110 protein-coding genes and 2 pseudogenes (1 of these 112 cut by a window edge) are annotated in these 113260 nt (G+C 73.5%); 53 read left to right on the top strand and 59 right to left on the bottom strand.

Translation table 11 applies throughout. The features are described 5' to 3' along the window. The 7 genes from DQ240_RS14860 to DQ240_RS14825 all read right to left on the bottom strand — a co-directional run. Window positions 1–605: the beginning of an ABC transporter substrate-binding protein gene (locus DQ240_RS14860; RefSeq protein WP_158548721.1), read on the bottom strand. 967 nt of this gene lie to the left of the window's left edge; 605 of the gene's 1572 nt are visible here — the first part of the coding sequence; its start codon is at window positions 603–605; the stop codon falls past the left edge of the window. A gap of 150 nt (window positions 606–755) precedes the next feature. Continuing rightward, complete coding sequence (locus DQ240_RS14850) at window positions 756–1655, bottom strand: ABC transporter permease (RefSeq protein WP_113840391.1); 900 nt, start codon at window positions 1653–1655, stop codon at window positions 756–758. Then, window positions 1652–2608, bottom strand: coding sequence for an ABC transporter permease (locus DQ240_RS14845; protein ID WP_199589330.1), 957 nt, complete (start codon window positions 2606–2608; stop codon window positions 1652–1654). Before DQ240_RS14845 ends, DQ240_RS14850 begins: the two co-directional genes overlap by 4 nt. Continuing rightward, entirely contained in the window at window positions 2605–3648 is a 1044-nt protein-coding gene (locus DQ240_RS14840; RefSeq protein ID WP_113840390.1) for an ABC transporter ATP-binding protein, read from the bottom strand. The genes DQ240_RS14845 and DQ240_RS14840 overlap by 4 nt, the downstream gene beginning before the upstream one ends. Then, window positions 3638–4648 carry an ABC transporter ATP-binding protein gene (locus DQ240_RS14835; RefSeq protein ID WP_113840389.1) on the bottom strand — a complete coding sequence of 337 codons (1011 nt, stop codon included), beginning with the start codon at window positions 4646–4648 and terminating at the stop codon, window positions 3638–3640. The genes DQ240_RS14840 and DQ240_RS14835 overlap by 11 nt, the downstream gene beginning before the upstream one ends. Before the next feature lie 219 nt (window positions 4649–4867). Next, entirely contained in the window at window positions 4868–5518 is a 651-nt protein-coding gene (locus DQ240_RS14830; RefSeq protein ID WP_113840388.1) for a TetR/AcrR family transcriptional regulator, read from the bottom strand. 36 nt (window positions 5519–5554) lie between these two features. Next, entirely contained in the window at window positions 5555–7042 is a 1488-nt protein-coding gene (locus DQ240_RS14825) for a fatty acid--CoA ligase family protein (RefSeq protein WP_199589329.1), read from the bottom strand. A gap of 101 nt (window positions 7043–7143) precedes the next feature. Between DQ240_RS14825 and DQ240_RS14820 the strand changes: the two genes are divergently transcribed. Further along, window positions 7144–7815: a PadR family transcriptional regulator gene (locus DQ240_RS14820; protein WP_113840387.1), complete on the top strand. Its 672-nt coding sequence runs from the start codon at window positions 7144–7146 to the stop codon at window positions 7813–7815. On the opposite strand, the gene DQ240_RS14815 is transcribed toward DQ240_RS14820, so the two are convergent. The 11 genes from DQ240_RS14815 to DQ240_RS14765 form a co-directional block, all read right to left on the bottom strand. Beyond that, window positions 7812–8141 carry a hypothetical protein gene (locus tag DQ240_RS14815; protein ID WP_113840386.1) on the bottom strand — a complete coding sequence of 110 codons (330 nt, stop codon included), beginning with the start codon at window positions 8139–8141 and terminating at the stop codon, window positions 7812–7814. The two genes, DQ240_RS14820 and DQ240_RS14815, sit on opposite strands and share 4 nt — an antisense overlap. A gap of 11 nt (window positions 8142–8152) precedes the next feature. After that, on the bottom strand, window positions 8153–10456 hold the full coding sequence (locus DQ240_RS14810) for a CoA transferase (RefSeq protein ID WP_113840385.1): 2304 nt from the start codon (window positions 10454–10456) through the stop codon (window positions 8153–8155). After that, entirely contained in the window at window positions 10453–11778 is a 1326-nt protein-coding gene (locus tag DQ240_RS14805; RefSeq protein ID WP_113840384.1) for an amidohydrolase family protein, read from the bottom strand. Before DQ240_RS14805 ends, DQ240_RS14810 begins: the two co-directional genes overlap by 4 nt. Further along, window positions 11775–12221: a Zn-ribbon domain-containing OB-fold protein gene (locus DQ240_RS14800; protein ID WP_113840383.1), complete on the bottom strand. Its 447-nt coding sequence runs from the start codon at window positions 12219–12221 to the stop codon at window positions 11775–11777. Before DQ240_RS14800 ends, DQ240_RS14805 begins: the two co-directional genes overlap by 4 nt. Then, window positions 12218–13381 (bottom strand): thiolase family protein, encoded by a 1164-nt coding sequence (locus DQ240_RS14795; protein WP_113840382.1) that lies wholly within the window; start codon window positions 13379–13381, stop codon window positions 12218–12220. The genes DQ240_RS14800 and DQ240_RS14795 overlap by 4 nt, the downstream gene beginning before the upstream one ends. 138 nt (window positions 13382–13519) lie before the next feature. Next, complete coding sequence (locus DQ240_RS14790; RefSeq protein WP_113840381.1) at window positions 13520–15037, bottom strand: GMC family oxidoreductase; 1518 nt, start codon at window positions 15035–15037, stop codon at window positions 13520–13522. 77 nt (window positions 15038–15114) lie between these two features. Continuing rightward, window positions 15115–16425, bottom strand: coding sequence for a TIGR03619 family F420-dependent LLM class oxidoreductase (locus DQ240_RS14785; RefSeq protein WP_113840380.1), 1311 nt, complete (start codon window positions 16423–16425; stop codon window positions 15115–15117). Between the two features lie 33 nt (window positions 16426–16458). Continuing rightward, entirely contained in the window at window positions 16459–17259 is an 801-nt protein-coding gene (locus tag DQ240_RS14780) for an enoyl-CoA hydratase/isomerase family protein (protein WP_113840379.1), read from the bottom strand. 28 nt (window positions 17260–17287) lie between these two features. Next, complete coding sequence (locus DQ240_RS14775) at window positions 17288–18403, bottom strand: acyl-CoA dehydrogenase family protein (protein WP_113840378.1); 1116 nt, start codon at window positions 18401–18403, stop codon at window positions 17288–17290. A 19-nt stretch (window positions 18404–18422) separates the two neighbouring features. Beyond that, a complete protein-coding gene (locus DQ240_RS14770) occupies window positions 18423–19604 on the bottom strand; it encodes a CaiB/BaiF CoA-transferase family protein (RefSeq protein WP_233498730.1) in 1182 nt (393 codons plus the stop codon). Further along, the gene (locus DQ240_RS14765) at window positions 19601–20890 is read right to left on the bottom strand and encodes a hypothetical protein (protein WP_113840377.1); all 1290 of its coding nucleotides are present in this window, start codon (window positions 20888–20890) and stop codon (window positions 19601–19603) included. The genes DQ240_RS14770 and DQ240_RS14765 overlap by 4 nt, the downstream gene beginning before the upstream one ends. Before the next feature lie 72 nt (window positions 20891–20962). On the opposite strand from DQ240_RS14765, the gene DQ240_RS14760 reads away from it, so the two are divergent. From DQ240_RS14760 to DQ240_RS14675, 18 genes are all read left to right on the top strand, one after another. Then, on the top strand, window positions 20963–21700 hold the full coding sequence (locus DQ240_RS14760; RefSeq protein WP_113840376.1) for an enoyl-CoA hydratase/isomerase family protein: 738 nt from the start codon (window positions 20963–20965) through the stop codon (window positions 21698–21700). Continuing rightward, window positions 21697–22992 carry an acyl-CoA dehydrogenase family protein gene (locus DQ240_RS14755; protein ID WP_113840375.1) on the top strand — a complete coding sequence of 432 codons (1296 nt, stop codon included), beginning with the start codon at window positions 21697–21699 and terminating at the stop codon, window positions 22990–22992. Before DQ240_RS14760 ends, DQ240_RS14755 begins: the two co-directional genes overlap by 4 nt. Before the next feature lie 101 nt (window positions 22993–23093). Further along, window positions 23094–23921, top strand: coding sequence for a FadR/GntR family transcriptional regulator (locus DQ240_RS14750; protein WP_199589328.1), 828 nt, complete (start codon window positions 23094–23096; stop codon window positions 23919–23921). Window positions 23922–24017: 96 nt separating this feature from the next. After that, window positions 24018–24521, top strand: a complete 504-nt coding sequence (locus DQ240_RS14745; RefSeq protein WP_113840374.1) for a hypothetical protein — start codon at window positions 24018–24020, stop codon at window positions 24519–24521. After that, window positions 24518–24688, top strand: coding sequence for a hypothetical protein (locus tag DQ240_RS23315; RefSeq protein ID WP_158548719.1), 171 nt, complete (start codon window positions 24518–24520; stop codon window positions 24686–24688). Before DQ240_RS14745 ends, DQ240_RS23315 begins: the two co-directional genes overlap by 4 nt. 334 nt (window positions 24689–25022) lie before the next feature. Beyond that, window positions 25023–26495: an aldehyde dehydrogenase family protein gene (locus DQ240_RS14740; protein ID WP_113840373.1), complete on the top strand. Its 1473-nt coding sequence runs from the start codon at window positions 25023–25025 to the stop codon at window positions 26493–26495. Window positions 26496–26525: 30 nt separating this feature from the next. Further along, window positions 26526–27728, top strand: a complete 1203-nt coding sequence (locus tag DQ240_RS14735; RefSeq protein ID WP_113840372.1) for an amidohydrolase family protein — start codon at window positions 26526–26528, stop codon at window positions 27726–27728. Further along, window positions 27721–27924, top strand: coding sequence for a ferredoxin (locus DQ240_RS14730; protein ID WP_113840371.1), 204 nt, complete (start codon window positions 27721–27723; stop codon window positions 27922–27924). Before DQ240_RS14735 ends, DQ240_RS14730 begins: the two co-directional genes overlap by 8 nt. A 75-nt stretch (window positions 27925–27999) precedes the next feature. Then, window positions 28000–29703: a nitroreductase/quinone reductase family protein gene (locus DQ240_RS14725; RefSeq protein WP_199589327.1), complete on the top strand. Its 1704-nt coding sequence runs from the start codon at window positions 28000–28002 to the stop codon at window positions 29701–29703. Continuing rightward, a complete protein-coding gene (locus tag DQ240_RS14715) occupies window positions 29696–30913 on the top strand; it encodes a CaiB/BaiF CoA-transferase family protein (RefSeq protein WP_113840369.1) in 1218 nt (405 codons plus the stop codon). The genes DQ240_RS14725 and DQ240_RS14715 overlap by 8 nt, the downstream gene beginning before the upstream one ends. Further along, complete coding sequence (locus DQ240_RS14710) at window positions 30910–31338, top strand: Zn-ribbon domain-containing OB-fold protein (RefSeq protein WP_199589326.1); 429 nt, start codon at window positions 30910–30912, stop codon at window positions 31336–31338. Before DQ240_RS14715 ends, DQ240_RS14710 begins: the two co-directional genes overlap by 4 nt. After that, on the top strand, window positions 31335–32564 hold the full coding sequence (locus DQ240_RS14705; protein WP_113840368.1) for a thiolase family protein: 1230 nt from the start codon (window positions 31335–31337) through the stop codon (window positions 32562–32564). The genes DQ240_RS14710 and DQ240_RS14705 overlap by 4 nt, the downstream gene beginning before the upstream one ends. Window positions 32565–32605: 41 nt before the next feature. Next, on the top strand, window positions 32606–33682 hold the full coding sequence (locus tag DQ240_RS14700; RefSeq protein WP_113840367.1) for a phosphotransferase: 1077 nt from the start codon (window positions 32606–32608) through the stop codon (window positions 33680–33682). A gap of 134 nt (window positions 33683–33816) precedes the next feature. Continuing rightward, the gene (locus tag DQ240_RS14695; RefSeq protein WP_158548716.1) at window positions 33817–34527 is read left to right on the top strand and encodes a GntR family transcriptional regulator; all 711 of its coding nucleotides are present in this window, start codon (window positions 33817–33819) and stop codon (window positions 34525–34527) included. Window positions 34528–34555: 28 nt separating this feature from the next. Next, window positions 34556–35482, top strand: a complete 927-nt coding sequence (locus DQ240_RS14690) for an LLM class flavin-dependent oxidoreductase (protein ID WP_199589325.1) — start codon at window positions 34556–34558, stop codon at window positions 35480–35482. Window positions 35483–35614: 132 nt separating this feature from the next. Continuing rightward, on the top strand, window positions 35615–36022 hold the full coding sequence (locus DQ240_RS14685) for a hypothetical protein (RefSeq protein ID WP_113840365.1): 408 nt from the start codon (window positions 35615–35617) through the stop codon (window positions 36020–36022). A 50-nt stretch (window positions 36023–36072) separates the two neighbouring features. Then, on the top strand, window positions 36073–37194 hold the full coding sequence (locus tag DQ240_RS14680; RefSeq protein WP_113840364.1) for an NDMA-dependent alcohol dehydrogenase: 1122 nt from the start codon (window positions 36073–36075) through the stop codon (window positions 37192–37194). 128 nt (window positions 37195–37322) lie between these two features. Continuing rightward, entirely contained in the window at window positions 37323–38903 is a 1581-nt protein-coding gene (locus tag DQ240_RS14675) for an ABC transporter substrate-binding protein (protein WP_113840363.1), read from the top strand. A 177-nt stretch (window positions 38904–39080) separates the two neighbouring features. Here the strand turns inward: DQ240_RS14675 and DQ240_RS14670 are convergent, their stop codons facing one another. The 6 genes and pseudogenes from DQ240_RS14670 to DQ240_RS14645 form a co-directional block, all read right to left on the bottom strand. Further along, complete coding sequence (locus tag DQ240_RS14670; protein ID WP_113840362.1) at window positions 39081–40664, bottom strand: HNH endonuclease signature motif containing protein; 1584 nt, start codon at window positions 40662–40664, stop codon at window positions 39081–39083. Window positions 40665–40709: 45 nt separating this feature from the next. Then, window positions 40710–40868 carry a short-chain dehydrogenase/reductase SDR gene (locus DQ240_RS14665; RefSeq protein ID WP_113840361.1) on the bottom strand — a complete coding sequence of 53 codons (159 nt, stop codon included), beginning with the start codon at window positions 40866–40868 and terminating at the stop codon, window positions 40710–40712. After that, complete coding sequence (locus DQ240_RS14660) at window positions 40865–41638, bottom strand: acyl-CoA thioesterase domain-containing protein (RefSeq protein WP_113840360.1); 774 nt, start codon at window positions 41636–41638, stop codon at window positions 40865–40867. Before DQ240_RS14660 ends, DQ240_RS14665 begins: the two co-directional genes overlap by 4 nt. Then, the gene (locus tag DQ240_RS14655; RefSeq protein WP_113840359.1) at window positions 41631–43253 is read right to left on the bottom strand and encodes a FadD3 family acyl-CoA ligase; all 1623 of its coding nucleotides are present in this window, start codon (window positions 43251–43253) and stop codon (window positions 41631–41633) included. The genes DQ240_RS14660 and DQ240_RS14655 overlap by 8 nt, the downstream gene beginning before the upstream one ends. Before the next feature lie 23 nt (window positions 43254–43276). Then, window positions 43277–44077, bottom strand: coding sequence for an enoyl-CoA hydratase/isomerase family protein (locus DQ240_RS14650; protein WP_113840358.1), 801 nt, complete (start codon window positions 44075–44077; stop codon window positions 43277–43279). 40 nt (window positions 44078–44117) lie between these two features. Continuing rightward, window positions 44118–44729: pseudogene (locus DQ240_RS14645) on the bottom strand (SDR family NAD(P)-dependent oxidoreductase); the annotation flags it as partial. Window positions 44730–44922: 193 nt separating this feature from the next. Here DQ240_RS14645 and DQ240_RS14640 point away from each other — a divergent pair. From DQ240_RS14640 to DQ240_RS14630, 3 genes are read left to right on the top strand one after another with little or no spacing between them, the layout of a single operon-like run. Next, entirely contained in the window at window positions 44923–45378 is a 456-nt protein-coding gene (locus DQ240_RS14640) for a nuclear transport factor 2 family protein (RefSeq protein WP_113840356.1), read from the top strand. After that, a complete protein-coding gene (locus tag DQ240_RS14635; protein ID WP_113840355.1) occupies window positions 45375–46202 on the top strand; it encodes an SDR family NAD(P)-dependent oxidoreductase in 828 nt (275 codons plus the stop codon). Before DQ240_RS14640 ends, DQ240_RS14635 begins: the two co-directional genes overlap by 4 nt. Then, window positions 46199–47128 (top strand): TIGR03619 family F420-dependent LLM class oxidoreductase, encoded by a 930-nt coding sequence (locus DQ240_RS14630; protein WP_113840354.1) that lies wholly within the window; start codon window positions 46199–46201, stop codon window positions 47126–47128. Before DQ240_RS14635 ends, DQ240_RS14630 begins: the two co-directional genes overlap by 4 nt. A gap of 1 nt (window position 47129) precedes the next feature. On the opposite strand, the gene DQ240_RS14625 is transcribed toward DQ240_RS14630, so the two are convergent. Next, window positions 47130–47717 (bottom strand): TetR family transcriptional regulator, encoded by a 588-nt coding sequence (locus DQ240_RS14625; RefSeq protein WP_199589324.1) that lies wholly within the window; start codon window positions 47715–47717, stop codon window positions 47130–47132. A gap of 113 nt (window positions 47718–47830) precedes the next feature. On the opposite strand from DQ240_RS14625, the gene DQ240_RS14620 reads away from it, so the two are divergent. Continuing rightward, entirely contained in the window at window positions 47831–49099 is a 1269-nt protein-coding gene (locus DQ240_RS14620; protein WP_158548714.1) for a cytochrome P450, read from the top strand. After that, window positions 49096–49293: a ferredoxin gene (locus DQ240_RS23310; protein ID WP_158548712.1), complete on the top strand. Its 198-nt coding sequence runs from the start codon at window positions 49096–49098 to the stop codon at window positions 49291–49293. Before DQ240_RS14620 ends, DQ240_RS23310 begins: the two co-directional genes overlap by 4 nt. Before the next feature lie 13 nt (window positions 49294–49306). On the opposite strand, the gene DQ240_RS14615 is transcribed toward DQ240_RS23310, so the two are convergent. Then, complete coding sequence (locus DQ240_RS14615) at window positions 49307–50338, bottom strand: LLM class F420-dependent oxidoreductase (RefSeq protein ID WP_233498729.1); 1032 nt, start codon at window positions 50336–50338, stop codon at window positions 49307–49309. A 68-nt stretch (window positions 50339–50406) separates the two neighbouring features. On the opposite strand from DQ240_RS14615, the gene DQ240_RS14610 reads away from it, so the two are divergent. Together DQ240_RS14610 and DQ240_RS14605 are read left to right on the top strand one after the other, a co-directional pair. Beyond that, entirely contained in the window at window positions 50407–52185 is a 1779-nt protein-coding gene (locus tag DQ240_RS14610; RefSeq protein WP_158548710.1) for an AMP-binding protein, read from the top strand. After that, window positions 52175–53071 carry a TIGR03619 family F420-dependent LLM class oxidoreductase gene (locus DQ240_RS14605; protein WP_113840351.1) on the top strand — a complete coding sequence of 299 codons (897 nt, stop codon included), beginning with the start codon at window positions 52175–52177 and terminating at the stop codon, window positions 53069–53071. The genes DQ240_RS14610 and DQ240_RS14605 overlap by 11 nt, the downstream gene beginning before the upstream one ends. Window positions 53072–53079: 8 nt before the next feature. Here the strand turns inward: DQ240_RS14605 and DQ240_RS14600 are convergent, their stop codons facing one another. Continuing rightward, on the bottom strand, window positions 53080–54108 hold the full coding sequence (locus DQ240_RS14600) for a dihydrodipicolinate reductase (RefSeq protein ID WP_199589323.1): 1029 nt from the start codon (window positions 54106–54108) through the stop codon (window positions 53080–53082). Window positions 54109–54218: 110 nt separating this feature from the next. Here DQ240_RS14600 and DQ240_RS14595 point away from each other — a divergent pair, with 110 nt between their 5' ends. Beyond that, on the top strand, window positions 54219–55247 hold the full coding sequence (locus tag DQ240_RS14595; protein ID WP_113840349.1) for an acyl-CoA dehydrogenase: 1029 nt from the start codon (window positions 54219–54221) through the stop codon (window positions 55245–55247). Between the two features lie 2 nt (window positions 55248–55249). Further along, on the top strand, window positions 55250–56380 hold the full coding sequence (locus DQ240_RS14590) for an acyl-CoA dehydrogenase family protein (protein ID WP_113840348.1): 1131 nt from the start codon (window positions 55250–55252) through the stop codon (window positions 56378–56380). A gap of 66 nt (window positions 56381–56446) precedes the next feature. Here DQ240_RS14590 and DQ240_RS14585 read toward each other — a convergent pair whose 3' ends face one another. The 6 genes from DQ240_RS14585 to DQ240_RS23645 form a co-directional block, all read right to left on the bottom strand. After that, window positions 56447–57178, bottom strand: a complete 732-nt coding sequence (locus DQ240_RS14585) for a glucose 1-dehydrogenase (RefSeq protein ID WP_113840347.1) — start codon at window positions 57176–57178, stop codon at window positions 56447–56449. A 111-nt stretch (window positions 57179–57289) separates the two neighbouring features. Next, window positions 57290–59665 carry a xanthine dehydrogenase family protein molybdopterin-binding subunit gene (locus DQ240_RS14580; protein WP_158548708.1) on the bottom strand — a complete coding sequence of 792 codons (2376 nt, stop codon included), beginning with the start codon at window positions 59663–59665 and terminating at the stop codon, window positions 57290–57292. Next, window positions 59662–60252 (bottom strand): (2Fe-2S)-binding protein, encoded by a 591-nt coding sequence (locus DQ240_RS14575; protein ID WP_199589322.1) that lies wholly within the window; start codon window positions 60250–60252, stop codon window positions 59662–59664. Before DQ240_RS14575 ends, DQ240_RS14580 begins: the two co-directional genes overlap by 4 nt. Continuing rightward, the gene (locus DQ240_RS14570) at window positions 60249–61115 is read right to left on the bottom strand and encodes a xanthine dehydrogenase family protein subunit M (RefSeq protein ID WP_113840345.1); all 867 of its coding nucleotides are present in this window, start codon (window positions 61113–61115) and stop codon (window positions 60249–60251) included. Before DQ240_RS14570 ends, DQ240_RS14575 begins: the two co-directional genes overlap by 4 nt. Before the next feature lie 127 nt (window positions 61116–61242). Further along, complete coding sequence (locus tag DQ240_RS14565; RefSeq protein WP_113840344.1) at window positions 61243–61683, bottom strand: VOC family protein; 441 nt, start codon at window positions 61681–61683, stop codon at window positions 61243–61245. 117 nt (window positions 61684–61800) lie between these two features. Then, a complete protein-coding gene (locus tag DQ240_RS23645) occupies window positions 61801–62442 on the bottom strand; it encodes a TetR/AcrR family transcriptional regulator (protein ID WP_199589321.1) in 642 nt (213 codons plus the stop codon). A gap of 106 nt (window positions 62443–62548) precedes the next feature. On the opposite strand from DQ240_RS23645, the gene DQ240_RS14555 reads away from it, so the two are divergent. The 4 genes and pseudogenes from DQ240_RS14555 (at window position 62549) to DQ240_RS14540 (ending at window position 67429) form a co-directional block, all read left to right on the top strand. After that, window positions 62549–64057, top strand: coding sequence for a Rieske 2Fe-2S domain-containing protein (locus DQ240_RS14555; protein WP_158548706.1), 1509 nt, complete (start codon window positions 62549–62551; stop codon window positions 64055–64057). Window positions 64058–64149: 92 nt separating this feature from the next. Continuing rightward, a complete protein-coding gene (locus DQ240_RS14550) occupies window positions 64150–65070 on the top strand; it encodes an alpha/beta hydrolase (RefSeq protein WP_113840342.1) in 921 nt (306 codons plus the stop codon). After that, a pseudogene (locus DQ240_RS24045) lies at window positions 65067–65750 on the top strand (flavin-containing monooxygenase); the annotation flags it as partial. The gene DQ240_RS14550 and the pseudogene DQ240_RS24045, both read left to right, overlap by 4 nt. A gap of 995 nt (window positions 65751–66745) precedes the next feature. Next, the gene (locus tag DQ240_RS14540) at window positions 66746–67429 is read left to right on the top strand and encodes an SDR family NAD(P)-dependent oxidoreductase (protein ID WP_113840341.1); all 684 of its coding nucleotides are present in this window, start codon (window positions 66746–66748) and stop codon (window positions 67427–67429) included. Between the two features lie 46 nt (window positions 67430–67475). Here the strand turns inward: DQ240_RS14540 and DQ240_RS14535 are convergent, their stop codons facing one another. The 6 genes from DQ240_RS14535 to DQ240_RS23305 all read right to left on the bottom strand — a co-directional run bounded on the left by DQ240_RS14535 (window position 67476) and on the right by DQ240_RS23305 (window position 72900). Further along, window positions 67476–68171, bottom strand: coding sequence for a hypothetical protein (locus DQ240_RS14535; protein ID WP_113840340.1), 696 nt, complete (start codon window positions 68169–68171; stop codon window positions 67476–67478). Next, window positions 68168–68902, bottom strand: coding sequence for a class II aldolase/adducin family protein (locus DQ240_RS14530; protein ID WP_113840339.1), 735 nt, complete (start codon window positions 68900–68902; stop codon window positions 68168–68170). The genes DQ240_RS14535 and DQ240_RS14530 overlap by 4 nt, the downstream gene beginning before the upstream one ends. 32 nt (window positions 68903–68934) lie before the next feature. Next, a complete protein-coding gene (locus tag DQ240_RS14525) occupies window positions 68935–70131 on the bottom strand; it encodes an amidohydrolase family protein (RefSeq protein ID WP_113840338.1) in 1197 nt (398 codons plus the stop codon). 106 nt (window positions 70132–70237) lie between these two features. Next, the gene (locus tag DQ240_RS14520) at window positions 70238–71701 is read right to left on the bottom strand and encodes a class I adenylate-forming enzyme family protein (RefSeq protein WP_113840337.1); all 1464 of its coding nucleotides are present in this window, start codon (window positions 71699–71701) and stop codon (window positions 70238–70240) included. 231 nt (window positions 71702–71932) lie between these two features. Continuing rightward, a complete protein-coding gene (locus DQ240_RS14515) occupies window positions 71933–72478 on the bottom strand; it encodes a nuclear transport factor 2 family protein (protein ID WP_158548704.1) in 546 nt (181 codons plus the stop codon). A gap of 101 nt (window positions 72479–72579) precedes the next feature. Next, window positions 72580–72900 carry a helix-turn-helix transcriptional regulator gene (locus DQ240_RS23305; RefSeq protein WP_158548702.1) on the bottom strand — a complete coding sequence of 107 codons (321 nt, stop codon included), beginning with the start codon at window positions 72898–72900 and terminating at the stop codon, window positions 72580–72582. 174 nt (window positions 72901–73074) lie between these two features. Between DQ240_RS23305 and DQ240_RS14505 the strand changes: the two genes are divergently transcribed. Beyond that, entirely contained in the window at window positions 73075–73863 is a 789-nt protein-coding gene (locus tag DQ240_RS14505) for an NAD(P)-dependent oxidoreductase (protein WP_113840335.1), read from the top strand. Window positions 73864–73901: 38 nt separating this feature from the next. Here DQ240_RS14505 and DQ240_RS14500 read toward each other — a convergent pair whose 3' ends face one another. Then, window positions 73902–74615, bottom strand: a complete 714-nt coding sequence (locus DQ240_RS14500) for an enoyl-CoA hydratase/isomerase family protein (protein ID WP_158548700.1) — start codon at window positions 74613–74615, stop codon at window positions 73902–73904. 104 nt (window positions 74616–74719) lie between these two features. Between DQ240_RS14500 and DQ240_RS14495 the strand changes: the two genes are divergently transcribed. From DQ240_RS14495 to DQ240_RS14480, 4 genes are read left to right on the top strand one after another with little or no spacing between them, the layout of a single operon-like run. Then, window positions 74720–75562 carry an SDR family NAD(P)-dependent oxidoreductase gene (locus DQ240_RS14495; protein ID WP_158548698.1) on the top strand — a complete coding sequence of 281 codons (843 nt, stop codon included), beginning with the start codon at window positions 74720–74722 and terminating at the stop codon, window positions 75560–75562. A 7-nt stretch (window positions 75563–75569) separates the two neighbouring features. Further along, window positions 75570–76445 carry a xanthine dehydrogenase family protein subunit M gene (locus tag DQ240_RS14490; protein ID WP_113840332.1) on the top strand — a complete coding sequence of 292 codons (876 nt, stop codon included), beginning with the start codon at window positions 75570–75572 and terminating at the stop codon, window positions 76443–76445. Next, the gene (locus tag DQ240_RS14485; RefSeq protein WP_113840331.1) at window positions 76442–76927 is read left to right on the top strand and encodes a (2Fe-2S)-binding protein; all 486 of its coding nucleotides are present in this window, start codon (window positions 76442–76444) and stop codon (window positions 76925–76927) included. Before DQ240_RS14490 ends, DQ240_RS14485 begins: the two co-directional genes overlap by 4 nt. After that, complete coding sequence (locus DQ240_RS14480; protein ID WP_113840330.1) at window positions 76924–79254, top strand: xanthine dehydrogenase family protein molybdopterin-binding subunit; 2331 nt, start codon at window positions 76924–76926, stop codon at window positions 79252–79254. Before DQ240_RS14485 ends, DQ240_RS14480 begins: the two co-directional genes overlap by 4 nt. A 21-nt stretch (window positions 79255–79275) precedes the next feature. On the opposite strand, the gene DQ240_RS14475 is transcribed toward DQ240_RS14480, so the two are convergent. The 5 genes from DQ240_RS14475 to DQ240_RS14455 all read right to left on the bottom strand — a co-directional run bounded on the left by DQ240_RS14475 (window position 79276) and on the right by DQ240_RS14455 (window position 84356). Further along, on the bottom strand, window positions 79276–80037 hold the full coding sequence (locus DQ240_RS14475) for an SDR family NAD(P)-dependent oxidoreductase (protein WP_113840329.1): 762 nt from the start codon (window positions 80035–80037) through the stop codon (window positions 79276–79278). Beyond that, entirely contained in the window at window positions 80034–80915 is an 882-nt protein-coding gene (locus DQ240_RS14470; protein WP_113840328.1) for a nuclear transport factor 2 family protein, read from the bottom strand. Before DQ240_RS14470 ends, DQ240_RS14475 begins: the two co-directional genes overlap by 4 nt. 71 nt (window positions 80916–80986) lie before the next feature. Next, entirely contained in the window at window positions 80987–82117 is a 1131-nt protein-coding gene (locus DQ240_RS14465) for an epoxide hydrolase family protein (protein WP_199589320.1), read from the bottom strand. Next, window positions 82114–83028 (bottom strand): alpha/beta hydrolase, encoded by a 915-nt coding sequence (locus tag DQ240_RS14460; protein ID WP_147262000.1) that lies wholly within the window; start codon window positions 83026–83028, stop codon window positions 82114–82116. The genes DQ240_RS14465 and DQ240_RS14460 overlap by 4 nt, the downstream gene beginning before the upstream one ends. Next, window positions 83025–84356 (bottom strand): alpha-amylase family protein, encoded by a 1332-nt coding sequence (locus DQ240_RS14455; protein ID WP_113840326.1) that lies wholly within the window; start codon window positions 84354–84356, stop codon window positions 83025–83027. Before DQ240_RS14455 ends, DQ240_RS14460 begins: the two co-directional genes overlap by 4 nt. 62 nt (window positions 84357–84418) lie before the next feature. Here DQ240_RS14455 and DQ240_RS24040 point away from each other — a divergent pair, with 62 nt between their 5' ends. Beyond that, a complete protein-coding gene (locus tag DQ240_RS24040) occupies window positions 84419–86521 on the top strand; it encodes an RtcB family protein (protein WP_233498728.1) in 2103 nt (700 codons plus the stop codon). A 76-nt stretch (window positions 86522–86597) separates the two neighbouring features. On the opposite strand, the gene DQ240_RS14440 is transcribed toward DQ240_RS24040, so the two are convergent. After that, window positions 86598–87347, bottom strand: coding sequence for an SDR family oxidoreductase (locus tag DQ240_RS14440; protein WP_113840325.1), 750 nt, complete (start codon window positions 87345–87347; stop codon window positions 86598–86600). 100 nt (window positions 87348–87447) lie between these two features. Here DQ240_RS14440 and DQ240_RS14435 point away from each other — a divergent pair, with 100 nt between their 5' ends. Then, window positions 87448–88287 carry a helix-turn-helix transcriptional regulator gene (locus tag DQ240_RS14435; protein ID WP_113840324.1) on the top strand — a complete coding sequence of 280 codons (840 nt, stop codon included), beginning with the start codon at window positions 87448–87450 and terminating at the stop codon, window positions 88285–88287. 45 nt (window positions 88288–88332) lie between these two features. Beyond that, entirely contained in the window at window positions 88333–89232 is a 900-nt protein-coding gene (locus DQ240_RS14430) for an SMP-30/gluconolactonase/LRE family protein (RefSeq protein ID WP_113840323.1), read from the top strand. A 67-nt stretch (window positions 89233–89299) separates the two neighbouring features. On the opposite strand, the gene DQ240_RS14425 is transcribed toward DQ240_RS14430, so the two are convergent. Together DQ240_RS14425 and DQ240_RS23640 are read right to left on the bottom strand one after the other, a co-directional pair. Then, window positions 89300–89773 (bottom strand): PASTA domain-containing protein, encoded by a 474-nt coding sequence (locus DQ240_RS14425; RefSeq protein ID WP_113840322.1) that lies wholly within the window; start codon window positions 89771–89773, stop codon window positions 89300–89302. 220 nt (window positions 89774–89993) lie between these two features. Beyond that, window positions 89994–90164, bottom strand: a complete 171-nt coding sequence (locus DQ240_RS23640) for a hypothetical protein (protein WP_199589319.1) — start codon at window positions 90162–90164, stop codon at window positions 89994–89996. A 385-nt stretch (window positions 90165–90549) separates the two neighbouring features. Between DQ240_RS23640 and DQ240_RS24035 the strand changes: the two genes are divergently transcribed. Further along, complete coding sequence (locus DQ240_RS24035) at window positions 90550–91059, top strand: C40 family peptidase (RefSeq protein ID WP_113840321.1); 510 nt, start codon at window positions 90550–90552, stop codon at window positions 91057–91059. Between the two features lie 52 nt (window positions 91060–91111). Here the strand turns inward: DQ240_RS24035 and DQ240_RS14415 are convergent, their stop codons facing one another. Beyond that, window positions 91112–91480, bottom strand: a complete 369-nt coding sequence (locus DQ240_RS14415; RefSeq protein ID WP_147261999.1) for a hypothetical protein — start codon at window positions 91478–91480, stop codon at window positions 91112–91114. Window positions 91481–91800: 320 nt separating this feature from the next. Between DQ240_RS14415 and DQ240_RS14410 the strand changes: the two genes are divergently transcribed. Genes DQ240_RS14410 through DQ240_RS14390 form a run of 5 tightly spaced genes read left to right on the top strand, consistent with a single transcriptional unit; the run spans window position 91801 to window position 95514 of the window. Next, the gene (locus tag DQ240_RS14410) at window positions 91801–93432 is read left to right on the top strand and encodes an AAA family ATPase (RefSeq protein WP_113840319.1); all 1632 of its coding nucleotides are present in this window, start codon (window positions 91801–91803) and stop codon (window positions 93430–93432) included. Between the two features lie 10 nt (window positions 93433–93442). After that, window positions 93443–93892, top strand: a complete 450-nt coding sequence (locus tag DQ240_RS14405) for a hypothetical protein (protein ID WP_113840318.1) — start codon at window positions 93443–93445, stop codon at window positions 93890–93892. 1 nt (window position 93893) lies between these two features. Next, window positions 93894–94109 carry a DUF2997 domain-containing protein gene (locus DQ240_RS14400; RefSeq protein WP_113840317.1) on the top strand — a complete coding sequence of 72 codons (216 nt, stop codon included), beginning with the start codon at window positions 93894–93896 and terminating at the stop codon, window positions 94107–94109. After that, a complete protein-coding gene (locus DQ240_RS14395; RefSeq protein WP_113840316.1) occupies window positions 94090–94848 on the top strand; it encodes a helix-hairpin-helix domain-containing protein in 759 nt (252 codons plus the stop codon). Before DQ240_RS14400 ends, DQ240_RS14395 begins: the two co-directional genes overlap by 20 nt. 3 nt (window positions 94849–94851) lie before the next feature. Beyond that, complete coding sequence (locus tag DQ240_RS14390; protein WP_113840315.1) at window positions 94852–95514, top strand: 4Fe-4S single cluster domain-containing protein; 663 nt, start codon at window positions 94852–94854, stop codon at window positions 95512–95514. 44 nt (window positions 95515–95558) lie between these two features. On the opposite strand, the gene DQ240_RS14385 is transcribed toward DQ240_RS14390, so the two are convergent. Continuing rightward, window positions 95559–97187, bottom strand: coding sequence for an MFS transporter (locus DQ240_RS14385; protein ID WP_199589315.1), 1629 nt, complete (start codon window positions 97185–97187; stop codon window positions 95559–95561). 127 nt (window positions 97188–97314) lie between these two features. On the opposite strand from DQ240_RS14385, the gene DQ240_RS14380 reads away from it, so the two are divergent. Together DQ240_RS14380 and DQ240_RS14375 are read left to right on the top strand one after the other, a co-directional pair. Further along, entirely contained in the window at window positions 97315–97947 is a 633-nt protein-coding gene (locus DQ240_RS14380) for a TetR family transcriptional regulator (protein WP_113840313.1), read from the top strand. Between the two features lie 144 nt (window positions 97948–98091). Next, window positions 98092–99633 carry an MFS transporter gene (locus DQ240_RS14375; protein WP_113840424.1) on the top strand — a complete coding sequence of 514 codons (1542 nt, stop codon included), beginning with the start codon at window positions 98092–98094 and terminating at the stop codon, window positions 99631–99633. A 262-nt stretch (window positions 99634–99895) separates the two neighbouring features. Here the strand turns inward: DQ240_RS14375 and DQ240_RS14370 are convergent, their stop codons facing one another. Genes DQ240_RS14370 through DQ240_RS14355 form a run of 4 tightly spaced genes read right to left on the bottom strand, consistent with a single transcriptional unit; the run spans window position 99896 to window position 102734 of the window. Further along, window positions 99896–100120: a hypothetical protein gene (locus DQ240_RS14370; protein ID WP_233498727.1), complete on the bottom strand. Its 225-nt coding sequence runs from the start codon at window positions 100118–100120 to the stop codon at window positions 99896–99898. A 57-nt stretch (window positions 100121–100177) separates the two neighbouring features. Further along, on the bottom strand, window positions 100178–100525 hold the full coding sequence (locus tag DQ240_RS14365; protein WP_158548696.1) for a DUF4333 domain-containing protein: 348 nt from the start codon (window positions 100523–100525) through the stop codon (window positions 100178–100180). 23 nt (window positions 100526–100548) lie between these two features. Next, window positions 100549–101874 carry a DUF4407 domain-containing protein gene (locus DQ240_RS14360; RefSeq protein WP_113840311.1) on the bottom strand — a complete coding sequence of 442 codons (1326 nt, stop codon included), beginning with the start codon at window positions 101872–101874 and terminating at the stop codon, window positions 100549–100551. Then, complete coding sequence (locus DQ240_RS14355) at window positions 101871–102734, bottom strand: hypothetical protein (RefSeq protein WP_113840310.1); 864 nt, start codon at window positions 102732–102734, stop codon at window positions 101871–101873. The genes DQ240_RS14360 and DQ240_RS14355 overlap by 4 nt, the downstream gene beginning before the upstream one ends. 235 nt (window positions 102735–102969) lie before the next feature. Between DQ240_RS14355 and DQ240_RS14350 the strand changes: the two genes are divergently transcribed. Further along, entirely contained in the window at window positions 102970–103182 is a 213-nt protein-coding gene (locus DQ240_RS14350; RefSeq protein WP_113840309.1) for a hypothetical protein, read from the top strand. Window positions 103183–103227: 45 nt separating this feature from the next. Then, entirely contained in the window at window positions 103228–104124 is an 897-nt protein-coding gene (locus DQ240_RS14345) for a carbohydrate kinase family protein (protein WP_158548694.1), read from the top strand. 32 nt (window positions 104125–104156) lie between these two features. Here DQ240_RS14345 and DQ240_RS14340 read toward each other — a convergent pair whose 3' ends face one another. After that, window positions 104157–104972: an Ltp family lipoprotein gene (locus tag DQ240_RS14340; RefSeq protein ID WP_199589314.1), complete on the bottom strand. Its 816-nt coding sequence runs from the start codon at window positions 104970–104972 to the stop codon at window positions 104157–104159. Window positions 104973–105283: 311 nt separating this feature from the next. Between DQ240_RS14340 and DQ240_RS14335 the strand changes: the two genes are divergently transcribed. After that, the gene (locus DQ240_RS14335; protein WP_113840307.1) at window positions 105284–105694 is read left to right on the top strand and encodes a DUF898 family protein; all 411 of its coding nucleotides are present in this window, start codon (window positions 105284–105286) and stop codon (window positions 105692–105694) included. A gap of 123 nt (window positions 105695–105817) precedes the next feature. On the opposite strand, the gene DQ240_RS23300 is transcribed toward DQ240_RS14335, so the two are convergent. Then, window positions 105818–105973, bottom strand: a complete 156-nt coding sequence (locus DQ240_RS23300) for a hypothetical protein (RefSeq protein ID WP_158548692.1) — start codon at window positions 105971–105973, stop codon at window positions 105818–105820. Window positions 105974–106107: 134 nt separating this feature from the next. On the opposite strand from DQ240_RS23300, the gene DQ240_RS14330 reads away from it, so the two are divergent. Continuing rightward, window positions 106108–107502 carry an ADP-ribosylglycohydrolase family protein gene (locus tag DQ240_RS14330; protein ID WP_113840306.1) on the top strand — a complete coding sequence of 465 codons (1395 nt, stop codon included), beginning with the start codon at window positions 106108–106110 and terminating at the stop codon, window positions 107500–107502. A gap of 4 nt (window positions 107503–107506) precedes the next feature. Here the strand turns inward: DQ240_RS14330 and DQ240_RS14325 are convergent, their stop codons facing one another. Next, window positions 107507–107692: a hypothetical protein gene (locus DQ240_RS14325; protein WP_113840305.1), complete on the bottom strand. Its 186-nt coding sequence runs from the start codon at window positions 107690–107692 to the stop codon at window positions 107507–107509. Between the two features lie 147 nt (window positions 107693–107839). Further along, complete coding sequence (locus tag DQ240_RS14320) at window positions 107840–109009, bottom strand: thermonuclease family protein (RefSeq protein ID WP_113840304.1); 1170 nt, start codon at window positions 109007–109009, stop codon at window positions 107840–107842. A gap of 221 nt (window positions 109010–109230) precedes the next feature. Between DQ240_RS14320 and DQ240_RS14315 the strand changes: the two genes are divergently transcribed. Beyond that, window positions 109231–112335 (top strand): DUF3427 domain-containing protein, encoded by a 3105-nt coding sequence (locus DQ240_RS14315; protein WP_113840303.1) that lies wholly within the window; start codon window positions 109231–109233, stop codon window positions 112333–112335. 98 nt (window positions 112336–112433) lie between these two features. Here the strand turns inward: DQ240_RS14315 and DQ240_RS23295 are convergent. After that, the coding region (locus tag DQ240_RS23295) for a hypothetical protein (protein ID WP_199589313.1) at window positions 112434–113260 on the bottom strand (827 nt) is incomplete at its 5' end.

Genomic DNA, 113260 nt, shown 5'->3' with positions numbered 1-113260 from the left:
GCGTCGAGGGCGGCCTGGCCACCCGCGAGCGCCGCCGGGGAGGCGATCCAGTTCAGCGCGCTGGTGGCGATCGTCTGGTCGAAGGCGAGCGTCGGCGTCCGGAGGGTGAACTCCAGCGTCCGCGGGTCGACCGGCGTGGTGGCCGTGATGTTGATGGCCACCGCGATCACCGGCGCGCGGAGCTCGACGCTGCGGGCACGGTCCCAGTTGGCCTGCACCGCCGCGGCGTCCAGCGGCGTGCCGTCGGAGAAGGTCAGGCCCTCCCGCAGGACCAGCCGGTAGGTGGTGCCACCGTCGGTGGTCTCGACGCTCTCGGCCATCGACGGGCTGACCTCGCCGGTCACCGGGTCGTTGGTCACCAGCGAGCCGTACAGCGCGTTGCCGACGAGGGCGTTGGTGGTCAGGTTGTTGCTCAGGTAGGCCGGGTCCAGGGTGCGCGGCTCGCTGACCATGCCGATGGCGGCGGTGCCGCCGGGCACCGGCTCGCCGGAGCCCGAGCCGCCGGAGCCGCCGGAGCCGCCGTCGTCGTCACTGCCGCCGCAGGCGCTGAGCGCGAGGGCCGCGGTGACCGCCAGGGCGAGTAGGGAGTGCCGTCTGCGATGCATCGCGGATCCTCTTCGTCGGGAGCGGTGCTCGTTTTGAGCGGACGTTCACGCGAGTGTGGCGCGAGCAGTGTGGGTCACGCCACAGCCATCTTGGTAATGATGGTAATTATCGGGTAACAGGCCCGATGGGCCCGCCGGAGCGGGCGGCGCTCAGTCGCCGGCCGTGCGGTCGAACCGGGCGCGCAGCGAGTCGCCGATCTGGTTGAGGGCGAACACCGTCAGGAAGACGACCACCGACGGCACCAGCACGAGGTACGCCGCGTCGTTGAGCGAGTCCTTGCCGTCGGAGATCATCCCGCCCCAGCTGGGCGTGGGGGCGGGGATGCCCAGGCCCAGGAAGCTCAGCGAGCCCTCCGCGACGATCAGCGAGGCGATCACCAGCGGCAGGTACGAGGCGACCGTCGGCAGGACGTTGGGGAGGATCTCCCGCCGGATGATCCGCGGGCTGGTGGCGCCCATGTTGCGCGCGGCCCGGACGAACTCCCGCGACCGCCAGGCGATGGTGTTGGCGCGGGACAGCCGGACGAATGACGGGATGACCAGGATGGTCAGCCCCACCGTCAGCGTGAACAGGCTGGGCTTGGTGACCGCCGAGATCGACAGCAGCAGGATCAGCGGCGGGAATGCGAGCAGCGCGTCGGTCACGTACGTGATGACGGCGTCCACCCACCGGCCGAAGTAGCCGGCGAGCAGTCCGAGGAACGTGCCGATCACGAAGGCCGCCATCCCGGCGATGAGCCCGACCACCAGGGAGACCCGGCCGCCGTAGAGGACCCGCGACAGGATCGAGCGGCCGAAGTTGTCGGTGCCCAGCAGAAGGTCCAGCTCGCCGAACGCCGGCGACGTCCGCGGCGGCCCCGCGGCGATGTCGAAGTCGCTCACCGGCAGCAGCGGCACCAGGGCGGCCAGCACCACGACCAGGGCCAGCCAGGTGTACGACAGCCCCACCGACAGCGACCGGCGGCGGCGCACGACGGGCACGACCGGCTCGCTGGGGACGGACTCGGCGAGCGCCCCGCCGGTCTGGTCGAGGTAGTCGATCTGGGTCACGCCCTGGCCTCCTTGCGGACCCGCGGGTCGAGCAGGCCGTAGCCCACGTCGACCGCGGTGTTGAGCGCCACGTACACGACGGCGATGAAGGCCACCACGCCCTGGACCACGATCACGTCGCGCGAGGTGATCGAGTTGACGACCAGCGAGCCGAGGCCGGGCAGGGAGAACAGCGTCTCGACGATGACCGTGCCACCGAGCAGCCGGCCGGTGCTGATGGCCAGCAGGGTGATGAGCGAGAAGGACGACGGCCGCAGGGCGTGCCGCAGCATCACGAACGTCGGCGACATGCCCTTCGCCCGGGCCGCGGCGATGTAGTCCTCCCGCAGCGTGCCGACCAGGTCCGTCCGCAGCAGCCGCTGGAACGCCGCGATCTCGGCCAAGGCGATGGCGAACGCCGGGAGCAGCGCGCTCTCCAGGTTGGGACCGATCCCCTCGGAGAGGTCGTTCCACCCCGAGACCGGGAAGAGGTCCAGCTGCAGTGCCAGGAAGTAGACGAGGATCGGCGCGGCCACGAAGGCGGGGATCGACAGCGAGGCCGAGGCGAGCGCGCTGGTGATGCGGTCGACGACGCTGCCCGGTCGGGCCGCCGCGGCGATCGCGAGGGGGACGGCGATCCCCAGTGCGATGACCTGCGCAAGCAGCGCCAGCTCGAGGGTCACCGGGAGCCGTTCGGCGATGATGTCGGTCACCGGCAGGTCGGTGAGCAGCGAGGTCCCGAGGTCGCCCTGGACCGCGTTGCCCAGCCAGTCGAGGTACTGGGTCCAGACCGGCCGGTCGAGGCCGAGCTCGCTGATCAGCGCCGCCTCGGACTCGGGAGTCGCGGCCGGGCCCAGGATGATCGTGGCGACCGAGCCCGGGGCCAGGCTGAGCAGTGCCACGACCATGAAGGTCACCAGCAGCACCACGAGCAGGCTGCGCGCGACCTTGCGGAGCGTGCCGAGGAGGGTCACGCGGTGCTCCCAGCGGGGACGGGGTCCGCGGCGTCGCCGGAGGCGGCCGGGACCTCGGGGACGGGCAGGGGGTGGTGGCAGGCGGCGAACTGCCCCGGCCGGACCTCGGCGACCCTCGGCTCCTCGCTCGCGCAGAGCTCGTCCGCCCGCGGGCACCGGGTGCGGAACCGGCACCCGGTCGGCGGCGAGAGCGGGGAGGGCAGGTCGCCCTCGAGGGCCGGACCGGAGAAGCCGTCCACGGCGTCGGGCTGCGGGACGGAGTCCAGCAGCGCCCGCGTGTAGGGGTGGGCCGGGGAGGCGTAGACCGCCTCGGGCTCGCCGAACTCGCACAGCTTCCCCAGGTACATGACCAGCACCCGGTCGCTGACCGTCCGCACCACGCTCAGGTCGTGGGCGATGAAGACCACCGTCAGGCCGAGGTCGCGCTTGAGGTCCTCGACCAGGTTGAGGATCTGGGCCTGGACGGACACGTCGAGCGCCGACACCGGCTCGTCGCAGATCAGCAGCTGCGGTTCCACGGCCAGCGCGCGGGCGATCGCCACGCGCTGGGCCTGCCCGCCGGAGAGCCGGCGGGGCAGCAGGTCGCGGAACCGCTCGTCGGCCAGCCCGACCGCCGCCAGGACGCGGTCGGCCGCCGCCTCCTGCTCCCGCTTCGGGGCGCCGGCGATGTCGAGGCCCTCGACCACCAGCTCGCGCACCGGCCGGCGCGGGTTCAGCGACCCGACCGGGTCCTGGAAGATCATCTGCATCTCGCGGCGCAGCGCCCGCATCTCGCGCTCGCCGAGCTCCTCGATGGCGCGCCCCCGGAAGCGGATGCTCCCCGAGGTGACCGTGTCCAGGCGGAGCACCGCGCGGCCGGTCGTGGACTTGCCGCAGCCGGACTCGCCGACGATGCCGAGCGTCTCCCCCGGGAGGACGTCGAAGCTGACCTCCGACACCGCCTGGACGACGCCGGCCGAGGTCCGGTACTCGACGACCAGGTCCTCGACGCTCAGCAGCGCCTGGTCCCCGCGCAGGTGCGCGACGCCGCTACCGGCCATCGTGCGCACCGCCCGCGGTCACGAGCGCGGGGGCGCCGACCGGGTTCAGGCAGGCGATCCGGTGGTCGGCGCCGACCGACTCCATCGGGACGGCGCCGGTGGCACAGCCCTCCACGGCGGCGGTGCACCGCTGGTGGAACCGGCAGCCCGGCGGCGGGGCCGTCGGGTCGGGGAGGCTGCCCTCGATCACCCGGAGCCGGGCGTGCCGCTCCTGGTGCAGGGTCGGCGTGGCGTCGAGGAGCGCGTGCGTGTAGCGGTGCCGCGGCGCGGCGAAGACCGCGCGCGTGGCTCCGGTCTCGGCGAGCCTGCCGGCGTACATGACGGCGACGCGGTCCGTGCGGCCGGCGACGACCGACAGGTCGTGGCTGATGAGCATCATCGCCATGCCCCGGCTGCGCTGCACCCGGCGGAGCAGGTCGAGGATCTGCCGCTGGATGGTCACGTCGAGCGCGGTGGTCGGCTCGTCGGCGATGAGCAGGTCCGGCTCGCAGGCCAGGGCGATGGCCAGCATGACGCGCTGGCGCATGCCCCCCGACATCTGGTGCGGGTAGTTGCCCAGCCGGCGCTCGGGGTCCGGCACGCCGACCTCGTCGAGCAGCGTCACGGCCCGGGTCCGCGCCTCGGAGCGGCTGACGCCGAGGTGCCGCCGCATGCCCTCGGTCAGCTGCCGCTCGACGCGGACGACCGGGTTGAGGGAGCGGCCCGGGTCCTGGAACACCATGCCGATCTGCTTGCCCCACAGATCGCGCTGCTGCCTGACCGGCAGCGTCATGAGGTCGCGGCCCTGGAAGACGATCGAACCGGACCGGACGGCCCGCGGCGGGAGAAGGCCCATGACGGCCCGGGCGAGCATCGACTTGCCCGACCCGGACTCCCCGACCACCCCGAGCGCCTGGCCGGCCTCGATGGTGAGCGAGACGTCGTCCACCGCACGGACCGTGCCCCGGGGGGTGCCGATGTGCATGTGCAGGTGGGAGACCACGAGCAGCGGCTCGGTCATCGGACGGGTTCCTCCGTGTCGCCGTTCGGGAGCACTGCGGTGCGCGGGAGCCCCGGGACGGTGCGCCAGCCCGTCGACACGACTGCCCGGGCGGCCGGAGGGCTGCGACCTGGGTCACAGCATTGAACAGGCCTTCAGCCGTGTCAACGGCTAAAGGCGTAATGATTGAAGAGCGATTCGACGAGGGTCCACGCACCCTTCCTCGGGGGTGTCCGGGGGCTAGCGCGGAGCGGCGAACGCGTCGCGCACGAAGGCGCGGAACTCCTCGTCGTCGGCGACCACCGAGGTGCCGAGCAGCGCCGGGTCCATGCCGTGGTGGGCGGTGACCAGCCCCGACAGCAGGCGGACCAGCACCAGGGGCTCCCCGGCCCGGATCGTGCCCTGCCGCTGACCGCGGACGATCAGCTCGACGACGGGGGCGAGCGCCTCGTCGCGCCGCTCCGCGAAGATCCCGAGGGAGCGGGGGAACTCCTCCGAGCCACCGGGGGCCACCATGCGGGCCGACAGCCGGCCGAAGCCGGGGTGCTGCCGGTGGAAGCCGATGACGACGTCCACCCACTCGACCAGGACGTCGATCGCCGGGGCGTCGCGCCCGACGCAGGCGCGGGTGAGCTCCGTCAGACGCCCACCGCGACGGCGGAGCACCTCGGCGAAGAGGTCCTCCTTGTTCGCGAAGAACAGGTAGACCGCCCCGACGGAGAACCCGCAGCGCTGGGCGACCTGCTGGAGGCTCGCGCCGCGGTACCCCCGGGCGCCGAACAGCTCCTCGGCGGTGTCGAGCACCTGGTCCCGGCTGGCCTCGATCCGCGGCCTCCGCTGGACCGGTCGCGGGCCGTCGTCGGCGACGCCGTCCGGGAGGGGCCTGCCCATGCGGCCAGGATCGCACGCGGTCCCCGCCGCGTCCGGTCAGCCCGCGGCGAGCGCCCGGACCCCCTCCACGCTGACCTTGAGCGAACCGGTGCGCGGGAGGCGGTCGACGACCCGGACCCGCGCCGGGACGGCGTAGGCGGGCAGCCGGTCGCGGACGAACTGCTTGAGCTCGTCCTCGGTCGGCGGCTCGGCGCCGGCCACGAGCTCGACGGCGGCGAAGGGCACCTCCCCCAGCCGCTCGTCCGGCGCGCCGACGACCCCGGCGTCCTGCACGGCGGGGTGCTCGACGAGCGCGGAGACCACCGACTCGGGGAGCACCTTGAAGCCGCCGCGGTTGATGGCGCCGTCGGCCCGTCCGTGCAGGTAGAAGAAGTCGTCGTCGTCCCGCGAGGCGACGTCGTTGGTCCGGATCCACTCCGGCCCGAGCATCTCCACCTGCGCCTCGAGGATCCCCCGCTCCCCCGTCGGCACCTCCTCGCCGGTGGCCGGGTCGACGATGCGCACCCGCACGCCGGGGTACGGCCTGCCCGAGCTGGCCCGCTTGGTCGCGCCGTACTGCTGGTAGAGGTCCCAGGTCCAGGTCAGCACGCCACCGGCGAACTCGGTGGCGCCGTAGGACCACAGCACGGGGATGCCGTACTCCTCCTCGAAGCGCTGCTTCAGCTCCGGCTCCAGCGGCCCGGCCCCGCCCATGTAGAGCTGGACCGAGGCCAGGTCCTCCCGTGGCACGCGCGCCCCGAGGAGCATGCGGACGACCGCCGGCGGCCCACCCAGCGACTTCAGCTGCCAGCGCTTGACGTTGGCCACCAGCTCCTCGACGGAGAACTTCTCCAGCAGCACCGCCCGCCCTCCGGCGTACGGCACCGCGATCAGGCTGCACACACCGCTGATCCCGCCGAACGGAGCGAACACCACCGTCGGCGTCGGCTCCCCGGCCGGCTTGGCCATCAGCGCGCTCTGCGCCGCCCTCTCCAGCACCGCCATCCGGATGGAGATCCGCTTGGGCGGCCCGGTGGTCCCGCTGGTGAGCACCTGCACCGACGGCTCCGGGGGCGGCTCGGCGAACGGTCCCGGGCCGAGCACGTCCAGACCCTCGACCACGGTGACCCGGTCGCCGTCCAGGGAGAGGGAGAGGCCCACCGTGCCGCAGCGCCGGGCGGCCTCGACCACGGGCGCCGTCCAGTCCTCGCGGTCGGCGACGAGCACCGCGGGCCGCAGCCGGTCGACGTCGCGGGCCATCGCCTCCGGGGACTGGAAGGCGTAGACGAGCGCGAAGGAACGGGCCGCCCCGACCAGCCCGATCATGGCGGCCGCGTGCGGGACCCGGTTGCGGACGACGACGGCGACGGGTGCGTCGGCGGCCACCCCCGCGGCGCCCGCGAGCTCCTCGATCCGCGCGGCGATCGCGACGAGGTCCTCGCCGGTGTACCAGCGACCCTCGAACTCGATCACCGGGTCGGCGCCGTAGGCGGCCAGCCGTTCCCGGATGAGGGTGCTGAAGTCGGTGGCCGTGCTGCTGCCCACGCGGAGACCTCCTCGTCGCCTTGTGAGGGCAATCTAGCCAATGATGGTGAAGATGGGCAGTGCCCGACGACGCCGTTCGCCCGCAGTCCTACGCTGGCGGGATGGTCGAGCCGTCGTCCACCGCGGACGCCCCCGGCGAGGGGCTGCCCACCACCGCGTACACGGTGCTGGGCATCCTCGCGACGCTGGACGAGGAGCTGACGGCGGCGGAGATCAAGAAGCGCTGCGACTACACGCTGCGCTGGTTCTACTGGTCCCCGGCGGTCAGCCACATCCGCCGCGAGCTCTTCCGGCTGCGGGATCTCGGGCTGGTGACCGAGCGCGAGGTGCCGCTGGGCCGGTCGCGCCGCAGCGTCGTCTACCGGGCGACCGCACGGGGCGAGGAGCTGGTCCGCCGCTGGGCCGCCGCGCCGGCGGTGGACGAGCCGGTCGTGCTCAAGGACCCGGCGCTGCTGCGGGTGTACTTCGGCCACTTCACCGAGCCGCACGAGCTGGTCGCCGTGCTCGACGGCCGGCTGGCCCAGCTTGAGGAGCAGATCGCCGACCTGGTGTGGAGCCGGCGGCGGATGCAGGAGCTCGGACTCGACGCCGAACCCGAGCTGCGGCACCGGCTGGCGCTGGGCGAGTACCTGCTCCGGGCGGCGCACGCCGAGCAGGGCAACGTCCGCCAGCTGCGCGACCGGATCGCCGACGCCGACCCCGAGCGCCCTGGGCTGCAGGTCAGCCGCCCCCGCGGCGAGCTCCGTCGCCGGCCGGCGGGGCCCCCGTCCTAGTTCTCGTCCGAGACGACGCCCAGGTAGGTGCCGTAGGCGGCCATCGACCGGCCGCCGTGCACGTACCTGGCGAGCAGCCGGCTGCGGCCGCCCACCGCGGCGTCGGCCTCCTGGAGGTCGAACCGGACGTGCACCGACCGGGAGTCGGCCGGGTCGGTGAACTCGATGGTCACCGCGACCGTGCCGCGCTCCTCGTCGGGAAGCACCTCCGTGATCCGGTGCCGGGAGGTGATCTCCAGGAAGGTCTGCGAGCCGGCCAGCTCGACGGTGACCGGGGCGCACAGCTCGCCCGGCCGCGGCGGCACGCACAGCGTGATCGGGACCATCGGGGTGCTCCTCACAGTCCGGCCGGCCGGGCGCCGAGGACGCCGGCGTCGGTCAGCCGGGCCAGCTCCGCGGCGTCCAGTCCCAGTTCCCCGCCGAGCACCTCGTCGTTGTGCTGTCCGAGCGTCGGTGCGGCCGCGGGGATCCACGGCTCGGGCAGGCCGGCGAACCGGAAGGGCATCCCGGTGGTGCGGAAGGTGCCCAGCACCGGGTGCTCGACCTCCTCCCAGAACCCGCGCGCAGCCAGCTGCCGATCGGCGACCAGGTCGACCGGCGCGGCCACCCGGGCGGAGGCCACCCCGGCCGCCCGCAGCGCCGACTCCGCCGCGTGGACGTCGCACCGGGCGGCCCAGCCGGACAGGGCACCGTCCAGCTCGTCGGCGGCCGCCCGCCGCCCGGCCTCGGTGGCGAGGTCGGGACGGCCGGCGAGGTCCGGGCGGTCCAGGACGCCCGCCAGCCGCGTCCACGCGTCGTCGTCCAGGACGGCGACGGCGACCCACTCGTCGTCCCCGGCGCACCGGTACACCCCCTGGGGTGCCGCTCCCGGGCCGCGGTTGCCGTCGCGCCGCGGTTCGGCCCCGAGCTGGGCCGCCAGGAACGCCTCGGCGGCGACGGTCAGCGCGGTCTCCACCATCGTCGACTCCACCTGCATCCCATCGCCCGTCGCGTCGCGGACCTCGAGCGCGACGATCGCGGCGAAGGCGGCGTGCAGCCCGGCGAGCGGGTCGCAGACCCCGCGCGGGATGAGCGGGAGGCCGTCGGCGCGGCCGGTCATCCACGCCATCCCGCTGGCCTGCTCCATGGTCTGGGCGAAGCCGACCCGGTCCCGCCAGGGGCCGTCCAGGCCGAACGCGGGCATCCGCACGACGACGACACGGGGGTTGGCCGCCCGCAGGTCGTCGTACTCCAGGCCCAGGTTCCCCATCACCCGCGGGGAGAAGTTCTCCATGACCAGGTCGGCGCCGGCGACCAGCCGCAGCGCCAGCTCGCGGGCCTCGGGCCGGCCGAGCTCCAGGGTCACGCCGCGCTTGCCGCTGTTGGAGGCCTGGAACAGGTGGCCGGTCTCCCACCACAGGTCCTCGGTGGCCGGGCGGGCGCCGGAGAAGCGCATGCCGTCGGGCCGCTGCAGCCCCTCGACCTTGACCACGTCGGCGCCGAGCGCGGCCAGGGTGTGCGTGCCGGCCGGACCGGCCCAGAACGCGGTGAGGTCGACGACCCGCAGCCCGGCGAGCGGCCGCTGGACCGGGGCGTCGCCGGCTGCGGGCCGGGAGCGTGCCGGCCAGTCCACGACCGAGGCACCCGCCGCGGGCACCTCGCCCGGCGGCACGGTCGCGAACGCCGCGCTGCGGTAGGGCACCCGCGGCTGGAGCAGCCCCTCGCGGTTGCGCACGAACACGCCGCGCTCCCGGAAGTGGTCGATGTCGGCGACCGTCGCCGGGGTGCCGATCGGCGCCACCGGGATCCGCAGCACCGAGGCGAAGTCGACGATCTCCGCCGTCGTCCGCTCGGCCGCCCACGCCTCGACCATCGCGAGGAACTCGTGCCGGCGCGCGACGCGGGAGGCGAAGGAGGCCAGCTCCGGGTCGCCGATCAGCTCCGGGTGCCCGATCAGCACGAGGAAGTCGGCGAACTGCTGGGCGGTGACGGTGCAGAAGCCGACCAGCCCGTCGGCGGTCGGCACGATGCTGGGCAGCTCGAGCATCCGCGGCGCCGGGGCCAGGTCGGGATCCAGCAGCTGTGCCTGGACGGCGCCGAGCCCGCCCATCGTCACGACCATCGCCTCGAACTGGGCGACGTCGACGACGTCCCCGGCGCCGGTCCGCCGGGACCGCCGCAGCGCCGCGGCCCCGGCGACCGCGCCGTAGACGCCGGCCACCCAGTCCCCGATCCGCCCGCCGGCCTGCAGCGGCTCCTCCCCCGGCCAGCCGCGGGTGCCGATGGAGCCGCACATCGCCTGCAGCACGAACTCGTTCACCGGCAGGTCGGCGTACGGGCCGGTCGTCCCGAACGGCGTCACCGAGACGACGGTCGCCGCCGGGTGCCGGCGGAGGTCGGCCCCTCCGTGTGACCCGTCGGTGACCACCAGGTCGACGTCGGCGAGCAGCTGCGCCGTCCCCGGACCGTCGGTGACCGAGCGCTTGCCGGTGGCCACGAAGCCGAACAGCGGGCCGCGCCCGCGCAGCGGGGAGCCGCCGTCGGGCTCGACGAGCACGACGTCGGCGCCCGCGTCCGCGAACAGCTTCCCGCAGTAGGCCGCGGGTACCCCGGCGGAGAACTCGACGACGCGGACGCCGGTCAGCGGGACGGGCGCGCTCACCTGCCGGCGGCGGCCTTCGCGGCCGCCTCCGCGGCGGCCTTGGCGGCCTGGCCGACCTGGGTCATCCGGCCCCACGCCTCGAGGTCGCGCTCGCTGGCCTCGCGGCCGACCCGGGTGACGACGTCGACGTCGGTGGCCTGGCTGCGCAGGTACCCGGCGGTCGCCTGCTCCTTCGGCACGTACCGGAACGGGTCGAAGGAGTAGGCCGCCATGGCGTTCCGGTGCGTGATCTTGTCGATCTGCTCGTCGGTCAGGAAGCCCATGGTCTCCATGACGTCCTCGGGCGCGAACGGCCAGTTGGTGTCCGAGTGCGGGTAGTCCGACTCCCAGCACAGGGCGTCCTCGTTGAACCAGTCGAGCAGCCGGACGCCGACCTTGTCGCTGATGAAGCACGTGTAGAAGTGCTTGCGGAAGACGTCGGCCGGGCCGTCGTAGCCGGGCGGGAACTCGTGCTTGGTCCAGCCGGAGTGCCGGTTGTGCACGTGCTCGGCGCGCCAGAGGAAGTACGGGATCCAGCCGACGTCGCCCTCGGTGAGCGAGAACTTGAGGTCCGGGAAGTCCTTGTAGAACCCGGCCCACAGCATCTCGACCAGCGTGAACATGCTCATCATCGACGACGCGGCCATGCCGACGCTCGGGGGCGCGTCGTGGGAGACCGCGGGCGTCCGCGAGGACGACCCGACGTGGGTGCACAGCACCGTGTTCGTCTCCTGGGCCGCGGCGAACAGCGGGTACCAGTAGTCGGTGTGGATGCTGGCCATGTTCAGCGCCTGCGGGTTCTCCGAGAACGTCACCGCGTGGCAGCCCTTGTCGGCCAGCCGCCGGACCTCCTCCGCCGCGAGGTCCACGTCGAACAGCGGGAGGATGCCGCAGGGGATGAACCGGCCCGGGTAGGCGCCGCACCACTCGTCGACGTGCCAGTCGTTGTAGGCCTTGATCATCACGAGGTTGAGGTCGCGGTCGGGGCCCTGGTTGAGCACCTGGCCGGAGAAGCCCGTCCAGTTGGGGAAGTTCAGCCCGGCGAGCTGCCCGCCGGCGTTCATGTCGCGCACCCGCTCGTCGACGTTGAAGCAGCCCGGCCGCATCTCGTCGTAGCGCAGGACGTCGACGTTGAACATCTCCCGCGGCTTGCCGGCGACGGCGTTGAGGCCGAGGTTGCGACCCTTCAGCTCGCCGTAGAACCACTGCTGGGTGCCGTCCTCCTGCTGGACGACCCGCGGCGCGCGGTCCTTGTACTTCGCCGGGACGTGCGCGTCGAACATGTCCGCGGGCTCGGAGATGTGGTCGTCGACGCTGATGAGGATCAGGTCGTCCTTGTTCACGGCAGGGTCTCCTCGGGGGATGCGGGTGCGGGTGCGAAGTACGGGAGCGTGGGGCCGTCGGCGGTCGCCACGAAGCGGACGGCCACCGGCATCCCGGCGGTGATGTCCTCGGGGGCGACGTCGACGAGGTTCGTCAGCAGCTGGAAGCCCTCGGCCACGTCGACGATCGCCGGCGCGTAGGGGACGGCGGCGAAGGCGGCCGTCGCCGGCCGGTGGACGACGGTCCAGCTGTAGACCGTGCCGGTGCCCGCGCTGACCTCCCACGCGAGGTCGGCGGAGAGGCACTCGCGGCAGGTCTCCACCGGCGGGGAGGTGACCGCCGCGCAGGCGCGGCAGCGCTGGTACCGGAGCTCTCCGGAGGCGCAGCCGGCCCAGAAGGGCGCGCTCGCCCCGGTGGGCTCGGCGTGCGGGAGGGGCCCGGACTGGGGCTGGAGGCGGGTCACGGGACCTCCGTCCCGAGCAGGACGACCGTGGTGAACAGGGCGCCGGCGCCACCGCCGCTGCACAGGGCGACGCGGGCGTCGGGCACCTGGTTGGGCCCGGCGTCGCCGCGCAGCTGCTGCACGCCCCGGACCACCCGCTGGAACATCTGCGGCGCCGCGCCGGCGTGGCTGAAGGCCATCGTGCCGCCGTCGGTGGTGACCGGCGTGCGCCCGGTGAGCCCGATGTGCCCGTCGTCGACGTAGGGGCCGCCCTCGCCGGGCCCGCAGAAGCCGAAGGCCTCGAGCTGGCGGATCACCTCGAAGGAGAACGGGTCGTAGAGCTCGAGGACGTCGACGTCGGCCCGGTCCAGCCCCGCCTGCGCGAACGCCCGGCCCACCGCCCGCTCGCCGATCCGGCCCAGCACCGGCCCGCCGCGGCGGCCGGCGAGGTCCCAGGCCGGCGGGTGCCGGTACGCCGGGCCGGCGTGGTCCGAGCCCGAGCCGAGGACGTGCACCGGCGTGGACGCGGTGTCGGCCGCCCGGTCGGTCGCCGCGATGACCAGCGCGCAGCCGCCCTCGCTGGTCATCGAGCAGTCGAGCAGGTGGAAGGGGTCGGCGACCATGCGGGAGGCCAGCACGTCCTCGACCGTGACCGGGCCGCGCCCGGCGTAGACCGCGCCCGGGGTGGTCGAGCCGTTCGTGCGGATGGTGGCCGCCACCCGCGCCAGCTGCTCGGGCGTGGTGCCGTAGGTGATCATGTGCCGGCGCGCGACGAGCGCGAACTCCGCGGCGGTGAACAGCCCGAAGGGGACGACGAACTCGTTCTCCGGGCGGGTCCACGGCGCGGTGGCCGACCGGTCGGTGTACGCCCCTGCCTCGGCCGCGACGACGAGGACGACGTCGGCCTCCCCCGCCTCGACGGCGTGCACCGCCTCGGTCACCGCCTGGATGCCGAACTGCCGGCCCAGCCAGGCCGGGCCCAGCCGGAGGTCGTAGAGGAGTGCGGCGGCGGTCGCGTCCCCGCTGATCCCGTCGACGTCGTCCAGGGTCAGGCCCGCGTCGTCGAGCGCGGCGAGCGCGGCGCCGACGGCCAGGCCGCGGGACGTCGCGCCCTCGAGGCGGCGGGCCTGGGCGGTGTTGGCGACGCCGACGATCGCGGCCCGGCGGCTCGATCCCGGCATGCGCGACCCCTCAGCGACGAGTGACCCAGCTCTCCGCCGGACGGGACTATTAGAACGAGGTTCAGTCGCCCGGTCAAGGACGTCACAGGCTCATCACGCCGGAGAAGCCCGCCGGATACGGGTCGGAAGACTGAACTATTAGTCCGACGACCGGAGCAGGGAGTCGGCGATCCGCTCGCCGATCATGATGCAGGTCAGGTTGGTCGGGGAGCTGACCTGCAGCGGCATGAGCGAGGCGTCGGCGATCCGCAGCCCCCGGACACCGAACACCCGGCCCTCCTGGTCGGTGACGACCTCGGGTCCGGGTTCGGCACCCATCCGCGCCGTCCCCACGGGGTGGAAGCCGCTGCCGCAGGTGGCCCGGGCGTGGGCGAGGAGGGCGGCGTCGTCGTCGATGATCGCGGCGAGCACCGGCGAGACCTCCTTGACCAGCGGCCCCAGGTGCGCCCCGTGCAGCGCCCGGTAGGCGACGCGGGCGCCGGCGACGACGTCGGCCTGGTCCTGCGGGTGGCTGAGGAACCGCATGTCGATCCGGGGCTGGACCCGGGGGTCACGGGAGGCCAGCGCGACCTCGCCGCGGGAGTGCGGGCGGCCCAGCGCCGCGGAGATCGCGATGACCGGGTCGGAGGACGGGTCGCCGTAGAAGGAGCCCAGCGCCTGCGGGCTGTAGAGCGCGAGCAGGGCGAAGACCCACGGCTCGTCCTCGCTGCGGGAGTAGAAGGCGAAGTAGTTGTCCGGGTCCTGCTCGATGCCGGGGCGGGCGACCGCGGTGACGAAGACGCCGGTGTGGTCCTGGAGGTTCTGCCCGACACCGGGGGCGTCGAGGACGACCGGGACGTCCAGCCCGCGCAGCGCGTCGGCCGGCCCGATGCCCGAGCGGAGCAGGATCGGCGGGGTGGCCACGGCGCCGGCGGCGAGCGTCACGCGCGCCCCCTCGAAGCGCTCGGTGCCCTCGTCGGTGACGGCCTCGACGCCCACCACCCGGTCGCCGTCGAGCAGCAGCCGGTCGACGAGCACGCCGGAGCGGATGGTCAGGTTGGCCCGGTCCCGGGCGGGCTCGAGGTAGGCCGAGGCGGTCGACCAGCGGATGCCGTCCCGGACGTTGTGCGCGGTCGGGCCGGCGCCGACCATCCGGTGGTCGTTGTGGTCCTCGGTGACGCGGTGGCCGTGCGCGGCCATCTCCTCGGCGAACGCGCTGGTGATGGGCTGCCAGGTCTCGCGCGGCTGGCGGCGGATGGGGATCGGCCCGTCGGTGCCGTGCACGGCCGGGTCGCCGCCGGGATCGGCCTCCAGCCGCCGGAAGTACGGCAGGCAGGCCTCCAGGCTCCAGTCCGGCGCCCCGGCCTGCACCCACCGGTCGAGGTCGCCGGGGGTCGGGCGCATGGCGACGGCGGCGTTGACGGCGGTCGACCCGCCGAGGGTCATGCCGCGCGGGTAGGGCAGCACGCGGTCGCCGGTCATGGTCGCCGTCCAGCCCCAGTCGGCGCCGGTGAAGGTGACGAACGGATCGCGCAGCGCCTCGGGGAGCGCCTCCACGGACCCGAAGTCGGGACCGGCCTCCAGCAGCAGCACCGAGCGGGTGCCGTCCTCGCTCAACCGGGCGGCGACCACCGCTCCCCCGGCTCCCGAACCGACCACGATCTCGTCGTACGACACAGCACGTCCCCTCGACGCTGAAGGTCAATCATTACCAGTACAGGGTCCCGCGGCGGTGACCCGTACCGCAAGGGGGCTCAGGAGTGCCGCGACCGCCGGGCCCGGATCCGCCAGCCGTCGGCGGCGCGGACCAGCTCGTCGGTGTAGCGCCCGCTGACGACGGTCGGGACGGCGTCCCCGTCCCGGTACAGGTCGTTGCGCTTGGCCGCGGTGCAGGTGGCCGTGTCGCCGTCCACCGTCACCGCGACGTCGACGACCCGGTGGACGGTCCGGACGACCTCGGCGTGCGACCCCCGCATGAAGGCGATCAGCGCGGCGAGGCCGTCGATGCGCTCGTGCCCGGGGTACTCGGCGACGACGTCGGCGGCGAACACCCGGTCCAGCCGGTCGAACTCCCGCCGGTCGAGCGCGTCGGCGTAGGCGGCGTACAGGCCGGCGACCGCACGGGCGTCGGCGTCGGTGCACGGCGGCGGCGCCGGCACGGCGGTGCGCGCCAGCACCCGCTCCCCCACCTCCGCCAGCCGGTCGGTGACCTCGGCGACCGAGCTGCCGCGCACGCCGAGGGACAGCCAGGTGACGCCGATGTCGGCCAGCCGCTGGACGCTCTCCAGGTAGCGCTCCGGCTCGGCGAGCGGATCGGCGTCGGTCACCATGTAGAGGACGTCGGCCGGGGCCAGCCGGCCGAGCTGCTCACGCTCCTCCTGCAGCTCGCGGATCCACCCGGCGAGCTGGTCGAGCGACTCCAGCTGTGCGGTCTTCCGCCGCTGCACCTGGGCGGGGTTCGTCGGCACCGGCGCCCAGCCCTCGGCCAGCGCGGCCACCCGCCGGCGGGTGAGGCGGGAGTTGCCACCGATCCAGACCGGCGGCCGCGGGGTGGCCACGGGAGTCGGGCGGCTGACGGCGCCCGCGGCCGTGAAGTGCCGGCCCACCCGGTCCACGGGCTCGCCGGTCCAGGCCAGCCGCAGCACCTCCAGCGCCTCGTCGAACAGCGCGTTGCGCTCGGCGTAGTCGACGCCGAGCGCGGCGAACTCGCCCTCCAGGTAGCCGGTGCCGACGCCGAGGGTCAGCCGCCCGCCGGAGAGCCGGTCGAGCGTCGCCGTCGTCTTGGCCAGCAGGAACGGGTTCCGGTACGGCAGGACGGTGAGGAAGGTGAGCAGCCGCAGACCGGCGGTGGCCGTCGCCGCGACGGTCAGCGCGAGGAACGGGTCGACCGAGTCGTGCCCGGCGCCGTCCCGCCAGCTCTGCGGGGTCGCCGGGTGCTCGGGGAACCCGATCCCGGCGAAACCCGCCTCCTCGGCGGCCGCGGCGATCGCCCCCATGCCCTCGGCGGTGAGCAGCTCCGCCGGCGGGTCGAGCACGACGGTCGGATAGGTCAGCGAGAACCGCACGGTCGTCGTCCCCCCGGATCAGGACTCCGCCGATCAGCTCAAGGGCTCCCACGTCGGCTCGCGCTTCTCGACGAACGCCAGCGGGCCCTCGTTCTGGTCGGGGTGACCCCACACGCCGACCAGGTGCTGGGCGCCCACCCGGCAGGCGTCGGTCAGCCCGAGCTCCAGCGCCCCCCAGAGCGCCTTCTTGGTGGCGGCCATGGCGACCGGCGAGTTCCGGGCCACCTTCTCCGCCAGCTCCTGGGCGGCCTCGCGCAGCCGCTCCGGCGGGTCGACGATCTCGCTGATCAGCCCCAGCTCGTAGGCGCGCTGGGCGCTCATCCGCTCGTGCCGGCCCACCAGCGCCATCCGCATGACGGCCTCGAAGGGGATCTTCTTGGCCAGGCCGATGGCCTCGATCGCGGTGACCTGACCGACGCTGACGTGCGGGTCGAGGAACGTGGCGTTCGAGGCGGCGATGCAGATGTCGGCGTCGGCCACGAAGTGCAGGCCGCCCCCGGCCGCCGTCCCGTTGATCGCGGCGATGACCGGCTTGGCGACGTTCTGGTGCCAGGACGTGAAGTGGAGGTCGAAGTCCATCATGTCGTCGCGGTAGCGCTCCATGCCGATGCCGTCGCCGGCCACCTCGGACATGTCGGCCCCGGTCTGGAACGCCCGGCCGTTGCCGGTGTTCACGATGACCCGCACCGAGGGGTCGCGGTCGAGCTCCAGCCAGGCGTCGGCCAGCTCGTCGCGCATCGCGCTGTTCATCGCGTTGAGCTGGTCGGGCCGGTCGAAGATCAGCCAGCCGACGTGCCCCTCGTGCCGGATCTCGAGGTGCTCGTAGGAGGTCATGGGCGGGCCCCTTCTCTGGGATGCACGGTCAGTCGATCTCGGTGTCGAGGACGTCGGCCAGCGCGGCCACGTGGTCGCCCGGACCACCCAGCAGCTGGGCGCCGGCCCGCGCCCGCTTGAAGTAGAGGTGCGCATCGTGCTCCCAGGTGAAGCCGATGCCGCCGTGCAGCTGGATGTTCTGCGCGGAGATGAAGGTGTAGGCCTCGGTCGCCAGCAGAGCGGCCACCCGGCTGTCGCGGGCCAGGTCGCGGCCGGTCGAGCGGGCGGCGGCGTGGACGGCGGAGCGGGCGGACTCGATCTGCACCAGAGCGTCGGCCAGGCGCTGCTTGATCGCCTGGAACGAGCCGATCGGGCGGGCGAACTGGATCCGCTGCCCGGCGTACTCCACGACCATGTCCAGGCAGCGCTGGGCGCCCCCGACCTGCTCGGCGGCCAGCAGCAGCCGGGCGACGTCGGAGGCGGCGGCCACCGCGCCCGAGGCGTCCCCGCCCACCCGGGTCGCGGGCACGCCGTCGAGGGTCAGCCGGGCCATCCGTCGGGTGAGGTCCAGGGTCACCAGCGCGGTGCGCTCCAGCCCCGCGGCGTCCGGCTCGACCGCGAAGACCCCGAGCTCGCCCTCGGCCGACCGGGCGACGACGAGCAGCAGCCCGGCGGTGGCGCCGTCCACCACGAGCTCCTTGCCGCCGGTGAGCGCCCAGCCGCCGCCCTCGGGCTCGGCCCGGCAGGTGACGGCATCCGGCGACCACCGGCCGTCGGACTCGGCCAGGGCGACGGTCGCGGTCAGCTCGCCGGAGGCGATCGGCGGGCCGTACCGGGCGAGGGCCCCGGCGTCGCCCAGCGCGACGAGCAGCGGGACGGCGAGGGCGGCGGTGGCGAACAGCGGGCCGGGGACCAGCGCGCGGCCGGCCTCCTCGAAGGCGACGGCGGCCTCGACCGTCGTCAGCCCGCTCCCGCCGTGCTCCTCGGCCAGCAGCAGGCCGGGGAGCTCCAGCTGACCGGCCAGCACCGCCCAGGTACGGGGGTCGGGGTCGGCGAAGAGCGCCGCCCGCACCTGCTCGGAGCCGCTGAGCGTGGTCAGTGCGGCGCGGATGCTCGCGCCGAACTCGGCCAGCTCGGCGAGCGAGGTCTGCGGGGTCTGGGTCATCGGGCGTCCCTCCCGGCGCTCAGACGGCGCCGGCGTCGTGCAGGCGGGTGATGTCGGCCGCGCCGAAGCCGAGCTCGGCGAGGATCGCGTCCGTGTGCTCCCCCAGACCCGGCACCGCACCGGCCGGCGTCGACCAGGTGGAGGCGACCGGCGGCGCCAGCGGCGTCCAGACCGGCCCGGCGGGGGCGGGCACCTGCAGCCAGCGGTCCCGCGCGGTCAGCTGCGGGTGGTCGACGACCTCGCCGACGCTGCGGACGATCGCGCACCCCAGCCCGGCCTCGTGCAGCAGGGCGACCGCGGCGTCGGCGTCCAGCCCGCCGAGCACCTCGCGCACCAGCGCGTCGATCGCCGGCCGGGAGGCCACCCGGGCGGGGTTGGTCGCGTAGGCGGGGTCGTCGGCGAGCTCCGGCCGGCGCAGGACCAGCGAGGCGAGCTTCCGCCACTCGCGGTCGTTCTGGACGCTGAGGGCGACCAGCCGGCCGTCGGCGGTCGGGTAGGCGTCGTACGGGGAGATGGCCGGGTGGCTCATCCCGCGGGCCAGCGCCGGCTCGGCGCCGTGCTTGCGCACGGTCAGCGGATAGCCCATCCAGTCGGCGACGGCGTCCAGCATCGACACCTCGAGCGCCGAGCCCTCGCCGGTCCGCCCGCGCTGGACGAGAGCGGCCAGCACCGAGGAGCAGGCGAACATGCCGGCGGCGATGTCGGCCACGGCGATGCCGGGCTTGACCGGCTGCTCGAGGCTGCCGGTCACGGTGGCGATGCCCGCCTCGGCCTGCAGCAGCAGGTCGTAGGCCTTGCGCTCGTCGAAGGGGCCGCCGGTGCCGTAGCCGGAGATCTCGCAGACCACCAGCCGCGGCCGCGCGGCCAGCAGGGTGGCGCCGTCCAGGCCCAGTCGCGGAGCGGCACCGGGCACGAGGTTGTGCACGAACACGTCGGCGCGGTCGAGCAGCCGGCCGAGCACCTCGGTGCCGCCGGGGGCCTTCACGTCGAGCGTGAGCGACTCCTTGTTGCGGTTGACCCAGGCGAAGTGCGCGCCGGTGCCGTTGGCCGCGGTGTCGAAGTGCCGGGCGAAGTCCCCGCCGTCGGGCCGCTCCACCTTCACCACCCGCGCGCCCATGTCGGCGAGCTGCCGGGTCGCGTAGGGCGCCGAGACGGCCTGCTCCATGGAGACGACGGTGACCCCGTCGAGCGGGCCGCTCACGAGCGGGCGAAGTGGGCGACGGCCGCCTCGAGGGTGCCGTCGAGCGTGCTCGCCCCGCCCATCGGCGTGGGCAGCACGACCGGCCCGTGTTCGCGGCTGGGCAGCAGCACGGTGGCGGTGACCGGCGCGGTCACCTCGCCGCGCTGGCTGGTCACCGCCAGCTCCAGGTCCACGGCGGGGTGGGTGCCGTGCGCGTCCTCGGCGAGGTGCTTGCCGACGACGGTGCCGGTGATCCACTGCGTGTCGCCGACGTAGTTGAACTTCCGGAACTCCACCCGGAGCCTCCACAGCCAGGCGTCGTCGCCCATCCAGTCGGTGAGGGCGTGGATGGCCCACACCTCCCGCATGCGGCCGTAGTCGTAGGTGGTGGGGTTGCCGGCCTTGCGGGCGTACTCGGGATCCCAGTGCACCCGCTGCATCGCGTCGGGCACGCCCTGGGAGTCGCGGTGGTAGAAGCGCGGCACCCGCTGCCGGTTCTTGTGGGCCAGCCGCAGCGGGGCGACGCCGTACATGCCCATCCCCATGCCGACGTGCCAGCAGATCATGTCCGTGACGGTGAGCGGGCCCTTGACCATCGGCCGCAGCTGCTCGCCCACCTCGACGTCCTCGAACCAGCGCGGCTCGGGGCCGCGCGGGCCCTCGGCGGCGTAGACCGCGTCGACCTCGGCGAGCTGCTCGTCGGTCCAGGTCGCCATCTCGACGGCGTCGTTCCTGCCGCGCTTACGCGCCTCCGACCGCTCGGTGCGGATCATCAGCCGGTACTGGCCGCCCAGCGGGGTGCCGGCGGCGTCGGCGAAGACGTTGGCGTTCCACTCGTGCACGGCCCGGCCGCTGAACTCGCTGGGCTTGTCGAGCACCGCGACGAGGGCGTTGCGCCGGGTCACGGCGGTGTCGGCGCGCAGCGGCGCCCACCACTCGCGCTGCGAGGCGGAGTAGAAGGCGTGCACGCCGCGCAGCGGGTCGCCCTTCAGCTCGCCCTGCCGCGCCAGCTCGGCCTCGGTGAGCACGTCCTCGCCGATGACGCTGTCGCCGCCGACCATCGGCGGGGGTGCGATCGGGCCGCCCCAGCGCGAGGCGGCGGCGTGCTCCGGATCGGCCCACAGCGGGTTGTCGTCGCCGTAGGACCAGGCAACGGTGCGGAAGGCGTCGGTGCCGGGCCGCAGGTAGTGCGGCCGCACCGGGTTGGCCTGCGGGATGCCGATCCGCTGCCGGAGCCGCGCGATCCCCTCGTCGGTGATCCGCGGTTCTGTCTTCTCGGCCGCGGCCCCTGCAGCACTGTCCGGCATGACGCCCTTCCGATTGCGCTCCGTACGTTGCTATCTTATACAAGAAAGCGGACCGGGCGTCGAGGGGCGGGGATGGACACGGTGCCCCCTGGGTACACGACCCTCGCGGTCGAGCGGCGCGGACCGGTCGGCTGGCTGGTCTTCGACCGCCCCCGGGTCGGCAACGCCATGGACCCGGTGATGATGGCCGAGCTCCCCGCCGCGTGGCGCGAACTCGACGCCGACGCGGGCGTCCGCTGCATCGTGGTGACCGGCCGGGGCCGGGCCTTCCAGACCGGCCTGGACGTCGTCGCGCTGGCGCAGGACCGCGACGGCCTGCGCGAGCAGAGCCGCCGCACCAAGAACGCCGACCTGGCGCTGACCGGCTGGCACCTCGGGGTCGAGACGCCGGTCGTGGTCGCGGTCAACGGCGTCTGCGCCGGCGGCGGCCTGCACTTCGTCGTCGACGCCGACGTCGCGATCGCCTCCACCGCCGCCTCGTTCACCGATCCGCACGTCAGCGTCGGGCAGGCCAGCAACTGGGAGGCGGTCGGCCTGGTGCACCGGGTGCCCGCGCAGGTCGCCGCTCGACTGGCCCTGCTCGGCGCGCACGAGCGGATGGACGCCGAGAGCGCCCGGCGCTGGGGTCTGGTCAGCGAGGTCGTCGCCCCCGAGGAGCTCGAGACCGCCGCGCAGACGCTCGCCGAGCGCATCGCCGAGGCCGACCCGGCCGCCACCCGGGCCCGCAAGCGGGCAATGTGGCGCGGCGAGGAGCTCGGCCTGACCGCCGCTCGGCACGACGTCCGTACGACCCCGGAGGCCGCCCCGTGACCGACCCGACGCTCGCCGACCTCGCCGGCTCCGACACCCCGCCCGAGACCGCGGCCGAGGCCGCCCGCCGATGGGTCGCCGAGGCCATCCCGGCGAGCTGGCGCGAGGCGGCCGAGCGCGGCGGGCCGCGTGAGGTGCGCACCGTGCGCACGCCGGAGGACTACCGCGCCTGGTATCCCGCCTTCGGGACCTCGGGGCTGGTCGCACCGACGTGGGCGGTGGAGCACGGGGGGCTCGGCTGGAGCCGGCCCGCGGCCGCGGCGGCCGAGGCGGTACTGCGCCCGTACCACCTGCCCCGGCTCAACCCGCTGGGCCTGAACCTGGCGGCGCCGGTGCTGTTCGCGCACGGCACGCCAGCGCAGCGGCGGCGGTTCCTGCCGCCGATCGTGCGGGCCGAGGAGCTGTGGTGCCAGCTGCTCAGCGAGCCCGGTGCCGGCAGCGACCTGGCGTCACTGTCGACCCGCGCGGTGCGCGACGGCGACGGCTGGGTGGTCGACGGCCAGAAGGTGTGGACGACGTGGGCCGACCAGGCCTCCTTCGCCGTGCTGCTGGCCCGGACCGACCCCGACGTCGCCAAGCACGCCGGGCTCACCTTCTTCTTCCTCCCGATGCACCAGCCCGGCGTGACGGTCCGGCCGCTGCCGCACATCGGCGGGGAGGTGGAGTTCTTCGAGACGTTCATGGACGGCGCCCGCATCCCCGACGACCACCGGATCGGCGCGGAGCGCGAGGGGTGGGCGATCACCCAGACGATGCTCAACGCCGAGCGCCAGATGGTGACCGGGGCCGGCGTCGGCGGGGTCGAGCGGATCGGCGGCACCGGGCCCACGCACCTCGTGCGGCTGGCGCGCCGCCGCTCGGCCGAGGGGCACGCCGGCGGCTGGGACGACCCGGGGGTGCGCGAGCGCATCGTGCGGCTGTGGGCCGAGGACCAGGCGCGCCGGTGGACCAACCAGCGCATCCGCTCCACGCTGGCCGAGGGCGGCACGCTCGGGCCCGAGGCCTCGATCGGCAAGGTGCAGGGCACCGACCTCAACCAGCGCATCCAGTCGCTGGCCGCCGAGCTGCTCGGGCCGGCCGGCATCGCCTGGGACGGCGCGGCGGGCTCCCCCCACGAGTTCTGGGAGAGCGCGCCGGCCGAGGTGCGCGGGATGCTGCGCAGCCGGGCGAACACCATCGAGGGCGGGACGACGGAGGTCAACAAGAACGTCATCGCCGAGAAGGTCCTCGGACTGCCCCGGGACCCCGACCCCTACAAGGGCCGGCCCTGGCGGGAGCTCCCGCGCAGCTGACGGTGCTCTCCTCCCGGCGAGGGAGGTGGCCGCTCGTGTGCGGGGGAACGACCCTCTCCGCCACTAGAGTGGCTAACAGTGCAATCGTTGGGAGAGAGATCGTGAGACAGCTGCGCCAGCCCCGGCTCGCCGAGATCGTCGCCGCGAGCCTGCGTGACGACATCCTGAGCGGGAAGCTCAAGGAGGGCGACAGCCTCCCCCGTCAGGAGCAGCTGTTCACCCAGTTCCGCGTCAGCCTGCCGGCGGTCCGCGAGGCCATGCGGATCCTCGAGACCGAGGGCCTCATCTCCGTGCGCCGCGGCAACGTCGGCGGCGCGGTCGTGCACCTGCCGACCAGCCAGCGCATCGCCCGGATGATCAGCATGGTGCTGCAGGTCCGGAGCACGACGCTGGGCGACGTGAGCGGCGCGCTGCTGCACCTGGAGCCCGCCTGCGCGGGGCTGGCCGCGGCCCGCCCCGACCGCGCCGAGACGGTGGTGCCGGCGCTGCGCGAGGTCATCGAGGCCCAGCAGGCCGCGTTCGACGACCCGGCGCAGTACACGCTGCTGGCCCGCCGCTTCCACGAGGTGCTGGTCAGCCAGTGCGGCAACGAGACGATGATCGTGATCATCGGCTCGCTGGAGCAGGTGTGGACGGCGCACGAGTCCCGCGCCTGGGCCGAGGTCTCCTCCCCCGACATCGAGCTCGACGAGTCCTCCCCGCTGGCCCGCAAGTCCCGCCGCGCCGCGCTGCGCGACCACGAGAAGCTGGTCGCCGCCATCGAGGCCGGCGACGAGGACCGGGCCGTGGCCCTGGCGTCGGCCCACCTGGCCGCCGCCCGCGCCTCCAGCCCCAACCTCACCCGCGGCGTCAGCACCAGCGTGCTCGACGACGCCGAGATGGGTCTGGGCAGCGAGCGCGGCTCGGCGGACGACGCCCGCGACGCCTGACCCCTCCGCTCCTCCCGAGCCCCCCGTGCCCATGGGTGCGGGGGGCTCGGCCGTTTCTCGATCGCCTGGCCGGACGGGGAGCCCTAGCCTCACCCGGTGCCGAACGACCTGGACCTGCGCGACCTCGACGAGGTCAGGCGCCGCGTCGTCCTCCCGGTCGTGCGGAGTCTCGTGCGGCCGGACGAGCTCGAGGACGTCGTCGTCGACGTCGTGCTGGAGACGCCGCCGCCGTACCGGGTGCCGGGGATCGCTCCCGGCGAGGCGCATGCCAGCGTCCTCGGCCTCATCTTCGACGTGCCCGAGTCCCGGTTGCCTCCCGTCGTCCCCGACCAGGACATCGTGGCGGAGGAGTGGGTCAGCGTCCGGATCAAGGCCCGTGGGGAGTGGGTCGAGCCGATCCGCTGGTTCCCCGGAGACGGCGAGGCCCACGACCCGCAGTGGCTGGCCGCCGGCCTGTACAGCCAGCTGCAGGACGAGCTGGCCGAGAGCCGGTTCGCCTGGGGCGAGCTACGCGAGGGCGACTACGAGCTCCCTGGACCCGACATCCCTGGCGTCGCGGGATGCGACCTGACGACTCGCCGGCCATCGGGCCCCGGATGACCGAAGCGGCCCTGCGGGTCGAGCGCGACGAGTGGGACGCGGTCGCCGCGGACCTGGCGAGCAACGTCGCGGCGGACAACGCCGAGGCGCACGACCGGTCAGCCCGTGGCGAGGCCGGCTGGACACCGCTCCGGGCGCTGCCCGGCCGTTCCCCACGACGGTCCTGAACCCCGCTCCTCACCACGGCGGGGACCGCTCGGCTTCCCCGCTCGCCGTCAGACGGGCGGCAGGCGCTTCCCGGGCCCGACCCGCCGCGGTCAGTCGGATATTTTATAAGAGATGGCATCAAGGCCTTCCGCCACGTAGTGGCGTGTGCCACAGTCCAGGTGTGCCGATGGACGGTCCGGCTCGACGGCCACCGGCACACACGACGCTCCCGTAGCCGGCGCGATCCGCCGGCCGGCCGCCCTCGCGGCGCCGCACGGGGCGGTGACCCGACGCCGACGCACCGGTCCGACGACCGGCACTGACGCGTGCCCCGTCTCCCCTGGGAGGACCCGTATGAGTGGTCTGCTGGCTCGCCGCTCCTCCTACGTCGCCGGCCGCTGGGCCGAGGACGGCGGGCCCTTCGGCGTCGAGGACCCGGCCGAGGAGTCGGTGGTCTGCGAGCTCGCCTCCGCCACCGCGGCGGAGGTCGAGGAGGCCGTCGCGGCCGCGCGGACGAGCGTCGACTCCGGGGTGTGGGCCGACCTCCCGGCGACCGCCCGGGCGGAGACGGTGCGGGCCCTGCTCGACCACCTGGCCATCCTGCGCGAGCCGCTGGTCGCGAGCATCGTCGCCGAGGCCGGCCAGCCGGCCTGGTTCGCCGGGATGCTGCAGGTGGACGCCGGGCTGGACCTCGGCCGGCGCACCGTCGACCTCTACCTCGCGCTGCCGCACGAGGAGGCGAACCCCGTGCCGGTCGACGAGCTGGTCCGCGGCCGGGTCGCGCTCAGCGTGCGCCGCCACGAGCCGGTGGGGGTCGTCTCGGCGATCACCCCGTACAACGCCGCCTTCATCATGGCGGTGCAGAAGCTGGTGCCGGCGCTGATGGCGGGCAACTCCGTCGTTCTGCGGCCCAGCCCGCTCACCCCGCTGTCGTCGCTGGCACTCGGCATGGCCGCCGACGCGGTCGGCCTGCCGCCCGGCGTCCTCAACGTCGTGGTCGAGGAGGGGTCGGCCGGCGCCCGGGTGATGACCACCGACCGGCGGGTGGACATGGTGTCGTTCACCGGCTCGACCGCCGTCGGCCGGCAGATCCTGGCCCAGGCCGCGCCGACGGTGAAGCACGTGGCGCTGGAGCTCGGCGGCAAGTCCGCGCAGATCTACCTGCCCGACGCGCTGCACCGGGTGGGCCCGGGGGCCGCGGCCGTCGTGGCCGCGACCGCCGGCCAGGCGTGCGTCGCCGCGACCCGCATGCTCGTCCCGCAGGAGAGCAAGGACGACGTCCTGGCCGCCGTCACCGCCGCCTACGGCGCGCTGCGGGTCGGCCCGCCGAACGACCCCGGCACGGTGCTGGGCCCGGTGATCAGCGCCGGTCAGCGCGAGCGCTGCGAGCGCTTCGTGGCCCTCGCCGAGGAGCACGGCGGCAAGGTCGTCACCGGCGGCGGGCGGCCGGCCGGGCTGGAGCGCGGCCACTACGTCGAGCCGACCGTGCTCGACGTGCCCGACAACGACAACCCCGCGGCCCGCGAGGAGATCTTCGGACCCGTCCTCACGGTGATCGGCTACCGCGACGTCGACGACGCCGTCCGCATCGCCAACGACAGCGACTACGGCCTGTCGGGCCAGGTGTACGGCGCCGACGTCGCTGCCGCCACGGCCGTCGCCCGCCGGCTGCGCACCGGCGCGGTGAACGTCAACACCTCCGTCTTCAGCGCCTACGCCCCCAGTGGCGGCTACAAGCAGTCCGGGCTGGGACGGGAGCGCGGTCCCGACGGGATCCGCGCCTTCCAGGAGGTCAAGCACATGTCCATCGGCGAACTGCCCCGTTAGAACCCATCACCCCAGGGAGCGGCACAGACCATGACGCAGGACCTGAACCTCGACTGGCTCATCTCCGTCGACGACCACATCCTCGAGCCGCCGACCCTGTGGCTCGACCGGCTGCCGTCCAAGGACCACGACCGGGCGCCGCACATCGTCACCGAGGGCACCAGCGAGTACTGGGTGTACGAGGGCAAGAAGCTCCCCACCTCGGGCCTGTCGGCCGTCGCCGGCAAGTCCAAGGAGGAGTTCAGCCCCGAGCCCGTCACCTACGCGGAGATGCGGCCCGGCTGCTACGACCCGGTCGCCCGGCTCGAGGACATGGACCGCGCCGGCGTGCTGGCCTCGCTGTGCTTCCCGTCGGTGACCCGGTTCTGCGGGCAGCTGTTCAACGAGGCCCAGGACCACGAGTTCGCGTTCCAGTTGCTGCAGATCTACAACGACTGGGTCATCGAGGACTGGGCCGGCGCCGCACCGGGCCGCTACATCCCGCTCACCCTCATCCCGCTGTGGGACCCGGCCCTCGCCGCGAAGGAGCTGGAGCGCTGCGCGGCCAAGGGCGCGACCGGCTTCGCCTTCTCCGAGAACCCCGAGCCGCTCGGCCTGCCGACCATCCACGACCCCGCCGGTTACTGGGACCCGGTCATGGCCGCGGCGTCGGACCTGGAGATGGTCGTCTCGATGCACGTCGGCTCGTCGTCCACGCTGCCGTCGATCTCCAAGGACGCACCGTTCATGGCCAACCTCGCCTGGGGCGCCACCCGGACGTCCGGGACGATGCTGTCCTTCCTGTTCAGCGGCCTGTTCACCCGGTTCCCGGGCCTCAAGATCGCCCTCTCGGAGGGCGAGGCGGGCTGGATGCCCTACTTCCTCGAGCGGGCCGAGCAGGTGCTGGACAAGCAGCGGCACTGGGTGAAGCGCGGGGTGCAGCTCGCCGGGCACGCCGGCACGTCGGTCGACCTCGACACCCTCGACATCCGGCAGCTGTTCAAGGACCACGTCTTCGGCTGCATCATCGAGGACCACCACGCGATCGCCAGTCTCGACGAGATCGGCGAGGACAACATCATGATCGAGACGGACTACCCGCACTCCGACTCGACCTGGCCCGACTCGATCGAGGTCGCGCAGAAGCTGGTCGCGCCGCTGACGCCGGAGCAGCAGTACAAGGTGCTGCGGGGCAACGCCGAGCGGCTCTACCGGTTCACCCCGGCCGAGCCCCCCGCCGTCTCCCGTGCCTGACGAGGCGTCCCCCGGCCCCGCGGTCGCCATCGACCGCGAGGCCTGCCTCGGCACCGGCCTGTGCATCGTCTACGCGCCGCGGACCTTCGCCCACGACGACGAGACGAAGGCCGTCCTCCAGGACCCGCCGCACGACGACCCGGACGACGTCCGGACCGCCGTCGAGGCGTGCCCGATGGGTGCGCTGGCGCTCTAGGCCGGGCCCCTCCCCCATCCGATCCGCCCCTCACCGTGACCGGCACCTGCGCGCCGGTCGACAGGAGTGCCAGCGATGACCGACACCGCGCCGCTGCTCGACCCCGCCCGGGTACGCGAGCTGTTCGACCTCCGGGGCAGCTACATGGCCCGGGTGGGCGGCGGCTACGAGGGCGACCCCTATCCGCTGTGGAACCGGCTGCGCGAGCGGGCTCCGGTGCACGAGGGGTCGCTGCACGACCTGTCCGACTTCCCCGGCGACTACTTCTTCCAGGGCCTGCCCGAGCCGGACCGGCCGCACTTCACCGCGTTCGGCTACGCCGCCTGCAACGACGTCTACCGGGACGCCGAGCTGTTCGCGTCCAACCCCGAGCCGATCGACCTCTCCAGGCCCAGCCCCACGAACACGCTGCTGAACATGGGCGGGCAGCAGCACCGCCGCTACCGGGCGCTGGTGCAGCCGAGGTTCGCCCCCAAGCAGGTGGAGTGGTGGATCCGGAAGTCCATCGACGGCGTCGTGCACGCCCTGATCGACCACCTGCAGGACGCCGGCCGGGCCGAGCTCAACGTCGACTTCTGCGCCGCCATCCCGGTGCTGACCATCACCGGGGCGTTCGGCATCCCGGTCGACCAGGCCCTCGACCTGCGCGCGGCCAACGACCCCATGACGACCGTCGGGATCATCGCGCCGCTCGTGGCGGCCCGCCGGGAGGAGCCCGGCGACGACCTGCTCACCGTGCTGGTCCAGGCCGAGCTGACGGAGGAGGACGGCACCGTCCACCGGCTGTCGGACCCGGAGATCTACTCCTTCTGCATGCTGCTGCTGGCGGCCGGCTCGGGGACGACGTGGAAGCAGATGGGCATCACCCTCACCGCGCTGCTGCAGCGACCGGAGGTGCTGGAGCAGGTCCGGGCGGACCGGGCGCTGCTGCGACCGGCGATCGAGGAGGCGCTGCGCTGGCAGCCCACCGATCCCTGCTTCGCGCGCTTCGTCATGCGCGACACCGAGTTCCACGGCGTGCGGGTGCCGGAGGGCGCGGTCATGCACATCAACCTCGGCGCGGCCAACCGCGACCCCGCGAAGTTCGACCGGCCCGACGAGTTCGACATCCACCGCCCGCCCCGGCCGATGTTCTCCTTCGGCGGCGGCCCGCACATCTGCCTGGGCATGCACGTCGCCGCGCCGAGATGCTCACCGGCATCGGCGCGCTGCTCGACCGGCTCCCGGGCCTGCGACTGGACCCTGACGCGGAGGCCCCGCGGTACGTCGGCTTCTACGAGCGCGGCGCCACGGCCATCCCCGTCCTCTTCGACCGCTGAGGGAGCACCCGACATGGCGCAGTACCAGCAGATCGACGCCTCGCTGTTCGGTCCCGACCACGTGCGGCGGTACCGGGAGACCGACGGCGAGGTCGGCTACCTCTGGAACGGGGTGCCGATCCTCCTGCTGACCACGACCGGCCGGAAGAGCGGCGAGCCCCGGACCACGCCGCTGATCTTCACCCCCCACGGCAGCGACTTCCTCGTCGTCGCCTCGCAGGGCGGCGCCCCGACCCACCCGAACTGGTACCTCAACCTGCTGGAGCGGCCGGACGCCGAGATCCAGGTGAAGGCCGACCGGTTCCCGGTGCGGGCCCGCACCGCGGGAGACGACGAGCGGACCCGGCTGTGGGACGTCGTCCGCGGCCCGTGGCCCAACTACGACGTCTACCAGGAGCGCACCGACCGGGTGATCCCCGTGGTGGTGCTGACCCCGGCCGGCCGGACGCCCCGTGGCTGACCCCGCGCCCGGGGCGTTCGACGGCATCCGCGTGGTGGAGCTCGCGCAGTGGGTGTTCGTGCCGGTCGCCGGCGCGCTGCTGGCCGACTGGGGCGCCGACGTGGTGCACGTCGAGCCCCTGACCGGTGACCCCTACCGCGGGCTGATGACCCAGGGCATCGGCTCCGACGCCGGCGGGGTCAACGTCTCCATGGCCCTGGCCAACCGGGGGAAGCGGTCGATCGCCCTCGACGTCCGCACCGAGGGCGGCCGGGAGGTGCTGCACCGGATGCTCGCCTCGGCCGACGTCCTCCTCACCAACCTCCGCCCGGGTGCACTGGAGCGCCTGGGCCTGGGCGCCGAGGAGCTCACCGCCCGCTACCCGCGGCTGGTCTACGCCCGCGGCCACGGCTTCGGGGTGCGCGGCCCGGACGCCGACCAGGCCGGCTACGACGGCTCGGCGTACTGGGCCCGCGGGGGCCTGGCGCACGTGCTCACCCCACCCGACCGCGAGTACCCGATCGGCCAGCGCGGGGCGATGGGCGACCGCAACGGCGGCCTGGCCCTGGCCTTCGGCGTCGCCGCGGCCCTGCTGCGCCGCGAGCGCAGCGGCACCGGCGGGGTCGTCGACGTCTCCCTGCTCGGCACGGCGCTGTGGACGCTGTCGTCGGACCTGCTGGCCGCGATGAGCGGCTCCCCGCCGCGGCCCAACCCCGGTCGCGGCCCCACGCCCAACCCCCTGGTCGGCGCCTACCGGACCCGGGACGGCCGGCACGTCCAGCTCGTCTGCCTGGAGGGCGACCGGTACTGGGCGCCGTTCTGCCGGCTGATCGGGCGCCCGGAGCTCGCCGACGACCCGCGCTTCGCCGACCTCCGTGCCCGTCGGGAGAACAGCGCGGCCTGCGTCGCCCTCCTCGACGAGGAGTTCGCCGCCCGCACGTTGGAGGAGTGGGTGGCCCTGCTGGCCGACTTCGACGCGCCCTGGGCGGTCGTGCAGACGGTGGAGGAGCTCGTCGACGACCCGCAGGTGGTCGCCAACGGCTACGTCGGCACGGTCTCCGACGGCGGCACCACCTACCGGCTGCCCAACGTCCCGGTGCAGTTCGACGGCCGCCCGGCGGAGCTGCGCCGCGGTCCGGAGCACGGCGAGCACACCGAGGCCGTGCTGCTCGAGCTCGGCTACGGCTGGGACGAGGTCTCGGCGCTGCAGTCGGCCGGGGTCATCCCGTGACGTCGGCCCGGCGCCCGCTGCCCGTGCCCGACGCCCTGTCCGCCCCCTTCTGGGAGGCCGCGGCCCGGCACGTGCTGACGCTGTCGCGCTGCTCCGACTGCGGCACGCTCACCCACCCGCCGAACGTCGCCTGCGACGCCTGCGGCAGCACCGACCCGCGGTTCACCGCCGCCCCGGTCGACGGCCGCGGCGTCGTCCGGTCCTGGACGGTGATCCGCCAGTCCTTCCTCCCCGGCTTCGCCGACCTGCTGCCCTACGTGCTGGTCGACGTCGAGCTCGCCGAGCAGCCCGACGTCCGGCTGGTCGGGCGGCTGCTCGACGGGCCCGACGCGCCGCTGAAGACCGGCTCGCCGGTCCGCGTGGCGTTCGAGGACCTGGCCGACGGTGTCGCCGTCCCCGCCTTCACGCTCGCCGAGGCCTCGTGAGCGCGCGGTTCCGGGCGCGCGACCGGGTCGCGATCGTCGGCTACGCCCAGTCCCCGGTGGTGCGGCACGCCGACCGCAGCCTGGGCGCGCTGACGCTGGACACCGCGCGCGCGGCCGTCGCCGACGCCGGCCTCACCCCCGACCAGATCGACGGCTTCGTGACGGGCACCCTGCTGCCCACCGCCGGTGAGCACGCCGTGGTCGACGGCGTCAGCGTCGTCTCCGCCGACTGGCTGGCCGCGCGGCTCAACCCGCACCCGCGCTACGCGGCCGGCTTCTCCGGCTTGGGGCAGATCCCGGGGCTGATGGCGATGGCGGTCAACGCGGTGGCCAGCGGCGCGGCCGAGCACGTGCTGGTGCACCGGGCGCTGCACAACCCCGCTGGCAGCTACCACGGCACCAGCGCCGGGGAGTTCCGCGGCGGCCTGCAGTGGACCGCACCCCAGGGCTTCTTCGGCCCGCTGGCGATGATGGGGCTCACCTACAACGAGTACGTGCAGCGGTACGGCGCCTCGCGGGAGGCGCTGGCCGAGGTGGTCGTCGAGGCGCGGAAGAACGGCGCGCGGCTGCCCTGGTCGCACTGGTCGGGCCGGCCGCTGTCCGCCGAGCAGTACCTGGCCGAGCCGATGCTCGCCGATCCGATCGGCCGCCTCGACTGCGACATCCCCGTCGACGGCGCGGCCGCCTTCGTGCTGACGACCGCCGAGCGGGCCCGCGACCTGCCGCACCGGCCGGTGCACGTCTCCGGCTACGCGAGCGGGGCGCCGCCGCGGCGACGGCTCCCGGCGCACTGGCCGCTGGACGACATCATGGCCGCGGGCGCCACGACGGCCGACCGGCTGTGGGCCGCCGCCGGGATGGGGCTGGACGAGATCGACCTCGTCCAGGTCTACGACGGCTTCTCGCCGCTGGTGTTCCTCTGGTTGGAGGCGCTGGGCCGCTGCCCGGTCGGCGAGGGCCATCACTACGTCCGCGACGGCCGGATCGACAGCGACCGCCCCGGCGCCGATCCCGTGCTGCTGTCCGGCGGCTCGCTCGGCAACGGCCGCATGCACGGCGTCCCGCAGCTGCTCGAGTGCTACCTGCAGGTCTCCGGCCGGGCCGGCGCTCGCCAGCGGAGCGGGATCGCCACCGCGCTGTCCTGCCACTCCTCCCCCCATCTCGGCGGCGCGCTCGTCTACAGCGCCGAGCCCGGCACCAGTCCCGTCCACGAGTCGAGGGTGTGATCAGGAATGACCCAGCTCCAGCAGGCCTGCGAGGCGGCAGCGTGACCGCCGGGACCGAGGCGGCCGTCGCGTCGCCGCCCATCCCGGGGACCCTGGCCGAGGCGCTGTCGCCGGCCTGGCTCACCGCCGCGCTGCGCACCCGGTTCCCGGACGTCGAGGTGCACGGGGTCACCCCCGGCCAGGTGATCAGCCGGGTGTCGACCAACGCCCGCTTCCGGATCGACTGCACCGGGGTGCCGGCGGAGGAGCTGCCCCGCGACCTCTACGTGAAGGGCTACTTCACCGACGCCGGCGACGGCTCGGCCGACCCCGTGGGCATGGGCGAGGCGTTGTTCTACGGCTCCATCGCCGAGCGCACCGGCGTCCGCACGCTGCGGTCGGTGTACGCCGACGCCGACCTGGCGACCCGGGCGAGCATCGTGATCACCGTCGACGTGGAGGCGCAGGGCGGCTCCTTCCTCGACCCGCTGAGCGCCTACACGCCCGACCAGGTCGCGCAGAGCCTCGAGCAGTACGCCCAGCTGCACGCCGCCACCTGGCTGCACCCCGACGTCGGGCGCCGGCGCTGGCTGGACACCTGGCTGCCCCACGTGCTGCACGGGCGCGGCGTCCCGGTGATCCAGGGCAACTTCGACGGGCCGATCGGCGCCGGCGTCCCGGCGCGGACCCGCGACGCGCAGCGGCTGCAGGACGCCTACGCCCTCGTCGCCGGCGAGGCCGTGACGGCCTCGCCCTGGTCGGTGGTGCACGGCGACGCGCACGTGGGCAACCTGTTCCTCGATGCCGAGGGGCGCTCCTGCCTGGTCGACTGGCAGATCGTCCAGCGCGGGCCCTGGTACCTCGACGTCGGGTACCACATCGCCTCCTCCCTGCCGGCCGAGCAGCGGCGCAGCACCGAGCGGGACCTCCTGCGGCACTACCTGGACGCGCTGGCCTCGCGCGGCGTGGACCGGCCCGCCGACGAGGATGCGCAGCGCCTGGTGCGGCGGGGCATCGTGCACGGCTTCTACCTGTGGGCGATCACGCTCAAGGTGGCGCCGCCGATCACCACCGAGCTCCTGACCCGCCTGGGCACCGCGGCCGACGACCATGACGCCCTCGTCCCCGGGTCGCTGTGACGGCGGTCCGCGGGAGCCTGCCGGAGCCGGCGGCGACCCGCGGCCCCGAGACGGCGGGGTCCCGTACATTGTCGCGGTCGGCGGACGGGACGGGGCCTCCTGCCCTGCGCCGGCCCGAGCGGATGCGAGGACGCATGACCGAGGAGTCGTACGTCGCGGGGAGCGGGTGGGACGACGGCGGCGGCCCCGGCAGCCTCCGGCAGACGACGTCGCAGCGGGTGGCGCTGGCCATCCGCCGGCTGATCTTCGAGGGCGAGCTGCCCGCCGGGGAGCGCATCCGGCAGGAGGAGCTCGCCGAGCAGCTGGGGGTCAGCCGGGTCCCGATCCGGGAGGCGATCATCGCCCTCGACCGGGAGGGCTGGCTGCGCATCGAGGCGCACCGGGGCGCGTACGTGAACGGACTGGACGAGAACTCGGTCCGCGACCACTACGAGCTGATCGGGCTCTTCCACTCCTTCGCGGCGCGCCGGGTGATCGAGCGGAACGCCGACGTGGCGTCGCTGGAGCCGCTCAACCGGGCGGTGCAGGAGGCCACCGACCCCGACGAGTTCTGGCGGGCCAACACCGCCTTCTTCCAGGGACTGGTCGCCGCGGGGCGGTCCTCGCGGCTGTCCGCCGTGGGCCGGCTGATGAGCGGCACCCTCATCCCGAACAACTACTTCGTCGAGATCCCCGAGGCCAGGCCGGCGCAGAAGGCGGTCGTGCAGAAGCTGTACGACGCCATCGTGCGCGGGGACGCCGACGGTGCCGAGCGCATCCTGGTCAGGACCTACCGCCGCGCCGCGGAGGCGGCCGTGGAGCTCTTCGCCGAGCGGGGGCTGATCACCAAGGACCCGGGCCGCTGATCGGTCGGCGCGTCGGGGGCGGTCCACCGTGACCGCGTCCGGCGGCGGCCGGCCCCCCGTGCGGATCGGGCTCGTGGCCCCCGGCGACGCGGCCGGGGTCCGGGAGGCGGAGGCGCTCGGAGCCGACTCGCTCTGGGTCGGTGGCCACCTCGCCTCGGTCAACCCCGGCGTCGAGCCGATGGCCTGGCTGCACCGGCTGGCCGGCCAGACCGAGCGGGTGACGATCGGGTCCGCCGTCCTGCTGCTGCCGCTCTACCCGCCCGCGCTCGTGGCCAAGCAGGTCGCGGACCTGGACCGGGTCACCGGCGGCCGGGTGGTGCTGGGCATCGGCGTCGGCGGGGAGTACCCGGCCGAGTTCTCCGCCGTCCAGGTGCCCCTGTCCGAGCGCGGCCGGCGGACCGACGAGGCGATCCCGCTCATGCGGCGGCTGTGGTCCGGGGATCCGGTGGACTCGGCCGGGCCCGCCTTCCCCATGTCCGGGGTGCGGCTGCAGCCACCGCCGGTCACGCCGGGCGGCCCGCCGATCGTCGTCGCCGGGCGTCAGCCACCGGCGATGCGCCGCGCCGCCCTGCTCGGCGACGGCTGGATCCCGTACATGTACTCACCGCGCCGGTTCGCCGAGTCGGTCGCGGCGATCCGCGGGCTGGCGGCCGACGCGGGCCGGGACCTCACCGGTTTCCGCTGGATCGCGTACGTGCCGGTGTGCGCGGACGACGACGGCCAGCGGGCCCGGCAGGACGCGGCGGCCTTCCTCGGGGGGACCTACCGGCAGGAGTTCGACGCGATGCTCGACCGGATCGCGGCCGTGGGCACGCCGGCGCAGGTGGCCGCGCGGCTGTGCGAGTACGTGAGCGCGGGGGCCGACGAGCTGGTGCTGCTCCCCTGCCGGCGCGGTCCCGATCAGCTGCGGACGCTCCTCACGACCGTCGCCCCGGCCGTCCGTACCGCGTCGTGAGCGGCCGCGCTCGGCGGCCTCTTGTCTCGTAATGATTTATACAGTATCCAATACAGTGTGACCCACGGAACACCCCCGCGGCTCCCGCGCCGACCTCCGCAGCCTCCTGCCCCCGCCTCCGAGAGGACCCCCATGCCCGTCTCGAGACCCCAGGACCTGCCGCTCGACGGCGGCGGCCGGTGGCCGCACACAGGCTTCCGGTCGGTGCGGTGGGGCGACCTGGAGGTCGGGTTCACCGTGGCTCCCATGGCCGACTGCACGCCGCTCTACGCCGGTCTCCCCGGCGGCGTGTGCCCGTGCCCGCACTACGGCTACGTGCTCAGCGGGACCATCCGCTCCCGCTACCCCGGCACCGACTGGCCGGACGAGGTGGCGACGGCCGGGGAGCTGTACTTCTTCCCGGCCGGGCACACGCTGCTCTACGACGAGCCGAGCGAGGTCATCGAGCTCAACCCCGCGGCCGCCCTGGCGTCCCTGATGGACCACATCGACGCGGCGATGGCGGCGACGGGGGCTCCTCCGCGCGGTCCGCAGAGCTGACCCGCGCCCGACCGGCGCCCGATCCCAGCGACGACGAAGGAGTTCCGCCCATGCGGACGCAGACAGCCGTCCTCTTCGAGCAGCCCGGCACGTGGGAGGTGGTCGACCTCGACCTCGAGGCGCCGCGCCAGGGCGAACTGCTGGTGCGCATGGCGGCGGCCGGCCTCTGCCACTCCGACGACCACATGACCAGCGGTGACCTGGTGCTCCCGCCCGGCGCGCTGCCCATCGCCGGCGGGCACGAGGCGGCCGGGGTCGTCGAGGAGGTCGGACCGCACACGCCGGGGTGGTCGGCCGGCGACCGCGTCGTCATGAGCTTCCTGCCCGCCTGCGGCATGTGCCGCTGGTGCGCCTCGGGGATGCAGAACCTGTGCGACAACGGTGCCCTGGTGCTGGCCGGCATCCGGCCCGACGGGACCCGCCGCTTCTCCCTCGACGGGGCGCCGGTCGGCCAGGCGGCGGGGGTGGCCGCGTTCAGCCGGTACTCCACCGTGTCGGTGCAGTCCGCCGTCAAGATCCCGGACGACGTCCCGCTCGAGGTCGCCGCGCTGCTGGGGTGCGGCGTCCCGACCGGCTGGGGCTCCGCGGTGCGGTCGGCGGGCGTGCGGCCCGGGGACGTCGTGATGGTCATGGGCGTCGGCGGCATCGGGATGAACGCCGTCCAGGGCGCAGCGCACGCCGGGGCGTCGGTCGTGATCGCCGTCGACCCGGTCGCGGCCAAGCGCGAGGTCGCCGGCTCCTTCGGTGCCACGCACACCGCGGCCACCATGGAGGAGGCGACGCAGATCGCCCGGGGGTTCACCAACGGACAGGGCGCCGACTCGTGCGTCGTGTGCGTCGGCGTCGTCACCGGCGAGCAGATCGCACAGGCGGTCGAGGCGATCCGCAAGGCCGGCACCGTCGTCCTCACCGGCCTGCCGCGGGCCGCCGACGACCACAGCCTCCCCGTCTCGACCCGGCACCTGACCCTGTTCCAGAAGCGCATCCAGGGCTCGCTGTTCGGCGAGTCCAACTTCTCGCGGGACATCCCGGGGCTGCTCCGGATGTACCGCCACGGGCAGCTCAAGCTCGACGAGCTGATCACCAACCGCTACACGCTCGAGACCCTCAACGAGGGCTTCGCCGACATGCGCGCAGGTCGCAACATCCGCGGGGTCGTCGTCTACGACTGACCCCGCGTCGCTCTGGCTCCAGCGCCGTCCGTGCCGCGGCGGCGTCGCTCGATCCCGGCGGACCGCCGGGTGGCACACCCGACCCGGCGCGCCCCGGGCGGCCCCTCCCCGAGCAGACGAGGATCCCGATGCACCGCAGATGGCACCGCACACTGGCCCTGCTGGCCGCCGCCGCGCTGGCGTTGACCGCCTGCGGCGGCGGGAGCGACGACGACGGAGGGGGCGGCTCCGCCGACGCGCCCGTCGGTGACCCGGTGGCGGGTGGCACCGCCAAGATCGGGCTGGTCAGCGAGCCGCGGACGCTGGACCCGGCGTTCCTGGGCAACAACCTGACGACCAACTCCCTGGTGGGCAGCGCGCTCTACGGGGCGCTGTTCACCCAGGACCCGGTCACCGGTGACCTCAGCCCGGCGATGGCCGAGAGCCTGGAGACCACCGACGGTGGCACGACCTACCGCATGACGCTCCAGGAGGGGCTGACCTTCTCCGACGGGAGCCCGCTGGACGCCGAGGCGGTCCGGGCCAACTGGGCGCGGGCGAAGGACATCGGCCTGCGCGCCCCGGTGCTCGCCGTCGGTCTGGGGCTCGGTGACCTCCGGACGGTGGACGCGGTGACCTTCGAGTTCACGCTCAACCGGCCCACGCCCAACTTCGGCGGTGCCATCACCACGAGCGCGCTCAACTGGATCGGCGCCCCGGCGGCGCTGACACAGGGGCAGGCCGCGTTCGACGCGAACCCGATCGGGGCCGGGCCCTTCGTCCTGGAGAGCTGGACCCGCGGCGGGGAGCTTCGGCTGCTCCGGAACGACAGGTACTGGGACGCCCCGAAGCCCTACCTCGACGGCCTCACGCTGTCCGTGGCCAACGACGCCGAGCAGCGGTACAACGCGCTGCAGAGCGGTGCCACCGACGCGATCCTCAACGGCAGCACGCAGATCACCGCGCGGGCCGAGGAGGCCGGCTTCGACATCGCTGCGGAGAACCGGCCCAACGGCGGCACCGAGTTCCTGTTCAACACCACCGTCGCGCCGTTCGACGACGTGCGTGCCCGGGAGGCGGTCTACAAGGCCATCGACCTGGAGGCGGTCAGCCAGGCGGTGTTCGAGGGGCAGGCCACCGCCCCGTCGTCCTGGTTCGCCGAGAGCTCGCCCTTCTACACCGGGGACCACCTCCCCGGCCCGGACCCGGAGCGGGCGGAGGAGCTCTTCGCCGAACTGGCCGCCGAGGGCAAGCCGGTCTCCTTCACCATCGTCACCTTCCCGACGCCCGACTCCACCGGGATCGCCCAGTCCATCCAGACGCAGTTGAGCGCCTACGACGACGTGACGGTGGAGATCGACAACCGGGACTTCGCCGGGGCCACCGGCGCGCTGACCGGCAAGTCGCACCAGGCGATCACCGCCGGCGTGCAGTTCGTCGACCCGGAGCCCCAGTGGTGGGCGCACCTGCACTCGGAGTCGTTCTCGAACTACAGCGGCATCGAGGACGCCGAGCTGGACGAGGCACTCGACGCGGCCCGGGCGGCCACCGACGAGGCCGAGCGCCGGGACGCCTACCAGCGGGTCGAGGAGCGGACCGCGGAGATCTACCCCGCCGTGCTGATCGCCGAGACCGAGGAGGTGGTCCTCACGCGCGACGGCCGCCTGCAGGGAGTGGTCATCTCGGGAGCCGGGACCGTCCTGGTCGACGGGATGTGGCTGAACCAGTGAGGACTGCCGCCTGAGACGCCGGGTGGGCGCGACCGGTCCCCAGCGGCCGCGCCCACCCGGACGTCGGCCGTCCGGGCGAGCGCGTCACACGCTCGCCACAGGACGCCACCGACACACGTCGACATGGGGACGTGTCGCTTCGTCCCCGTGTCGTCGTGTCTGCTCGTCGGCTCGTGGTCAGAACGGCGTGGGGTCGTCGCCACATTCGACCGGCGGGCTGTGCGGACCGACCCGTGATCGTCGGATCAGGTCGCGGGTCCCGGGTGGCCTCGGCCGTGGTCGAGGGCCCGGTCCCTGTCCTCCAGCGGGCCGGTCCTCGTCGGCGTCGGATGGTTGTGGTGGTGGTCGCAGGCCCGGTGGTCGGGTGGTCCGGGTGACCCCAGACGGGGTGGTCACGGTGAGCACCCCGGCGGAGGTCATCTCGAACTGCCAGCCGGGGGCGAAGGTCTTGAGCCGGTGGTGGCTGCGGCACAGGCAGCACAAGTTGCCGCAGTCGGTCTCCCCACCGCAGGCGTGCGGGATCACGTGGTCGGCATCAGCCCAGCCCACCCGCTGACCGCAATTGGGGAAGCGGCAGGTGCGGTCGCGGGTGTGCACGAACCGCTGCTGCGCTGCGCTCGGCCGGTAGCGGTCCACCGCCGCCGGCCGCCCGAGCACCGCGCAATCGCACCCCTGGTCAGCCGGGTGGTCGGGACACCCGCGCCGCGCCACCTGCCGGAGCTGCGCAGGAGTGGCGGTGGCCAGCAGCGCGCCGTCGTCGTCGGTGACCGCCACCGTTACCGACCCGCCCCCCGGCGCCCGCAGCCCGCACCCGTCCAGCTGCCGCACGAGCTCCCGCACATGCCCGGCGGTGATCGCCAGCCCGCTCACCTCACCGGCCTCGGTCGACGTCCCCGCCAGCGACCCCATCGATGCCGACACCTGCAGGTGCGCGGTCACCGCAGGACGGGTCGTGTCCCACGGCCGCAGCACCAGATCCACGAACACCCGCGTCCGCAGCTGCCCGACCGGCCGCTGGTCGCCGTCGTCCTTGAGCATCCCGGCGTACCGGGTCAGCGCGTCGTGCACCGCCGCGGCCTCGTCGGCGGGCAGGTCCACCGTCACGGTGGCCATCCCCTCCCGCGTCGAGGGGTAGATCCGTACATCCGCGGTCTTCTGCGCCCGCGCCCGGCGCTCGTCCACCCCGCCCGGATCGACCGCGACCAGCAGCGCCTGCGCTCGCGTGCGCAGCTTCCCGACCGAGAGCTCGGTCGCCTGCTCCAGCAGCTGCGCCTCCACCCGCCGCGCCACCCCCGGCTCGGCCTGCTCGACCACCTCGGCCAGCACCTTCGCCCGCGCCTCGTCCAACGCCCCCGACCCCAGCAGCGCCAAGGTGCCCGGCAACTTCGCCCGCCAGACCAACGCCCGCCCGATCAGGTTCGACGCCGTCCCCCGCCCGCAGTTCAGCACCACCGCCAGCTCCGCGGGGAAGAACTCCGACACCCCCGCCGGCCGCGCCTGCGCACCCCACGACCCGCGAGCACCCCGCACCCCGGGCGGCGGGTCATCGGTGTCGGGCGACTCGTCGGCCATCGCCGCCACCAGCTCCGCCTCGTACGCCGCCAGCATCGCCCGCTGCGCCACCACCCGCTGCAACTCCGCTGCCGCCTGCTCCCGGCTCACCAGCGTCACCGGTAGCCGCGGCAGCTCGGCCGGCTGCTCCACGAACCAGTCGACCAACACCCCCTCTACGAGGGAGACCGAACCGGCGACCAACGACATGCACCGAACATACGTTCGAGGTCTGACAGTTCCGGGCGGCCGGCCTCAGGCGTTCGCGCCGCCGTCCACGACGACCTCGGTGCCCGTCACGAAGCTGCTGTCGTCCAAGGCCAGGAAGGCGCAGGCGAACAGCCGCGCCTCGGCCGGCCCCTGACCGCTGGCCGCACCGGTGATCATCGCGATCCGCCCCGACAGGTCGGTCATGACGCGAGCCGGCGCGTGAACAGCCGACCCGTCTGCTCGGCGACCCCCACCAGCCGGCCGTCGGACCACATCGACACCCGACCGACGCCCATCCGCTCGTCGACCGCCACGAGCGAGACCCCCAGCAGAACCCACTCCCCCACCGGCAGCCCGAACGCCCGCACCGTGGCCGCGACCGTCGCCATGCCGGTGAGGCGCGGCAGCGCGCAGCGGAGCAGGTAGGGCACGTGGTCGCTCACCACGGCCAGGCGGACGTCGTCGGCGACGGGGCAGCGCACCCGCGCCCACAGCCGGGCCCAGCTGGCCACCCCCAGGTCCACCCGCTCCTCGGCCACCCGGACGTCGAGCAGCACGGAGCTGCCGGTGCCCGGGCCGGCGGCGTACGCCCGCGGTGGGCAGTCCTCCGGCGCCGCCACGTCCGGGGCCGGCGGACCGTCGGGAGACCCCGCCGGCGGGCCGGTCACCGCCAGCGCCGAGAACGCCACGCCGTCGTCCCCACGACCCTCGATCCCGACGTGCGCGAGCGAGCCCGCCGGCGCCGGCGACCGCGCGGAGAGCAGGAGCTCACTGCCGGCCCGCACGGGCCGCAGGTGGCTCAGGGAGAGGTCGCGCAACCGACCACCGGTCAGGTCGGTGGCCGCCTGGACGGCGAGGCCCAGGTTCCAGCCGCCGAAGAGGACGCCAATCGCGTTGGTGACCTCGGCGCCGACCACGTACGGCCCACCCTCCCGGGGCAGCGGCACCGCCGGCCAGGCGGCCGGCTCAGCCACCGAAGGCGGAGCGCAGCTCGCGCTTGAGCACCTTGCCGCTGGCGTTGCGCGGCAGGTCGTCGGCGAACTCGACCGACCGGGGCACCTTGAAGTTCGCCAGCCGCTCCCTGGCCCAGGCGATGAGCTCCTCGCCGGTCCCCTCGGCGCCGCGGCGGCGCACCACGTAGGCCCTGGGCACCTCGCCCAGCCGCTCGTCCGGGACACCGACCACCGCGACCTCCGACACCAGCGGGTGGCGGGCCAGCACCTGCTCCACCTCGGCCGGGGAGACGTTGAAGCCGCCGACGATGAACATGTCCTTGAGCCGGTCGGTGATCTTGAGGTTGCCGGCCGCGTCGAGGTGGCCGATGTCGCCCGAGTGCAGCCACCCGTCGGCGTCGATCGCCGCGGCGGTGGCGGCCGGGTCCTCCCAGTAGCCGGGCGTCACGTTGGCGCCGCGGATGAGCACCTCGCCCGGCTCCCCCGGCGGCAGGTCGCGCCCGGAGCCGTCCACCACCCGCAGCTCCACCCCCGGCACCGCCCGGCCGCAGGTGTTCGCGATGACGTCGTCACCGTCGCCGTCCCGGCACATGGTCGCCGTCCCGATGCACTCGGTCATGCCGTAGGCGGTGACCAGCCGCTCGAACGGCAGGTCCACCCGCGACCGCTCGATCAGCGCGACCGGCACGACGGCGGCGCCGGTCGCCGCCCGGCGCAGCGACGACAGGTCCGTCGACGCGCGGCGCGGGCTCTCCAGCAGCGCGTGGTAGATCGTCGGCGAGCCGTTCATGATCGACACCTTCTCGGTCTCGATCAGCCGCAGCGCCTCGTCGGCGTCGAACACCGCCATGGGGACGACGGTGAGACCGTGCTGCAGGCTGACGATCATCCCGGCCTTGTTGCCGCCGGTGTGGAAGAACGGCAGGACGACGAGGTACCGGTCACCCTCGCGCAGACCCCACACCTGCGCGTACGTGGCGTAGAGGTCCAGCGCCGGGCCGTGCGGGATGAGCACGCCCTTGGGCCGGCCGGTCGTCCCGGAGGTGAAGATGATCTCGCTGAGGTCCTCGGGCCGCACCGCCGCGGCGGCCGCCCGGACGTCGTCCTCGGAGACGGTCGCGGCGCGCTCGCGCAGGTCCTCCCGGCCGAGCACGCGCCGGTCGGCGTCCCCACGCTCGGCGGCCAGGTCGACGACGGTCAGGTCCTCGAGGACTCCCCCGGTCTCGTCGCCGTCGAGCGCCTCGAGCGCGGCGGTCGCGTAGTCGTAACCGAGGAAGCCCGACTCGACGACGACGACGCGGGCGCGGACCCGCGCGAGGATCTCCCGCGCCTCCGACCCCCGGTAGCGGGTGTTGAGCGGCACCACGGTCGCGCCCGCCAAATGCAGGCCCAGCGAGGCGACCATCCAGCGGTACGTGTTGGGCGCCCACAGCCCGACCCGGTCCCCGCGCTGCACCCCCAGCGCCAGCACTCCCCGGCCGAACTCCAGCGCCCGGTCCCGCAGCTGGGCGTAGGTGAGGCGGACGTCGCCGTCGGCCACCGCGAGGGAGTCGGCGTACCGCTCCGCACTGGCGAAGAGCATCGCCGGGATCGTCCGCTCCGTCGCGGTCGCAGGCTGCATGTCGTCGGTGTCCATGTCCGCCCTCTCGGAAGCAGTCGTCATCGACCGGTGAACTCCGGCGGGCGCTTGCCGACGAACGCGGCCAGGCCCTCCTTGAAGTCGGGGCTGCGCGAGGAGAGCTCCAGCGCGAAGCCCTCGGCGGCCAGATGCGCGGCCAGCGTCGCGTCGGCCGCGGAGTTGATCAGCGCCTTGGTCAGCCCCAGCGCGACCGTCGGCCCGGCGGCGAGCTCGGTGGCCAGCGCCAGACCCCGCTCGACCGCCTCGCCGGCCGGCACGGTCTCGTGCACGATCCCCCACTCGGCGGCTGTGTCGGCGTCCAGCCGGCGGCCGAGCAGCAGCAGCTGGCGGGCCCGCAGCGGGCCCACGGCACGGGTGGTCAGCCAGGTGGCGCCGGCGTCGGGGGTCATGCCGCGGCTGACGAACGGCTGCCAGAAGGTCGCCGTCGCGTCGGCGACGACGAAGTCGCTGGCCAGCGCGAGCTGCATGCCCAGGCCCACCGCGTAGCCCGCGACGGCGCTGACCACGGGCACCTGCAGCGCGGCCAGCTGCGGGATCAGCCGGTGGGCCTGCGACGGCAGCCGGCGCTGGATCGCCCCGACCCGTGGTCGCTCACCGCCGCCGGAGTTCCGGCCGACGATGTCGAAGCCGCTGCAGAAGTCGCTCCCCTCGCCGCTGAGGAGCACCGCCCCGACCGACTCGTCGTTCTGCGTCGCCTCGAGCAGCTCGTTCAGCCCCCGCATCGACGTGTCGGTGAGGGCGTTGCGGCGCTTCGGGTTGCTCAGCTGCACGTGCAGCACCCGGCCGTCGCGGGTCACCGCCAGGCCGTCGACGTCGGTCACGCAACGTATTAAAGATGACACGATTGCCGGTGACCAGCCGCTACGCCATGTACGCGCCGCCGTTGAGGTGCAGCGTCTGCCCCGTGATCCAGCCGGCCCGGTCCGAGGCGAGGAAGCCGACCGTCCAGCCGACGTCCTCCGGCGTCCCGAACCGGCCGACCGGGATGGCCGCCGCGTGCTCCGGCGGCGCCGGCTGCCCGTCGAGGTGTGACATCGTGCCGAGCGCGACCGCGTTCACCGTGACGCCGAACGGCGCGGACTCCAGCGCCACGTGCCGGGTGAACGACTCCAGGCCGGCCTTCGCCGCGCCGTAGACCGCCAGGCCGTTGCGGCTGGCCGCGCGGGAGGCGTACGAGGAGATCGACAGCACCCGGCCCCAGCCCCGCTCCCGCATCCCGGGCAGGACGGCGTGGGCGGTCTGCATCGGCGCGTGCAGGTTGAGCGCGATCCACGGCTCCCAGTCCGCCCGCTCGGTGTCCACGGAGGGCGCGCCCGAGACACCCACCGGGATGCCGGCGGCGTTGACCAGGACGTCGACCGGTCCGAGCCGACCGGCGACCTCCGCCACCATCGCCCGGACCGCGGTGTCGTCGGTGACGTCCGCCGGCGCCGCGACCGCCTCGCCCCCCTGCGCGCGGATCCCCTCCGCCGCCGCCTCCGCCGAGGTCGGGCCAGGTCGTTGACCGCCACCCGGGCGCCGAGGCCGGCGAGCACCTGCGCGACCCCCAGCCCGACGGTCCGCCCGCCGCCGGTCACCAGCGCCACCCGCCCGGACAGGTCCAGGCCGTTCGTCGTCGCCACTCCGCGCCTCCCTTGACCGTCAATCTTTGGCAGGATAGGCAGAGGTGTGCCTGCTCCCCCGGACGTCGCCCCGCGCCCTGAGCCAGCGGTACGCCGCCGCCGCCGACGACGGGGACGCCGCCGCGTTCGCCGGGGTCTTCACCGCGGACGGCCGGCTGGCCGTGCACTACCCGGGCGACGGCGACCACCCCTCGACCGACCTGACCGGCCCCGAGGCGCTGGCCGCGGTCCCGGGCCGGCTGGCGGAGCGCTTCGACCGCACCTTCCACCTCCTCGGCCAGGTGGGCACCGTGACCGACGGGGACGAGGCGACCGGTCTCGTCTACTGCCTCGCCCACCACCTCTCCCGGTCCGCCGGCACCGACCACGTGGTGTTCCTGCGCTACCGCGACCGCTACCGACGGGGCGACGACGGCACCTGGCGGATCGCCGAGCGGATCGGCACGGTCGAGTGGACCGAGACCCGCCCGGTCGACGGGCTCCCCGGCGGCGCGGCGTGACGGCGCCCCTGGCCGGACGGCGGGCGATCGTCGTCGGCGGCGGCAGCGGCCTCGGGCTCGCCGGCGCCCGGCTGCTCGCCCGCGACGGCGCCACGGTGACCCTCGCCGGGCGGACCGCCGCGACGCTCGAGGCCGCGCGCGAGGGGCTCGCCGGCGAGGGCCTCGAGGTCGGCACGGTCGTCTGCGACGCGATGGACGCCGGCTCGGTGCGCGCCGCCGTGGCCGCCGCGGCCGACGACGAGGGAGCGCTGCACATCGCCGTCGTCGTCCCCGGGACGGCGCGGACGTCCTCGGTGCTCCTCTACGGCGACGACGACTTCAGCGCCGACGTCGACGGCAACGTGCGCCCGGTGTTCCTGCTGCTCAAGTACGCCGGGCAGGCGATGCTCCGCGCCGGCGGCGGGTCGTTCGTGGCCATCTCCTCGACCGCTGCCGCGTTCTCCGCGCGCTACCTGGCCGGCTACAGCGCCGGCAAGGCCGCCGTCGACCAACTGGTCCGGGTGGCCGCCGACGAGCTGGGCCGGTACGGGGTCCGGGTCAACTCGGTGCGTCCGGGCATGACCCGCACGCCGTCCACCGCCCGGTCCTTCGCCAACGAGCCGCTCATGGCCGCGTTCCTGGCGGAGCAGCCGATCGCGCGGCACGGCGAACCGGACGACGTCGCCGCCGCGATCCGCTACTTCGCCGGGCCCGAGTCGTCGTGGACCACCGGGCAGCTGCTGGCCGTCGACGGCGGCAACACGCTGCGCTCGTTCGTCGACTACGAGGGGCTCGTCCCCCTGGCCGACCCCCGCGACGTGATCCTGGGCGGAGGCCCGGCATGACCCAGCTGTCGATCACCCTCCCGTCCTACGCGGCCGAGCCCCCCGGCGACTGGGAGCACCTGTTCGACGTCGCCCGCGCCGCCGACGTCACCGGCGTCGACCGGGTGGTGCTCTCCGACCACGTCGTCCTCGGCGAGAACCTGGAGGAGTACGGCCGACCCGAGATCGGCGGCGCGGCCGGGGGGAGGCAGCCGACCGGGCCCGACGGGCTCTGGCTCGAACCGCTCACCACGCTGTCGGTCATCGCCGGCACGACGAGCACCGTGCGGCTGGGCACGAACATCATCGTCGCGGCGCTGCGCCGGCCGGTGGTGCTGGCGAAGGCGACCTCCACCCTCGACGTCCTCTCCCGCGGCCGGCTGGACCTCGGGGTGGGTGCGGGCTGGCAGCGCGCGGAGTACGAGGCGGCCGGGCTGCCGTTCGAGGGCCGCGGGAAGCTGCTCGACCACACCCTCGACGTGGTGCGGACCCTGTGGCGGGAGCAGCGGGCGTCGTACTCCTCGGAGCACCTCACGTTCGAGCACATCCACCAGATGCCCAAGCCGGTCCAGCCCGGCGGCGTGCCGATCTGGGTCAGCGGCACGCTGCACAGCGCCGTCCTGCGGCGCATCGCGCGGTTCGGCTCCGGCTGGATCCCGTGGGGGCCGGACGCGGCGGATCCCGCCGCGGTCGGCCGGATGCGCGAGGGCGTGGCCGCCCTCGGCCGGGACCCGTCGGACCTGCAGGTGGTCGGCACGCTGCCCACCGTGGTCTCCCCCGCGGGCACGGTGGACGTGCCGGCGACCGTCGACGCGATCGGTCCGCTGGTCGAGGCCGGCTACACCGACCTGCGCGGGAAGGTGCCGCTCCCCGCGGCGGGCCAGGCGGCGGTCGAGGACGTCCTCGGGCCGCTGGTCACCGCGTTCCGGCAGGCGGTCGGTCGCTGAGTCACGCGGTCGGGTCGTCGATGAGCGCCTGGAGGGCTCGCGCGTAGGCGTCGAGCACCTCCGCCCGGGGGCGCTGGGCGAGCTCGGGGTCCGGGGACACGTGGAGGGAGAACAGGAGCCCGTGGAGCTGGGCGCCCACCAGCCTCGCCCGGAGATCCGCGTCGGGCCCGGACAGCCGCCGGGCCAGGGGGCCGACGACGTGCTCGTCGGTCGAGCGGGCCAGGTGGGCGCGCACCTCGGGCAGGGCGAGGGCCCCGACGAGCGCGGCGAAGACACCGCCGCCCGGGCCGTCCATGCGCGTGACGACGCGGGTCAGGATCGCCCGGCCCAGCTCGCCGAGCGGGCCGTCGACCAGCCCGCGGAAGTCCTCGTCCACCGACATCGTGGCGAGGAACAACCCCTCCTTGGAGCCGAAGTGCCGGTTGACCAGCGCCGGGTCGACGCCCGCGCCGGCGGCGATGTCCCGGACGGACGTGCCGCTGTACCCGTGCCGGGCGAACAGCCGGGCGGCGGCAGCGCGGATGGCCCGCTGGGCGTGCGACGACGGTGGCCGACCAGGCCCCCGCCGCACCGTCCCGCTCTCCGTCACAGGGGCAGTATGCATTTGTGCCAACGCCGTTGACGCATTCCACCATCCTCACAATGATGGTCGTCACACGCGGCCCGGACGGAGCTGCGGCCGGACGAACGACTGGGGCGAGCATGACCGCGACGATGGCCGGCACCGACCGGGTCGAGATCGACTTCTCCGTCTACAACCCGTTCACCCCGGAGTTCTCCGCCGATCCGTGGCCGACCCTCGACCGGCTGCTGCACGACTACCCGGTCGCCTACCACCGCGACATGGGCATGTGGTTCGTGACCCGGCACGACATGGCGCAGGAGGTGCTGCGCAGCCCGCGGTTCAGCACCCGGATGACCGACTGGAACAACGCGCCGCCGCCCAAGCCCGAGTCGGAGTGGACCCTGTACGAGAAGGTCCAGCAGTACACGATGCTGAACGTCGACCCGAGCGAGCACCAGCGGCTGCGCCGGCTCACCGCCCCCGCGTTCTCCCGCCGGGTGATGGACCAGATCGAGGCGCGCATCCGCGACTCGATCGTCGACGTCTTCGACGAGCTCCCCGACCAGACCCGGTTCGACGCGGCCACCGGCATCGCGGACAAGATCCCGATCCGCGCCATCGCCCGGATGGTCGGCGTGCCCGCCGAGGCCGAGTCGCTGTTCGAGCACGGCCTGGGCTGGAACGCCGTCCGCGCCACCAACCCGATGTACGCCGCCGACCGGGACACCTACATCCAGGGCACCATCCCCGGGCTGGAGCACCTGTTCGAGCGCGTCGCCGAGCACCGCGCCGCCGACGAGGCCGGCCGGGGCAGCGACGACTTCATCGGCACGCTCGTCGCCACCGAGATCGACGGCCAGCGGCTGTCGGACGACGAGATCGTCGCCGTGGTCATCGCGGTCGTGGTCGCCGGCGCCGACACCGCGGTCGACCTGCACACGCTCGCCCTGCACGCGTTCCTCACCCACCCCGACCAGTGGGCCCTGCTCGGCGAGCGGCCGAAACTGCACGAGGCGGCGACCCTGGAGGTGCTGCGCTGGGGCGCGCACGGCAAGTTCGGCGGCATCCCCCGCTTCCCGCTCGAGGACGTCGAGATGGGCGGCCAGATGCTGGAGCGGGGCTCCTTCGTGATGCCGCTGTTCGCCACGGCCTTCATCGACGAGCGGAAGTGGGCCGAGCCGCGCCGCTTCGACATCACCCGCAGCCACGCCGGCAACCTGGTCTTCGGCGCCGGCCCCCACCTCTGCATCGGCCTCAACCTGGTCAAGGTGCAGGGCAAGCTCATGCTCGACGAGTTCCGCCGCCGCTTCGGCGACACCGCGCGGATCGACGGCGACATCGAGTACGACGCCGGGCACTGGAACGCCCGGCGGATCACCCGGCTGCCGATCCGGACCGGCGCGTGAGCGCGCTGCGGGTCCGGGTCCACCGCGACCGCTGCCTGGCGACGGCGGCGTGCGTCTACACCGCGCCGGGGGTCTTCGACGTCGGCGACGACGCGGTGGTCGCGGTGGTCGGGGACCCCGACTCCGACCCGGAGGCGGTGCGCAACGCCGTCGCCGAGTGCCCGGTGGCGGCGCTGGAGCTGGTCGAGGACTGAGCGGTGCCCGGGCTCAGCCGTGCACGAGCTCGGCGATGGTGGCCAGCTGGGCGACGTCCGCGGAGACCGTCATGGTGGTGAGCAGGGAGCCCTTCCAGACGGTGAGCTCCTCGGCGATCTTCGCCCGCGGGCCGACCAGGGCCACCCGCTCGACCATCGTCGTCGTCACGGCGGCCGCGGCCTCGTCCCTGCGGCCGGCCAGGTAGAGGTCCTGGATGCGCGCGCACTCGGCCTCGAAGCCCATGCGGGCGAACACCTCGTAGTGGAAGTTGGCGCCGCGCGCACCCATCCCCCCGATGTAGAGGGCCAGGTACGGCCGGACCCGGTCGGCCGCGGCCTCGACGTCGTCGTCGACCACCACGTTGACCCGGCAGACGACCTCGAAGTCCCGGGCGGTGCGCCGGGCACCCTCGCGGGCGAACCCCTCGGCCAGCGCCGCGCGGTAGTGGGCGTCGTCATAGGGGCTGTAGAACATCGCCAGCCACCCGTCGGCGATCTCCGCCGCCAGCGCCACGTTCTTCGGCCCCTCGGCGGCCAGCACGATCGGGAGGTCGGTGCGCAGCGGGTGCAGGGTCGACCGCAGCGGCTTGCCCAGGCCCGTCCCACCCGGCACGGGGAGCCGGAAGTGCTCGCCGGCGAACTCCGATCGCCCGCGGGCGATCAGCGTGCGGACGATCTGCACGTACTCGCGGGTCCGCGCCAGCGGCTTGGGATAGGGCTGGCCGTACCAGCCCTCGGTGACCTGCGGGCCGGAGGCGCCCAGCCCCAGCACGAAGCGGCCCCCGGAGAGGTGGTCCATCGTCATGGCCGCCATCGCGGTCGCGGCGGGGGTGCGGGCGGCCATCTGCGCGATCGAGGTGCCCAGCCGCACCCGCGTCGTCCCGGCGCCGAGCCAGGCCAGCGGGGTCAGCGCGTCGGAGCCGTACGCCTCCGCGGCCCATATCGAGTCGTAGCCCAGCCGCTCGGCCTCGGTGACCAGGGCCGTCACCCCCGGTGGCGGGCCGGCGTCCCAGTAGCCCAGGGCCATGCCCAGCTGCAACCCCATGCCGGCTCCTCCTCCGCTCGCCTCTTTCCTCTCTATCATTACCGGTGGAGCGAGAGGAGGGAGCAGCCGTGACCGTCGACGACCGGGCCGGGGTCCGCGCGCTGCTGCTCCGGCTGGCCGTCCTCGGCGACGAGGGCGCTCCCGACGACTACCGCGACGTCTACACGGCCGACGTGCTCTGGCGCTGGGGCGCGGACGTGCAGTGCGGCGTCGACGCGGTGGTCGCGGCGGCCGCCCGGCGGCGCGCGGAGGGCACGAGCGGCCCGGGCAGCGGCACCCGGCACGAGGTCGAACCGCGCGTCGTCCGGGTGGACGGCGACACGGCCACGGCGACCTCGGTGTTCCGGTTCGTGCGCACGGCCGGGGAGGTCCTGGTGGCCGGCGCCTACGCCGACGACCTGGTGCGCACTCCGGCCGGCTGGCGGGTCCGCCGGCGCGAGGTGCGGGTGCCGGCGCGCTCGGTGGCCGCCCTCCTCGCCGCCGCGGCCGAGGACGCCCCCGAGGTCGTCGCGCTGGTGCAGGGCGACGAGCGGCTCACCTACGCCGAGCTCGACGCCGCGGTGCGCGAGCGGGTGGACGCGTGGTCCGAGGCCGGGCTGCGGACGGCGGACCGGGTGGCGGTGTGGGCGGTGCCCACGCTCGACCGCGCGGTGGAGATGCTCGCCGTCGTCGCCGCCGGCGGGGTGCTCGTGCCGCTCAACCCGCGGTACACCACGGCGGAGGTCCGCGGCATCCTCGGCCCGGCCGCATGCCGGTTCCTGGTCGGTGCCGCTCCCGGCCGCGACCTGCTCACCGACGACGCGCACGACCCGGGCGACGTCGCGGCGATCCAGTTCACCTCGGGGAGCACCGGCCGGCCCAAGGGCGTGGTGCTGCGGCAGGAGCCGATGCTGGTCAGCGCCGCGGGCTGGGCCGCCACGGTGGGGCTGTGCCGCGGCGACGTCTTCCCGGTGACCTACCCGCTCGCGCACGTCGGCGGGTTCAAGACCGGCCTGCTCTCCCCGTTCTCCGCCCGCGCCACCGTCGTGCTGCTGCCGGAGGTCTCCCGGAGCTCGCTCGTGGCGACGGCCCGCGACCTGCCGGTGAGCGTGCTGAGCGCACCGCCCGCCGTCCTCGGCCACCTGCTCGACGCGGTCCGCTCCGGCGACCTGCCGCGGCCCGCCGCGCTGCGGACGGTGGTCACCGGGTCCGCCGTCGTCTCCCCCGAGCTCGTGCGGGCGGTGGTCGGCGAGCTCGGCGCCGCGGACGTCGTCGTCGCCTACGGGCTGACGGAGGCCACCGGCGTGGTGACGATGACCCGTCCCGGCGACCCGCTGGACCGGGTCTGCGGGACGATCGGCGCCCCGGTGGACGACGTCGAGGTGCGGCTCGGCGACGGCGGGGAGCTCGAGGTCCGCGGCCCGACGGTGATGGCCGGCTACCTGGACGACCCCGCGGCCACCGCGGCGGCCGTGGACGCCGACGGTTGGCTGCGCACCGGCGACCTCGCCGAGATCGGGGACGACGGCTACGTGCGCCTCGTCGGGCGGGCCGCCGACACGGTGATCGTGGGCGGGTACAACGTCCAGCCGGCCGAGGTGGAGCGCGTGCTCGCCAGCCACCCCGCGGTGCTCGAGGCCGCGGTGGTCGGCGCGCCCGACGAGCGGGTCGGCGAGGTCCCGGTCGCGTTCGTCGTCCTCCGGGCGGGGAGCTCGGCGTCCGCGGCGGAGCTGGTCGGCTGGTGCGCCGGGCGGCTGGCCGACTTCAAGGTCCCCCGCCGGCTGCGGCTGGTCGGGGACCTCCCCCGGGCCGCGGCGGGCAAGGTCGCCCGCGACGAACTGCGCCGGCTCGCGCCGGATGTCCACTGAACAGGAGCGCACCGGCATGGACGTCGTCTACGGCACCCCCTACCACGGCACCCCGGTGCCCTCGTGGCTCTACGACGGCGCCGCGATCGGCCGGCTCGCCGCGGTCGCCGAGGCGGCGGGCTTCAGCGGGTTCACCATGACCGACCACCCGGCGCCCTCGCAGGCGTGGCGGGAGCACGGCGGTCACGACACGGTCGACCCGTTCCTCGGCCTGGCCTTCGCCGCCGCGGCGACCAGCCGGATCCGGCTCGTCACCTACCTCGTCGTCCTCCCCTACCGGAACCCGTTCCACCTGGCCAAGGTGACGGCGTCGCTGGACGCGATGTCCGGCGGCCGGCTCGACCTCGGCGTGGGCACCGGCTACCTCAAGGCGGAGTTCCACGCCCTCGGCGTCGACTGGGACGAGCGCAACGCGCTGTTCGACGAGGCGGTGACGGTCCTGCGCCGGGCGTGGACCGGCGAGCCGGTCACCCACCAGGGGCTGCACTTCTCCGCGCGGGGCACGGTGACCATGCCGCCGTCGCCGCAGCCGGGCGGGCCGCCGCTGTGGATCGGCGGCAACAGCAGGCTCAGCCTGCGCCGGGTGGTGGACCTGGACGCCGGCTGGCTGCCGGTGCCCAACCCGACCGGCACCTCGGCGATGCTGCGCACCCGGTCGCTGGACGGCCTGGAGGACTTCGCCGACTACGTGGGACAGCTGCGCGCGTACGCCGACGAGCGGGGCCGGCCGGCGCCGGACCGGATCATGTACTCCATGCCCGGCGCGGGCACCGACGACGAGATGGACGCCCACGTGCCACTCGCCGGCGAGCTGGCCGAGCGCGGCGCGACCCAGCTGGTGGTGAACGCGCCGACGACGGCGACCCTCGCCGGGTCGGAGGAGTAAATCGCCCGCTACGCCGACCGGGTGCTCACCCGGCTCTGAGCCACGAGCCCGCGGGCGGTGACCAGCGGCAGCCGGTCGGCGGTGACCAGCCCGGGCGGTGCCGCCACCACCGCGGGGACGGCGTTCACGGCCGGGTCGGCGGTGCTCGCCCCGTAGTCGGCGAGGTCGGCGCTCTCCGCCGACACCCGCAGGTGCACGTCCGGGACGCCGTCCACGTCGATCACGTAGCCCCGCTCGACCGGCCAGTCCGGCTCCATCGAGTAGCCCAGCCGCCACAGCAGCCCGAGCTCGATCACCGGTCGCCCTGCGGCGATGCCCGACCAGCGGCCCTTGAGCCCGCAGACGGTGCCCTGCGGGAACTGCATCCAGCCGAGGTCGACGTCGGTGGTGGCGGTGGCGAACTCGACGTCGAACCGGATGTCCTCGAGCTCGACGCCCAGGGCGCCGGCCATCATCTCCACGGCGTCGACGAAGACCAACATCCGCTGCTTCACCTTGTCGACCAGGCCGGGGGCGTCCGGCGGCCCGCCGAAGCCGAGCGAGACCCAGGTGTCCTTCGACGCGTAGTTCGTGGCGTCGACCGACTCCAGCACCGAGATCCGGTCGACCCGGCGGCAGAACGCGGCGGCGGCCAGCCCGAGGGTGTTGGCCATCCCGGGGTTGGCGCCGGTGCCGTACAGCGACACCCCACCGGACCGCGCCGCGGCGTCCAGGCGGGCCATCTCCTCGTCACCGTAGGACCGGCCGGTGATGAAGTTGGCCGTGGAGACGACGTTGATGCCGGCCTCCAGCAACCGCACCATGTGGTCGGTCTCCCACTGCAGCGGCATGTAGAGCACGCAGGCGGGCCGCAGGGCGATGAGCGCGTCGACGTCGTCGGTCGCAGCCACGCCGATCGGGTCGATGCCGGCGAGCACGCCGAGGTCCTGCCCGGCCTTGCCGGAGCTCCAGGCGTAGCCGCCGACCAGCTCCATGTCGGGATGGGCGAGCACGGCCTTGACGGCGTTGCGGCCGACGAGGCCGGTGGTCCACTGCACGATCCGGAGCATCACTGGGTGTCCGTCCTGTCCGGGCCCCGGGACCACGGCGTCCCAACACGGGGCCAATCTTATATAGGATAGGGGGACCGAGAGCCTGGAGGAAGTGGATGCAGATCGGCCTAGACCCGGAGCAGCGGGCGTTAGGGAAGGCCTCCGGAGCGCTCGCGGCCGACCTGGCGTCGGGCTGGGACCGCGGCCGCGGCCCGTCCGACGTCGCCTCCGCCGCGCCGTCGGATGCCGACTGGGCCCGGATCGTCGAGGCCGGCTGGCCCGCGCTCCGGCTGCGCGAGGAGAACGGCGGGCTGGGCGCCGCCGCGGTCGACGTCGCCGTCCTCGTCGAGCAGCTCGGCCGGCACTCCGTCGCCGCGCCGGTCATCGGGACGCTCGTGGCGGCCGAGCAGCTGCAGGCCCTCGGCGCGCCGGCGGAGACGCTCGAGGCGATCGCGGCCGGCGAGCTGCGGGTGGCGCCGCTGCTGGACGCCGGGCTGCTGGGCTTCGCGCCGTCCGCCGAGGGGGCGCTCGCCTGGGACTCGGCCGGGGCCACCCTCGCCTACGCCCCCGACGGCTCGGCGCACGCGCTCGGCGAGCCGCTGCCCACCGCGGACGTGACCCGTTCGGTCCGCCGTCCCGGCGCCCGGGTGACGGACCGGGACACGGCGCTGCGTCCCCCGGCCGGCGACGATCGCGACCGGCTGCACGCCTTCGTGCTCACGCTGCTCGTCGCCGATCTGCTCGGCACGATGTCCGCGGCGCTGGACGCCGCGGTCGAGCACGCGACGACGCGCACCCAGTTCGGCAGGCCGATCGGCTCCTTCCAGGCGGTGCAGCAGATCGCCGCCGAGGACCTGGTCTCGGTCGAGGCCACCCGCAGCGCGCTGTACTTCTCCGCCTGGGCCGTCGACGCGCTGCCGCCCGCCGAGGCGCTGCGCGCGGCCCGGACCGCCAAGGCCTTCGCCTCCCGGTCCGGCGTCGCCGTGTGCCAGGACGCCGTCCAGCTGTTCGGCGGCATCGGGATGACCTGGGAGTCGCCGGCGCACGTGTGGCTGCGGCGGGCGCAGACCGACCGCACCTCGTTCGGCGACGAGCACGCCCACCAGGCCGTGCTGGCCGACCTCGACCTCGCTCCGGGAGCCTGACCGTGGACTTCTCCGACTCCCCCGACGTCGCGGAGTTCCGCGCCGGCCTGCGGGCCTGGCTGGGCGAGCACCTGGCCACCTACGCCGACGGCGTCGGCTACGACAGCGCCGAGGGGGTCGCGGCCACCCACCGCTGGCACCGGGCACTGGCCGCGGCCGGGTACGTCACCGTGTCGCTGGACCCCGAGTACGGCGGGCGCGGGCTGTCGGACCTGTACGAGGCGGTCGTCAACGAGGAGCTCGCCGCCGCGGGCGCCCCTCCTCCGCCGCCGATCGGCCACATTGCGCACGCCGTCGCCGACTTCGCCTCCGCCGACCTCAAGGCGCGGGTGCTGCCGGGGCTGCTCGGGTGCACGGAGAGCTGGTGCCAGGGCTTCAGCGAGCCCGGCGCCGGCTCCGACCTCGCCGCGCTCTCCACCACCGCGACCGCGACCGACGACGGCTTCGTCGTCAACGGCCAGAAGATCTGGACCAGCTGGGCCATGTGGGCCGACCGCTGCCTGCTGCTGTGCCGCACCGAGCCCGACCAGGCCCGTCACCGCGGGCTGTCGATGCTCGTCGTCGACATGGACACCCCGGGCATCACCCGCCGGGAGATCACCCTGGCCAATGGCAGCCGCGAGTTCGCCGAGGTGTTCTTCGACGACGTCCCGGTGCCGGCTGCGAACCTGGTCGGCGAGCGCGGGCAGGGCTGGCGGATCGCCCAGCACATGCTCACCTACGAGCGCGGCCCGGCCGACATGGGCTGGACCGGCCGGCTGGGCAACGTCCTGGCCGCCGCCCAGGAGGGCGTGCGCAGCGGACGTCTCCCGGCCGACGACGTGCTGCGCCGCCGGTTGGCCGCGGTCGCCGTCGACGCCCAGGTGCTGTCCTGGCACGTGGCCCGGTCGCTGGTCGACCGGTCGTCGGCCGACCCCGGCTCCAGCGGGTCGATCGACAAGCTGCTGACCACCCGCGTCGAGCAGGAGCTCTATGCCGTGGTGGGCGACCTGAACGGGGCGGCGCAGGTGGTCGGCGAGCAGCGGCCGTTCAACGAGTACCTGTGGGCGCGGGCGCAGTCGATCTACGGCGGCACCCAGCAGATCCAGCGGCAGATCGTCGCCCAGCGCCTGCTCGGCCTCCCCCGCGGCTGACCGCTGCCCGAGCGGAGTCGCTCGAGTGCGGGAACCGTTCCCGAGCGACTCCGCTTCCGCCGGCGGTCAGCGGGTGGTGAAGCCGCCGTCGGCGACGAACTCCGAGCCGGTGCAGTAGGACGACTCGTCCGAGGCGAGGAACAGCACGAGGTCGGCGATCTCCTCGGGCCGGCCCAGCCGCGCGATCGGCTGGGTGCGCACCTGCGCGGCGGCCGGGGTGTCCGGCGGCGTCATGTCGGTCTCGACCAGCCCGGGGTGCACCGAGTTGACCCGGATCCCGTCGGCCGCGAGCTCCTGGGCCGCCGCCTTGGTCATCCCGCGCACCGCCCACTTCGCGGCGACGTAGCCGAGCACGTTGGGGAACGACACCATGCCGCCGATCGAGGACACGTTGACGATCGACCCGCCCCCGGCCCGCCGCATCGAGGGGACGACGGCGCGCATGCCGAGGAACACCCCGACCTGGTCGACGTCGACCACCCGCCGGTAGTCGGCCTCCGAGAGCTCGGCCAGCGGACCGCCGTGCACGACCCCGGCGTTGTTGACCAGCACCGACACCGGGCCGAACCGCTCCTCGGCCTCGGCCACGCACGCCGTCCACGCGTCGGCGTCGGTCACGTCGAGCGGCACGAACGCCGCGCCGTCACCCAGCGGGTCGGCGACCGCCCGCCCCCGATCCGCCCGGACGTCGGCCACGACGACGGCGGCCCCCTCGGCGTGCAGCCGCCGTGACGTGGCGGCGCCGATGCCCCCGGCGCCGCCCGTCACGACCGCGACGAGCCCCGTCACCCGACCCACGTCAGCTCCGCACGCCGGCGGTCGACCACTCCGCCGGCGGGTTCCGGACGTTGCCGGGAGGATCGCCCCGGCAACGTCCGGAAAGGCCCGGCAGAGTGCGGGCGCCCGCGCTCAGACAGCGGCGGTCCCGTCGATCACGTCGAGCACGACCTCGGGGGTGAGCGGCTGCACGTTCGGCAGCCTGCCGAAGGGCGCGAGCGCGTCCCGGACGGCGTTGATCAGCGCCGGCGGCGAGCAGATCGCCCCACCCTCGCCCATCGGCTTGAAGCCACCGGGCGTGTTGGACGGCGTGACGACGTGCCCGATCTCGATGTCCGGGACGTCGGCCGCGGTGGGCAGCAGGTAGTCCAGGAACGTCGTGGTCAGCGGGTTGCCGTCGCCGTCGTAGACGAAGTGCTCGTAGAACACCCCACCGATCCCCTGGACGACGCCGCCGGTGATCTGCCCCTCGACGACCATCGGGTTGATCATGTTCCCGCAGTCCTCGCTGACCACGTACCGCTTGATCTCGACCGCGCCGGTGTCCCGGTCGATCTCGACGATCGCGGCGTGGCAGGCGTTGGAGAACATCAGCGGGGGGTTGCGGATCCGGTGCTTGGCCTCCAGGCCCGGCTCCATCTCCGGCGGCAGCATCGTGTGCCCGGCGTAGGCCATGGCCGCGACCTGCTCGACGGTGACGGCCGCGCCCGGGGTGCCCTTGACCGACACCACGCCGTCGGCGACCTCCAGGTCGTCGGGCGACGCCTCGAGCGCCACCGCGGCGACGGCCAGGATCTTCTCCCTGAGCTTCTGCCCGGCGATCCGGGCGGCGCCGCCGAACGTGGTCGCCGTCCGGCTGCCCGCGGTGCCGGTGCCGTAGGGCGCCGACGTCGTGTCCCCCTGGATGATCCGCACGTCGTCGATGTCGATCCCGAGCTCCTCGGCGACGACCTGCGCCATCGTCGTCTCGACGCTCTGCCCGTGGCTGCCGCTGCCCATGAACACCAGGGCCTTGCCCTGCATGTCCATGCGCACGGTGACCTGCTCGGCGCCGGCGGCCCCGAAGGCCGGGGAGCCCTCGATGTAGGAGGCGAACCCGATGCCGAGGATCCGGCCCTGCTCGCGGGCCGCGGCCTGCTCCCGGCGGAAGTCCTCGTAGCCGATGATCTCGGCCGCCTGGTCGAGGGTCTGGATCGGCGTGATCGTCTCCAGCACCAGCCCCATGGGCGTGGTGAACGGGAGCTGCTCGGTCGTGATCATGTTCCGCCGCCGGAACTCCAGCGGGTCGATCCCGAGCTCTGCGGCCGCGATGTCGATCAGCTGCTCGCGGGCGACGGTCTCCATGAGGAACGGCCCCCGGTAGGGCGTCATGCCGCAGGTGTTCGAGAAGGTGGCCTCGGCCGAGTAGAAGTACTGCCCGACGTCGTAGGGCCCCGGCAGCATCATCATCGCCAGGCCCGCGTTCCCGCCGACGCCGTAGGTCGGGTAGGCGCCGACGTCCTCCACGTGGTGGCCCTTGATGCCGAGGATCGTCCCGTCGGCGTCGGTGGCCATGGTGACCGTGAGGTCCTCGGTCCGGGAGTGCCCGCCGGCGACGAGGTTCTCGTTGCGGTCCTCGATCCAGGCGACCGCGCACTGCTGGGAGTAGGCCGCCGCGGCGACGGCGAGCTCCTCCTTGTCGACGAAGCACTTGAGCCCGAAGGCGCCGCCGACGTCCTCGGCGCGGGCCTGCACCTGCACCTCCGACAGCCCCAGCAGGCGGGCGGCCATCGACCGGACCTCGTGCACGTTCTGCGTCGAGGAGACGATCTCCAGCAGGTCGCGGTCCGGGCTCCACCGCGCCTGCAGGCCACGGGTCTCCATCGGCACGCAGATGTAGCGGTGCTGGTGGAAGCGCTCCTCGAACACGTGCGGCGCCGAGGACAGCACCTCCTCCAGGGCCGGGTTCTCCGTCGGCATGCCCGGATACGGCAGCGTCGAGGCGACGTTCGAGCCGTACTCGGGGTGCACGAGCTCCTCGTCCCTCGCCGCGCCCCACCGGCCGCGGTGGTCGGAGACCACCGCGGGCTGCGCGTCGACGTCGAGGTCGATCAGCTCGAGCGCGTCCTCGGCGACGTACCTGTTCTCGGCCAGCACCATGGCGATGGGCTCGCCGGCGTAGCGGACGTCGTCGGTGGCGAGCAGGCGGCGCGGCGGCTGGGGCGAGTCCTTGCCCATCGCGGTCTGCCAGAACGACTTCGCCAGCGGGTTGAGGTCGGCGCCGGTGAGGACGGCGCGGACACCGGGCAGGGCCGCGGCCGCGGAGACGTCCAGCGTGGTGATCCGGCCGCGGGCCACCGGGCTGCGGAGGAACGCCACGTGCCAGGCGTCGGGCCAGAGCACGTCCTCGATGTAGCGGCCGTGCCCGGTCACGAGCCGGGCGTCCTCCCGGCGCTTGACCGACTGGCCGAGGAACCGGCCCACGCCGGAGTGCGTCTGCGGCGCGGCGCCGTCCTGGACGGCGGTCACGGGGCGCTCGGGAGCGTCGTCACGGCGTGGCCGGCGATCGTCGGCACGCCCTGGGTCGGCGGACCCTCGGACGGTTGGTCCCCGGCCGGGGCCCCGCCGTTCGGCGGTCCTCCGGCCCGCTCGCGGACCACCTGGCGGACGGCGTTGACGATGCCGGTGTAGCCGGTGCAACGGCAGAGGTTGCCCGACAGCCCCGAGCGGATCTCCTCGTCGGTCGGCGCGGGGTTCTTCTCCAGGAACGCGGTGATGGAGACGACGAAGCCGGGGGTGCAGAAGCCGCACTGGAGGCCGTGGCAGTCGCGGAAGGCGGCCTGCACGTCGCTGAGCTCACCGGGCGCCGGGGCGATGCCCTCGACGGTGGTGACCTCGGCGCCGTCGGCCTGGACCCCGAAGACCAGGCACGAGCGCACCGCCTCGCCGTCGAGCAGGACCGTGCACGCGCCGCAGACGCCGTGCTCGCAGGCCAGGTGCGTGCCGGTGAGCCGCATGTCCTCGCGGAGGACGTCGGCGAGGGTCTTGCGCGGCTCGACGATCGCCGACCGCTGCTGGCCGTTGACCGTCATCGTGATCGGGTGCGGATCGCTCACCGGGATGCCTCCTGCAGTGCGGACTCCAGAGCGCGGGCCACCAGCCGGGAGGCCACGCGGGTGCGGTAGCGGCCCGACGCGTGGACGTCGGACGGCGGGTCGACGTCGGCGACCGCCGCGGCGCCGACCTCGGCCAGGTCGAGGCCGGACGCGTCCGCCCCGACCAGCTCGGACTCGGCGGCGCGGGCACGCAGCGGCACCGGGCCCATGCCGAACAGCGAGATCGCCGCCCGGCTGATCCGCCCGTCGGTGACGGTGACGCCGACCACGGTGCCGGCGGTGGCGAAGTCGCCCTCGCGGCGGGCCATCTCCCGGACGGCGAAGCCGCTGCCGGGGTCCCACACGGGGAAGGAGACGGCGGCGAGGATCTCGTCGTCGGACAGTGTGGAGGTCATCGGCCCGTCGTAGAGGTCGGGAGCCGCGATCTGCCGCTGCCCGTCCGGCCCGGCGACGGTCACGGTCGCGTCGAGTGCGGTGACCACCGCGGGGTACTCCGCGGCCGGGTCGCCGTGGGCGATCGAGCCGCCGAGCGTGCCCCGGTTGCGGATCTGGAAGTGGCCGATCAGGCGGGTGGCCTCGGCGAGCACCGGGACCGACCGGGCGACCAGCGGATCGGCCTCGACGGTGGCCTGCCGGGTCATCGCGCCGATGACCACCGCGCCGTCGTCCTCCCGGACGTAGGCGAGCTCGTCGACGCGGTTGAGGTCCACGAGCGCCTCGAAGCGGGCCAGCCGGAGGGCGAGGACCGGCACGAGGCTCTGGCCGCCGGCGAGGACCTTGGCCTCGTCGCCGTAGCGGCCGAGGACGTCGACGGCCTCGCCCAGCGTCGTCGGCGCCTCGTAGGTGAACGGAGCAGGCTTCACTGACTCTCCAGTCCATCTAGTAAATGATTGACTCATCCTGGGGTCACGCGCCCGCCTCGGCAAGACCCCGAGACGCACCACGGCCCCGTGCGATCGCACGGGGCCGTGGACGTGAGGTGCTGGAGAACTAGGCCGAGGCCTTGTCGAGAGCCGGCTCGGCGTGGCCGGTGCCCGGCCAGAAGTGGTCGGAGATGTCGAAGGCGACCTTGCCGTCCGGGGTCTTCATCTTGACCTCCCAGGTGGCGCCGGCGACGGCGGCCTCCTCGCGGGTCATGTTGCCGACCATGCTGACCGCGCCGAGGCGCTCGGCCCGCTCGACGGCCGCGTCGACGTCGTCGACGACGAAGCCGATGTGGTTGATGCCCTCGGGGAAGGCGTTCGGGTAGTCGGCGTGCACCTTGATCAGCGCGACGTTGACGACGCCGTCGCTGAGGTACACCGCACCCTGGCTGTCGTCCCCGGGCGGGCCGACCTTGGCCACGAAGTCCATCTCGAACAGCTCCGAGTAGAACGTGGCGCCCCAGTCGAGGTCGTCACACCGAATCGCAACGTGGCGCAGCTTGGCCATCGCACTCCCCTGTCTGGCATCGACCTGGCGGCCGGATCGCACTGAACGGCGCTCAGTCGCCAGGCTAGCAGTCGGCAGGGAGACGCTCAACACATCTGCAACGCGGTTTCTGTCGGATCAGGAGAGGCCGGGGACCATCCGCCGCAGGACGTCCAGCGCCGCCTCCACGACGACGTCGGCGTCGGCGCGGGTCGGGCACGCGGCCACCGCCCGGCAGGCGCCGCCCATCGCGGCCGAGGCCATCTCCACCAGGACCTGCGTGGCGGTACCCGGCGGGAGGTCGAGCAGCAGCTCGGCGTGCACCCGCAGCCAGGAGCGGCTGAGCGCGCGGTCCTCGGCCGAGAACCCGGGCGGCAGGTCCCCGTTGAGCGCCATGTGCACGATGTCGCGGGCATCCCAGCAGTGCGAGAGGTAGGCGCGGGCGCCCACGAGGAACAGCGCCCGCCCGTCGGCCTCCCCGGCGTCCCGGGCGGTCTCGATCGCCTGCTGGGTGTCCTGCCACTGCCGCTGCTGGTAGTCGCTCCAGACGGCCCGGTACAGGCCCTCCTTGTTGGCGAAGTGGTAGTAGAGCAGCCCGACGCTGACGCCGGCCTCCTCGGCGATCCGCGCCACGCTCGCCTTGTGGAAGCCCAGCTCGGCGAAGGTCGTGCGGGCCACCCCGAGGATCGTGCGCGCGGCACCGTCCACGACCGGCGGGGCCTCACCGGGCATGCCGGGAGCGGCGACCGCGGGCGTCTCGTCGTTGCGGACTCGTGGCACGCGGACCGTCCTCGCTCGGTTCGAAGGGGCAGCCCAGAGTAGGTCGCACGCCGGGGCTGCCACACTCCCCGAGCGACTGAACACCGCTCAGGGAGGTCCTCCGCTCATGCGCATCACCGGGCTCGGGCACGCCGGCCTGCGCCTCGACACCGCCGCCGGCAGCGTGCTCGTCGACCCGTGGACCACCCCGGCCCACCTGGGCGCGTGGACCCCGTTCCCGGACAACGCCGACCTCGACTGGACATCGCTGGCCGACGTCGACCTCCTGTTCGTCTCCTCCGTCGCCCCGGACCACCTCGACCTCGAGCTGCTCGAGCGGCACGTCCGCACGGACACCCCCGTCCTCCTCCCCGACCTCCCGCTCCCGGAGCTGCGCGACCGGCTCGCCGGGATCGGGTTCACCCGCTTCGTGGAGACCCGGTCCGGCGAGGTCACCGACGTCGGCGGGCTCCGGGTCGTCGTCCCGACGCTGACGCGTCCGACCGACGGCCCGTCGGGGACGGCGATGCTGTGGCTCTCGGACGGCGGGGCGACCGTGCTGGTCCAGGGGGACGCGCAGCCGCGGGACCTCGCGCTGGTGAGGGCGCTCGGGCCGGTCGACGTCCACCTGCTGCAGGTCGTCCCGGCCGGGTGGTCGCCGATGGCCTACGAGCTCCCCGAGGCCGCCCGGCGCGCGATCGCCGACGACCTGCGCGCGCACGCCTTCCTCACCGCCCGCCGGTACGTCAGCGAGCTGGGTGCCGCCCACGTCGTCCCCACCGGCGGCCCGCCCGCCTTCCGCGAGGAGGCGCTGGCGCACCTGAACCGGATCGGCACCGACAGCGGCAGCACGCACGTCCACCCGGCCGAGTTCCGCGACTGGATGGCCGACCGCGGCTACGACCACGTGCGCCTCCTGCCGCCCGGGGCGACGCTCGACCTCCGGGACCCGGGGGTGCCGACCGGAACCGCCCCGGACCCGGCGGCCGAGCTCGCCGAGCAGCGCCGGCGACGCCCGGCGTGGACCCCCCTCCCGGCCGGGGACGTCGACCTGCCCGCCGAGCTGCGCGACTGGCTCGAGCCGCTGCTGGCCCGCGCGCCCGGGGTCGCCGCCGGGATCGGGGCGGCCGTGCGGCTGACCGCGGCGGACGCCGAGCGGGACGACGTCGACCTGCTGCTGGACTTCGCCGGCCGGGTCGTGCGCGGCTACGACGGGGAGAAGGTGCGCTACGAGCTGACCGTCGACCGGGCGGTCCTCGAGCACCTGGTCGCGGTCCGCGAGACCGACTGGGTGCACAGCCTGTTCCTCTCCGGGCGGCTGTCGATCCGCCGGATCGGCCGGGAGAACGAGCTGGTCGCGCTGTTCCTCGGCAACCTCGACCCCGCGCGGCTCGACCGGCTCGAGGCCTGGGTGACCCACCGCGCGGCCGGCGGAGAGGACGTGACGGTCGACGGGTGGACCTTCCAGCGGCTCTGCCCGCACCAGCAGGCGGACCTGACCGCGGTGGGCAGCGTGGCCGACGGCGTCCTGACCTGCGGCGTGCACGGCTGGGAGTGGCGGCTGTCCGACGGCGCCTGCCTCACGGTGCGCGGCATGGACATCCGCAGCCGCCCGGCTACCCCTCCCCTGGACTAGCACCCTTCTGCCCCAAGAGTGCATCTTTGCCATATAAGGCGCTTCCGTCGCTAGGGTGTGGTCCGCACCACGGCCGCGGGAGGAGACACCGCATGACCCACCGGTACGACCCCGAACTGGCGCCGATGGTCCCGCTGCTGCCCGCGCTCGGCGTCGCCGACCCCGCTGCCGCGCGGGCGACCCTGGCCGCGATGCAGGCAGCCCGCCCGCCGTTCGTGCCGCCGCCCGGGGTGACCGTCGAGGAGCGCACCCTCCCCGGCGGGCCGGGCGTCGTGGTCACCCGGCCGGCCGCCGCGGGTCCGCTCCCGGCGCTGCTCTACGCGCACGGCGGCGGCTTCGTCACCGGCAGCGCGGCCGGCAGCGTCGCCGCGACCGCCGCGCTGAGCGCCGCCGCCGGCGCCGTCGTCGTCTCGGTGGACTACCGGCTGGCGCCCGAGCACCCCTTCCCCGCGGCGTTCGAGGACTGCTGGTCCGCGCTGTGCTGGCTCGTCGACGGCGCCGCCGGGCTCGGCGTGGACCCGGCGCGGATCGCGGTGGGCGGGATCAGCGCGGGCGCCGGGCTGGCCGCGGGCCTGGCGCTGGCCGCCCGCGACCGCGGTGGGCCGGCCGTGTGCTTCCAGCTGCTGGACATCCCGGTGCTCGACGACGGGCTGGAGAGCCCCTCGATGCAGGACTTCACCGACACCCCGCTGTGGACGCGGTCCGACGCCGAGCACAGCTGGCGGCACTACCTGGGCGGCGCCGACGCCTCCCCCTATGCGGCTCCGGCACGGGCCGGGGACCTCACCGGGCTGCCACCGGCGTACGTCGCCGTCTGCGAGTTCGACCCGCTGCGCGACGAGGGCATCGGGTACGCGCAGCGCCTGCTGGCCGCGGGCGTCCCGGTCGAGCTGCACTGCTTCCCGGGCACCTTCCACGGCTCGGCGGGGGCGTTCCCCCAGGCCGCGGTGTCCCGGCGGATGCAGGCCGAGCTCGTCGACGCGCTGCGCCGCGGACTGGAGGTGGCGCGATGAGCCCCGACGTGGACGTGGTGGTGGTCGGCGCCGGCTTCGGCGGGATCTACGCGATCCACCGGCTGCGTGAGGCCGGCTTCTCCGTGCGGGCGTTCGAGGCCGGCTCCGACGTCGGCGGGGTGTGGTTCTGGAACCGCTACCCCGGCGCCCGCTGCGACGTGCCGAGCCTGAGCTACCAGTACTCCTTCTCCCCCGAGCTGGACCGCGACTGGAACTGGAGCGAGCGCTTCGCGACCCAGCCGGAGATCCAGCGCTACGCCCGGTTCGTGGCCGAGCGGCTCGACGTCCTGCGCGCGATCACCTTCGACACGAGGGTGACCGCGGCCGCCTGGGACGAGCAGCTGACCGGCTGGCGGGTGGTCACCTCGGGCGGCGAGACGGTGACCTGCCGCTTCCTCGTCTCGGCGGTGGGGGCCCTGTCGGCCGCGCAGACCCCGCCGTTCCCCGGTCTCCACGACTTCGCCGGCGAGGCGCTGCACACCTCGCAGTGGCCGGCCGACGGCGTGGACCTGACCGGGAAGCGGGTCGCGGTCATCGGCACCGGCTCCTCCGGCATCCAGGCGGTGCCGGAGATCGCGAAGGCAGCCGCGCACGTCACGGTCTTCCAGCGGACGGCGAACTTCAGCCTCCCCGCGCAGAACCGGCCGCTGTCGCCCGACGAGCTGGCCGCGGCGAAGTCGGGATACGCCGAAAGGCGCGCGGCCACCTTCACCACCCGCGCCGGGCACGTCATCCCCACCACGGGCAAGCGGATCCTCGAGGTCTCCCCGGAGGAGCGGCGGGCCGAGCTGGAGCGGGCGTGGGAGGTCGGGGGCAACGAGTTCCTCGCGACGTTCGTCGACACCAGCAAGGACCTCGAGGCCAACGGGCTGCTGGCCGACTTCGTCCGGGACAAGATCCGCTCGATCGTCACGGACCCGGCGACGGCCGAGAAGCTGACCCCGCGCGGCCACCCGATCGGCGCCAAGCGGATCTGCGTCGACACCGCCTACTACGAGACGTTCAACCTGCCGCACGTCGAGCTGGTCGACCTCCGCGACGAGACCATCGAGACCTTCACCCCGACCGGGCTGCGCACCACCGCGGCCGAGTACGCGTTCGACACCGTCGTCTTCGCCACCGGGTTCGACGCGCTCACCGGCGCGCTGACCCGCATCGACGTCCGCGGGGTCGGCGGCCGGTCGCTGGCGCACGAGTGGGCTCCGGGCGCGCAGACCTACCTCGGCCTCGCCGTCCCGGGGTTCCCGAACCTGTTCACCGTGACCGGACCGGGCAGCCCGTCGGTGCTGGTCACGGTGGTGATCGCGATCGAGCAGCACGTCGACTGGATCACCGACCACCTGCTGCACCTGCGCGCGCACGGGCTGACCCGGTCCGAGGCCGAGCCGGCAGCCCGCGACCGGTGGACCGAGGAGGTGCAGGCGGCCACCCGGCTGACGCTGCACCGGCACGCCCCGAGCTCCTGGTACCTCGGCACCAACGTGCCGGGCAAGCCGCGACTGTTCCTCCCCTATGCCGGCGGGCTCGACGCCTACCGGCGGATCTGCGACGCGGTCGCCGCCGACGGCTACCGCGGCTTCTCGATGGCCCACACGGGGACCTCAGCACGGGAAGAGGTGGCGGCGTCACGAGGCTCGACGGACGGCGGGTCCTGGTCACCGGGGCGGCGTCGGGCATGGGCGCCGCGATCGCCCGCCTCTTCGCCGCCGAGGGAGCCCGCGTCGCCGCGCTGGACCTGGACGCGGACGGCGCCGCGCGGATCGCCGCGGAGGTCGGCGGGAGCGCCCACCTCGCGGACGTCTCCGACCCCGCGGCGGTGGGCGCGACCGTGGCCGCCGCCGCCGAGGCGATGGGGGGCATCGACGGGGTGGTGAACGCGGCCGGCATCCTGCTCGACCGGCCGGCCGCGGAGACCACGCCCGCCGACGTCGCCCGGCTCGTCGGGGTGAACCTGGCCGGGCCGCTCTACGTCTGCCAGGCCGCGCTCCCCCACCTGCAGGCCGCCGAGCGCGCGACCGTCGTCAACGTCGCCTCGATGGCGGCGCTGCGCCCGGTGGTGGGGATGGCCGTCTACTCCGCGACCAAGGCGGGGCTGCTGGCGATGAGCCACGCGCTGGCCTACGAGTGGGGCCCGACGATCCGGGTGAACACGCTGTGCCCGGGGATCATCCGCACGCCGATGACCGAGTACCTGTTCGACCCCGCGCACCCGGCCTACGAGACGATCCCCGGCCGGCACGCGCTGGGCCGCGCCGGCGAGCCCGAGGAGGTCGCGGCCGGGGCGCTGTTCCTGACCAGCGACGAGTCCTCGTTCGTCTCCCGCACCGAGCTGGCGATCAACGGCGGCACCTACCGCTGACCCACCGCGCCGCCGTCCCCTAGGGCACTGCGCGCGCGAAACGCTCCTACGAGCGCCAGGCGGCGGCGATCTCGGCCGCGGAGGCGCCGCTGCGGGCCACGGCCATGACGCGCTGCTCGACCGCCTCGTGCGCGCGGATCGCCGCGGGGAGGTCGGCGGCCAGCTCGAGCGGGATCTTCGCGACGCCGTGGACGTCGGCGTGCAGCAGGTCGCCGTCGACCACCCGCACCCCGCCGATCTCCACCGGCTCCCCCGCCGCGAGGAGCTCCACGTGACCGCCGCCGACGTCCGCACCGGCCGCCCAGGTGGCGAACCCGGCGGCGGCCATCTCCGGCACGTCGCGGACCGGGCCGTTGGTGACGCCCGCGACGACCCCGGCGGCCAGGTTGATCGCCGCACCCACGTCGCCCCAGATGCAGACCGGCCCCTCCCACTCCCCGACGTTCTGCGCGACGAGGAACCGCGGGGTGGGCAGCGCGCGCAGCTGCGCCTCGCCGGCCGCGGTGAGCGCTGCGGTCCGCGACGCGTCGGCCGGCGGGCCGCCCCGGCGGGTGCTGACCGTGCGGGTGGCCGCGAAGCCGACCCGCACCCCCAGCTCCGGGGACGTGCAGCGGACGGCGGAGCGGCTCATCGTCTGCAGGTCGGCGGGGTCGACGCCCAGCCGCTTGAGCCCGTTGAGCACCGACGGCGTGCTGGACCCGCGCAGCTCCTCGATCAGGCCGGGAGGGAGGGAGCCCGTCACGACAGGAGGGTCGGCTCCCGGAGGAGCTCCGCCCGGACGCTGGCCTCCCAGAAGCCGTGGAAGCGGTTGCCGTCGGCCGTGACGCTGCGCTCCAGGTACCAGTCCGGCAGCGGGCTGGCCGCGGTGCTGCCGGCGGCGCGCACCATCCAGGCGTTGCGGCAGCGCTGCTCCAGGGCGACCGCCCGCTGGTGCACCGCGCGGATGGTCGAGCCCAGGACGAAGACGCCGTGCCCGCCGAGCAGCGCCAGCTCCGCCTCCCCCATGGCCGCGACGGCCTTGGCGGCGGCCTGGGAGTTGTCGACGCCGCCGTCGTACTCCTGGACGAGCACCAGCTCACCGCCACCGAGCGCCGAGCTCTGGTCGAACGCCTGCGGGATCTCGCCCATGTCGGCCCAGACGGTGCCGAACCGCGAGTGGTTGTGCAGCGCGACCTGGACGCCGGGCCGGGCGCGGTGCAGCTCCAGGTGCAGCGGGATGCCCAGCGGCACCGGCCAGTCGCCCTCGACGACGTTGCCCTCCAGGTCGATGCGGATGACGTCCTGCGGCCGGAACTCCGCCCAGGTGAGCAGCCAGGGATTGCACAGCAGGGTGCCGTCGCCGAGGTTGTAGGTGATGTGCCCGGCGAGGTGGTCGTCGTAGCCCTCGTGCCACAGGGTGCGGGCCAGCACCACGATCTCCTGGGCCGGCGTGAGCTCGGGGATGAGCTTGTCGGCGGTCGGGACGAACGACATCGGGTCTCCTCTGTCTGCGACGCAAACGGTGGTCAGTCGAGCGGGAGGACGACGTCGGGCAGCGGGTGCCGGTAGAGCGCGGCCGCGTTCTCGCTGCACATCTTCCGCAGGTCGGCGGCGGGGATGCCCGCCCAGGCCTGCTCGATGACGTCCTGCGTGTGCGGCCAGGTGCCGTCACCGTGCGGGTAGTCGGTCTCCAGCATGATGTGGTCGACGCCGATGACGTCGCGCAGCGCGATCGTCGAGGGGTCGTCGATGGTGCAGAACCAGAAGTTGCGGCGCAGCACGTCGGCCGGCCGCTCGGCCCAGCCGCGGCCGTAGCCGGAGCGGTCGACGATGTTGTCCAGCCGGTCGACGAGCATCGGCACCCAGCCGATGCCGCCCTCGCTCATCGCGATCTTCAGGTCCGGGTAGTCGCGGGGGAAGCCCGACCACAGCCACTCGCAGCAGGCGCCCAGCGACATCTGCCCGAACAGCGTGGCGCCGAGCTCCAGGATCGGGGCGCCGGGCGGGAACGGGTGCATCCCGGAGCTGCCGACGTGCAGCGAGATCACCGTCTGCGTCTCGACGCAGGCGCGGATGATCGGGTCCCAGTGCTCGCGGTCCCACAGCGACGGCAGCCCGATGGCGTGCGGCCGCTCGGGGAAGGTCACCGAGGTGAAGCCGCGGGCGGCGTTGCGCTCGATCTCCCGGACGGCCTCGACCGGATCGGCCAGGTAGGCGATGCCGCCGGGGATGATCCGCTCGGGGTAGGAGAGGTACCACTCGTTGTAGAGCCAGTCGTTCCACGCCCGGACGCAGGCCAGCCCGACCTCGGTGTCCTTGGCGTTGAAGAACACCCGGCCGCTGAACCCGGTGATCTGCGACGGGAAGTTCAGCATCGCCCAGATCCCGCCGGTGTCCATGTCCCGGACCCGCTCGTGCACGTCGTAGCAGCCGGCCCGCATCTGGTCGAGGCGGAAGGGCTCCATCGCCACGGTCTCCGGACGGCGTCCGGCCACGGCGTTCATGCCGACCTGCTTGAAGATCTTCCCCTCGAACTCCCAGACCAGGGCGCCGGTCTCGGTCTCGACCATCTGCGGCCCGCGCTCGCGCAGCCCGGCGGGCAGCCAGGTCGAGAACAGGTGCGGGGGCTCGACGACGTGGTCGTCGACGGAGATCACGGTGTAGCGCACCTCCGCCGGCTCGGGCTCGGGGAGGAAGAGCTCGGGGTCCAGGGTGACGGTCATGCGGGGATCTCCAGGGCTCGGACGGCTCCGCTGTGAGGCAGGGCACAGGCGGACTGAGGCTAGTTCAGTGCGCGGCGGCGGGTCAACGACGAACTGGAACGTCGTTTCAGTCGGCGAGCATCGCGGCGATCTCGGGACGGCGGAGCTTGCCGACCTCCGTGCGCGGCAGCGAGGGCACGTGGTGGAAGGCCACCGGGACCTTGTAGGGGACGAGGTGCTCGCGGCACAGCGCCACGAGCTCGGCATCCGTGGCCGGTGGCAGCCCGGGCGCGTCGACGACGAACGCGACCGGGACCTCGCCGAGCCGCTCGTCGGGCGCGCCGACGACGGCCGCCTCGGCCACCGCCGGCGAGAGCTCGAGGACCTCCTCGACCTGTTCGGGGAAGACCTTGTTGCCGCCGCGGTTGATGAGGATGCCGGCGCGGCCCTCGATCCAGACGAACCCGTCGGCGTCGATCCGGGCCAGGTCACCGGTCTCCAGGTAGCCGTCGGCGTCGATCCGGGCCGACAGCTGCTCCCCGGTCGCGTAGCCGGCGGCCATGCGGGCGGTGCGGACGCGCAGCGACCCGACCTCGCCGACCGGGAGCTCGGCGCCGTCCGGGCCCACGACCCGCAGCGCCACGTTGGCGTGCGGCCGCCCGGCCGCGCCGACCTTCTCCGGGTGCGCCTTCGCGTCGGCGGCGGTCCAGCCGACGACCTCCCCCACCTCGGCCTGGCCGTAGCTGTTGAGGACGAAGACGCCGAACCGCTCCTTGAACAGCCGGGCCTGGGTCGGCGACAGCGGCGCGGTGATGCTGCGGACGTAGCGCAGCGGCTCCAGGCTCTCGACGTCGGAGGCGTTGAGCATGGCGATCGCGGCCGGCGGGAGGACGACGGAGCGGACCCCGAAGCGGCCCACGAGCTCCGCGAACCGCTCCGGCTTGAACCGGTCCATGATGACCAGCGGCGCGCCGGCGCGGAGCCCGAACAGCGAGTTGTAGATGCCGGAGTTGAGCGACAGCGAGACCGGGATGAGGTTCGGCGAGGGCCGCCGGGTGGGGTCCGAGCCGCCGGCGCGCAGCGGGCCGAGGACGCGGTCGAGCAGCTCCAGGTAACCGCTGTGGGTGTGCAGGATCGCCTTGGGCGGCCCGGTCGTGCCCGAGGTCCAGGTGATGAAGGCGGTGCCCTCGTCGTAGCGGCGGTGCTCGCCGTCCAGGGCGCGCATGCGCACGGAGGGGTCATCGCCACCCGTGTCGATGAGCGCGGCGGGGAGCGTGGCGGCGAGCGCGTGCTCGATCTCGGCCGGCGGGGAGGCCGGGTTGAGCGGCACGAAGACCGCGTCGGCGGCCCAGATCGCCATCATCGCGAGGACGCACTCGGGGGCGTTGTCCAGCCGGACGGCGACGGCGTCCCCAGGATCGACGCCGAGTGCCCGGAGCTCCGCCGCCCAGGCCCGGCAGGTCGCGCGCGCCTCGCCGGCGGTCAGCGACCGGGTGGCGGTGTGCAGCAGCGGCTGGTCGTCGGTGGCCGGGTGACCGAGCAGCAGCGCGGCGAGGGAGGTGTCAGCCAGCTCGGCGGCGGTCACGGGCACCCGCCGTCGTCGGCCCCGCGCACAGGCAACCGTCCCCGCATGCGGCGCTCTCCTGTCCGCGACCCCGCAGGGTCGCCGTCCTCACCATCATTACAACAATAGCCTGCGGACGCCCGTCACGGAACTCCGTCGTTCGCCTGTCGCACCGACGGCAGCGGGGCCGGTCACGGCAGTGCGTGACCGGCCCCGCTGTCTCGAGGCTGGGAGCCCGGCCGGCAGCCGGGCCACAGCTCACTGCGGCATGGACGCGAAGTACTCCGCGGCGGTCTGCAGGCTCTCCAGCGGCACGGTGTAGCCCTGCTCCAGGCCGATGCGGGTGATCCGCCAGCCCTGCTCGGTGCGCCGGTAGGAGTTCCGGTAGCGAGACATGCTGAAGGCCGCGTTCCCGTTGTTGTAGCCGGTCAGGATGATCAGGTTGGAGTCCTGCACCGCGGTGTCGCCGGTGACCGTGACGCCGTAGTCGACACCGGTCTGGAAGACGCGGGGCAGCAGGCCCTCGGGACCGTGGTACGGCTTGAAGTAGGCCAGCAGCTCCTCGCGCCCGTGCGGGCCCCCACCGGGCTGGTGCAGGCCCTGGACCTCGATGGTCGCGTCGTCGGTGAGCAGGTCGATGCCCTCGAGCGTCCGGTGGGTGGGGATCCCGTTGAAGCCACCGGTGCAGGCGTAGTGCCAGCGACGGAACACGTCGTTGATCTCACGGACGTCCTCGAGCTCGCGGACCCGGGCCTCCAGGGCCTCCAGGCGGGCGACGAGGTCGGTGCTGGCGGGGGCGGTCATCGGTACTCCTCCACTGCTGGGCCGCATCGGCGGCGGTGCGAGCGGACGCTAACACCGCACCTCACCCCCATCAATACAAAGATGAGGGGTTACCGGCCGCGTCACCAGGTCGGCAGCGCGCGGACCACCGGGGCGCGCACCGGCTCCCCGGGGAGCAGGCCCGCGAGGTCGCGGAGCAGGTCGCCCAGGAGCTCGCGGCGCAGCGTGTAGGTGACGTGCCGGCCGCGCCGGTGCACGTCGATGAGCCCGGCCCGGGCCATCACGCTGGTGTGGTACGAGACCGTCGGCTTGGAGACCGGGAGCGCCCGCTGCAGCACACCGCAGGCCAGCTCGTCCTCGTCCCCGAACAGCGTGACGATCCGCCAGCGGACGGGATCGCCCAGGACCCGGAGGACCTCGTCCCTGTCGGCAGTCTCGGACATGCACCCGCTCCCGTCGCGATCGACTCGTCGACGCTCATCATGACTATCACTTAACTGATGGCGCAAACGAGGACCGGTCGGGCGGCCGGTGGCCCTGCCCGGGCGGCGGACCGCGCTAGTTTTCCCCGGCCCACCGAGCCGGGCAACGCCACCGAGGGACGAGGAGGACCGGCCATGAGCCGTGTCGGGATCGTGGGGACCGGGGACATGGGCCGGCCGGTGGTCGACCGGCTGCTCGCCGCCGGGCACGAGGTGGCCGCGTACGTGCGGCGGCCCGAGGCCCGCGCGGAGCTGGGCGCGGCGGGGGTCGAGGTGGTCGCGGACCTGCCCGCGCTCGGGCGGGACCGCGACGTCGTCCTGGTCTACGTCTACAGCGACGAGCAGGCCCGCGAGGTGACCCTGGACAGCGGCCTGCTGGACGCGCTCGCCCCCGAGACGCTGGTCGTGGTGCACACGACCGGCAGCCCGGCGACGGTCGAGGCCATCGCCGCGCGGCACCCGGCCGTGGTCGACGCGGCGGCCTCCGGGGGGCCCGCGCAGATCGCGGACGGCACGCTCACGGTGTTCCTCGGCGGCGAGGAGGAGCACGTCGCGCGGTTCCGCCCGGTCCTCGAGGCCTACGCGGGGAACGCGGTGCACTTCGGGCCCCTGGGGTCGGGGCAGCGGGTGAAGCTGCTGAACAACCTGCTGTTCGGCGCACACGTCCAGCTCGCCCTGGAGGCGGCGCGGGTCGCGGAGTCCTTCGGCCTCGACGTCGTCCAGGTCGCGAGGACGCTGCACACCGGCAGCGGCGCCAGCTTCGCCCTCGACCTCGTGGCGATGGTGGGCTCGGCCGAGGGCGTGCTGCAGGGCGCCGGTCCCTACATCCGCAAGGACGTCGCCGTGGCCCGCGAGGTCGCCGCCGGGCTCGGGGTGCCACTGGGCACGATCGAGGAGGCCACCCGCCCCCTGCTGCAGTCCTGATGACCCGGAGGAGATCCGTGGGCGTGAGCCCGACGGATTCACTCCACCAGCGCGCGGAACTCACGGGTCTCCGCGGCGTGCGCGTCGGCGAGCGAGCCCCGCATCGTCGCGGCCACCACCCGCCTGACCGCCGCGACCGCCCGGGGGTCGTTGGCGGCGATCTGCGCGGCCACCTCCAGCGCCCGCTCCAGCGCCGTCCCGTCCGGCACGACCTCGCTGACGAAGCCCCGGTGCAGCATCTCCGCCGCCCCGAACCGCGCGCCGGTGAGCAGCACCTGCATCGCCGCGGCGTACCCGATCTGGCGCGGCAGGCGAGCCACCGATCCCCCGCCGGCGATGAACCCGTGCCGCACCTCCGGCAGCGCGAACACCGCCGACTCCCCCGCGATCCGGACGTCGGTGGCGCCGACGAGCTCCATGCCGGCCCCCATGCACACCCCCTCGACCGCGGCGACCACCGGGAGGCCGGGGTCGGTGTCCCGCAGGACGGCGGCGTGCACCGTCGCCCAGACCTCGCGACCGCCCTCCCGGCCGGCGGCCTCCCGGAGGTCCTGGGCGAAGCCCGCGAGGTCCGCGCCGGAGGAGAAGTCGGCCCCGCCGGTGACGACGCAGACGCGTGCTCCGCTGCCGGCGACCTCGCGCCAGGCCGCCGCCAGCGCGCGGAAGCCGGCGAGGGTCAGCGCGTTGCGGCGCTCGGGGCGGTGCAGGGTCACCTGGACGACGTCCGGCAGCGGACGGCTCACGTCGATCACGGGCAGATCGAAGCATCGAGGGGATAGTGATCACTATCCATCCTCGCTAAGTTTGCCAGGACAGCGTCGTCGCGCCGCCGATGCGGCAGGAGGAGGAGACCCCGGTGGAAGAACTGAGCGGGAGGACCGCCGTCGTCACCGGCGGGGCCGCGGGGATCGGGCGGGCCGTCGGCCGCCGGCTGGCGCGCGAGGGCATGAAGGTGGTCCTGGCCGACCGCGACGCCGACACCCTGGAGGCCACCGCCGCCGAGCTGCGCGGCGAGGGCCACGAGGTCACCGCGGTGCCCACCGACGTCTCCGACCCCGAGGCGAACGTCCGCCTGGCCGACGCGGCGTTCGACGCGTACGGGAACGTCCACCTGCTGCACCTCAACGCCGGCATCGGCGGCACCGTCCCGCTGCTCGACCCCGACCCCGAGGTGTGGCAGCGGGTCGTCGGCGTGAACCTGCTCGGCGTCGTCTACGGCATCAAGGCGTTCGGCACCCGGATGGTCGACGCCGGCGAGGACGGCGTGATCGTCGCGACCAGCTCCGGCGCCGGCGCGGAGGGGACGTCGTACCAGTCGGGTCCCTACGCCGCGACGAAGAACGCCGTCGTGTCGGTGATGGAGAGCCTCTACGGCGAGCTGCGCGACCGGAAGGCGACCGTGCGCGCCGCGCTGCTGTTCCCGCCGCTCACCGAGAGCAGCATGGGCAACCCGCGGGTCGAGCAGTGGCTGCGCGACAACGGCGTCCCGACCACGCTCATGCAGCCCGAGGACGTCGCCGAGCTGCTGCTGGACGGGGTGCGGCGCGGCCGCTTCTACATCCGGATCAACGAGGCCGAGAACGAGCGGCTGTTCGGCAACCGGCTCAGCCCCGAGTTCTTCGCGTGGAACGAGCGCATCACCCGTGGCCGCGCCGAGGCGCAGATCTCCGACACCGCCCCGGACGGCCACCTGTGGTGACCCGCCGGTGAAGCCCGCGGCGTTCGAGCACCACGCCGCCGGCTCGGTCGAGGAGGCGGTCTCGCTCCTGGCCGAGCTCGCCGACGAGGACGTCAAGGTCCTCGCCGGCGGCCAGAGCCTGGTGCCGCTGCTGGCGCTGCGGCTGGCGTCGGTCGGTCACCTGGTCGACGTCAACGGCGTCCCCGAGCTGACGACGATCAGCAACGGCGACGGGCTGCGGTTCGGCGCGGTGGTCCGGCACCGGCAGGTGGAGCGCTCCCCCGAGGTGGCTGCCGCCAACCCGCTGCTGGCCGCCGCGACCCGCCGGATCGGGCACACCGCGATCCGCAACCGCGGCACCATCGGCGGCACGGTGGCGCACGCCGACCCGGCCGCGGAGGTCCCCGCGGTGCTCGCCCTGCTCGACGGGTCGGTCGAGGTCCGCGGCGAGGGCGGCACCCGCAGCATCGCCGCCGCCGACCTGTTCGACGGCTACTTCACGACCACGCTGGAGCCGGAGGAGCTGCTGACCTCGGTGCACGTGCCCGCGCTACCCGAGGGCACCGGCTGGTCGGTGCAGCAGTTCAGCCGGCGCAGCGGCGACTACGGGATCGTCACGGTCCTCGCGACCCTGGCGTTGGACGGCGACGGCCGGATCTCCGCGGCGCGGGTCGCCTACGCCGGGGTCGACGCGGTCCCGCTGCGCTCGTCGGTCGCGGAGTCCGCGCTGGTCGGGCAGACCGCGTCGGCCGAGCTGTGGACCGCGGTGGGGCACGACGCCGCCGCCGTCCTGGAGCCCGGCAGCGACCTCAACGGCTCGGCGGAGTACCGGCGGCACCTGGCTGCCACGCTCACGGCCCGGGCCCTGCAGCAGGCATCCGAGCGAGCGGGGGGACGGGCATGAGCGAGCGGACCGTGCAGGTGACGGTCAACGGGGTCCCGCACGCGGCCGCCGTGGAGGCGCGGCGGACGCTGACCGACTTCCTCCGCGACGACCTGCGGCTCACCGGCACCCACGTGGGCTGCGAGCACGGCGTCTGCGGTGCGTGCACCGTGCTGCTGGACGGCGAGGCGGTGCGCGCCTGCCTGCTCCTGGCCGTGCAGGTCGACGGCCGGGAGATCCGCACCATCGAGGGGCTGGCGACCGGCGAGCAGCTGCACCCCCTGCAGGAGGCGCTGCGCGACTGCCACAGCTTCCAGTGCGGGTTCTGCACGCCCGGCTTCGTCATGACGGCGGTGGCCCTCCTGGAAGAAGGAGCGACGCCGACCGAGGAGGAGCTCCGCGAGGAGCTATCGGGCAACCTGTGCCGCTGCACGGGCTACCAGTCGATCGTCGCCGGGGTCGCCGAGGCGGTCCAGCGCGTGAACGGGGGGACCGCACGATGAGGATGGTCGGCGCCAAGGTCCCCCGCGTGGAGGACCGCCGGATCCTGACCGGCAACGGCCACTACGTCGACGACCTGCAGCTCCCCCGGATGGTGCACGCGGCGTTCCTGCGCAGCCCGATCGCGCACGGCCGGATCACCTCCCTCGACGTCGAGGAGGCCCGCAAGGCCCCGGGCGTGCACGCCGTCTACACCGGCGCGGACATGAGGGCGCTGAGCAAGCCGATCCGCAGCCCGCTGGCCCAGGGTGCGACCCCGGAGATCTTCCCGCTGGTCACCGACACGGTGCTGTTCGTCGGCGACCTGGTGGCGATGGTCGTGGCCGACTCGCGGTACCTGGCGGAGGACGCCGCCGGGATGATCGACGTCGAGTACTCCGACCTGCCGGCGGTGGTCGACTACGAGACCGCGCTGGACCCGGGCGTGCCGCCGCTGTTCCCCGATCTGGAGAGCAACGTCCTGCACACCGCGACCAAGGAGGCCGGCGACGTCGAGGCCGCCTTCGCCGCGGCCGACCGGGTGGTCGAGGTGACGCTCAGCCAGCACCGGATCGCCAACGTGCCGATCGAGACCCGCGGCGCCGTCGCCGACTACGACCCCGGCTCGGGCCAGCTGACGCTGCACGCGGCGACGCAGGCCCCGCACGGTCTCCGGCTGCAGATGGCCCAGACCCTGGACCACCCGATGGACCGGCTACGGGTGCTCACCCAGGACGTCGGCGGCGCCTTCGGCCTGAAGGGCAACATCTTCCGCGAGGACTTCTGCCTGGCCATCGCCGCCAAGCAGCTGGCCCGGCCGGTGAAGTGGATCGAGGACCGCAACGAGCACCTGATGGCCTCCGGCCACGCCCGCGAGGAGCGGATCACCGCGCAGGTGGCGGTGACCGAGGCCGGCGACATCCTGGGCATCACGGCGGCGCTCGACATGGACGCCGGCGCCTACCCGGGCGTCCCCTTCTCGGCGGTGTCGTTCACCGGGGTCATCTCGCTGCTGCTGCCCGGCCCGTACACGGTGCGCGGCTACCGCTGCGACTCCCGGGTGCTGGCCACCAACAAGTCCACCTACGTCGCCTACCGGGGGCCGTGGGCGATGGAGACCTGGACCCGCGAGCGGCTCATCGACATGGTCGCCACCGAGCTGGGCCTGGACCCCGCGGAGGTGCGCCGCCGGAACCTGTACGAGGGCGCCGACGGCGACCGGATGGTCACCGGGCCGACGCTGGCCGGGATCACCACCCGCGAGTGCCTCGACCGGGCGCTGGAGCGGATCGACTACGCCGGGTTCCGCGCCGAGCAGGAGGCCGCCCGCGCCGAGGGCCGGTATCTCGGCATCGGCATGGCCGCGTTCATCGAGAACGCGCCCGGGCCCAAGGAGATGCGACCCAACGGCGGCTTCACCGGCGGCGAGGCCGCGCGGGTGCGGCTGGAGATGGACGGCCGGCTGACCGTGTTCACGGCGCAGTCGCCCCACGGCCAGGGCCACGAGACCACGCTGGCCCAGCTGGCCGCCGACGAGATGGGCGTGCCGTTCGAACAGGTCCGGGTCGTGCACGGCGACACCCAGGTGACGCCGTTCAACATCCTCGGCACCGGCGGCAGCCGCGCCGCGACGTGGGGCAGCGGCGCCACCATGGTCGCGACGCGGAAGCTGCGGGAGAAGGTGCTCGCGATCGCCGCGGGGCAGCTGGAGATCGACCCGTCGGACCTGCAGATCGTCGACGGGGTGGTCAGCCCCAAGGGCGTGCCCGGCAGGGAGATCCCGCTCGCGCGGCTCGCCGGCCAGATGACGCTCATGCCGCAGACCGCCCCGCCCGGCACCGACCCGAACCTGCAGGCCGAGGAGCGGTTCACCGGCGAGGAGACCAGCGGCAGCGGCTGGTCCGGCGGCGTGCACGCCTGCATCGTCGAGGTCGACCTGGGCACCGGCGGGGTGCAGATCAAGCGGTGGGTCGTGGTCGAGGACTGCGGCCGGATCATCAACCCGGCGATCGTCGACGGGCAGATCCGCGGTGGCGTCGCGCAGGGCATCGGCCAGGTGCTCTACGAGCGGATCCCCTACGACGTCGAGGGCACGTTCATGGCGGGAACGTTCATGGACTACCTGCTGCCGACGTCGGCCGAGATCCCGCCGATCGAGATCGTGCACGTCGAGCCCGAGGACGACGAGGACGGCGGCGTCGGCTTCCGCGGGGTCGGCGAGGGCGGGATGATCGTCGCCCCCGCGACCCTGACCAACGCGATCTCCGACGCGCTCGCCCCCTTCGGAGCGCGGGTGACCGAGCAGTACCTGCCGCCGGCCGAGGTGCTGCGGCTGGCCGGGGTGGTCTGAGCACCCGGCCCGGTCCCTCGCTCACCAGACGAGGGGCCGGGCTCCCCCGCCGGTCACCCGCACCACCTGACCGCTGACGTAGCCGGCGGCGTCCGACGCGAGGAACGCGACGACCTCGGCGACGTCCTCCGGCGTGCACACCCGCCCGGCCGCCGACCTCTCGCTGAAGCCCGCGACCGCGGCGTCGTCGAAGACCTCCCGCACGCCCTCGGTGAGCACGAACCCGGGGGCGACGACGTTGCTGCGGATGCCTTGCGTGCCGAAGTTCGCGGCCGTGTACGCCGACAGCGTCTCCAGCGCCGACTTCGCGACGCCGTAGGCGACCTTGGAGCCGGTCGGGTTGAGCGCCGCGCCCGACGACGTGCTGACGATCGACCCACCGCCGGTCTCGACCATCGCCGGGATGGCGTGCCGGCAGCCGTACACCGCGGCCATGACGACGACGTCGAAGGCGCCGCGCCACACCTCGTCCGGCGTCCCGACGGTGTCGGTGTCCCGCGGCGACGAGGCGACGGCGTTGTTGTGCAGCACGTCGAGCCGGCCGAAGGTCTCCAGCGCCGTCGTCACCAGGGCGGCGACGGCGGCCTCGTCGGTGACGTCGGTCCGCCGGGCGACCGCGACGTCCCCGAGCGAGGCGGCGACCCGCTCGACCCCGGCGCCGTCGAGGTCGGCGAGCACCAGCCGGGCGCCCTGGGCGGCCATGACCCGGGCGGTCGCCGCCCCGATGCCGCGGGCCGCGCCGGTGACGATCGCGACCCGGCCGGCCAGCGGACCGCCGCTCACCGCGCGACGAAGACGTCGTAGGAGTGCAGGGAGTCCTGGTACTCGACCATCCGGCGGACGAGCCCCTCGCCGTCGAACGAGAAGAGCTGGTGGTACCGGTTGGCGTAGGTGCGGCCGGTCGCGGCGACGACGGCGCTGCTGGTGGAGACGGCGGCCACCCGGTCGTCCTCCGCGGTCATCGAGTGCACCCGGAGGGTGAACCGGCGGTCGACCGCGCCGTCGACCATCGCGCGCAGGATGCCCAGGGTGGTGACGCGGTCCCGCTCCCCGCCGGTCAGGGTCGGGGAGCCGGCGAGCGCGGCGGACTGCGGGGGCCCGACGAACGGCATCTCCCACACGAAGTCCGGCGCGAGCAGGCGGTCGAGCGCCTTGAAGTCGGCGGCGCTGAGCGCGGCGGCGAAGTCGAGCACCGCCTGCTTGTTGCGCTCCGTCGGGGTCGGCGGCGGGGCGAAGCGGCGCATCAGCGTGACGTTGAAGCCGAACCACTGCTCGGGGTCCAGGTGCAGCTGGTGCACCGCCATCTCCGCCTCGTCGGCGTTGCCCTCCCGGCTGTCGTACTCGTAGCGGATGCGGAAGCCGCGGCCCTCCAGCCAGCTGCGCGCCGTCTCGACGTCGCGGATCTCGAAGACCAGCGGCCCGAGCTGGCCCTCGCCGAGCTCCGCCAGGCGGCGGCCGACGCTGCTGGTCCGGTCGTCGGGGTGCGGGGCGATGAACTCCAGACCGCGCTCGAAGTCGGTCGCCGACAGCGCGCCGTGCCCGGAGATGGGGATCGGGTCGGGCAGCCGCAGGCCGAACGCCTCGTTGAACTGCTGCACCGCGTCGTGGATCCGCGCCTGGTCGACGACCAGCTCGACGCGGTTGAGGCCGACGACGTCCACGGGCAGCTCCTGCGGTCGAGGGTGGGGATGCGTCGACCATAGTGACTGCAATGCGCTCCGAGGTGGACGCCTCAGCGCACGGTGCGGAAGAAGGCGCGCACCTCCTGCACGAACACCTCCGGCTGCTCGAGCGCCGCGAAGTGACCGCCGGCCGGGAGCTCGCTCCAGCGGCGGATGTCCGTGAACGCGCGCTCGGCCCAGCGCCGGGACGGCGTGAAGATCTCGTGCGGGAAGATCGCCGCGCCCATCGGCACCGCCGTGGGCGGCCAGGCCTCCCGGCGGAAGCTCTCGCGGTAGAGCCGGGCGGACGACGCCGCGGTCCCGGGCACCCAGTAGAGCATCGCGTTGTCCAGCAGCCGGTCCGCGCCGAGCACCCCGACCGGGTCGCCGTCGACGTCGGCCCAGGCCGCGAACTTCTCGAGGATCCAGCCCAGCTGTCCGGCCGGGGAGTCGGTGAGCCCGTAGCCGAGGGTCTGCGGGCGGGTGGCCTGCTGGGTGGAGTAGCCGGTGCCCTGGTCGCGGTGCTCGGCGAAGCGGTCCAGCGCCCGCCGCTCGGCGTCGGTGAGGTCGCCGTCGCGGTCGGGACGGACGCTGACCATGTTCAGGTGGATGCCGGTCAACCGGTCGGGGACGGCGTCCGCCAGCGCGCGGGTGACCGTCGAGCCCCAGTCGCCGCCCTGGGCGCCGAACCGCTCGTAGCCGAGCCGGGTCATCAGCTCCGCCCAGGCGGCGGCGATGGCCTCCACACCCCAGCCGGTGCGGTCCGGCCGGTCGCTCCAGCCGTAGCCGGGCAGCGAGGGGACGACGACGGAGAACGCGTCGCGGGCCTCCCCGCCGTCCGCGACCGGATCGGTGAGTGGCCCGACCACGTCGAGGAACTCCACGACCGAGCCCGGCCAGCCGTGGGTGAGCACGAGGGGCATGGCGTCCGGGTGCGGCGAGGGGACGTGCAGGAAGTGGACGCCGAGGCCGTCGATCGTCGTCCGGTACTGGGGGAAGCGGTTGAGCAGCCGTTGCCGCGCCGGCCAGTCGTACTCGTCGGCCCAGTACGCGCAGAGGTCCTGCAGGTAGGCCAGCGGCGTGCCCTGCGACCAGTCGTCGACCGGTTCCGGCTCGGGCCAGCGGGTGCGCCGCAGCCGGTCCCGCAGGTCGTCGAGGACCTCGGCCGGGACGTCGACGGTGAACGGCTCGATCTCGGTCACGGGGCTCCTCGGGCCAGGACGCTGCCCGCCCAGGCGACCAGGCGCTCGAGCAGGAGGGAGTGGTTCGGGCTCACCACGGAGTGGTGCCCGGAGTCGGCGAGCCGGTAGAGCGTGAGGTCGCCGGTGTGCGCGAACTCGGGGGCGACCTCGGCCAGCGGCGCGCCGATGTCGCGGTCGCCGTGCGCGAGGAGCACCGGGACGTCGAGGGCGGCGATCTCGTCGCGGGCGCTGCCGGGGACCATCGACGCGAGCCCGACCAGGCCCAGGAGCGGGGCGCTGGCACGGGCCAGGGCGCCCTTGACGCCGTCGTCGGCGGTGTGGTCGCGGCCGTGCCGGCGGTCGAGGTCGGGCAGCGGGGTGCCGAACCGGTCGCGCACCAGCCCGGGAAGTGCGGCGCGCAGGCCGTCGGGGTCGTCGGCGTACGCGGCCGCCGCGGGGTCGAGGACCTCGGGCATGCCGCGGCCGCCGTAACCGAGCAGCGCGACCGCGTCGCAGCCACCGTGCCGTGCCTGCTGGTGCACGAGCAGGCCGGCGCCCGCCGAGTGGCCGCAGCCGACCACCGCCCGGGTCGGCGGCAGATCGCCGTCCCGCAGCCGCTGGAGCACGTGCGCGTTCACGTCGGCGACCAGGTGCGGCGTCAGCAGGTACGGGTCGTCGGGGACGCTGCTCTCCCCCACCCCGAGGTGGTCGACGGTCACCGCGACGTGCCCGCGGTCGGCGAGGTACCGGGCCACGCTGTGGCCGGGGAGGTCCCAGTAGCGCCGGCTCATCCCTCCGCCGGGGAGCAGCCACCAGAGCAGCCCGGTCGGCGGGGGGCCCGGCGGCGGGGCGAAGACGTCGACCACCACGCACTCGCCGCCCGGCGGGGCGACGTCCCGGACGTCGACGGTGATGCGCACCGGTCGGCTCACCCCTCGATCACCGCCCAGCCACCGGCCGGCAGGGTGACCCGGCCGCCGTCGAGCCGCGCCTCCCCGGCCAGGACGGTGCGGGCCCCGGGTGCCCGCACGGTCACGGGTGTGGCCGCGGTGGAGAGGGCGGCGAGCAGCCGGCCGCCGTCGCCGGTCGAGGCGTAGACGAGGGTCTCGTTGGCCACGTCGACCACCTCGGTGCGCGCGGTGTGCAGCCAGGAGTGCCGGCGGCGCAGGCCGATCAGCTCCTGGTGCAGCGCGAACGTGGGCAGCCCCAGCGGGGAGAGCTCCTCCGGCGTGGCCGGGAAGGGCGCGCGCACGGCGTCGTCCCCACCGGCGCGGTCCTCCTTGACCCCGGTGAAGCCGTGGTCGTCCCCGGCGTAGACCGCCGGGGTGCCGGCGACGGTGGCGAGCACGACCAGCGCGTGGGCCAGGTGGGCGGGGTCGGTCAGCCTGCTGGCGATGCGGGTGACGTCGTGGTTGCCGAGGAACGTGTAGGGGACGAACCGCTGCGCGAAGGCGTCGTGCCGGCCCAGCGCGTGGGCGAGCTCGTGCAGGTTGGCGTCGTTGAGCGAGCTCCAGATCGCCTTCCACAGCTCGTACTGGGTGACCGAGTCGAGCCGGCTCTCGGCGACGAACCGCGGGTAGTCACCGTGGATCACCTCGCCCATCAGGTAGGCGCCGGGGTGCCGGTCCCGCACCCGCTGCGCGACCTGCGCCCAGAACGCCGTCGGGACGGCGTAGGCGGCGTCCAGGCGCCACCCGTCCGCGCCGCGGTCGAGCCAGTGGCACATCACGTCGGCGACGTGGTCGACGACCGTGGCGCTGGTGTGGTCGAGCGCGACGAGGTGGTGGTGCCCCTCGAAGTCGTCGTACCCGGGCTCGACGCCGGGGCGCCACGCCTCCGGGCCGCCGGGCCAGCGCAGCCGGAACCAGCTCGCCGTGGGCGCGTCCGGCCCCTGCTCGAGCACGGCCCGGAAGGCGGGGTGGCTGCGGCCGACGTGGTTGAAGACGCCGTCGAGCAGCACCCGGATGCCGCGCTCGCGGGCAGCGGTGACGAGCGCGTCGAAGTCGGCGTCGTCCCCCAGGCGCGGGTCGATGCGGAGGTGGTCGGTGGTGTCGTAGCCGTGGGTCTCGGAGGCGAAGACCGGGCCGAGCGCGAGGCCGTTGGCGCCGAGCCGGGTGACGTGGTCCAGCCAGGCGGTCAGGTGGCCGAGCCGGTGGACGACGGGGGCGTCGGGGTCCCGCTCCTTCTCCGCGCCGACGAACCCGAGCGGGTAGACGTGCCACCAGATGACGTGCTCGACCCAGTCCGGTTCGGTGCCCACACCGCCCACCCTGACACGCGCCGCCGAGGTGAGCGCCCGGTCCCCGCGGGTACGGCCCGCGCATGGAACGGATCAACGAACGGCTGCTGAACTGGGCCTCGATCCTCGAGGACACCACCCGCGAGCAGGCCGAGCGCACCGCCGCGATGCCGTTCATCCACCCGCACCTGGCGCTGATGCCCGACGCGCACCTGGGCAAGGGCGCGACCGTCGGCTCGGTCATCCCGACCGACGGTGCGATCATCCCGGCGGCGGTCGGGGTGGACATCGGCTGCGGGATGATGGCGGTCCGGACGCAGTTCGAGGCCGCCGACCTGCGCGGTGACCTCGCCGTCCTGCACGGCTGGATCGCCCGGGCCGTCCCGCTGTCGGCCGGCCGCTACAACAAGAAGCCCACCGCCACCGCCGAGCCGCGGATCGCCGAGCTGCGCGCGATGCCCGGCGCCGGGCAGGCCGACGCCGCCGCGCCGAACTGGCCGCAGCAGCTGGGCTCGCTGGGCTCGGGCAACCACTTCATCGAGGTGTCGCTGGACGAGTCCGACCGGGTCTGGCTGTTCCTGCACTCGGGCTCGCGGGGCGTCGGCAACAAGCTGGCGGCCAAGCACATCGCGATCGCGCAGGCCCGCTGCCGGGACCTCGGCATCGAATTGGCCGACCGGGACCTCGCGTACCTGGAGGAGGGGACGCCGGAGTTCGACCGGTACATCGAGGCGCTGCGGTGGGCGCAGCGGTTCGCCTTCCTCAACCGCGAGGAGATGATGGACCGCGTCGTCGACCAGCTGGGGCGGTTCGTGAAGACGCCGGTGGAGCGGATCGAGACCGTGAACTGCTTCGCCGGCGAGACCGGGGTCATCACACGCACCGGCACGCGGCCCATCGAATCCCTGGCGGGCGGTGAGCACGAGCTGCTGACTGCTGGTGGGGAGTGGGTGAAGGCTCCAGTCCGCTCCTTCGGGCGGCAGGAGGTGAGCGAGGTCCTGCTGAGCAGGTCCGGCGTCACGAAGATCATCCGGGCGACCGCAGGACACCGCTGGCTCCTCCGGTCGCGTCGCGGCCACGAGTACGAAGCGACCACGGCGGAGCTGACCCCCGGGGACCGGCTGCAGTTCTCGTTCCCACATCGACCTGACGGGTTGACTGTCGACCGGAGGTCCGCTGCACGCGGCTTCGTCTACGGGGATGGCACGGCATTGGCGGGTGGTCGTAGAGCTCTCGCCAACTTCTGCGGTCCCAAGGACCAGACTCTGTTGCCCTTCTTCGAAGGCATCGGACGACCTCCCCGCACCTACGGGCCCGTCACTCGGGTGTCCGGCTTACCTGGGGCCTGGAAGACGGAGCGGCCCTCACTCGATTCGCCAGCCGATGAGCTGTACGGGTGGCTCGCCGGCTACTTCGCCGCCGACGGCGACGTCGACACGACCGGCCGCCCGACCCTGAGCTCAGCCGACCGAGAAGACCTGGAGTACGTACGACTCGCGTGCCAGGCGATCGGCGTCGGGACGTTCGGGATCCGATCGCGACTGCGCAAGGGCTTCGGCGAAGTGCCCACCTCGCTGCACCTCGTCGGTCTCATGCGAGGCGATCTGGATGGGGCCTTCTTCCTCATTCCGGAGCACCGGGCACGCTTCGAGCGCGGGCGCCATGCGTCAGAGCGGCGAGGGTGGAACGTCGTGTCTGTGCGTCCTACCGGGGAGACCACCGAGGTGTACTGCGCCGTCGTGGACGGCACACACTCCTTCGCCCTCGCCGACAACATCCTGACCCGGAACTGCCACCACAACTACACCGAGCGGGAGACGCACTACGGCCGCGAGGTGTGGCTGTCGCGCAAGGGCGCGATCTCGGCGCGGTCGGGGCAGTGGGGGCTGATCCCGGGCTCGATGGGGACGGCGTCCTACGTCGTCGTCGGCAAGGGGAACCCGGAGTCGCTCGCCTCCTCGCCGCACGGCGCCGGCCGGAACTTCTCGCGGACGGCGGCGCGCAAGCGCTTCACCCGGGCCGACCTGGAGAAGCGGATGACCGGGATCGCCTGGGGGCACTCCGACGCGTTCCTCGACGAGCACCCCGACGCTTACAAACCGATCGACCGGATCATGGAGGACGCCGCCGACCTCGTGGAGATCCGGCACACGCTGCGCCAGATCGTCAACGTCAAGGGCGACTGACGCCGGCAGGTGTCCTCCGCGGACGCTCGGGCTCTGCCCCGCATGTGGGGCAGAGCCCGAGCGTTGCGGGAACAGGTCAGGCGGCGAACCGGGACAGCTGGGCGAGGACGTCGTCCGTCCGCCCCTCGGCCTCGGCGAACCGGAGGAACCGCACCCGCTCGACCAGGACCTCGTCGGCGTCGGGCCGCTCGGCCAGCAGGGCCATGACCTCGTCGAGGTAGTCCTCCAGCGGCATGGCGTGCGAGGAGTCCCGCTGGCCCATGAGGTCGGTGCGCACCGCCGGGGGCACCAGCTCGGTGACCTGCACCGGGGTGCTGCCGAGCTGCACCCGTAGCGCCTGGGTGTAGGAGTGCACGGCCGCCTTGGTGGCGCTGTAGGTCGGCGTCAACGGCATCGGCACGAAGCCCAGGCCCGAGGACACGGTCATCACCGTCGCGGCCGGGCGGCGGAGCAGCGCGGGCAGGAACGCGTCGATGCTGCGGATGGTGCCGAGCAGGTTCGTGGCCACGGTGCGCTCGGCGACCTCGACGTGCGCCGGGTCGGTCAGGTCCTCGGGCAGCATGATCCCGGCGGTCGTGATCACGGTGTCCAGTTCGGGGTGGGCGGCGGTGACCGCCGCCGCGGCCGCGGCGATCGACGCCGGATCGGTGACGTCGAGCTGCTGCGTGCCCAGCCCGGGGTGCTCGGCGGCGAGGGCGGCCAGCCGATCGGTGCGCCGTCCCCCGACGACGACGGTGCTGCCGGCGGCCATGAGCCGCAGGGCGAGGCCGAGGCCGATGCCCGAGGTGCCGCCGGTGACGAAGACGGTGCTGCGTGTGGTGTCCATGCCCCGACCCTGCGCCGCCCCGGACGCGTCGGGCAGAGACCGGTCATCCAGGGACCGGCGCTCCCTGGATCACGCCGGCGGACCCGGGGAGGATGACCGCGTGGACCGACCGGGGCTGGCCGACTTCCTGCGCACCCGCCGCGAGCGGCTGCAGCCGGGCGACGTCGGGCTGCCCGCCGGACCGCGCCGGCGCACGGCCGGGCTGCGCCGGGAGGAGGTGGCGGCGTTGGCCACCATGTCGGCCGACTACTACACGCGCCTGGAGCAGCAGCGCGGTCCGCAGCCGTCGGAGCAGATGCTCGCCGCGATCGCCCGCGCGCTGCGGATGACCCTGGACGAGCGCGACCACCTGTTCCGGCTGGCCGGGCACAACGCCCCGCTGCGGGTCCGCCCCAGCGAGCACGTCGCGCCCGCGCTGCAGCGGGTGTTCGACCGGCTGGAGGACACCCCTGCGCTCGTGCTCTCCGACCTCGCCGAGACGCTGCTGCAGAACCGGCTGGCGACCGCGCTGCTCGGCGACGAGACCCGGCACACCGGCCTGGCCCGCAGCGCGTACTACCGCTGGTTCACCGACCCGGCCGATCGCCGGCGCTATCCGGAGGCCGACCACCCCCGGCAGAGCCGGCTGCAGGCGGCGGGACTGCGGGCCGCCCTGAGCGCCGGCGCCTCGACGGCCCGGGCCACCGAGATCGTCGACCGGCTGCTGGCCGTCAGCCCCGAGTTCGCGGACGTGTGGGGTCGCCACGACGTCGGCAAGCGGTTCGAGGACGCGAAGACGCTCGTGCACCCGGAGCTCGGCCCGATCGACGTCGACTGCCAGGCGCTGTTCACCGAGGACCAGGGCCAGGTGCTGCTGGTGCTCACCGCGGCGCCCGGCACCGAGGCGGCCGAGAAGCTGCAGCTGCTCTCCGTCATCGGCGAGCAGCAGTTCAGCGCGTGAGGGCCCGTCGGGCCCCGGGTCGTCGGCCGACCTAGTGTCCGGGCCATGGCGGAACGAGAGCTGCGGACGATCCTGACCGGCGGTGGGTTCTTCGAGGGCCCGCGCTGGCACGACGGCACCTGGTGGGTGTCCGACTTCTACCGGCACACGGTGAGCCGGGTGACGCCGGACGGGCAGGAGACCGTCCTGTTCGAGGTGGAGAACCAGCCCTCGGGGCTGGGCTGGCTGTCCGACGGCTCGCTGGTGGTCGTGTCGATGAAGGACCAGCGGCTGCTGCGCTGGGCCGACGGCGAGCTGTCCACCTACGCCGACCTGAGCGAGCACTGCGGCAGCCACCTCAACGACCTGGTGGTCGACGCGCACGGGCGGGTCTTCGTCGGGGACTTCGGCTTCGACCTGATGGGTGGCGGCGACGCGCACACCACCACGCTCAAGCGGGTCGACCCCGACGGCTCGGTGCACGTGGTGGCCGACGGGCTGCTCTTCCCGAACGGCTCGGTGATCACCCCGGACGGCGGCACGCTCGTCGTCGGCGAGACGCTCGGCAACCGGTACACCGCCTTCGACCTGGCCGGCGACGGCTCGCTGTCCAACCGCCGGATCTGGGCCTCCCTCGGTGGCGAGGTCACCGGCCGGACCACCGAGGAGGTCCTCGGCCAGATCGTCGTCGCCCCGGACGGCTGCGCGCTCGACGCCGAGGGGCACATCTGGTCGGCCGACGCGGTCGGCGGCCGGGTCGCCCGCATCGCGCCCGGCGGGTCGATCGTGGAGTCCGTGGCCGCACCCGAGGGGATGGGCGTGTTCGCCTGCATGCTCGGCGGCGAGAACGGGACGACGCTGCTGATGTGCTGCGCTCCGGACTTCTACGAGCACAACCGGGCGCCGGTCCGCGAGGCCGTCCTGGTGACGACCGAGGTGGGCGTCGCCCACGCCGGCCGGCCCTGACCCCTGGACGACAGCGACCCCCGTCCGGCTGGTGCCGGACGCGGGTCGCTCGCGTGGTGCGGAGGGGTCAGGGGCAGCTCTCCTCGCGCTTGACCACGCCGAAGTCGATGTCGCCCTCGACGTCACCGGTCACCTGCTGACCGGCGGGGATGTTCTGGGTGCAGACGATCCAGTTCGAGTCGACGACCTGGTTCCGGCTGCCCAGCAGGTCGTGGGAGACGCTGAGGAAGACGCCGTTGGTCTGGACCAGGTCCTGTGCGCTCTGCAGGTCCATGCCGACGAGGTCCGGCATCACGAAGTCGACACCCGCGTCCTCGGCGGAGGACGGCGCGGGCGCCGGTGCGGGCGCGGGCGCGGGGTCGCTGGCGACCGGAGGGGTGGCCTCGGTGGAAGGCGCCGGCTCCTGAGCGGTCGACGACGTGCTCGCGGCCGGTGCGTCGTCCTCGCTGCTGCAGGCGGTGCCGGCGGCAGCGACGAGCACGAGGAACGCGCCCGCGACGATCCGGGTGCGGCGGCGGGACGGGCTGGACGGCTGGTACATGGGCTCCCCGTGAGGTGGTGCGGGCGCCGGGGTGCGCAGGCCTCATGCCCCACCGCCCCCGCGCGTGATCGACCGACCCTTGCACGTGGTGCATCCGGCTACGGGGACGTGCGAACCCGTCGGGTACCGGAACGGCCCCCGGCGCCCCAGCCGTCCCTGCACGCGCAGCGACCCCCGTCCGGACCTGCCGGGCGGGGGTCGCTCGCGTGGTGCGGAGGGGTCAGCGGACGGCGCCGCGCCCCCGGCCGGCGCCACCGCCGCGCTTCTTGTTCTGCTCGCCGAGCTTGGCGACCATCTCCTTGATCTTCGCCTGGTTCTGCGGCTTGCGGGCCTCCTGGACGAGCTTCGCGGCTACGCCTGAGGCGATGAGCTTCCGGAACATCCCGGGCATGGGTCCTCCTCGTGTCGGTGGACTGTCTGGCGTCCGTTGCCCTGTCGATGCCCGGCGAGCGAGGCGGCCAATCCCCGTTCCGCTTCGGTGATGGTGCGTCACCGCGATGGTTACTCCGAGTGAGACCATGCGGCGTGTCGCCTATTCCACGATCAATTGGCACCTGAGCGGCGTCCCACACCGGGAGGTTCGACGACCTCGCAGGTCAGGGCGCCGAATGCCACCATCGCGCCGACCGACACGCCGAGCGCAGAAGCTCGTTCCGAGCGGGGAACCACGATTCGACGGACCGGAGAAGCGGTTCCTAGCGTCGGATCGGTCCGGACGCGGCCCCTGCCCTCGAGCAGCGGCGCCGCACCCCGAGAACGAGGAGAACCCGTCGTCCATGACGACCACTCGCGCCACCCGCACTGCCCGTACCACCCGCACCGCCCGCGGCGCCGTCGTCGCGGTCCTGGCCGGAGCCGGGATGCTGCTCAGCCCGCTGCCCAGTGCCGTCGCGCAGGAGCCGGCACCCGCCGCGTCGGCTCCGGCGCCGTCGCCGGCCGCGCAGACCGCCGTCGACACGGCGATGGCCCAGGTCGGCAAGCCGTACCAGTACGGCGGTTCCGGCCCCGACAGCTTCGACTGCTCGGGCCTCACCTCGTTCGCCTACCGGGCGGCCGGGATCGAGCTGCCGCGCACGTCGCGCGACCAGGCCACCGTGGGCGTGCCGGTCGACGACGTCTACGCCCTGCAGCCGGGTGACCTGCTGTTCTTCTACAGCCCGGTCAGCCACGTCGGCATCTACATCGGCAACGGCCAGATGGTGCACGCCTCGACCGAGGGCCAGCCGGTCTCGATCGTGGACGCCAAGGACATGCCGGAGTACGCCGGCGCGCGCCGGATCGCCTGATCCGCACCTCCGGAGCCCCGGTCGCCACGCTGCGACCGGGGCTCCGGCGCGTTCACCCGCAGGGCGGGCAGTCCCGGTCGGCCGCGCAGAGGGAGAACACGGCCTCGGGCTCGCGCGGCCACGACGAGAGGAAGAGGTAGCCGAAGCGCGTGTTCAGGCACGCCTCCGGCCCGGCGTCGGCCACGGCCCGGGCCAGCTGCTCGGGCGCGTGGTTGCGGAAGCGCTGCAGCTCGTCGCCGGCGGCGAGGGTGACCACGCCGTCTGCCACGTCCATGACGTGCACCTGGCGCCACTCGGCCAGCGCGCCGGTGTGGCACAGCAGGATGTTCTTGCGGTGCGGGGCGTGGCCCGGCGTCCGGCGGGTGCAGGCCTCCTCGACCCGCTCCGCCCGGCTGGACCGCGGATCGGTGTCGCTCAGCATGGTGGTCTCCTCCCCGGCTCGGCACTGGCTGTGCCGCCCTCCGGTCCCCAGGTTCGGACGCCCCATGCGGGAGAGGTCGCCGGTGATGCCGGGACGGGTGACCTCCTCCCCCACGCGGGTGGCGACCTCCGCCGTCCGGTGACTTAGCGCGACCGTCGGCCTCAGAGGGCGATGCTGCGCTGCGGCGCAAGCAGCCGCCACACCCGTCCCGCCGACACCCCGACGCAGCGAGCCGGGAGTACCGCGGCGAAATAGGGTCGCCAGGAGGTCCGGACCTGCACCGTGCTCCTCGCCGGACCGCCACACGGGAGACCCACACCATGTCCGCGTCATTCCGCGACAATCTCGACCAGATGCTCAAGGCCCGGTTCCCCTTGCTGTACGTCGAGAGCTTCGAGGAACTTCGGGTCGTGACCGAAACGGTCCACGTTGCGTCTGCGCTCCGCACGCCTCGCGGCGTGTGGTCGTGGTCGGTGACCGAGGGACTCACCTCTCCAGCCGGAGCTGTGCAGGCGAACACGCGTGACGCGGCAGCGGCCCTCGACGCAGTCACCCGCATCGAGGAACCGGCCCTCTTCCTCTTCCGTGACCTCCACGCCGTACTGGGCGACGGTTCCCGGCCGGCCGATCAGAACGTCGTCCGCCGGTTGCGGGACGTTGCAGCGAGTTTCAAGAACGGCGCAACGCCGCGCACGCTCATGGTGGTTGCCCCGCTGCTTCGGATCCCTCCCGAGCTAGAGAAGGACGTAACCCTGTTGGACTTCCCGCTCCCGGGGGAGTTCGAGATCCGCCAGCTACTCGACAACATGATCCTCACGAACTCGGTCGACGGGCGCATCAAGGTGCAGCTCGAGGAGCGGGACAGGGAGCGTCTGGCAAAGGCGGCACAGGGCTTGACGCTCGGCGAGGCCGAGAACGCGTTCGCACGGGCCATGGTCAACGACGGCAAACTGACCCCGGACGACGTCGACGTCGTCCTGGAGGAGAAGCGGCAGACCATTCGCAAGAGCGGGCTGCTCGAGTTCGTCCCGGTGGACGTCGAGCTCTCCGACGTCGGCGGGCTGGAGAACCTCAAGCGGTGGCTTGCCAAGCGGAGCGACTCGTGGCTCGCCGAAGCTGCCGAGTACGGCCTCCCTGCCCCGAAGGGCGTGCTGATCACCGGGGTACCGGGCTGCGGCAAGTCGCTGACTGCCAAGGCCATCGCCTCGGCCTGGGGGCTGCCCCTGCTGCGGATGGACATCGGGCGCGTGTTCGCGGGCTTGGTCGGCTCAAGCGAGCAGAACATGCGGACTGGGATCGCCACAGCCGAAGCAACCAGCCCATGCGTGCTGTGGATCGACGAGATCGAGAAGGGGTTCGCCGGGGTGGGCGGCGGAGGGGACTCCGGGACGTCATCGCGCGTCTTCGGGTCGTTTCTCACCTGGATGCAGGAGAAATCGCGGCCAGTCTTCGTCATCGCGACCGCCAACAACATCGACCGACTACCGCCGGAGTTCCTCCGCAAGGGCCGCTTCGACGAGATCTTCTTCGTCGACCTCCCGACCACCGCAGAACGCGCGGCGATCTGGCGGATCCAATTGAAGAAGCGGGTGCGCAGCGCGGACGTCCGCAACGGGCTGGAAGGCGACACGGCTCTGCTGGCAGATCTCGCGGCGTCCAGCGAGGGCTACTCCGGGGCCGAGATCGAGCAAGCCGTGACAGCGGGCCTGTTCGACGCCTTCGCCGACCGCCGACCCCTGAAAGGAACCGACCTCCAGCGGGCACTGCGCAACATGGTGCCCCTCTCGATCACGCAGGCGGAGCAGATACAGGCCGTCCGCGAGTGGGCCGACGTTCGGGCCGTGGCCGCGAGCGCTCCGTCCGACGACGCTGTGCGCCCCGTTCTGTCCCCGCCGGCAGTTGCCGTCCCACCTCCACCGACCGCCCGCGGTGGGCGTTTCGTCGATTTCTGAGGAGCGTCTGATGAGCATCTCGCTCGTACTGCTACCACTCGCCGTAGCAGCTGCCACGGCGATCCAGGACCGCATGGAGCGGCGACAGGAGGCCGGTCGACTGACGTGCTCCGTGGACACCCGTATGCGCGACGGCGGGCTGCTGGCCGCGGCCCTGACGGACACCGGCGCGACGGTGGACGCCACTGAACGCGATGGGATACGCGTCCACTGGAGCGCGACGTCCGCTGTGTTCGAGCGCGACACGGCGGGCATCTGGAGCGCTCACTTCAGCGGCGATGTCGACGAGACAACCGCTCGTGAGCGGATCATCCAGATCGACCGCGCTTACGGACGCCAGGTTCAGGCTGCGGTCTTGGCTCGATTGCGCGAGCGCGCCCCCGCGGCCGGCTTCACGCTGACCACCCAACGGCTCGAGGACGACGACTCGGTGACCCTTGTGCTCACGCAGGAGGTGTGACATGCCAGCGCGCGTAGAATTGCACGTCCGTATAGGCGCGGACGGCACGGTCGTGGCCGAGACCCACGGCATCACGGGGACTGCCTGCTTGGACTACGTCTCCCTTCTGGAGAACCTCCTGGAAGCCACGACTGTCGACAGCACCTACACCGCCGACTACGGCCGCTTCGACGTGGCAATTGCACAGGAGGGTCGCGATGAGCTCCCTCAGTCCTGACCACGACCGGCGACGCCCGGAACAACTGCTCGCGGACCGCGCCTGGAGACGGCGGCACAGCCGCTGGCTGCTCGGGCCCATCCTCGGCTTCGGCATGGTCACCTGGTTGTCCTTCCTGTACATCGGCCGCAAGGCCAAGCGGACCGACTGGTTGGTCGCCGGCGTCGTGTACGCGGTGGCCACCGCTGTCTGCTTCTTCTTCACCGAGGGCACGGAGGGACCGAACGGAGAGCCCAACGAGTGGCTCGGTGGCGCGCTGGTCGCTCTGTGGGGCGTCGGTGTGGTGCACGCGCTCGCGAGCAACCGTGCGTGGCTGATCTGGCGCTCGCGCAACACCACCCCCTGGTACGAGCAGGTCGTGCACGGGTCGTCCACGGGGACTCCAGCGTCCTCACGGGTCCATCCCGCCGAGAACCTCGGGCTGGAGACTGCCGACTACTACGCGGAGCCGCCCCAGGCGACGCCCGAGCTGCGACCAGCAGCTCCCGCACCTCTCGATGTGAACTCGGCCGACCCGGCCGAGCTGCTCGCACTGCCGGGATTCACGGTCGACCGCGTCCGCCGGGTTGCCGCGGCCCGCGACGCCCGGAGCGGATTCATCTCCGTCGAGGAGTTCGCAGAGGCTGCCGGTCTCGCACCTCACGAACACGCCCGCCTACGAGCGAGGGTGGTCTGCGTGCCGCGTGCGGCTCCTCGTCGCCTGGAAGGCCCGGGCTCCGGGCGCGTCGTGGACTTCTGACCGATGCCGCCTGCTCCCCCGCCTGCCGTGACGCCGGACCTCCTCCGGGTTGCCCGCACGCTGCCCGTCACGGAGGCCGAGGGGCCGGGGCGCCGGGCCGCTGTCTGGGTCCAGGGCTGCTCGCTCCGCTGCCCGGGATGCTTCAACCCACATCTGTGGACCACGCGCGGTGGCAAGGAGCGGATGGTCGACGATCTGGCTGCGGAACTGGTCGATCGGGCGGTGACCGACGGCGTGGAGGGAGTGACGCTCCTCGGAGGTGAGCCCTTCGACCAGGCAGCGCCCTTGGCGCGGCTTGCCGCCGCCTTCCATCGGGCCGGCCTGACGGTCATGACGTTCACCGGCTACGACATCGCGGACCTGAGGGAGTGGGCGGCGAACCGACCCGACATCGAGGCGCTGTTGGCCTCCACCGACCTACTGGCGGACGGTCCCTATCTGGAAGCGGCTCCTGAGCGTGCACGACCGTGGATCGGATCGGCCAACCAGGGGCTCCACTCGCTCACAGACCGATATCCGCATCCGGCCGGCCGCGACTCGCTGGAAGTGCGGGTAGCAGCCGATGGCACGGTGGCCGTCAACGGCTGGGCTGATGTGGCCGCGCTCGAGGACCTGCTCGACGGCTTGCGCCGGCCGCCGTGGGCGCAAGGCCCGCTTGCACTCTGAGGAGCCGGATCGGCCGTCCGACGAAGGCTTTCTTCCCTCGCGGGTCACCTGTTCGCTTCGCCTGCGTTTGCGGCCGGCGGCCCGCCCTGGACGACGAAGTCCTTCTGCCGGATGAGGAACGCGCAGGCGACCGCCGCGGCATAGGCGAGCACCGAACCGATCAGCAGGATGTGGTTGAGCGCGTCGACCACCGCCGTGGTGCCGACCCCGGAGATGAGGTCGTACGCCGCGTCGCCGTTCTGCCCGCCGGCCATCTCGCGAGCCCGCTCCGCGGCGGCCTGCACCTGGCCGTTGGACAGCGCCTCGGTCAGCCCGCCGACCGCCTCGCCGGGGACCCGGCCGGCCAGGCCGTCACGCACCGAGGCGGCGACCTCGTGGCTGAAGATCGACCCGAGCGCGGCGATGCCGGTGGCGATGCCGACCTGGCGGAACGTCGAGTTGACCCCTGACGCCATGCCGGCCCGCTCGGGGGGGACGACGCCGACCGCGGTCGAGGCCAGCGGGGTGTTGATCAGCCCGATGCCGGCGCCCGTGACGAGAAGGCCCGGGATCAGGTGGGTCCAGTCGTCGGAGGGCTCGATGCCGGTCATCAGCAGCAGCCCGGTGCCGAGCACGAGGAAGCCCGGCGCGATGAGCCAGCGGGCAGGGACGAACGAGGTGAGCCGGCCGGCGACCGCGGCGACGACGAACGCGGCGCCGGAGAGGAACAGGAACCGCACGCCGGTGCCGACCGCGCTGTAGCCGAGGACGTTCTGCACGTAGATCACCAGGAACGTCAGCAGCGAGAACGCCGAGGCGGAGACGGCGAACGCGGCGATCAGCCCACCGGTGAAGGTCGGCTTGCGCAGCAGCCCGAGGTCGAACATCGGCGAGCGCTGCGTCATCTGGCTTACGACGAACACCGCGAGCAGGACGGCGGCCGCGACCAGGCAGACGACGACGCGGGTCTCGCCCCAGCTGGTCTGACCGGCCTCGATGAGGGCGTAGACCAGGGCGGCGAGGGCGAGGCTGAAGCTGACGAAGCCGAACCAGTCCGGCCGGCCGGCCCGCGGGTCCTGCGACTCCCGCACCTTCAGCAGCGTGATCGCGACCGCGGCGATGCAGATCGGGATGTTGACGAAGAAGATCCAGCGCCAGGAGATGCCACTGGTCAGCACACCGCCCAGCACCGGCCCGACGGCGACCGCCACGCCCGTCGTCGCCCCGAAGGCACCGAACGCGACGCCGCGCTCCCGGCCGGTGAACGCGCTGGAGAGCAGCGCCAGGGCGGTGGCGAACATGGCCGCGCCGCCGATGCCCTGGAAGGCGCGGGCGAGGCAGAGGAACGTGATGTCCTGCGCCAGCCCGCAGGCCAGCGAGCCGAGGGTGAACAGCCCCAGGCCGACGAGGAACACCTTCCGCCGTCCGAACAGGTCGGCCAGGGAGCCGGCGGTGAGCAGCAGCGCGGCGAGCGACAGCGCGTAGGCGTCGATCACCCACTGCAGGCCCGACAGCGACGCGTCGAGCTCGACGGAGATGTCGGGCAGCGCGACGTTCACGATCGTCACGTCGAGCAGCAGCATGAAGACGCCGGTGCAGACCGCGGCCAGCGTCCACCACCGCGCGGGGTCCGCGGGCGGCGCCGCGGCCCCAGGGGCGGCGGGGGTGGGCTGAGCGGTCGGTGCGTCGGTCACCGGCAGATGGTGGACCACGCCAACGACATCTCGCAGGAGCGCCGTCACGGCGAACGCCAGATGAACACGAAACCCGAACGGAGTAAGAACTTGTACTGGGTCCAGGTTTGGGTCTAGCTTTCTCGCCATGGCGATCGGTGGTGGCGCGGCAGGAGAGCAGCGCTGCGTCATCTCCGCCGTCATGGGGCTGCGGGAGCGCAAGAAGCTCGCGGCCTGGCGCACCATCCGGTCGACCGCGCTGCGCCTGATCAGCGAGCGCGGCTTCGACGCGGTGAGCGTGGAGGACATCGCCGCCGAGGCCGGGGTCTCGCGGACGACGTTCTTCAGCTACTTCCCCAGCAAGGAAGCCGTCGTCTTCGACCTCGACCCGGAGGAGGTACGCCAGTGGCGAAATGCGCTGGAGAACTGTCGTACCGACTTGCCACTCTGGGACGCGCTGACCGACCTCGCGCTGAACCTGGCGCCACTCCTGGCCGAGCGGCTGCCGCTGCAGAAGCGGCTGCTCGAGCAGTCGCCGGGGCTGTGCCGGTCGGCGCGCGGCGCCTGTGACAGCTTCGAGCCCGACCTGCGCGAGTGGCTGGGCCGGCGATGTCCGGACGCCGACGACGTACGCACCGCCCTCGTCCTGAACACCGCGATGGCCGCGATCACCACGGCGGTCGACGCATGGGACCCCGACCAGCCGGTCGAGCGGTTCCTGGAGCTCGTGAGCGACTGCCTGCGCTGGGCCGGCGCAGGACTCGCCACCGCTCCGAGCTGAACGCCGTCCCTCTCACTCCTGCCCGGCACTGACCCGCCGGACCCTCCCCGGGCTCACCGCGACGCCGCGCGCCCACCTCGTTCCAGCGCGATGTCACATCCCCGCGACCCGCGCCGTCTCGTCCGTATGAAGGAGCACCTCGTCATGTCCGCTGAAGGACTCGTCGTCCAACCCGGGACCGCCGTCCCCGAGGACCCGACACCGCCGGCACACCCCGCCGTCGACGGGCCCGACCCCAAGCGCTGGCTGGCCCTGGCGGTCATCGCCGTCGCCCAGCTGATGATCATCCTCGACGCGTCCATCGTGAACGTCGCGCTCCCGGTCCTGCAGACCGACCTCGGCGTCAGCGACGCCAACCTGCAGTGGGTCGTCACCGCCTACACGCTCGCGTTCGGTGGTCTGCTGCTGGTCGGCGGCCGCATCGCCGACTTCATGGGCCGCAAGCGGGTCTTCGTCATCGCGCTCGTCGGCTTCGCCATCGCCTCCGGCCTCGGCGGGATCGCCCCCAACGAGGCGCTGCTCTACACCGCCCGCGCGCTCCAGGGCGCGTTCGCCGCGCTCATGGCGCCGGCGGCGCTGTCGATCCTGACGATCACCTTCACCGACCCCAAGGAGCGGGCGCGGGCGTTCGGCGTCTTCGGCGCCATCTCCGGCGGTGGCGCGGCGATCGGCCTGATCCTGGGCGGCGTCCTCACCGAGTACGCCTCGTGGCGCTGGACGCTCGGCGTCAACGTGCCGATCGCGCTGGCCGCCGCGGCGTTCGCCGTCCCGATCGTCAAGGAGAGCCGCGCCGAGGGCGACCGGCACTTCGACATCCCCGGCGTGCTGCTCTCGGCGCTCGGCCTGGTCAGCCTGGTCTACGGCTTCACCAAGGCCGCCGAGGATGGCGTGGGCTGGGGCGACCCGGTGACCATCACGCTGCTCGCGCTCGCCGCCGTCCTGCTGGTCGCGTTCGCCGTGTGGGAGACCCGCACCACGCACCCGCTGCTGCCCACCCGGGTCATCCTCGACCGCGTCCGCGGCGGTTCCTACCTGCTGTTCCTGCTGGTCGGTGCCGGACTCTTCGCGATGTTCCTGTTCCTGACGCTGTACTTCCAGCGGACCCTGGGCTACACCCCGCTCGAGGCCGGCTGGGCGTTCCTGCCCTTCAGCGGCGGCATCATCGTCGGCGCCGGCGTCGTGTCGCAGCTGCTGCCCCGGGTCGGGCCGCGGCCGCTGATGATCACCGGCCTCGTCATGGCCGTGATCGGCATGGCCCTGCTCACCCAGATCGGCGTGGAGAGCTCCTACGTCAGCCACGTGCTGCCCTCGGAGTTGCTGATCAGCCTCGGCATGGCGGCGACGTTCGTGCCGGTGTCCAGCACCGCGCTGGTCGGTGTGGAGCCGCGTGACGCCGGCATCGCCTCGGCGGTGCTGAACACCGCGCAGCAGGTCGGCGGCTCGCTCGGCCTGGCCGTCCTGACGACGATCTTCGCGTCGTCGGTGACCGGCTGGTTCGAGGACAACGCGGCCAAGCTGGCCGACCCGGCGTTCGCCGCGACGGCGGAGGCGCAGGCCTCGGTGACCGGCTACCACTACGCCTTCGCGTCGGCCGCGGGGATCCTGACCCTCGGCCTGCTCGTGGCGATCTTCCTGATCAAGGCGAAGAAGGAGGACCTGCCGGCCGAGGGCGCGATCGCTGCCTGACGCTGCAGTTCTCCTCCGGCGGCGCCGGTGGTCCCTCGGGACCGCCGGCGCCGTCGGCGTTCCGGGGGACTCCCGCACTCTGCCGGCACATTCCGGACGTTGCCGGTGCGATCGGTCCGGCAACGTGGGGAATTGGCCGGCAACGTGCGATGGGTCGGGTGCAGCGCCCAGACGCGGTCGGCCAGCGGCTCGAAGGGGACGACCGTGACCGTCAGCTCGACCGGGTCCACTCCCCGCCGGTGCCGGCGGTCGACGACCATCCTCACCGCCGGTCGTCGTCGCGCAGACGGACGATCTCGTCCGCGCCGAGCTGCGTGCCGGTGGTGAGGATGCGCTGCTGCACGCGATCCCAGAGGTCCGCGGGCGCCGGCCGGCGCGCGAGCTCCACGAGCCGCGCGCGGACGTATTCCTGGAGTGACTGACCCTCGCGCGCCGCCCTCGCAGCCAGCTCGTCCCGGATCTCGTCCGGGACGTCGGGGATGGTCATGGAGACGGGCATGCATGCAGCTTGGCAGCGGCGCATGCGTATCGGCGAGGACGACGGTCAGCCGGTCTCCGACCACCTGTAGCTGCCGTCGTCGTCGGTGATCTCGAGGGTGATGGTCACGTCCTCGCCCCCGACCTCCCCGAAGCACTGGTAGTCGATCCCCGCAGTGACGACCATGGCGCCCGGGCAGGTGAGGTAGTCGAGGGCCACGCCGTTGCGCTCCTCGTACTGCTCGCTGATCTGTTGCACGACCGCGTCGGTGTCGAGGCGGACGTCGCCGGAGGGGTCCTCCGTGACGACCGGCTCGTTGTCCGCCGGTGGTGCCGGCGTCGCCGGCCCGTCCACCTCGGTCGAGCACCCGGTGATCACCAGGGTCGCTGCGAGCAGTCCCCGGGCGGCGTTCACGCCGCGGACGGTACGGACGCCCGTCAGGCCATGCCCGCCATCGAGTCGTCGACGCGCCGCGGGTCGCCGGGCGTCAGCTGCTCGTCGCGCCAGCGGTCGATCTGCTGCCGGGTGACGTCCAGCTGCGCCTCGAGCACCATGCCGGTGGCGCGTGACTCCGCCTCCAGGGTGCGGGCGGCGCGCGCCTCGGCGGCGGCCAGCCCGGTGCGGGCGACGGCGTCGGCCTCCTCGTACTCGGCCTGGAGCCGCAGCCGGATGCGCTCCTCGGTCTGCTCCTCGTCGAGCTTGACCAGCCGCTCGTAGAGCGTGGGCGGGGCGAGCATCAGCATCGTCTTGAAGATGATCGGCAGGCACTCGATCGCGGTCATGAAGGCGAAGAGCATGAGGTGGGCGGTGTGCAGCGCCGGGTCGTCCTCACCGAGCCGGTCGAGCGCCGAGAGCCGGGCGAGGATGCCGTCGCTGCCGTCGACCTCCGCCTCGTGCTGGGCGATCGCGTCGGCGCGGGCTTCCTGGGCGGCGGTGACCTCGGCCTGCAGCGCCGCCAGGCGGGCCTGCTGGTCGGCGCGGTTCTGCTCGTCCTCGGCGGTGAGCTGCTGGAGCACCTGGGCCTTCAGCGTCACGAGCTCCGCGGCCAGCGCGTCCCGCTCGGCCTCGGCCTGCTCCATCTCCTGCCGCTTCGACTCGGTGACCGGGCCCTCGCCGCGGTCGCCGGTCCCGCCCGAGCCGTCGAGCTCGGCGAGGTAGGCGGCCTTCGCCGCCTCGTAGCGGATCGAGGCCTCGTCGGCGCGCCGCTGCAGGTCGACGACGGCCGGGTCCTGGTCGACGTCGGCCGCGGTGACGCCGTCGGCGATGTCGGCCTGGAGGTCGGCGATCTGCTGCTGCTGGGCCGGGATCTCGGCGTAGCGGCTGTCGGCCGCGAGCTGCTCCGTGAACTCGTTCTCCCGCTCGTTGGCGGTCTCCTGCACCTGCACGTCGATCTCGGACGCGAAGACGGCCAGCGTGAGCGGCGTCGACACGACGGCACCGATGAGCAGCGCCAGCATGACGCGCGGCACGGCCATGGCGAGCGTGCCGAGCGTGGACTTCAGCCGGGGCGTGGAGACGACGAGCCAGCGGTCGAGGGTGAGGATCACCAGTCCCCAGGCCAGGCCGCCGAGCACGGCGAACGGCAGGGAGAGGTGCAGCGCCAGGTGCAGCGCGTAGGTCGCGGAGACGACGGCGATGGCCGAGACCGAGACGAGGACCGCACCCATCGCGACCTGCTTGGTGCGCTCCTGGGGCGCCTGACGCAGGACCTCGCGGTCCGCGCCGGAGACGGTCAGGAAGAAGTCGCCGATCCGCTTCGTCACCGGGTGGTTCCGCCGAGGCGCGCGCCCACAGTGGGCGGCAGGCCGACGAGGCCGTCGGGCAGCAGCGCCGTCCGCGACCGCCGACGGGCCGCGGCCGCGTAGAGGGCGTCAAGCCGCGCCGCGACGGACGCGCCGGCGCCGACGCTGGCGGCGACGTCGACGCGCAGCGCGACCGAGGGGGCAGGGGTGCCGGCCGGCGGCTGCAGCGGCGGCGCGGCGGTGGCGACGACGGTCGGGGTGTTGACCGGGACCTCGGCGTACCGGTTGCGTCCGATGACCTCGACCGAGCGCGTGCTGCGGATGCGCACCTGCGCCTCGCCGCACGCCGGGTAGCCGCGTTTGCCGTCGACGACGACGTCGTGGACGTGCTCGAAGCACCAGGTGACGTGGACCGGCGAGCCGGGCCGGACGATGTGGTGGCTGACGGAGAGAGCACGCAGGACCGGCGGCTGGCCGACCGGGAGCTCCGCGTCCTGCTGCACGCCGTGCCGGCAGCTGCTCATGACGGGTTCCGGCGGGGCTGCGGGTACCGGCGCGGCGGTCCGGCGCTCGGCCTCGACGCGGCGAACCTCGCTGAGCCACTGGTCGGTGAAGGGCAGGCCCGACTCACGGGCGTCGTCCCGCTTGGGGTGGCTCGGCAGCATGTCGCGCCAGTTCGCGCGCAGCCAGGCGAGGAAGACGAGCACGAAGACGGACCACACGAGGACGAGGAACAGCTCGCCCAGGAAGGTCTGCACGCGGTCGGCCTCGAGGTGGCCACGCCACTCGGTGTTGTTCGTCAGCGCGATGGTGGCGCCGAGCAGCAGGCACAGGGCCCAGCCGACGACGAGCGGGTCACGACGCAGCGGTTCCTTGAACATCTCTCCCCCGAGAGCGCGGGTTCGCACCGCGCGAGCTGTTGCACCGGAACTCGATCGACTCGATCGCTCCGCGCCCTTTGTAACGCTGCGTGATCACCGAGGGGAATCACCTTCACCCGTTCGGTGGCCCGCTGCGGGCCCCGGCCACGGTCGGTGATGCGGGTGGCCCCTCGTGCGGGTGACGGACCTTGTCGGCTGACGCCGGAGCGGACGTTCCGGACCCGATGACCCTGTCGTGAAGATGCTCTCTGCGCTCCGCGGCCTGTCCGCCGTCCACTGGGCGCTCGTCCTCGGCTGCCCAGCGCTGCTGGCCGGCGTGGTGGCTCTCGGGATCGCCGTCGCTCCGTCCGGCTACGACGACGGGCCGGGTCGCGAGACGGAGAACGATGGGGCCGCCACCGTCGAGACCTCCGAGCCGCCGGCGCCGGCCGGCGACATCGGCGGCTGACGTCTTCGCTGGCCTCCGCACGCGCTGCGGAGGCAGGCTGAGTCCGTGACGGACGCTCCTGCGTGGCCCCGATCAGCGGGCACCGGTCCGGTCGTCGCGCTCGGGAAGCTGGTCGCCGACCAGGTGCTGGAGTTGTCGGGGCCGCTGGTGGTCGGTGGGCAGCAGCGGGTGGCGCGGACGACGTCGGCCGGTGGTGCAGCGGCGAACGTGTCGGCGGGAGTGGCTGCCGTCGGCGTGCCGGCGCGACTGGCCGGCTGGGCGGGCGCCGACCCAGTCGCTGATGGACTGCTGGCCGGGCTGGCGACACGGGGTGTCGACGTGGCTGTCGTGCGGCGCGGGCGGGCGCCGCTGACGACGGTGCTGGTGCACCCGGACGGCGAGCGGACGATGCTCACCGACCGCGGCGAGGGCGGGCTGCAGGTGGCCGACGTCGTGCCGGCGTGGGTGGCCGATGCGGCCGACGTCCACCTGGACGCCTACGACCTGCTCCGCTCCCCCGCCGCGCTGGCTGCCGCGGCTGCGCTGGCGCGGGAGGCCGGCGTGCCGGTGAGCGTGGACGTCGCCGCGGCGACGCGGATCGCGCTGCACGGGGTGGAGCGGTACGTGGAGCTGCTCGCTGCGCTGACGGCGGACGTCTTGTTCTGCAACGCCGACGAGGCGCAGGTGCTGGGGCTGGCCGGTGCGCTGCCGTCGTGGGCGCCGGAGCTGGTGCTGGTGCACGCCGGGGCGTCGCCGACGGGGGTGGTGACGCGGGCCGGGTCGTGGTCGGTGCCGGTGCCGCCTCTGGCGTCGGTGCGGGACACCACCGGGTGCGGGGACGCGTTCGCGGCCGGGGTGCTGGTCGGTTGGAGAGCCGGGGTGCCGGTGCTGGAGGCGGTCGAGTCAGGCCACGCGGCGGCCGCGGTGGTCGCCGGCGTGCTGGGCGCCCAGCCGCCGCTCTGACCGGTCGACAACCGGTCAGAGCGGCTACGGGGTCAGAAGCCGACCTGGGTCACGCCGTACTCGGCCTGAGCGGGAGTGAAGCCCTCGAACTCCAGCTGCTCGATGAGGCCGGAGCGGGAGAACGACATCATGTCCAGGTAGTTCTGGGCGGACCGGGCCGCCTGGACGTTCCAGTCGACGGTGATGTTGTCGACGGCCCACGTGGCGTCCGCGGTCGAGTAGCCCTCGAACTCGAGCTGCCCGATGAGACCGGACCGCGAGAAGGACATGAAGTCGAGGTAGTCCTCTGCGGACGAGCGGGCGTTCCGCTGACCCATGCTCGCGTCCGGTGCCGGCGCGGCCGCAGGGGCGGGGGCGGGAGCCGGGACACGTGCCGAGGTCGGCGCGGGCGCAGGTGCCGGCGCGGGGGCCGGTGCCGGTGCCGGTGTGGAATTCGGGGCAGGAGCCGGCGCGGGGGTCTCCTCCACCGGATCGGCGGCGGTGGGGGCCGACTCCTCGACCTGCGCACTGGAGGAGCTGGCGGCCGGGGCGCTGTCCGTGTCGTCCTTGGGTGAGACCGCGCCGGCGATGATGCCGATCGCCAGGACACCAGCCGGGATCGCAAAGCGCTTCTTCTTGAACCACGGACGCTCGGTCGGGGTGCCCCCGCCCAGCGGCCCCTGGGGGACCTGCGGGGCCGGGTACTGCGGGGGCGGGAACTGCTGCGTCGGCGGGACCGCGCCGAACGGCGGCGGCGTGAACCGCTGGGTCGCGTCGTCGCCGGCGTTGGGCGTCGGGCCGGACGCGGGGATCTGCGGCGGGTTCGAGCCGGCCCCGCTCTCCGGCGGACCCCAGTTCTCGTAGGACATGGCTGCTACCTCTTTCGCCGAAACTGTCGGATGTGCTGCGACAGCTCGACGACTCCCCCGTCGCGCCTGCGAGGTCGAGGGACCTCACGCGCCGCCCCGGCAGTCTGTGTCGCAACAGACTCGCTTCCCTGAGACACGCCGGTTCCCTATCCCGTATCGGGACGAGTGGGTCGGGAACCCACGGGTGGGACTCAGGTGTCGGAGGCTCTGGCGCCGGTGGCCGACCCGTTGTTCTGGCACTCAGCAGTACCGGTCGACCTTCTCACTGCCGATGGGCTGGTGGACCGATCCACTCACCCACGGGGGACCATATGGCCAAGTCAGGACGCTTCCGCTTCGACGGCGGCGCGGCAACCTACGTCGGGACCGGCATCCTCGCCGTCCTCATCACCGTCTGCACGCTCGGCATCTGCTACCCGTTCGCGCTCGTGCTGCGTGAGCGCTGGCGGGCCAAGCACTCGTACATCGACGGCTACCCGCTCGTCTTCACCGGGTCCGCCACCGGACTCTTTGGCAACTGGCTCAAGTGGTTGTTCCTCAGCATCATCACCCTCGGCATCTACCTGTTCTGGGTGGGTCCGCGGATCGCCGAGTGGAAGTGGGAGCACACCGACTTCGACCGCAGCCGGACGCCGCTGCAGCTGACCGATGCCTCGCGGATGGTCGCGGTGCCGGGTGGCGCCTACCTGCCGCCCGCGCAGCCGGTCGCCTGCGGGTTCTGACTCCCGACGCACGAGAAGGCAGGAGCGCAGGCCACGGGGGCCTGCGCTCCTGCCGTCCGTCGTATGAGCGTGTGAGCCCCCGGCTTAGACGCCGTCCCCGGAGGTGAGAGCGGCCCTCGTCGATCAGCGCGTGCGGACGTCCGGGCGGGGCTGCGACGGGCGGAACCCGGGATCGAAGCGCAGCGTGGGCTCGAGGGTCTGGTCGTCGTCCGGACGCGCGTGACGTCCTGCCCGGGGCAGTCTGAACTCCGCGGTCTCGTCGAGCAGGTGCCTGGCCATGACGCCGTCCTTCCGTAGTCGGTCGGGAGCGAAAGGTACGGAGTTCCGTGGCCGGGCGAGCGTCTGCTGAGCCACGCGGGAAGGCTGGGACGACCCTGTGAAGGCAGTCACGACCCGTGGGGGAAGCTCGGCTCATGGCTGCCCTTCACCGCTCCTCGCGCGCCGCCGGCGCCCTCGTCGGCTCGGCTGTCGGGGACGCGCTCGGAGCGCCCTTCGAGTTCGGACCGCCCAGCCAGTTCACCGCGCGCTTCCCCGTGCCGGCTCGCGGGTCGAGAACGGAGATGTGTGGCGGCGGGTCGCTTGACTGGGAGCCGGGCGAGTTCACCGACGACACGCAGATGGCACTGCTGGTCGCCCAGTCGCTGGTGGAGCACGCCGGGCTGGACGAGGCGGACGTCTTCGACCGCTTCCGCGCCTGGGCGTCGGCTGACCCGCCGGACATCGGCAACCAGACGCGCGCCGTCCTCGGGTCGGGTCGCTCCTGGGACGTCGCGGCTGCGGAGCACTTCGCCGGGTCCGGGCACGCGGCCGGCAACGGGTCGCTGATGCGGACGACGCCCGCGGCGATCAAGTTCGCGCCCGCCGGCACCGCCGCCACGATGGACGCCGCCCGGCGGATCTCGGCGCTCACCCACGGCGACCCGTCGGCCGGAGAGGGGTGCGCGGTCTTCCACGAGCTGATGCGGGTGGCGCTGGACGGCGGGGATGTCCTGGCCGCCATCCCCTCGGCGCTTCCGTTGGTGCTTGCGGAGCACCAGGAGCGCTGGGCGACGGTGCTGGCGCCGGACTGGACGCCGGAGCAGGCAACCGAGAGCAATGGCGCGGTGTGGCCGACGCTCGGCCAGGCGGTGTGGGCGCTGCGGAATGGCACCGACTTCGCCTCCGTGCTCCGCCTGGTCATCGACCTGGGCGGGGACGCCGACACGGTCGCGTGCGTGGCCGGCGGGCTGGCCGGCGCGGTGTACGGGATGGGCGGCATCCCGTCGCGGTGGGCGTCGGCGGTGCACGGTCGAGTGCCCGGGCACGGCGACCGGGTGTGGCGGCTGGCGGACCTGCAGCAACTCGCTGCGGCGCTGGACTCGGGCGTGCAGCAGAGCTACGACCCCGGCGTCATCCCGCGGATCGGGCCGGCGGAGGTCCTGCCGGGGATCTGGGCGGGGAACCTGGACGGCGCCCGGTACAGCGACGAGGACTTCGCCGTTATCTCGCTGTGCCGGCTGGGCGAGCCGTTCCCGCACCCGGTGCACCGGATGGCCTACATCGCGGACAACGAGTACAACGCCGACCTCGACGTGATGCTGGCCGACGTCCTCGACGACATGAAGGCGCTGAAGGACGAAGGGCACCGTCTGCTGGTGCACTGCCACGGCGGCGCCTCACGCACCGGGCTGGTGCTGCGCGGCTACCTCGTGCGCGAGGAGGGGATGTCGGTCGAGGAGGCCACGCGCCACGTTGCCGAGCGCTGGCCGCACCTCGGCCTGTGGAACGCCAGCTTCACCGGCGCGCTGGAGCGCCTGGCCGCGCGCTGAGCTCCTACTGGTTCCGGTCCTGCGGCGCGGGCGGAGCCGGCTTCGGCCGCTCGCGGAAGCCCGGGTCAAAGCGCTGGGTGGCCTCCGGCTGGGCGGCGGCCTCATCAATGTGGTCGTCGTCCTCGGCCGCGTGCTTGCCCGGCCGGGGCATCTTGAACTCGGCGGTCTCGTCGTTCAGGTGCCTCGCCACGATGGGTCCTCCCCCTGCTCGTCTGCGCCCAGCGTACGGAGCCCGCCACCGCGGCGCGGGCCGAGGACGGCCATAAATGCGACGGGATCAGGACTTCCGGCCTTGACTGGCGTCAGAAGGAGTTGCAACGGCATGTGTTCGCCAGCATCAGCCGATCGGCAGGCGCGTCGTGCAGTCAATCTTGGTGTAGCGGCGTCCCTGGTCGTCGACGGACGTGCCGTTAGGGCCGTATGCCCGACAACCCGTGTAGTTGTCCGAGCCTCCCGACGGGGCAGGTGCCGGAGCCGGAGCGGGGACCGGAGCAGGAGCCGGGGTGGGGACCGGAGCCGGAGCCGGAGCCGGAGCCGGCGCAGGAGTCGGCCGTGAACCACCGCTGGAGCTACCGCCACTCGACGCAGGACCGGTGGGCCGCGGCGTTGGGGAAGCCGCCGCCTGCTCGGCGGCCGCCTGGGCAGCCGCCGCCTGCTGGGCCGCGGCTTCTTCGGCGGTCCGCTGGGCCTCCTCGGCCGCTTGCAGTGCTTGGGTGTAGGTCGTCGCGTTCGTTCGCCGGAGGGCGCTCAGTTGCTCCTTCACCACGATCATTCGACCGCGCATGTCCGCTAGGCCGTCTCGGTCGAAGGCAACGAGCGGGTAGACGTCCACGTCGCCGTTCAGGACCGCGAGGAGCGCAACGGCGTCGAGGAACGCCGAGTCGAATGCAGAGCCTGCTGCAGCAATGTCTTCGGGGAGAGCAGTGACAGGCGGCGGCTCGGTCGCCGCAGCCTGCTCCAGTGCCTGAACCTGAGCCGGCAGGGTGCACTCGATTTCGGACGCGAACAGGCCGCGACCCTGCTCCTCCGCCTCCAGCTGGGCGGCCTGCACCTCATCGAGGAACCTGGTGTTACCACCGACGCTCATGGCGACACCCAGACCTTCACGGGCGATGTCGGCATTGATGAGCCGCCCGCCGAGGAAGACACCCGCCAGTTGCCGGCCGTACCCGTCGGTCCGCTCCTCGTCGAACTCCAAGCGCACGGACGTGCCTGCCGGAAGCGCCCTGTGCAGGTACTCCGACGCCTCGGGCCCAAGGCACTCGACCGGCTCGTTGGGGTTGACGGTCTCCGGAGTGTCGATGTTGAGCAATCGCACCCGGTGCTCTTCGCCGTCGTAGCTGACATCGATGGTGTCGCCGTCCACCACGTCGACGACCGTCGCGCCGACCGATTCATCCGGTCCTGTCAAAGCCGCGGCGCCCATCCCTATGGCACCGCCAATGAATGCGGCGCCGGCGATGAGGGCGGCGATCTTCGGCGCCGAGAGGGACAGCAGCGCGTGCAACGGACTCCTAAGGGGCGAGAGGGCCGTGTGAGCGTAAAGCTGGGCCGTTCGTGATTTGCGCGCTTTGGGCCAGCCTCACCCGACGTGGCGAGGTGATTGGCATCCCGAGGACGCTCGATCGAGGCGCTCACTAGGCGGTAGCGCGTCGCGATCAGTGGACGCGCCCTCCCGTACGCACGAGCCACAATAGTCACGAGGCACCTTCCCGATACCTTCGCCACATGGGGGACGTTTTCGCTGGCCTGTACGAGGACCTCATCACCGAGCGTCTCCAGACGCAGCTCGACGCTCTTCCGCCCGCGCTGACTCAGCTGGGTCAGGTCGACCCGGTGGACGCCCACGTCGCGCTGACGCGACATGTCGCTCAATCAGCTGCCAAGGCGCTGCGGCTCGCCGGCGGTAGCGACAGCCAGGCGGTCGCGCGGCAGTTCGAATTGGCGAACCGCATCCTCGCGGCGATCAACGAGATGGCCGGGGATCCCGACAGCAGCGATCTCCAGCTAGTCGCGCCGCCGCAAGTGCTTCTCGGGGTCGCGGAACCGAGCGGGATCCCGGGACCGCCCAGCTTCCCGGCGCGTCCGGACATCCCGCTGACCGCCAGCGCCCTTTTGGTGAACGGCCCCAATGAGCCACGAATCGGGCACGAGGTGCAGCGGGAGTTCGCTTCGGCAGAAGATGTCGACCTGCTCTGCGCATTCATCAAGTGGCGGGGGCTGCTCCTCATCGAGGACGCCGTCCGCCGCCTCGTCGCCCGAGGCGGGCGGCTGCGCGTCATCACCACGACGTACATGGGCGCCACCGATCAGCGCGCCCTCGATCGCCTGGTTGAGCTCGGCGCCGAGGTGAAGGTGTCCTACGAGACGCGGACGACCCGCCTCCATGCCAAGGCCTGGCTCTTCCACCGCTCTACGGGCCTGTCGACCGCGTACGTCGGTTCGTCCAACCTCTCGCACACCGCCATGCACGACGGGCTGGAGTGGAACGTCCGCCTCTCATCCGTCGAGCAGGCTCACCTGCTTGCGACGTTCGAGGAGACCTTCGCCAGCTACTGGGCCGATCCGTCGTTCGAGACGTACCAGCCTGCCGAGGACGGCGATCGGCTGCGGCAGGCACTGAACGCCGAGAGAGGCGGCCCCACCGATCTGCCCATCCAGATCACCGCCCTGGACGTCCGCCCCTACGGCTACCAGCAAGAGATCCTCGACAAGCTCGATGCCGAGCGCAGAGTGCACGACCGCTGGCGGAACCTCGTCGTGATGGCCACGGGCACGGGGAAGACCGTCGTCTCTGCGTTGGACTACCGCCGGCTCCGCGCAGCGGACGGCATCGACAGTGTCCTGTTCATCGCCCACCGCGAGGAGCTGCTGGCACAGAGCCTATCCACGTTCCGCCACGTGCTGCGGCAGGGGGACTTCGGCGAGCTCTTCGTCGGCGGCCAGCGCCCGCGGGAGTGGACGCATGTGTTCGCCTCGGTGCAGTCCCTCACTCACTTGTCCCTGGACGAGCTGGATCCGACGCGCTTCGACCTCGTCGTGATCGACGAGTTCCACCACGCCGAGGCGGCCACATATCGCCGCCTGCTCGAGCACCTGAAGCCGAAGGTGCTGGTCGGCCTCACCGCCACGCCCGAGCGCACCGATGGCGCCGACGTCCGGTCGTGGTTCGACGGGCGGTCCGCGGTGGAGCTGCGCCTGTGGGAGGCGCTCGAGCAACGCCTGCTCTCGCCGTTCCAGTACTTCGGGATTCACGACGACGTGGCCCTTGACCAGCTCCGGTGGCGTCGTGGCAAGGGCTATGACGTCGCCCAGCTGACGAGCATCTACACGGGCAACGACCACCGTGTCCGGCTGGTGCTGCAAGCCGTTCGGGACAAGATCGAGGACCCGGGCCGCATGCGCGCACTCGGGTTCTGCGTGAGCGTGCAGCACGCGATCTACATGGCAGAGAAGTTCACGGCAGCCGGCATCCCGAGCCGGGCGGTCACGGCGACCTCTTCTCGCGAGGAGCGGAAAGCGGCGCTCGACGCGCTCCGAGACCGGACCGTCAACGTGCTTTTTGCGGTGGATCTCTTCAACGAGGGCCTCGACATCCCCACCGTCGACACTGTGCTGTTCCTCCGGCCGACTGAGAGCGCCACAGTCTTCCTGCAGCAACTCGGCCGCGGCCTGCGCCTCGCCGACGACAAGCCGTGCCTGACGGTGCTCGACTTCATCGGCGCCCAGCACACGGAGTTCCGCTTCGACCTGCGGTTACGCGCGCTGACCGGCAGTTCTCGACGGGGGCTGCAGCGTGACGTGGAGCAGGCATTCCCGCGCCTACCGGCCGGCTGCCACATCCAGCTGGACCGGGTCGCCGAGAAGATCATCCTCGACAACATCAGGCAGTCACTGTCGGTGTCCTGGAAGGGATTGGTCAGCGAGGCCCGCCGCCTACAGCGTCCGACGCTGACGGAGTTCGTTGAAGACACGGGGATCGAGCTGGAGGACCTGTATCGCGGGAGCGGCCGGAGCTGGCTCGACCTGCGGCGCACAGCAGGGTGGGAGGAGGACCCGGCTGGCCCGGACGACGCCGCTCTCGGCGCCGCCTTCGGGCGCATGCTGCACGTCGACGACGAGGAACGGCTGCAATTCCTCCAATCTGCCGCCGCGGGCGCCGCAATCGACGAGGACGAGCGACTCGGCCGCCTGACCGCGATGCTCCACTTCTCGCTGTTCGGTTCGCGCACGCCGTTCAGCAGCGTGGAGGCCACGCTTGCCCGGCTGCTGGCGAACCGCGCCCGCGCCGACGAACTCAGCGAGCTCAGCGGCGTCCTCCATGAGCGCATCGAGCGGGTGACTCCCGCGTTGGAAGTGGACGGTCCTCGACCGCTGCACGTCCACGCGCGCTACAGCCGCGACGAGGCACTGGCTGCCTTCGGGATGCGCGACCTCAACGGGACGTGGGGCTCCGGCGTGCGCTGGGTGCCCGGCGATCTGGCCGACGTCTTCTTCGTGACGCTGCGCAAAACGGAGGCGCACTTCTCCCCCACGACCATGTATGCCGACCGAGCCATCTCGCCGACGCTCTTCCAGTGGGAGTCGCAGAACGCAACCGCGGAGCGGTCACCTACTGGCCAGCGGTATATCTACCACCGTGACATGGGCACGTCCGTCCACCTCTTTATCCGCGAATCGAAGGTCGCGGACGGGACACTGGGAACGCCGCCCTACCTCTACGCCGGACCGATGACGTATCTGTCGCACGCCGGCGAGCGCCCCATGCGGATCCTTTGGAAGCTTCAGCATGCGCTTCCAGGGGAGGTCTTCCATGCGGCGAAGGTGGCGTAGCCATCACGACGCTGAACCGCAACCGCGGATAACCCGACACGGCTGAACGGCGGTCGCCGCTCGCTCGCTGCGTGCGAGCACGGGGTGTGCTCCCCCGATCAGTTCGACGTGGGCAGGTCCTCACCTTCGGCGGCATCCGTTGCCTGCTGCCGGAACCACTCCAAGTGGCTGAGTAGGGCCTGCCGAGCCACCTCCCCTGCAGTCACGTCGACGTGGAAGCCGGGACGCATAGAGACCTTGGCGATGGGCAGCTCGATTCCGGGCACCTCGTTCAGGCGGCGACGGAACGCGTCTCGAAGGTCCCAGCGGTCGAACGGAGGGCGATACAGCAGGTACTGGAAGACCACCTCGACTTTCCCTGAGGGGTAAACGGTGAGGGGCCAGATCTTGTCGCCCAGCTTGGCCGCCTCAGTTGCCATCATGTAGCAAGAGACCTCCCCCGCCTCCCCGAACTCCAGGCGCCCGCCGAGCTTGGTCCACCCGTCGAGGAGGGCGAGGAGGCCGTGGACGGTCTCCGGACTCTGAGCCTCACCCAACTGGCCGATGAAGCGATCGCGTAAGTCAGCTTGTGCGTCCAACGCAGGCACGGAGAGCTCGGCCGGTGGCGTCTCCGGCTCGAGGCCCACCAGCAGCGCGAGTTCACTACTCGTGAAGCGCTGCGCTTTTGACGCTCGACCCGCGTCGTCAAATTGGACCCCCTCGTCCCGAAGCATCTGCTCGGGGCTGTCAGTCCGCCCCGGCTCGAGCCAGCGGAAGTCCGGTGAGACGACGCCCGCGGCCTTCAGAACGCGGTGGGCAGGGATTGCTGCGCCTTCAGTTGACACTCGTTCTGCGGAATCTTGTCCCGTGGGAAGGATGTCGCTGTGCCCAAGAAGTTCCCGCCGGAGTTCAAGCGTGACGTGGTCCGGGTCGCCCGCCGCGGTGA

Origin of the sequence: Blastococcus sp. TF02A-26, from assembly GCF_003319125.1 — a bacterium.
GTDB lineage: Bacteria > Actinomycetota > Actinomycetes > Mycobacteriales > Geodermatophilaceae > Trujillonella.
Note: the sequence above shows the minus strand (reverse complement) of the source record. Positions and strands in the feature narration are given on the sequence as shown.

Excerpts from the sequence above, each read along its gene's own strand:
- DQ240_RS14840 (WP_113840390.1), bottom strand. The coding sequence starts at position 3,648 with ATGGCCGGTAGCGGCGTCGCGCACCTGCGCGGGGACCAGGCGCTGCTG.
- DQ240_RS14835 (WP_113840389.1), bottom strand. The coding sequence starts at position 4,648 with ATGACCGAGCCGCTGCTCGTGGTCTCCCACCTGCACATGCACATCGGC.
- DQ240_RS14830 (WP_113840388.1), bottom strand. The coding sequence starts at position 5,518 with ATGGGCAGGCCCCTCCCGGACGGCGTCGCCGACGACGGCCCGCGACCG.
- DQ240_RS14820 (WP_113840387.1), top strand. The coding sequence starts at position 7,144 with ATGGTCGAGCCGTCGTCCACCGCGGACGCCCCCGGCGAGGGGCTGCCC.
- DQ240_RS14815 (WP_113840386.1), bottom strand. The coding sequence starts at position 8,141 with ATGGTCCCGATCACGCTGTGCGTGCCGCCGCGGCCGGGCGAGCTGTGC.
- DQ240_RS14795 (WP_113840382.1), bottom strand. The coding sequence starts at position 13,381 with ATGCCGGGATCGAGCCGCCGGGCCGCGATCGTCGGCGTCGCCAACACC.
- DQ240_RS14780 (WP_113840379.1), bottom strand. The coding sequence starts at position 17,259 with ATGACCTCCTACGAGCACCTCGAGATCCGGCACGAGGGGCACGTCGGC.
- DQ240_RS14775 (WP_113840378.1), bottom strand. The coding sequence starts at position 18,403 with ATGACCCAGACCCCGCAGACCTCGCTCGCCGAGCTGGCCGAGTTCGGC.
- DQ240_RS14765 (WP_113840377.1), bottom strand. The coding sequence starts at position 20,890 with ATGCCGGACAGTGCTGCAGGGGCCGCGGCCGAGAAGACAGAACCGCGG.
- DQ240_RS14760 (WP_113840376.1), top strand. The coding sequence starts at position 20,963 with ATGGACACGGTGCCCCCTGGGTACACGACCCTCGCGGTCGAGCGGCGC.
- DQ240_RS23315 (WP_158548719.1), top strand. The coding sequence starts at position 24,518 with ATGACCGAAGCGGCCCTGCGGGTCGAGCGCGACGAGTGGGACGCGGTC.
- DQ240_RS14740 (WP_113840373.1), top strand. The coding sequence starts at position 25,023 with ATGAGTGGTCTGCTGGCTCGCCGCTCCTCCTACGTCGCCGGCCGCTGG.
- DQ240_RS14735 (WP_113840372.1), top strand. The coding sequence starts at position 26,526 with ATGACGCAGGACCTGAACCTCGACTGGCTCATCTCCGTCGACGACCAC.
- DQ240_RS14725 (WP_199589327.1), top strand. The coding sequence starts at position 28,000 with ATGACCGACACCGCGCCGCTGCTCGACCCCGCCCGGGTACGCGAGCTG.
- DQ240_RS14695 (WP_158548716.1), top strand. The coding sequence starts at position 33,817 with ATGACCGAGGAGTCGTACGTCGCGGGGAGCGGGTGGGACGACGGCGGC.
- DQ240_RS14685 (WP_113840365.1), top strand. The coding sequence starts at position 35,615 with ATGCCCGTCTCGAGACCCCAGGACCTGCCGCTCGACGGCGGCGGCCGG.
- DQ240_RS14680 (WP_113840364.1), top strand. The coding sequence starts at position 36,073 with ATGCGGACGCAGACAGCCGTCCTCTTCGAGCAGCCCGGCACGTGGGAG.
- DQ240_RS14675 (WP_113840363.1), top strand. The coding sequence starts at position 37,323 with ATGCACCGCAGATGGCACCGCACACTGGCCCTGCTGGCCGCCGCCGCG.
- DQ240_RS14670 (WP_113840362.1), bottom strand. The coding sequence starts at position 40,664 with ATGTCGTTGGTCGCCGGTTCGGTCTCCCTCGTAGAGGGGGTGTTGGTC.
- DQ240_RS14665 (WP_113840361.1), bottom strand. The coding sequence starts at position 40,868 with ATGACCGACCTGTCGGGGCGGATCGCGATGATCACCGGTGCGGCCAGC.
- DQ240_RS14655 (WP_113840359.1), bottom strand. The coding sequence starts at position 43,253 with ATGGACACCGACGACATGCAGCCTGCGACCGCGACGGAGCGGACGATC.
- DQ240_RS14630 (WP_113840354.1), top strand. The coding sequence starts at position 46,199 with ATGACCCAGCTGTCGATCACCCTCCCGTCCTACGCGGCCGAGCCCCCC.
- DQ240_RS14620 (WP_158548714.1), top strand. The coding sequence starts at position 47,831 with ATGACCGCGACGATGGCCGGCACCGACCGGGTCGAGATCGACTTCTCC.
- DQ240_RS14615 (WP_233498729.1), bottom strand. The coding sequence starts at position 50,338 with ATGGGGTTGCAGCTGGGCATGGCCCTGGGCTACTGGGACGCCGGCCCG.
- DQ240_RS14605 (WP_113840351.1), top strand. The coding sequence starts at position 52,175 with ATGTCCACTGAACAGGAGCGCACCGGCATGGACGTCGTCTACGGCACC.
- DQ240_RS14595 (WP_113840349.1), top strand. The coding sequence starts at position 54,219 with ATGCAGATCGGCCTAGACCCGGAGCAGCGGGCGTTAGGGAAGGCCTCC.
- DQ240_RS14565 (WP_113840344.1), bottom strand. The coding sequence starts at position 61,683 with ATGGCCAAGCTGCGCCACGTTGCGATTCGGTGTGACGACCTCGACTGG.
- DQ240_RS14555 (WP_158548706.1), top strand. The coding sequence starts at position 62,549 with ATGCGCATCACCGGGCTCGGGCACGCCGGCCTGCGCCTCGACACCGCC.
- DQ240_RS14550 (WP_113840342.1), top strand. The coding sequence starts at position 64,150 with ATGACCCACCGGTACGACCCCGAACTGGCGCCGATGGTCCCGCTGCTG.
- DQ240_RS14540 (WP_113840341.1), top strand. The coding sequence starts at position 66,746 with ATGGGCGCCGCGATCGCCCGCCTCTTCGCCGCCGAGGGAGCCCGCGTC.
- DQ240_RS14530 (WP_113840339.1), bottom strand. The coding sequence starts at position 68,902 with ATGTCGTTCGTCCCGACCGCCGACAAGCTCATCCCCGAGCTCACGCCG.
- DQ240_RS14525 (WP_113840338.1), bottom strand. The coding sequence starts at position 70,131 with ATGACCGTCACCCTGGACCCCGAGCTCTTCCTCCCCGAGCCCGAGCCG.
- DQ240_RS14515 (WP_158548704.1), bottom strand. The coding sequence starts at position 72,478 with ATGACCGCCCCCGCCAGCACCGACCTCGTCGCCCGCCTGGAGGCCCTG.
- DQ240_RS23305 (WP_158548702.1), bottom strand. The coding sequence starts at position 72,900 with ATGTCCGAGACTGCCGACAGGGACGAGGTCCTCCGGGTCCTGGGCGAT.
- DQ240_RS14505 (WP_113840335.1), top strand. The coding sequence starts at position 73,075 with ATGAGCCGTGTCGGGATCGTGGGGACCGGGGACATGGGCCGGCCGGTG.
- DQ240_RS14485 (WP_113840331.1), top strand. The coding sequence starts at position 76,442 with ATGAGCGAGCGGACCGTGCAGGTGACGGTCAACGGGGTCCCGCACGCG.
- DQ240_RS14480 (WP_113840330.1), top strand. The coding sequence starts at position 76,924 with ATGAGGATGGTCGGCGCCAAGGTCCCCCGCGTGGAGGACCGCCGGATC.
- DQ240_RS24040 (WP_233498728.1), top strand. The coding sequence starts at position 84,419 with ATGGAACGGATCAACGAACGGCTGCTGAACTGGGCCTCGATCCTCGAG.
- DQ240_RS14440 (WP_113840325.1), bottom strand. The coding sequence starts at position 87,347 with ATGGACACCACACGCAGCACCGTCTTCGTCACCGGCGGCACCTCGGGC.
- DQ240_RS14430 (WP_113840323.1), top strand. The coding sequence starts at position 88,333 with ATGGCGGAACGAGAGCTGCGGACGATCCTGACCGGCGGTGGGTTCTTC.
- DQ240_RS14425 (WP_113840322.1), bottom strand. The coding sequence starts at position 89,773 with ATGTACCAGCCGTCCAGCCCGTCCCGCCGCCGCACCCGGATCGTCGCG.
- DQ240_RS23640 (WP_199589319.1), bottom strand. The coding sequence starts at position 90,164 with ATGCCCGGGATGTTCCGGAAGCTCATCGCCTCAGGCGTAGCCGCGAAG.
- DQ240_RS24035 (WP_113840321.1), top strand. The coding sequence starts at position 90,550 with ATGACGACCACTCGCGCCACCCGCACTGCCCGTACCACCCGCACCGCC.
- DQ240_RS14415 (WP_147261999.1), bottom strand. The coding sequence starts at position 91,480 with ATGCTGAGCGACACCGATCCGCGGTCCAGCCGGGCGGAGCGGGTCGAG.
- DQ240_RS14410 (WP_113840319.1), top strand. The coding sequence starts at position 91,801 with ATGTCCGCGTCATTCCGCGACAATCTCGACCAGATGCTCAAGGCCCGG.
- DQ240_RS14405 (WP_113840318.1), top strand. The coding sequence starts at position 93,443 with ATGAGCATCTCGCTCGTACTGCTACCACTCGCCGTAGCAGCTGCCACG.
- DQ240_RS14400 (WP_113840317.1), top strand. The coding sequence starts at position 93,894 with ATGCCAGCGCGCGTAGAATTGCACGTCCGTATAGGCGCGGACGGCACG.
- DQ240_RS14395 (WP_113840316.1), top strand. The coding sequence starts at position 94,090 with ATGAGCTCCCTCAGTCCTGACCACGACCGGCGACGCCCGGAACAACTG.
- DQ240_RS14390 (WP_113840315.1), top strand. The coding sequence starts at position 94,852 with ATGCCGCCTGCTCCCCCGCCTGCCGTGACGCCGGACCTCCTCCGGGTT.
- DQ240_RS14380 (WP_113840313.1), top strand. The coding sequence starts at position 97,315 with ATGGCGATCGGTGGTGGCGCGGCAGGAGAGCAGCGCTGCGTCATCTCC.
- DQ240_RS14375 (WP_113840424.1), top strand. The coding sequence starts at position 98,092 with ATGTCCGCTGAAGGACTCGTCGTCCAACCCGGGACCGCCGTCCCCGAG.
- DQ240_RS14370 (WP_233498727.1), bottom strand. The coding sequence starts at position 100,120 with ATGACCATCCCCGACGTCCCGGACGAGATCCGGGACGAGCTGGCTGCG.
- DQ240_RS14355 (WP_113840310.1), bottom strand. The coding sequence starts at position 102,734 with ATGTTCAAGGAACCGCTGCGTCGTGACCCGCTCGTCGTCGGCTGGGCC.
- DQ240_RS14340 (WP_199589314.1), bottom strand. The coding sequence starts at position 104,972 with ATGTCCTACGAGAACTGGGGTCCGCCGGAGAGCGGGGCCGGCTCGAAC.
- DQ240_RS14335 (WP_113840307.1), top strand. The coding sequence starts at position 105,284 with ATGGCCAAGTCAGGACGCTTCCGCTTCGACGGCGGCGCGGCAACCTAC.
- DQ240_RS23300 (WP_158548692.1), bottom strand. The coding sequence starts at position 105,973 with ATGGCCAGGCACCTGCTCGACGAGACCGCGGAGTTCAGACTGCCCCGG.
- DQ240_RS14330 (WP_113840306.1), top strand. The coding sequence starts at position 106,108 with ATGGCTGCCCTTCACCGCTCCTCGCGCGCCGCCGGCGCCCTCGTCGGC.
- DQ240_RS14315 (WP_113840303.1), top strand. The coding sequence starts at position 109,231 with ATGGGGGACGTTTTCGCTGGCCTGTACGAGGACCTCATCACCGAGCGT.